Annotated in this window: 83 protein-coding genes, 1 tRNA gene and 1 other RNA gene (1 of these 85 running past the window's edge); 34 read left to right on the top strand and 51 right to left on the bottom strand. The window is 40.2% G+C overall.

Going from position 1 to position 115343, the window contains the following annotated elements:
* Positions 1-553: the 3' end of a multidrug effflux MFS transporter gene (locus ADHAQ_RS0102315; protein WP_026461553.1), read on the top strand. 644 nt of this gene lie to the left of the window's left edge; the window shows 553 of its 1197 coding nt (coding positions 645-1197); the start codon falls outside the window, past its left edge; its stop codon occupies positions 551-553.
* A gap of 350 nt (positions 554-903) precedes the next feature.
* On the opposite strand, the gene ADHAQ_RS0102310 is transcribed toward ADHAQ_RS0102315, so the two are convergent.
* The 11 genes from ADHAQ_RS0102310 to ADHAQ_RS0102245 all read right to left on the bottom strand — a co-directional run bounded on the left by ADHAQ_RS0102310 (position 904) and on the right by ADHAQ_RS0102245 (position 14879).
* Positions 904-1092 (bottom strand): hypothetical protein, encoded by a 189-nt coding sequence (locus ADHAQ_RS0102310; RefSeq protein ID WP_026461552.1) that lies wholly within the window; start codon positions 1090-1092, stop codon positions 904-906.
* A 729-nt stretch (positions 1093-1821) separates the two neighbouring features.
* Positions 1822-2073 (bottom strand): beta-propeller fold lactonase family protein, encoded by a 252-nt coding sequence (locus ADHAQ_RS0102305; RefSeq protein WP_281172385.1) that lies wholly within the window; start codon positions 2071-2073, stop codon positions 1822-1824.
* A 288-nt stretch (positions 2074-2361) separates the two neighbouring features.
* Complete coding sequence (locus ADHAQ_RS0102300) at positions 2362-3483, bottom strand: glycoside hydrolase family 18 protein (protein ID WP_026461550.1); 1122 nt, start codon at positions 3481-3483, stop codon at positions 2362-2364.
* 243 nt (positions 3484-3726) lie between these two features.
* Entirely contained in the window at positions 3727-3888 is a 162-nt protein-coding gene (locus ADHAQ_RS27950; protein ID WP_157433326.1) for a hypothetical protein, read from the bottom strand.
* 125 nt (positions 3889-4013) lie between these two features.
* Positions 4014-4718, bottom strand: coding sequence for a carbohydrate-binding family 9-like protein (locus ADHAQ_RS0102290; RefSeq protein WP_245590563.1), 705 nt, complete (start codon positions 4716-4718; stop codon positions 4014-4016).
* Between the two features lie 182 nt (positions 4719-4900).
* Entirely contained in the window at positions 4901-6580 is a 1680-nt protein-coding gene (locus tag ADHAQ_RS0102285) for an aminotransferase class V-fold PLP-dependent enzyme (RefSeq protein ID WP_026461548.1), read from the bottom strand.
* 102 nt (positions 6581-6682) lie between these two features.
* Entirely contained in the window at positions 6683-8923 is a 2241-nt protein-coding gene (locus ADHAQ_RS0102280; RefSeq protein ID WP_071781081.1) for an outer membrane protein assembly factor BamB family protein, read from the bottom strand.
* Between the two features lie 528 nt (positions 8924-9451).
* Positions 9452-10750 carry an amidohydrolase/deacetylase family metallohydrolase gene (locus tag ADHAQ_RS24290; RefSeq protein ID WP_034256514.1) on the bottom strand — a complete coding sequence of 433 codons (1299 nt, stop codon included), beginning with the start codon at positions 10748-10750 and terminating at the stop codon, positions 9452-9454.
* 682 nt (positions 10751-11432) lie between these two features.
* On the bottom strand, positions 11433-11897 hold the full coding sequence (locus ADHAQ_RS0102260; protein WP_026461546.1) for a RidA family protein: 465 nt from the start codon (positions 11895-11897) through the stop codon (positions 11433-11435).
* Positions 11898-12251: 354 nt separating this feature from the next.
* On the bottom strand, positions 12252-14066 hold the full coding sequence (locus ADHAQ_RS0102250; RefSeq protein WP_084523707.1) for a PQQ-dependent sugar dehydrogenase: 1815 nt from the start codon (positions 14064-14066) through the stop codon (positions 12252-12254).
* Positions 14067-14501: 435 nt separating this feature from the next.
* Positions 14502-14879, bottom strand: a complete 378-nt coding sequence (locus tag ADHAQ_RS0102245) for a hypothetical protein (RefSeq protein WP_026461544.1) — start codon at positions 14877-14879, stop codon at positions 14502-14504.
* Positions 14880-15421: 542 nt separating this feature from the next.
* Between ADHAQ_RS0102245 and ADHAQ_RS0102240 the strand changes: the two genes are divergently transcribed.
* Together ADHAQ_RS0102240 and ADHAQ_RS0102235 are read left to right on the top strand one after the other, a co-directional pair.
* Positions 15422-15754 (top strand): hypothetical protein, encoded by a 333-nt coding sequence (locus ADHAQ_RS0102240; protein WP_026461543.1) that lies wholly within the window; start codon positions 15422-15424, stop codon positions 15752-15754.
* Positions 15755-16241: 487 nt separating this feature from the next.
* On the top strand, positions 16242-16970 hold the full coding sequence (locus ADHAQ_RS0102235) for a hypothetical protein (RefSeq protein ID WP_034256513.1): 729 nt from the start codon (positions 16242-16244) through the stop codon (positions 16968-16970).
* Positions 16971-17360: 390 nt separating this feature from the next.
* Here the strand turns inward: ADHAQ_RS0102235 and ADHAQ_RS0102230 are convergent, their stop codons facing one another.
* The 3 genes from ADHAQ_RS0102230 to ADHAQ_RS24280 form a co-directional block, all read right to left on the bottom strand.
* Complete coding sequence (locus ADHAQ_RS0102230) at positions 17361-18509, bottom strand: Gfo/Idh/MocA family protein (RefSeq protein ID WP_026461541.1); 1149 nt, start codon at positions 18507-18509, stop codon at positions 17361-17363.
* 19 nt (positions 18510-18528) lie between these two features.
* Positions 18529-19434: a sugar phosphate isomerase/epimerase family protein gene (locus ADHAQ_RS24285; protein WP_051359666.1), complete on the bottom strand. Its 906-nt coding sequence runs from the start codon at positions 19432-19434 to the stop codon at positions 18529-18531.
* A 121-nt stretch (positions 19435-19555) separates the two neighbouring features.
* The gene (locus ADHAQ_RS24280) at positions 19556-23179 is read right to left on the bottom strand and encodes a PVC-type heme-binding CxxCH protein (protein WP_051359665.1); all 3624 of its coding nucleotides are present in this window, start codon (positions 23177-23179) and stop codon (positions 19556-19558) included.
* Positions 23180-23319: 140 nt separating this feature from the next.
* On the opposite strand from ADHAQ_RS24280, the gene ADHAQ_RS0102215 reads away from it, so the two are divergent.
* From ADHAQ_RS0102215 to ADHAQ_RS0102190, 5 genes are all read left to right on the top strand, one after another.
* Positions 23320-24198 (top strand): AraC family transcriptional regulator, encoded by an 879-nt coding sequence (locus ADHAQ_RS0102215; RefSeq protein ID WP_026461540.1) that lies wholly within the window; start codon positions 23320-23322, stop codon positions 24196-24198.
* Positions 24199-25380: 1182 nt separating this feature from the next.
* A complete protein-coding gene (locus ADHAQ_RS0102205; protein ID WP_034256511.1) occupies positions 25381-26736 on the top strand; it encodes an NAD(P)/FAD-dependent oxidoreductase in 1356 nt (451 codons plus the stop codon).
* A 488-nt stretch (positions 26737-27224) separates the two neighbouring features.
* Positions 27225-27416 carry a cold-shock protein gene (locus tag ADHAQ_RS0102200; RefSeq protein ID WP_026461537.1) on the top strand — a complete coding sequence of 64 codons (192 nt, stop codon included), beginning with the start codon at positions 27225-27227 and terminating at the stop codon, positions 27414-27416.
* A 122-nt stretch (positions 27417-27538) separates the two neighbouring features.
* Positions 27539-27766 (top strand): hypothetical protein, encoded by a 228-nt coding sequence (locus ADHAQ_RS0102195; RefSeq protein ID WP_026461536.1) that lies wholly within the window; start codon positions 27539-27541, stop codon positions 27764-27766.
* A 181-nt stretch (positions 27767-27947) separates the two neighbouring features.
* Positions 27948-28208 carry a hypothetical protein gene (locus ADHAQ_RS0102190; protein ID WP_026461535.1) on the top strand — a complete coding sequence of 87 codons (261 nt, stop codon included), beginning with the start codon at positions 27948-27950 and terminating at the stop codon, positions 28206-28208.
* A 298-nt stretch (positions 28209-28506) separates the two neighbouring features.
* On the opposite strand, the gene ADHAQ_RS0102185 is transcribed toward ADHAQ_RS0102190, so the two are convergent.
* Positions 28507-29583: a 3-oxoacyl-ACP synthase III family protein gene (locus ADHAQ_RS0102185; RefSeq protein WP_026461534.1), complete on the bottom strand. Its 1077-nt coding sequence runs from the start codon at positions 29581-29583 to the stop codon at positions 28507-28509.
* A gap of 362 nt (positions 29584-29945) precedes the next feature.
* On the opposite strand from ADHAQ_RS0102185, the gene kaiC reads away from it, so the two are divergent.
* Both kaiC and ADHAQ_RS0102175 read left to right on the top strand, forming a co-directional pair.
* Positions 29946-31400 (top strand): circadian clock protein KaiC, encoded by a 1455-nt coding sequence (gene kaiC, locus ADHAQ_RS24275; RefSeq protein ID WP_051359664.1) that lies wholly within the window; start codon positions 29946-29948, stop codon positions 31398-31400.
* Between the two features lie 88 nt (positions 31401-31488).
* A complete protein-coding gene (locus tag ADHAQ_RS0102175; RefSeq protein ID WP_034256509.1) occupies positions 31489-31773 on the top strand; it encodes a circadian clock KaiB family protein in 285 nt (94 codons plus the stop codon).
* 475 nt (positions 31774-32248) lie between these two features.
* Here the strand turns inward: ADHAQ_RS0102175 and ADHAQ_RS27045 are convergent, their stop codons facing one another.
* From ADHAQ_RS27045 to ADHAQ_RS0102105, 13 genes are all read right to left on the bottom strand, one after another.
* A complete protein-coding gene (locus tag ADHAQ_RS27045) occupies positions 32249-33478 on the bottom strand; it encodes a PAS domain-containing sensor histidine kinase (protein ID WP_051359663.1) in 1230 nt (409 codons plus the stop codon).
* A gap of 269 nt (positions 33479-33747) precedes the next feature.
* Positions 33748-33891, bottom strand: coding sequence for a hypothetical protein (locus tag ADHAQ_RS27945; protein ID WP_157433325.1), 144 nt, complete (start codon positions 33889-33891; stop codon positions 33748-33750).
* Between the two features lie 352 nt (positions 33892-34243).
* Positions 34244-35047 (bottom strand): SDR family oxidoreductase, encoded by an 804-nt coding sequence (locus tag ADHAQ_RS0102155; RefSeq protein ID WP_026461531.1) that lies wholly within the window; start codon positions 35045-35047, stop codon positions 34244-34246.
* A 642-nt stretch (positions 35048-35689) separates the two neighbouring features.
* Positions 35690-37603, bottom strand: coding sequence for an alpha/beta hydrolase-fold protein (locus ADHAQ_RS0102150; RefSeq protein ID WP_026461530.1), 1914 nt, complete (start codon positions 37601-37603; stop codon positions 35690-35692).
* Positions 37604-37668: 65 nt separating this feature from the next.
* On the bottom strand, positions 37669-38748 hold the full coding sequence (locus ADHAQ_RS0102145) for an esterase (protein WP_026461529.1): 1080 nt from the start codon (positions 38746-38748) through the stop codon (positions 37669-37671).
* A 5-nt stretch (positions 38749-38753) separates the two neighbouring features.
* Positions 38754-39914, bottom strand: coding sequence for an esterase (locus ADHAQ_RS0102140; RefSeq protein ID WP_026461528.1), 1161 nt, complete (start codon positions 39912-39914; stop codon positions 38754-38756).
* Positions 39915-40014: 100 nt separating this feature from the next.
* Positions 40015-41145 (bottom strand): esterase, encoded by a 1131-nt coding sequence (locus ADHAQ_RS0102135; protein ID WP_026461527.1) that lies wholly within the window; start codon positions 41143-41145, stop codon positions 40015-40017.
* Positions 41146-41300: 155 nt separating this feature from the next.
* Positions 41301-42224, bottom strand: a complete 924-nt coding sequence (locus tag ADHAQ_RS0102130) for an alpha/beta hydrolase (RefSeq protein ID WP_026461526.1) — start codon at positions 42222-42224, stop codon at positions 41301-41303.
* 75 nt (positions 42225-42299) lie between these two features.
* Positions 42300-43538 carry an alpha/beta hydrolase gene (locus tag ADHAQ_RS28585; protein WP_026461525.1) on the bottom strand — a complete coding sequence of 413 codons (1239 nt, stop codon included), beginning with the start codon at positions 43536-43538 and terminating at the stop codon, positions 42300-42302.
* 64 nt (positions 43539-43602) lie between these two features.
* Complete coding sequence (locus tag ADHAQ_RS0102120) at positions 43603-45345, bottom strand: glycoside hydrolase family 43 protein (protein WP_034256506.1); 1743 nt, start codon at positions 45343-45345, stop codon at positions 43603-43605.
* 9 nt (positions 45346-45354) lie between these two features.
* The gene (locus ADHAQ_RS0102115; RefSeq protein ID WP_026461523.1) at positions 45355-47826 is read right to left on the bottom strand and encodes a glycoside hydrolase family 95 protein; all 2472 of its coding nucleotides are present in this window, start codon (positions 47824-47826) and stop codon (positions 45355-45357) included.
* A gap of 50 nt (positions 47827-47876) precedes the next feature.
* Positions 47877-48893, bottom strand: coding sequence for a zinc-binding alcohol dehydrogenase family protein (locus ADHAQ_RS0102110; RefSeq protein WP_026461522.1), 1017 nt, complete (start codon positions 48891-48893; stop codon positions 47877-47879).
* A gap of 294 nt (positions 48894-49187) precedes the next feature.
* Positions 49188-51554, bottom strand: coding sequence for a glycoside hydrolase family 127 protein (locus ADHAQ_RS0102105; RefSeq protein ID WP_034256504.1), 2367 nt, complete (start codon positions 51552-51554; stop codon positions 49188-49190).
* Between the two features lie 1021 nt (positions 51555-52575).
* On the opposite strand from ADHAQ_RS0102105, the gene ADHAQ_RS24265 reads away from it, so the two are divergent.
* A complete protein-coding gene (locus tag ADHAQ_RS24265) occupies positions 52576-53208 on the top strand; it encodes an alpha-ketoglutarate-dependent dioxygenase AlkB (RefSeq protein WP_051359661.1) in 633 nt (210 codons plus the stop codon).
* A 102-nt stretch (positions 53209-53310) separates the two neighbouring features.
* On the opposite strand, the gene ADHAQ_RS0102095 is transcribed toward ADHAQ_RS24265, so the two are convergent.
* The 5 genes from ADHAQ_RS0102095 to ADHAQ_RS0102060 all read right to left on the bottom strand — a co-directional run bounded on the left by ADHAQ_RS0102095 (position 53311) and on the right by ADHAQ_RS0102060 (position 58418).
* Entirely contained in the window at positions 53311-53925 is a 615-nt protein-coding gene (locus ADHAQ_RS0102095; RefSeq protein ID WP_026461520.1) for a class I SAM-dependent methyltransferase, read from the bottom strand.
* Positions 53926-54200: 275 nt separating this feature from the next.
* Positions 54201-55109 (bottom strand): NAD(P)/FAD-dependent oxidoreductase, encoded by a 909-nt coding sequence (locus tag ADHAQ_RS0102090; RefSeq protein WP_026461519.1) that lies wholly within the window; start codon positions 55107-55109, stop codon positions 54201-54203.
* Between the two features lie 1458 nt (positions 55110-56567).
* Complete coding sequence (locus tag ADHAQ_RS0102070) at positions 56568-56942, bottom strand: hypothetical protein (protein ID WP_026461516.1); 375 nt, start codon at positions 56940-56942, stop codon at positions 56568-56570.
* 621 nt (positions 56943-57563) lie between these two features.
* Positions 57564-57637: transfer RNA gene (locus ADHAQ_RS0102065), tRNA-Arg, on the bottom strand.
* Positions 57638-57710: 73 nt separating this feature from the next.
* A complete protein-coding gene (locus ADHAQ_RS0102060) occupies positions 57711-58418 on the bottom strand; it encodes a TVP38/TMEM64 family protein (protein WP_245590562.1) in 708 nt (235 codons plus the stop codon).
* Between the two features lie 296 nt (positions 58419-58714).
* On the opposite strand from ADHAQ_RS0102060, the gene ADHAQ_RS0102055 reads away from it, so the two are divergent.
* A complete protein-coding gene (locus ADHAQ_RS0102055; protein WP_026461514.1) occupies positions 58715-59854 on the top strand; it encodes a cystathionine gamma-synthase in 1140 nt (379 codons plus the stop codon).
* A gap of 175 nt (positions 59855-60029) precedes the next feature.
* Here ADHAQ_RS0102055 and ADHAQ_RS0102050 read toward each other — a convergent pair whose 3' ends face one another.
* On the bottom strand, positions 60030-61028 hold the full coding sequence (locus ADHAQ_RS0102050) for an OmpA family protein (RefSeq protein WP_051359660.1): 999 nt from the start codon (positions 61026-61028) through the stop codon (positions 60030-60032).
* A gap of 385 nt (positions 61029-61413) precedes the next feature.
* Between ADHAQ_RS0102050 and accD the strand changes: the two genes are divergently transcribed.
* The 3 genes from accD (at position 61414) to ADHAQ_RS0102035 (ending at position 64520) form a co-directional block, all read left to right on the top strand.
* The gene (accD, locus tag ADHAQ_RS24260) at positions 61414-62322 is read left to right on the top strand and encodes an acetyl-CoA carboxylase, carboxyltransferase subunit beta (RefSeq protein ID WP_071781080.1); all 909 of its coding nucleotides are present in this window, start codon (positions 61414-61416) and stop codon (positions 62320-62322) included.
* A 196-nt stretch (positions 62323-62518) separates the two neighbouring features.
* The gene (locus ADHAQ_RS0102040) at positions 62519-63256 is read left to right on the top strand and encodes a YiaD family glycine zipper/OmpA-like lipoprotein (protein ID WP_026461512.1); all 738 of its coding nucleotides are present in this window, start codon (positions 62519-62521) and stop codon (positions 63254-63256) included.
* Between the two features lie 658 nt (positions 63257-63914).
* Complete coding sequence (locus ADHAQ_RS0102035; protein ID WP_026461511.1) at positions 63915-64520, top strand: hypothetical protein; 606 nt, start codon at positions 63915-63917, stop codon at positions 64518-64520.
* 15 nt (positions 64521-64535) lie between these two features.
* Here the strand turns inward: ADHAQ_RS0102035 and ADHAQ_RS24255 are convergent, their stop codons facing one another.
* Positions 64536-65174 carry a DUF2238 domain-containing protein gene (locus tag ADHAQ_RS24255; RefSeq protein ID WP_051360134.1) on the bottom strand — a complete coding sequence of 213 codons (639 nt, stop codon included), beginning with the start codon at positions 65172-65174 and terminating at the stop codon, positions 64536-64538.
* A gap of 269 nt (positions 65175-65443) precedes the next feature.
* Here ADHAQ_RS24255 and ADHAQ_RS0102025 point away from each other — a divergent pair, with 269 nt between their 5' ends.
* On the top strand, positions 65444-67765 hold the full coding sequence (locus tag ADHAQ_RS0102025) for a glycoside hydrolase family 95 protein (RefSeq protein ID WP_026461510.1): 2322 nt from the start codon (positions 65444-65446) through the stop codon (positions 67763-67765).
* A 55-nt stretch (positions 67766-67820) separates the two neighbouring features.
* Here ADHAQ_RS0102025 and ADHAQ_RS0102020 read toward each other — a convergent pair whose 3' ends face one another.
* From ADHAQ_RS0102020 to ADHAQ_RS0102010, 3 genes are all read right to left on the bottom strand, one after another.
* The gene (locus tag ADHAQ_RS0102020) at positions 67821-68534 is read right to left on the bottom strand and encodes a DUF92 domain-containing protein (RefSeq protein WP_026461509.1); all 714 of its coding nucleotides are present in this window, start codon (positions 68532-68534) and stop codon (positions 67821-67823) included.
* Positions 68535-68678: 144 nt separating this feature from the next.
* Entirely contained in the window at positions 68679-69167 is a 489-nt protein-coding gene (locus ADHAQ_RS0102015; protein WP_026461508.1) for a DUF421 domain-containing protein, read from the bottom strand.
* A 16-nt stretch (positions 69168-69183) separates the two neighbouring features.
* Positions 69184-69657 carry a hypothetical protein gene (locus ADHAQ_RS0102010; protein ID WP_026461507.1) on the bottom strand — a complete coding sequence of 158 codons (474 nt, stop codon included), beginning with the start codon at positions 69655-69657 and terminating at the stop codon, positions 69184-69186.
* Positions 69658-70126: 469 nt separating this feature from the next.
* Between ADHAQ_RS0102010 and ADHAQ_RS27040 the strand changes: the two genes are divergently transcribed.
* Positions 70127-71314 carry a T9SS type A sorting domain-containing protein gene (locus ADHAQ_RS27040; RefSeq protein ID WP_051359659.1) on the top strand — a complete coding sequence of 396 codons (1188 nt, stop codon included), beginning with the start codon at positions 70127-70129 and terminating at the stop codon, positions 71312-71314.
* Positions 71315-71667: 353 nt separating this feature from the next.
* Here ADHAQ_RS27040 and ADHAQ_RS0101995 read toward each other — a convergent pair whose 3' ends face one another.
* Positions 71668-74676, bottom strand: a complete 3009-nt coding sequence (locus tag ADHAQ_RS0101995) for a T9SS type A sorting domain-containing protein (RefSeq protein ID WP_026461506.1) — start codon at positions 74674-74676, stop codon at positions 71668-71670.
* Between the two features lie 1198 nt (positions 74677-75874).
* Here ADHAQ_RS0101995 and ADHAQ_RS27035 point away from each other — a divergent pair.
* Positions 75875-77086: a T9SS type A sorting domain-containing protein gene (locus ADHAQ_RS27035; RefSeq protein ID WP_051359658.1), complete on the top strand. Its 1212-nt coding sequence runs from the start codon at positions 75875-75877 to the stop codon at positions 77084-77086.
* Between the two features lie 151 nt (positions 77087-77237).
* On the opposite strand, the gene clpB is transcribed toward ADHAQ_RS27035, so the two are convergent.
* From clpB to ADHAQ_RS24235, 3 genes are all read right to left on the bottom strand, one after another.
* Positions 77238-79856 carry an ATP-dependent chaperone ClpB gene (gene clpB, locus ADHAQ_RS0101980; RefSeq protein ID WP_026461504.1) on the bottom strand — a complete coding sequence of 873 codons (2619 nt, stop codon included), beginning with the start codon at positions 79854-79856 and terminating at the stop codon, positions 77238-77240.
* Positions 79857-80382: 526 nt separating this feature from the next.
* Positions 80383-81348: an SDR family NAD(P)-dependent oxidoreductase gene (locus ADHAQ_RS24240; protein WP_051359657.1), complete on the bottom strand. Its 966-nt coding sequence runs from the start codon at positions 81346-81348 to the stop codon at positions 80383-80385.
* A 56-nt stretch (positions 81349-81404) separates the two neighbouring features.
* Positions 81405-82208 (bottom strand): SDR family NAD(P)-dependent oxidoreductase, encoded by an 804-nt coding sequence (locus tag ADHAQ_RS24235; RefSeq protein WP_034256499.1) that lies wholly within the window; start codon positions 82206-82208, stop codon positions 81405-81407.
* Between the two features lie 401 nt (positions 82209-82609).
* On the opposite strand from ADHAQ_RS24235, the gene ADHAQ_RS0101960 reads away from it, so the two are divergent.
* Positions 82610-84004, top strand: coding sequence for a sialate O-acetylesterase (locus ADHAQ_RS0101960; RefSeq protein WP_026461502.1), 1395 nt, complete (start codon positions 82610-82612; stop codon positions 84002-84004).
* Positions 84005-84137: 133 nt separating this feature from the next.
* On the opposite strand, the gene ADHAQ_RS0101955 is transcribed toward ADHAQ_RS0101960, so the two are convergent.
* From ADHAQ_RS0101955 to nfi, 3 genes are all read right to left on the bottom strand, one after another.
* Entirely contained in the window at positions 84138-85742 is a 1605-nt protein-coding gene (locus ADHAQ_RS0101955; protein ID WP_051359656.1) for a RagB/SusD family nutrient uptake outer membrane protein, read from the bottom strand.
* Positions 85743-85769: 27 nt separating this feature from the next.
* Positions 85770-88787: a SusC/RagA family TonB-linked outer membrane protein gene (locus ADHAQ_RS0101950; protein ID WP_169727975.1), complete on the bottom strand. Its 3018-nt coding sequence runs from the start codon at positions 88785-88787 to the stop codon at positions 85770-85772.
* Between the two features lie 1033 nt (positions 88788-89820).
* The gene (gene nfi / locus ADHAQ_RS0101945; protein WP_051359655.1) at positions 89821-90495 is read right to left on the bottom strand and encodes a deoxyribonuclease V; all 675 of its coding nucleotides are present in this window, start codon (positions 90493-90495) and stop codon (positions 89821-89823) included.
* Between the two features lie 292 nt (positions 90496-90787).
* Between nfi and ADHAQ_RS0101940 the strand changes: the two genes are divergently transcribed.
* From ADHAQ_RS0101940 to ADHAQ_RS0101880, 12 genes are all read left to right on the top strand, one after another.
* Complete coding sequence (locus tag ADHAQ_RS0101940; RefSeq protein WP_026461498.1) at positions 90788-92191, top strand: TolC family protein; 1404 nt, start codon at positions 90788-90790, stop codon at positions 92189-92191.
* Between the two features lie 24 nt (positions 92192-92215).
* Positions 92216-95500, top strand: a complete 3285-nt coding sequence (locus ADHAQ_RS0101935) for an efflux RND transporter permease subunit (protein ID WP_026461497.1) — start codon at positions 92216-92218, stop codon at positions 95498-95500.
* Positions 95490-96629: an efflux RND transporter periplasmic adaptor subunit gene (locus tag ADHAQ_RS0101930; RefSeq protein ID WP_034256498.1), complete on the top strand. Its 1140-nt coding sequence runs from the start codon at positions 95490-95492 to the stop codon at positions 96627-96629. Before ADHAQ_RS0101935 ends, ADHAQ_RS0101930 begins: the two co-directional genes overlap by 11 nt.
* 255 nt (positions 96630-96884) lie before the next feature.
* A complete protein-coding gene (locus ADHAQ_RS0101920; protein WP_026461494.1) occupies positions 96885-99113 on the top strand; it encodes an NADP-dependent isocitrate dehydrogenase in 2229 nt (742 codons plus the stop codon).
* Between the two features lie 318 nt (positions 99114-99431).
* Positions 99432-100100 (top strand): outer membrane beta-barrel protein, encoded by a 669-nt coding sequence (locus tag ADHAQ_RS0101915; protein ID WP_026461493.1) that lies wholly within the window; start codon positions 99432-99434, stop codon positions 100098-100100.
* A 210-nt stretch (positions 100101-100310) separates the two neighbouring features.
* Positions 100311-100778 carry a hypothetical protein gene (locus ADHAQ_RS0101910; RefSeq protein ID WP_026461492.1) on the top strand — a complete coding sequence of 156 codons (468 nt, stop codon included), beginning with the start codon at positions 100311-100313 and terminating at the stop codon, positions 100776-100778.
* A 61-nt stretch (positions 100779-100839) separates the two neighbouring features.
* Positions 100840-101826 carry a hypothetical protein gene (locus ADHAQ_RS0101905; protein ID WP_026461491.1) on the top strand — a complete coding sequence of 329 codons (987 nt, stop codon included), beginning with the start codon at positions 100840-100842 and terminating at the stop codon, positions 101824-101826.
* A gap of 135 nt (positions 101827-101961) precedes the next feature.
* The gene (locus ADHAQ_RS27030) at positions 101962-102960 is read left to right on the top strand and encodes a cysteine hydrolase family protein (protein WP_084523701.1); all 999 of its coding nucleotides are present in this window, start codon (positions 101962-101964) and stop codon (positions 102958-102960) included.
* 193 nt (positions 102961-103153) lie between these two features.
* Positions 103154-103492, top strand: a complete 339-nt coding sequence (locus tag ADHAQ_RS0101895) for a hypothetical protein (RefSeq protein WP_026461490.1) — start codon at positions 103154-103156, stop codon at positions 103490-103492.
* A gap of 82 nt (positions 103493-103574) precedes the next feature.
* A complete protein-coding gene (locus tag ADHAQ_RS0101890; RefSeq protein ID WP_026461489.1) occupies positions 103575-103946 on the top strand; it encodes a VOC family protein in 372 nt (123 codons plus the stop codon).
* A gap of 460 nt (positions 103947-104406) precedes the next feature.
* Positions 104407-104988, top strand: coding sequence for a DUF3575 domain-containing protein (locus tag ADHAQ_RS0101885; protein ID WP_026461488.1), 582 nt, complete (start codon positions 104407-104409; stop codon positions 104986-104988).
* Positions 104989-105153: 165 nt separating this feature from the next.
* Complete coding sequence (locus ADHAQ_RS0101880; protein ID WP_157433324.1) at positions 105154-105666, top strand: hypothetical protein; 513 nt, start codon at positions 105154-105156, stop codon at positions 105664-105666.
* A 180-nt stretch (positions 105667-105846) separates the two neighbouring features.
* On the opposite strand, the gene ADHAQ_RS0101875 is transcribed toward ADHAQ_RS0101880, so the two are convergent.
* Both ADHAQ_RS0101875 and ADHAQ_RS0101870 read right to left on the bottom strand, forming a co-directional pair.
* On the bottom strand, positions 105847-108807 hold the full coding sequence (locus ADHAQ_RS0101875) for a M16 family metallopeptidase (RefSeq protein ID WP_026461486.1): 2961 nt from the start codon (positions 108805-108807) through the stop codon (positions 105847-105849).
* A gap of 107 nt (positions 108808-108914) precedes the next feature.
* Positions 108915-110858, bottom strand: a complete 1944-nt coding sequence (locus tag ADHAQ_RS0101870; protein WP_026461485.1) for a DNA polymerase III subunit gamma/tau — start codon at positions 110856-110858, stop codon at positions 108915-108917.
* Between the two features lie 384 nt (positions 110859-111242).
* On the opposite strand from ADHAQ_RS0101870, the gene ssrA reads away from it, so the two are divergent.
* Positions 111243-111613, top strand: a transfer-messenger RNA (tmRNA) gene (ssrA, locus tag ADHAQ_RS27565).
* Positions 111614-111835: 222 nt separating this feature from the next.
* Positions 111836-113119 (top strand): phage integrase SAM-like domain-containing protein, encoded by a 1284-nt coding sequence (locus ADHAQ_RS0101865; RefSeq protein WP_157433323.1) that lies wholly within the window; start codon positions 111836-111838, stop codon positions 113117-113119.
* Here ADHAQ_RS0101865 and ADHAQ_RS27940 read toward each other — a convergent pair.
* Genes ADHAQ_RS27940 through ADHAQ_RS0101850 form a run of 4 tightly spaced genes read right to left on the bottom strand, consistent with a single transcriptional unit; the run spans position 113087 to position 114911 of the window.
* Positions 113087-113353: a hypothetical protein gene (locus ADHAQ_RS27940; RefSeq protein ID WP_157433322.1), complete on the bottom strand. Its 267-nt coding sequence runs from the start codon at positions 113351-113353 to the stop codon at positions 113087-113089. The genes ADHAQ_RS0101865 and ADHAQ_RS27940 overlap by 33 nt on opposite strands.
* Positions 113354-113365: 12 nt before the next feature.
* Positions 113366-113695, bottom strand: coding sequence for a hypothetical protein (locus ADHAQ_RS0101860; protein WP_026461483.1), 330 nt, complete (start codon positions 113693-113695; stop codon positions 113366-113368).
* Between the two features lie 4 nt (positions 113696-113699).
* Entirely contained in the window at positions 113700-114065 is a 366-nt protein-coding gene (locus ADHAQ_RS0101855; RefSeq protein ID WP_026461482.1) for a hypothetical protein, read from the bottom strand.
* Positions 114066-114068: 3 nt separating this feature from the next.
* Positions 114069-114911, bottom strand: a complete 843-nt coding sequence (locus tag ADHAQ_RS0101850) for an XRE family transcriptional regulator (RefSeq protein WP_071781079.1) — start codon at positions 114909-114911, stop codon at positions 114069-114071.
* A gap of 113 nt (positions 114912-115024) precedes the next feature.
* Here ADHAQ_RS0101850 and ADHAQ_RS0101845 point away from each other — a divergent pair, with 113 nt between their 5' ends.
* Positions 115025-115276, top strand: a complete 252-nt coding sequence (locus tag ADHAQ_RS0101845; RefSeq protein ID WP_026461480.1) for a hypothetical protein — start codon at positions 115025-115027, stop codon at positions 115274-115276.
* Positions 115277-115343 lie beyond the last annotated feature (67 nt).

Raw genomic sequence — 115343 nt, 5'->3', positions numbered from 1 at the left:
GGCTATAAAAAATAAAGCCTTTGTTAATTATGCTTTGGTTCGGGCTATCAGCAATAGCGCTGCCTTTTGTTTTGTTACGGCGTCTCCATTTGTATTTACCCAATTGTTTGCCATAGATAAAAAGCGTTTTAGTTTTATATTTTCTGGTTTCGCTGTGGGTATTATAATTGCTGGTTTTGCTAATGCTGTGCTACTTAAATACTTTCAGGTAAAAATAATAACAAAGGGAGCTGTTTTGGTGCAAATAGTAGCCGGATTAGTGGGGGTACTTATTTTATATTTTAAGGGGCCTGTAATTCTGCTGCTGGGTGTGTTATTTCTTTTTTTAAGCATGCTGGGGCTAATTTTACCCAATGCTACTGCCCTTTATCTGGTTGCTGTTCCGCTTTATAATGGATCTGCCTCTGCACTTATTGGCTCCATGAGTTATTTATCAGCCTTTATTTTTACTTCTTTATTAAGTTTGTTACATAACAATACAGCTTACCCCATGATGCTGATGATGTGGGGTTGTACCCTGGCAGCCTATTGTTGTTTAATTTATAGAAACTAACCTTCTTCTAAGTTTATTAAAGAAGTTACTAATACCAGAATAAAAGGCCGTATTTAAAATAAAGCTGGTACTAATGCCACAGCATTATTTATAAGTATGTAAAACTGATTATCACTTTTATAATTACACTTCTAATCTGTAGTAAAAAGGAGACGAAAGCTAAGTTGATTTAGTAAAGCTGGGGAGAACCGTAGAATACTGAGTGATATGCTATTGCCATTTAAGTAGCGAATAGAATCTGCTAGCGTTACAGGAATGATAAAAAAGTGCGAAGGGTGAATGTACAGCTGAAGGAAATAACCACTTAAAAGGTAAACTTAGGCAAAATAACCGGTACCAAAATAAAACTGTTAGGTGGTTTTCTTTTGCCGTTTCCGTTTTTTGCCGTACATCATTTGCGTACGCATTTTAGCGGTTTTAATTTCTTTTATTACTACCATTGTAATTGCCCCAATAGAAAGAACAATCAAGGCTATACCCAATATATCAAGCGCATCTAACTCCATAGTTATATTAAAAAAACACACTAATATATTCATTACTAGTAATTAATTGATTTAAAGGTTTTAACAAATTGTAAAGTTTTAAATATTCTTAAGGAGTTACGATATCAGAAACAAAATTGTGGAGGTCAGTCAGGAAAAGCGAATTCGTTTTGGTAAAGAATTAACAGCCTCTCTGGTGAATAAAAAACCATTAAAGCCAAGTACTTTCCTGTTAAGGCCCAGCAATTACAGTCGGTTTATAACTACGAGCGCACCAGTTTAAATGCGAGTATAAAAAATCCATAATGTAGGACTAGCAATAAACTCAGGAGAAGCTTATTGAATACATAAAAGCGATATTCAATTGTACCATGGGTTTACCTAAATGAATAGCTCATTTGAAAAAATTAGTTAACAAAGTTTTATCCTGTTTCACCCCTTAATTTCTGTTTGGTATCTTAATACTGTAAAAGCGGAAATAATAAATAAAAATATAACTACTGTCTTCTTTTAGCAAAAATTGATGGTGGAAAAAGAGCCTATAGGGGTGTAGGATGAATTTAGTGATTGGTGAAAGAGGGTAATTTAATTAACTGCCCTCTTCTTTTTTTATAGACGCCAGTTATAGAAACCCTACAAGTACCTGTTTCATATAAAAAGGAAGGCTTTTGGGCTTCCAATCTTAAAACAGCAGCGCAATTCTATTTTTACTCTTAGTTCTGACAATGGAGCTGGACAGAGTAGTGTCTTTTAAAAGGTGTACAGATTATTACTGGATTAAGATTAGCTTGGCGGGTAAAGTACAGTTTTGGGATTAATTTGATAAGCCATTACAGCACCTTCCCTTTCTGGGGAAGGGGTGGCACCTTCGTCGTAAACAGCATAAAGGTTTTTCCCAGTTGGGGGAATCTCTAAATAATCAGGGCTTTTGCCGTCTGCAACTGTTTCTAATTCGGTTAGTTTTCCGGTAGCCTGATCTAAATTTAACATGTAGAGGCCTTTGCTGCCTTTATTGGAAAAAGTACCAGCGTAAATTATTTCTTTACCACCTGATTTTTGCGCTCAAGTTGCCATACAGCCCGCCCATAATACTCCAATACATTTGAGCATGCTTTTTTTCATAAAGTATGATTTTAGTTTTTGGTAAGCGCCTAACAGTTGACCAGGTGAATACTGTTTCGCGTTATAGGAAATAACTTCTATCCCAACCAGTTGACTTAGCTGGAATAAACTTTGACTTGTATTTTCTGTTTATAAAGATCCCACAAGGCGTTAGCAGGTGAATAACGGGGAGTAAATAGGTACAAAAGTCGAAAGCCTTAATTAAGGTAGATGCTGGTGAATAGCGTTTATTAAATACTCTTTTGGGTCATTAAAATACTCCCAGAAGAATATCCCGGCCAGGTTATTTTTGCGAATATACCGGCACTTTGCTTTAATAGATTTTTCATCCTCGTAAGTAATAAATACTTTGGTGTTGTCATTGAAAAGATAAGGAGCTTTGGCTTTTTTGTCCCAGTAGCGTTTGTAGCCTTGCTGGCCGATCAGGTTATCTTTTATTTCGGTGTAGCCGCCGCCTTTAGCTGTTTTTACTTGTGGCTGGTGCAAGCCGTAATTTTCTGTGGAAGCTGCTTCAAATCCTTTGCCGTAGAAAGCTGCACCTAAACCCAATTTTTCTTTGGGCACGCCGGCGGCCATAAAGTTCTTAACTGATTGATGTGCAGATGAGCCTTCTTTTTTAGTGGGAAACAAGTTGGTATGGTGACTAACGGTTTTGTTTCTGCCCGAATAATCATAAGTCATCAGGTAAACGTAATCTAAGATTTGTGCCACCTTATCCATTTCAGTATGGTCGATAAAAGATTGCGAGCCTCCCACAGCCGCCGTTAACTCATATTTTTTGCCCGTTTCCTGTTGTAGTTTATTCAGTTCGGCCCGGATGGCTTGCAGCAGCAGGGTATAGTTTTGCTTGTCTTCCGGACGTACCACATTGCCTTCTTCTCCGGGCATACCAGGATATTCCCAATCAATATCCACACCATCCAATTGGTATTGCCGAACAATATCCACGCTGGTTTTAGCAAACAAAGTTCGGGAAGTAGGAGTAAGGGCAGCGTCCGAAAAAAAATCGCTCCAGCTCCAGCCACCTACTGATATCAATATTTTTAAATCAGGATTCTTCTGTTTCAGCAGGTTAAGCTTGCGGAAATTAGTAGAATCGGTGGACAGGTTGGTTAATACTGCCATGCTGTCCTTACAATTAACAAACGCATAAATAATATGAGTAAGTTTTTCGGCATCTATATCTTCTGTCCGAACCAATCCCCGGTAACCACCCACATAACCTGTAACCTTATACTTTTTGGGTCCGGAGATTTTGGCCTGACTATATCCAGCAGAAATACTAAAAAAGCAAAAGATCAAGAGCAATAGGTTCTTTACCATTTTTGTATGCTTTAGGTTAGATATAAAGTTTTTAAATTCCAGGCAGAATGTAAAGGAACATATTGGTGGTTTAACCAAATTAATTCCCCCTAATTGTCGGCTTTAATATATTCAATAAATTATAATATTATATAAATAATTATTAGATGAAATTTATTGGTGACTAATATTCATGGTAAGATTAATCTGCTTTCTGTCTTGAATACTTCTTAAAACTTTCATTTGACAAAAGCTTCAATGGCTTCATAATAAACCTAAAACAGCTGGCTGCCCCTGGGTCTGCTTTTTGTGGATGAGCTGGGCTATACGACCAGCTACCTGTTTAGAAGCTATATGCTGATCCGGATATACCCGCACCGGTAACTTCTCGTATCTCGTCTCTTCTATTAAATTTAATCGAGCCATATACTTAATAAATAATCTGGATTTTTAATTGGAATTAGTAGATGTGGTCCTTAAATAAGGGATGATTTTAAAAATATCCGGAATCGGGATTATAATTTAATTTTTGGGTCGCTCCTTATGTTTGATTACTCAAATACGAATGTGCCGAACTTATTGTATTCATGGAAATTGGCAGATTTATTTGGCGTGGTTTTTTGCCAGGATCCGGTGGTGTAGCCATTATCGTAATCAATCCGGTAAAAGTTCGCCCGCCATTGGCTTCCTGATTTGGGAGCTCCCATGGTTAAGGGCTGCATCAGATCAAAAGGAATGAATATTTCCCCTTTCCAGCTTTTAATGGTGGCCTGGCTCTTTTTTTCACCACCCTGCACACTGGTGGCATGTTGCACTTGGCGTTTCCCGGCATAGCCACTGGGGCGCCAACCGCTAAACTTGCCATTTTTATTCAGGATCATTAGCACCAGTTCATAATTTAAAGGCGATAACTCATACTCTAAATATGCCGGTATAGTAGTATCAGGCCATAGAAAAACTTCTACCACATCTTCCCGGTATAGCGGTTTAAAATCTTCTTCGTAGGTGGCAGTAATTTTCTGGTCTTCGCAGTTAAACAAGAAATAGATACCCGTTTCGGAATAAAGTATTTTTGCTTTGGTTTTCATGGTTCCGCCGGCTGATTCCTGAACGGGTAAGGTAACCCACCTGGTAGTTGCCCAGTTAGCAGCCTTGCCCTCGCCACTTACTGTAAAGTCCGTGGTTTTTTTGATCACCAATTGTGATGAATCGTTTTTCTGGCCATAGACGATATTAGCACTTAATAACCATATCAAAATTGCAGCATAAAATGGCTTATAAAACATGTTGAACCAGTGGCTTATTTAAGGGTGGCTTGTATAAAGGATACTTTTTTCTATCCCTGAGTTCAAACTATTTAATTGCCCTACCCTAAGCTGCCTTAGCATAGGGCTATAGTTTTGTTAAAGTAAAACGAGGTAAATATTTGTACTCTTAATTAACTGGATAATGGAGGGCCAACCGGTACCATAATGGGTTCGTGCATGGTAGGGTAGGTGTATTTTTTAGCTGTAAATTTAGCGGTTAAATATTCGCCCATATGAATATCTCCGGTCATCGTATCGCCGTAAACTTTACCTGAAAACGTAAATGTGATGCCATCGGCGGTAGCCCGATAGGTGCTCCGGAATTTTATTTGGTCACCTTCAATGGAGCCTGCCATATCTCTAACCGCAAAATCGCCTTTATGCGAACCTTGCAGCCAATTGCCATCTTGTTTTTCAATATTTAAAGTGTGGCTGCTTGTACTATTAAAAAACTCAATGGTGGCATCCCAACGACCAGTAATATCCGTAACTGGTGCTTTCATAGTAGTTGCCCGGGGACTTCTTTTACGGGCCAATACTTCGTAAAGCCGGTCGGCCACAACTTTGTCGTTGCCGGGTTGCATCATCCAGGAACTAATAGAAACGGAGGTAAAATTTTGATCCGGGGCTCCACTTCTAGGGCCTCCCACGCTCATGGCGATTCGAGGTTTGGTTTGGGCCAGTTCGTTGGCCACTTCCTGCCCAATAATATTTAATTTGGCCGGATCCCAGGAAACAGTCAGCACTGGAGTACGATTACCTAACCCGGTTGGCTCACGTAAAGTAGTTTGAACCCCATTTATTTTGGTTACTCGTTTTTTAATTGTATCCAGGTAACTTAACCAGGTTTTGTATTCGGACTGATGATCTCGTTTTACCCAGGTTTCAACAGCGGCCAGCATGCCCATTACTTCTTCCCGTCCTACTTTGTTATCGCGCCCGGGCCCGTGGTGAGGGGCACTAGCCTGCCACGCCGACATTAATAAATTTTTATCGCCCAATAATAAACCGGCACATTGCGGGCCCCGGATAGCTTTTCCGCCACTGTAGGCCACTACAGTAGCACCTTTTTGCAAATGCACGTTAGGGATGGTTAAAATTTCCGCGGCCGCATCTACCAGAATAGGTACATTTTTAGGTTTGGCAATTTTAGCTATATTCTCCACCGACATGGGGTCAGGACCTGGATTATCATGGGACATCAAATAAATCATGGCGGTTCGGGAGCTGATTGCCTTTTCCAGTTCTTCAATAGAATCAACGGTAATTATTTTTACGCCGATATTACGCAGGGCATGGTCGTAAACATTTCGGGAAGATCTTGGTATGATAACTTCAGTTTTTTCGAAGCCGGATAAGTCCGGAATGCGGATAAGTTTTTCTGGATTGCCTCCCGTTACACAAGCGGCGGTTACATGTTTCATGCCGGCCGCACACCCCGAAGATACCATGCCCCATTCAGCACCCGTAATCTCGGATAATCGTTTACCTACCCCTAAAGCCAGTTCATCCAGCTGTACAAAGTAACGACACGCATATTCCATGGCAGCCCGAACTTCAGGCAATTCAACAGAGGCCCCAATAATGGTAAAAGTGCCACGGCAGTTTATTATGGGTTCAACTCCGATAGATTGGTATACTTCTGGTCCGGCTTTAAGGGGACCGGTCATGGTATGTAATGTTTCAGTAGTTCCCAGAAACGAGGGGTAATCGAAATCATTGGCCGGAGCGGCCGTGGCTGCCTGGCTGGCACCAACTACTCCTCCAATTGGAAGAATAGATAAGCCTTTTATAACATCTCTGCGTTTCATATGCTTAAGTTTGAATAGAGTATTCTTTTTTAGTTTGGTCAGGTATTTATAGTATTAATGGAATCAGAAAAGTTATTTATTCTTCCAGAAGCATAATGCCTTTTAGTTGTCGGGTAAGGCAAAAGCCATAATATAACCTGCCGGATTATTTTTGTCTCCGGCTACTGAAATGGCTACATATTGCTTGCCCTTGCTCATATAGGTACAGGGTGTAGCCGAACCAATGGCGGGTAAATTAGTTTCCCATACCAGCTTACCCGTTTTCTTATCATAAGCATGCAATTTATTATCGCGGGTACCGGCTATAAAAATTAAACCACCGGCAGTTGCTATAGGTCCGGGCATGCCCTCCAGGCCCGTAGGAGGAGTTCCTTTTTGTTGAAGATCCGGGTTATTTCCCAATGGAATGGTCCAGGCATATTCGCCGGTACTTACATTTATGGCATTTAAGGTGCCCCAGGGAGGTTTTATGGCCGGACGGCCTTGTGGATCAGTAAAATACCCATAAGCTGTTATATTCAGGTATCGATCGCCGGTAGCCGGATCTTCGGCGACAGCTTTCTTCTGGGCAGCCTGGTTAACCTTTATTTCATCCAGTAAGGCCTGATCAGATTTAGAGATTTTAGCGGGTGGCTTTTCGTACAAAAAAGAGATAATGGCTTCTTCCTGACCTTTTAAAATACTGGCAAAAGCAGGCATTTTACCGCCTCCTTTTTTTATTTTATTTAAGGCATCTTCTTTTTTTAATTTAGAATTTAAACCTACCAGGGAAGGGTAATTGGGTTCATCCCCATTTTTATCTGCCCCGTGGCAACTCTGGCAATAGTTTGTGTAAAAGGCTTTCCCTTTGTCGAAAACCGTTTGGCTGCCCGATTCGGGATCCTGTTCTAATTTTTTCAGAATATCTATTTCAGGGGAATCATTTGAACGCACGTAAATTATCCCAGTGGCCGGATCAAAAGCGGCGCCACCCCATTCCGCTCCGCCCCGGCTGCCAGGTACCATTAACGTGCCCCGGGTATCGGGTGGGGTAAACAAACCTTCGTAGCGGAAAGAGTTAAATCTTTTCAGAATGGTATCATAAGAAGCATCCGAATAATGGTTCAGGTCATCCTTGGTTATAAGTTGCCGGGCGTAGGGCTTTGGCTTAAGCGGGAAAGGCTGGGTAGGCCAGGCCTCTTCGCCAGGCACTAAAGAGGCGGGTACTTTCCGTTCTTCAATCGGGAATAGCGATTCTCCTGTTTCGCGATTTAAGACATATAAAAATCCCACTTTAGAAGTTTGAGCCACCGCATCAATCTTTTTCCCATCGCGCTCCACAGTTACCAGATTAGGAGGGGCTGGTAAATCGTAGTCCCACAAATCGTGGTGAATGGTTTGAAAATGCCATTTTGGTTTTCCGGTTTTAGCATCCAGTGCCACAATGCAATTTCCATACAAGTTTTGGCCTTTCCGGTCAGCGCCATAAAAGTCGTAAGAGGGGGAGCCTAAGGCGAGGAAAACCAGGCCGCGTTGCTGGTCTAAGCTCATGCCAGCCCAATCGTTAACGCCTCCGGCATATTTCCAGGCATCTTTAGGCCAGGTCTCATAACCGGGTTCGCCCGGCAGTGGAACGGTGTGGAAGGTCCATTCCAATTGACCAGTTTTTACGTTGTAAGCCCGGATATACCCCGGCTGGGCGCCGTACAATTCCGAAACCTCACTGCCTATAATAATATAGTCTTCATAGATAATTCCGGGAGAAGTAGGAATTACCGAAATAGATTCGGCCGGATCGCGCATGCCCTCGTTCAGGCTAATTTTGCCTTCTTTTCCGAAAGAAAGAATTAGCTTACCGGTGCGGGCATCCACTGCAAACAGGTTATCACCGGCGGTAAATAAAATACGTTTATCCTCACCTTTTTCCCAATAAGTAACACCCCGATTTACACCACCGCCCTGGGCACCATTAAACGGATCGAAAGTCCAGATTTGATCGCCGGTACTGGCATTTAGAGCATAAACCCGGTGCCGGGCCGAAGTGGCATAAAGCACTCCATCTATGATAATAGGGTTGCATTCGCTTCGTGCGCCCCGGCTACCCTCAGGAGCATCCTGAAAAGGGAAGGACCAAGCCACCGTAAGTTGATTTACATTTTTTAAATTTATCTGTTTCAGTTTGGAATAACTGGAACTGGCGGCATCTGCTTTATAAATACTCCAGGTTCGATCGGTATCCGTAATTACTTCTTTAGAGGAAACAAAAAAATGACAACCAGCACAGGTAATTACAGCCAAAGAAGGAATAAACCACCTGTATTTTTTTTTCAGGAAGCTGTAAATAAAGGCGGTGGTGTTACCCATAATAAAACAATTGGTGTAGGTGGTTGCGAATTAAAAGTTACTAAAATTTCTGCTCACCTTCGTAAAAATTCCCCTCTTTTTATTTGTTACAAAATATGGTTAAAGCAATTCACTTATAGTGTTATACAATGTCTATAAAGTAAAATATTAAAATCTTACCTGGCTTATAAAATGGGCTCATTTCTTTTGTACAGGTAAAGAGTTTTAAGCCCTTGTTGCTAAAAAGGAAACATTAACTGGTTCGTCGCCGGGTGAAAGAGGTAAAAAAAATTGTTGAAAAAAAGCAGGCTAAACTGTGGTTATTTATTTTTAAACAATAACCAAGTTCAGGTATACCTGCACTATTACTAGTAGTTAAGTTCTGGTTATCAAGGTAGCAAAATGCTATATCTACCGCCTCGTACGACTTGTAAATTATAAAGTAAAAAGCCAATGCCTGATCCTCCCTGATTCTTTTCTAGTGTTGGCATAGGCTTTTTTTAATGGTATTAAACAAAAATTTTTGAGCTGTATAAAGCATGATTGCTTTTAGTGCGTGTGCGCAGCTGCCTGGTTATTAGAACCAGAGCCAGAAGCGGTTCTTGGCAGTACCATTGGCGAAATAATGCCGTTCAGGTTGTACACAACTTTGCCTTCCCGAAGGGTCATTTCACATTCCAGCTTTTTATCAGTTTCAATTCTATAACCAGTGTAATCAAATAAACCAAAGTTCCCTTTGCGCATGCCCAATATAGCCACATCAGCTACGGCACCTACCGATAAATGTCCAAGCTCTTCATGTTTAATTACCTGCGCGGGCACCCAGGTACTGGCTTTGATAACATTTTGTAAATCCATGCCCATGGCTAAAAATTTAGACATGGTTGTCAGCATATCTTTCATGGCATCATTCATACTACCCGTGTGGATATCGGTGCTGATGGTGGTGGGGTAAAAGCCTTGTTTAACGGCTGGTAAGGCCTGAGAGAAGGCAAAGCTGATTCCCCCGTATCCCACATCAAAAACAATTCCGCGTTTTTGCGCTTCCCAAACAAAGGGTTTTACTTTATTAGTTTTTGTATCTACGATGGCTTCGCGGCTAGCTAACTGACCGTAGGCATGGGTAAATATATCACCGGGGCGTAGGTGCTTAAAAAATAACTCTTCAATGGAAAGAGGAGGGTTGCTGCCTCCAAAATCAATCATCACCGGAAGACCACCGGCTAATTTGCCGGCTTCTACTGCCCGATCCACCGGTGTCCACTCCGGACCTTCGAAGTGAGCTACTTTAAAACCAACAATATGATTACGATACTGTCTGGCTACATTAGCGGATAGTTTAGCATCCATATCATTGGTGTTTTGCTCGTAGTTACCGCCACGCATACCTTCTCCCGAAATATTCAGGAAGGCCAACACACGGGTTTTAGAGGCATCGATGGTTTGTTTTTTATAATCCGGGAATGTACGCCAGCCAGGACTGCCAGCATCAACAACTGTGGTTACGCCATTGCGGAAGGTAAAGCCATCGGGAGGTAAGGCATTGGGGCCATTCATGTAGGTCTGGTCCATATTGGTTCCCCAAAAGTTATGGCTATGGATATCCAGTAAACCCGGCATAACATATAAGCCTTTGGCATTTACTACTTGTTTGCCTAGTTTTTCATCGATGTTTTTGGCTACGGCAGCTATTTTATTATCCGTAATGGCCACATCCATCAAGCCATTTAGATTATTTTTAGGATCAATAACATGCCCGCCCTTGATGACAATGCTATAGGTTTGGCCCTGAACGGTTATAACCCCTAAACAAATGAGGAGGAATAATAAAGAGAATATTCTACGCATAATCGTTTAAGTTTTTAATGATTAAAAATTACCTGGTGAATATTTAGTTGCTTCCTGCCGGGAAAGATTTTATCCGGCGGAAATAAGAAAATGCGTTTTGGGTAATACCGTCCTTAATGGATAAATTATTAGTTTGGATTACCCTTTTATTTATGTATTCAAAAAGAAACTTAAGTATTCGTTTGAGCTTTCAATTAGCAGCCTTTTAAAAAAGAAGACTCGCAGAAAAAGAAGCTGTTTGAAATACTTTTAATTTTATTAACGCAGGCTGCGTTTTCAGATAATTGCCTTCAATGGTCCTTTTAAGGTGTTTTGCCACCATTTTCTCTTGGCCGGATTTCATCCGCACAGCTACATTAAAATTATAATTTTCTGAATTACCTCCACCTGCTTCAATAGAAGGATTACCGTAACGCAGCCGTATTTGTATTTTCTGACTGATAGTTTTTATTTTGTTTTACCTCAGGCAATATGCCGGGTAGGGGTATAGTTAAGCAATTGTTTTACCGTTACGTCGGTAGCCATGTTACCTATACTTACAGTCTAATCTATAAAGGGAACTATCAGCTAAACCTCTTAAATCAGGAATAGAAGATAACCTTTATAATAATTTCTTCTGCGTAGCGTATATAAATAAATTAATAAAAAAGAAGAATTGTACTCATTAGGTGAAGAAGGCTATTTAAACATAGGCAATGCAGTCCATTTCTACTAAGGAATTGCCTGGCACCCCGCCGTAAGTAGCCACCGTAGTCCGAACCGGAGGTTTAGCCCCGAAACGGCCTTTATAAACTTCGTTCATGGCTTTGTAATCGTTTAAGTCTGCCAGGTACACGTTAACTTTCAAAACTTTTTCCATGGAAGAACCGGCTTTTTTTAATTCTGCTTCCAGTTCTTTCAGCACAATTTCGGTGTGGGCTTTAATTTCGAAAGGTTCAACATGGGCCCCTTTACCGGCAACAAAAATCAGGTTGCCATGTCGGGTAGATCCAGAGAATAAAGGTGTATTTTGGAAGGTAGTGACGTTGAAAGCTTCTTTTTCTTCACTGGCCAGGCCTTTGGCTTTGGCAGCAAAACCTAAACCCGTTATGCCAGCAACAGAGGCAAATATTCTTTTTAAAATAGATCGTCTTTGTGTTTTTTCCATGGTAGCAGTTTTAAATAATTTATTTTAGATCTGTACAATTCCTCTTTTAAGCTTCTTCTTAGAGATGTAATGCCTTTGTAACCTTTTATCAATCAAGATAACTAAATACCTCAATTTATTTTCATAATCTAATGCTTATTTTTAATCCCGGCGTTAAGCATCCTTTTTATACTATTTTACCACAATTACCGGGTTTTTTGTAGGTTAAAATTTGGGTTGCCGGTAAGTTACAGCAGGAGCAACACATAGGGTAATATGGTGGAATTGGAGAAACAGGTTTTAAATAAAAATACCTGCAGCGCTTTAAAATCCAAAAGTTTTGCAAGTCCTGCAGATATTTCTCTTTAGTGGAGTCTACTTTGGCTGATTTAAACTTCTTCTAACAACATCTACTTCGTTAGCTGTAATGGCATTAGCCTTGTTGCCAAAGTTTTGTCTCACGTAAGTTAAAATTTTGGCAATATTCTCATTATTAATATGATCTAGTTTAGGCATTACATTGTTATACGATTTGCCTTTTACTTTTATTTCACCTTCTAGGCCTTTCAATACTATACTTATTAACCTGGTTTTATCGCCGTTTACCCACTCCGATTCATTTAATGGCGGAAACCGGTCGTTGCCCTGGCCGTTGGTTTGGTGGCAGGCCCCGCAATTGTTGTTGAAAAGTTGTGCTCCAGCCGCTAGCTTTCTTTTTTCAATGCGAGCCTCATCTTCCTGATTAGGCGTTTTAATATTGGGTGCTTCATTCTTCCTTTTTTCCATGGCTACTAATTGCGATGTCCCAAATCTGCTCTTTTCACCTTTGTACATGATACGCCAGATTTTACCTTTCTCGGAATCGGACACATACAAGGACCCATCAGGTCCCATGGCTAAGCCCATTGGCCGATACTTCGCATTGCTGGTGTTTACCACCGTATCTACGCCGGCAAAGCCATCGGCAAACACTTCCCAGGGACCAGCGGGAGCGCCATTTTTAAAAGGTATAAAACCTACAAAGTATCCGGATTGCGGAAAAGGAGCACTGCTGGTGGAGCCGTGGAAGGCAACAAAAGCTCCGTTTTTATACCGTTCCGGAAACTGATTACCGGTATAAAATATAATATCGTTAGGGGCAAAATGGCCCGGAAAACCAACGGTAGGTTCTACCAATTTACTTACATCGCCTTGCTTTTTGCCATCGCCGCCGTACTCTGGGTTCAGGAAATATTTTTTTTGTATCTGGTCGTAATAATGGTACGGCCACCCGGCATCCGCGCCATCTTTCAGTTTTACAAAAACTTCTGAAGGTAATACAGCTCCCTGCCAGGCGCTAAAATAGTCGGGCCAGGTATTGTGCAGGTAATCGCGGCCATGTACTACGGCATATAAGTTATTGTCCTGATTGTTCCAGGTTAATCCTACTACGCTGCGCAAGCCGGTAGCAAATTTATGTCCGTCTTGCTGAAACTGGTTCTTTTTATTGGCATCAAATCGCCAGATGCTGCCACGCAATTCCAAAATAGGACAAGGATCTTGCCCCGGAGAGCCTGGTGCCCGGTCGTTTACCTGGCAAGCATCCGAAGGCGCACCAAAAGCAGTATAAAAATTTCCCTCTTTATCAAAGGCTAATGGTTTTGTATCGTGCTGGCGAAGCGGCTGCGTATCGGTCAGCATCAACTCCATTTCAGAAGTAGGCACCAAATCGCCGGTAAGCTTTTGCCGGTAAATTTTAGTTACGGAGCTAAACCATAAATATCCGTTATGAATGCGCATTTCTGTGCCGTAACTGCTTTTATCCAGGTAGTCGTCAAAATGCTGGATGATGTCAGCTTTCCCATCCCCATTGGTATCGCGTAAAGCAGCATTGCCTCCTTCTGAATCCGGGAACCGTAGTTTTACATAAATGTCCCCATTGTTATTTACGGTCAGGTGTCGGGCTGCTCCTTTCAAACTATCTACTACGGCTATGGCCTCAAAATCACCGGGCAGAAATAAGCCGCCGTTGTCGGAGTCGCCGGCAGGTAAAGCAGAAATGTTTCTGGTGCTTTTACATTGAATAAAACCAATAAAGGCCAGACAGATTAACAAGCTACCAAACAAGAACCGGCTCAGGAAGGAAGGTTTTCGGAGCTTGATTTTGTATTTCTTTTTTGTTTTACCAACTGGTCCTGGTGTTGTAATCATTTGTTAAGTATTTTATATCATGGTGATTTTTTCTTTTAACAAAAAGATTAATGGGCAATGACTGGTGTATTGGTTACTACTACAGGGTAAACAAGGCTGTTCAGGTTGTACATCATGTGAGCATATTTGTACCCAAACTCTTTTCACCTGTTGGTCTGTAGCCGGTTTGTTCCAATAGCCAAACTTACTGTCGTGCAAGTTTAAAGTAACTACCTTAAGCACCGTATTTCCGGAAAGGGGGCGTTGGTTCCGGATGTATAGGTGTGACTAAAAAACAGTTGGATTAAATATAGTTAATTTAACAAATTATCCCGCTGTCCAATATGAGAAATTTTTGTAATAAAAAAAGCCTGCGGTTAGGCTGGCTTAGTGGATTAAGTGGTAGGTAAAGTAAAGGGTAACTGGTATTAGGTAAAGGTTAAAAAGTAGTAAAGGTTAAAGAGTAGCCAGTAAGTTAGCTTGTTTAGCAGCTAAGTAAGCAGCGAAAGCTTTCTGTTGGTTCTGGTTTAGTAAGGCTACTACTTTAGCAGTATAAGTTTCCTGTATCTGTTGTAGTTTTACATGCAGTTCTACTGAACCGGCTTGCATGGTTTTCTGTACTGCTTGCACATCCGCTAACTGCGTTTCAGTTAACTTCTTGATCTGGATGTATTCATACTCGTTAAAGCGAAGCAACTCCTGCAAGTGACGAACTTCTACACGGGCTGTCTGTTCCAGAGCAGCATCAAACCGTTGCTGATCTTTTGCCCCATTGGCAAAAGTTACAGTAGAAAGGATCAGGGTGAAGGCCAGAAGTAGGAAGTGCTTTTTCATATCGCTAATGCTTTTTGTCTTAGTTGATATTCAAAAGTACTGCATAGAATATAGCACTAGTATATATTTAGCTAAACCTATAACTAAACCTGTTAAAGATCCCCTTTTACCCGGTAAACTCCTTTCAGTTTTGCCTGCTTTTACTCGGTTTACCTGATAAATTTGAACTGACAGGATAAATAGGAAAAGGAGGAACCTATTAATTTAAAATGAAAATTTAATCTGAATGTTGAAACACCCTTAAACGGGTAAATTCAATCGTAACTTATTCTGGCCAAAGAACCACTTATATTAAAACTACTATTGTTTAAATATAGGTTTGGAACTTTAAAGCTTGGTAACCAAGAAAAAAGATTACATAGCTGAAAATTTCTCCAATTAATAAGCTTCTAGAGTAAGGCTTCACGAATGAATGTATCACAGGTGTACTCTCCGAAACAAACTTATATCGAGAGGTATAGCAATCCTGGAAATTCTTAACAATTTGATAATGCTGACCTAAAGTAAGTTTGAATTATATTTAAACTTAAACCAGATAGCATATGATTTTAAAAACTAATACTTCGCTAGCAGAATTAGATGCTGAATTGGAGAATGTTCAGGTTTTAGCAGGCGGATATGTTACGGAAGAAATGGAGGTTTTTTGTAAAACCTTATCCCTTTTTGCCTCTTCCGACAGTATGGGGAAAATTGCTTTTTACGAAAACCAGGAGGGGCATATTTTTGCCTTTCATTACGGCTATAAATTAAATTTAGATAAGACTATAGTAGCTATAGATTATTTCCCGGAATACTCTAAACAAACTATAAACAAAGTCCATGATGTTCTCCTGAAAGCAATCAAGAAGCAAAAAGAACAATCTTTAAAATATTAAAAACATTAGAATTGCTTGTTCCATATTTATGTAAACTTTTTGAATAACTTTAACAGGTACACTATTTACTAAACTTCTTTTTTCACAGGTATATCTAAGGTGTATATTGGTAATGTTTCAGGTGCTGTATTAATATTATTTTGGCAACTTATTAGCAATAGAGGCTCTGTTTAAGGTTCTTCTTCTAAAGCCCGCGCTAGTAGAATCGTGATATTTAGAATTAAATTCTATGAGGGGGCAGAGCCCATTAAGTTGAAACCAATTTATAATCAGACCAGACATATTATATTCCCTAATGTTGCGGTGAATGGCCATTGAAGGTAAAATAAAGAGCTAGCCTGCAATTCTATTAAATCATTTTCCTTATCCTCATCTTTATCCTTGTTATTTTAACCGGAAACAATATTTACCAGGCAGGACAAAATATAAAATGATTCTCGTATACTAAGCTGAATCTTATTTGTTTAGAATTTTATATTCTGGTAATATGGCCTTTTTACCTATTTTAATTTTAGCGCTGGTTCATTTAAATGTAGGCAAATTAAGGTTTTTAGGTGGTACACCCCGTAGTATCTGGCTTTCTGCAGCCGGGGGGGTATCTGTTTCTTATATTTTCCTGCATTTGTTTCCTGAGTTTCAGGAAGGGCAGGAGCAAGTCGAAAAAGCTATTCCGGCCTTGTTTTTCCTGGAACACCATATTTACCTTTTGGCCTTATTTGGGCTTGTCTTTTTTTACGGGCTGGAACGGTTTGTAATAAATTCTAAGAGCAGAAAACCAGAGCTGGAGGAAGAGAAGAAAGCAGGTTATGGTTCTGGTATTTTCTGGGTACATATTGGATCGTTTGCTATATATAATGCGCTAATTGGGTATACCCTTTTTTTAGAGGAAAAAGGGCAGGTTCGGGATTTAATTTTATTCTCTTTGGCTATGGCGCTACACTTCATCGTGAATGACTATGGTTTGCAAGAAAAACATCAAAATACATATGATAAAAAGGGACGTTGGGTGCTGGTTCTTTCCTTAACACTTGGTTGGAGTATTGGATTTTTCTGGAAAGTACCAGAAGAAGTATTAATGATGATTTTGGCCTTTATTGGTGGTGGTGTAATTCTTAATGTCATGAAAGAAGAGTTACCCGAAGAAAGAGAAAGCCGGTTTTGGGCTTTTTTATTAGGAAGTGCTTGTTACGCAGGTTTGTTATTAACTTTAAGGTAGTTGGGATGTATAATCAATATTCTTTTTATTTTTGATTTATTATCTGTAAAACAATTAACCTGGCTTCCTTTCAACCTGTTAAAGCCATAAGAGTTTCTTATATTTTATTTATAATTTATTAAATAGTAAAGAAAAGCCCTGGAGTAGTAATCAAACCTTATTAACCTATGATATAAGCTAGATAGTAGGTTTCTTTTCTTATTATTTGAAAAGTTAGGACGGAATCCAATAAAAAGGGAAAAGAAAAGGGAGGTGTCCAAATAGTTCTGGACACCTCCCCGAATAAATTATTCCTTACTGTCCTGCAGCTAAGGAGAGGGGCTTTTATTTTGATCGTTGCCTAGGCAAAAACAAATAAAGCCGGATTCCTTTTTTAGGTGGTAAAAAATGTTAGCCTGTTACCAAGGTTTGAGCTTCTGTTTGAAGGGTAGCCAATGTAAATTCCGGTAAGCGAATTAGTTCGCCACCCTTCATGGCTGACTCATGCGCCAGAATTCCTACACAAGTAATATTAGCCGATTGTTGAGCATTTGGATACGGTTCCCGATTTTCGGCCAAGGCTGTTAAAAATTCGTGTACCAGGTGTGGGTGCGATCCGCCGTGACCGGAACCTTGAATAAAAGATAAGTGCTGATTATCGTCAGTATCGTAAACGCCTTGGGTAGTAAAAGATCTGATTTCCTCTGGTAGTAAATGTGCATAATCCGGCGTCTGTACTTTGGAGGGCGTTTCGCCGGTATGAATGACATGGTCTTCGTGTTCAATGGCCGTCCATTCAAATGATTTTTTAGAACCATACACATCAAAGCTTTCGCGGTACTGACGCGCGGTGTTAAATAATGACCGGGTAACTTCGGCCGCTAAATCCGAGTCCTTTAATTTGATGTGGCAGGTTTCAATGGCAAAAGGCGACCCGTATTTCGGGATCAGGTTTTCGTCGATGCGGCCAGAGCCAAAGCAGGAAACATATTCGGCCTGCGCTCTGGGTAAAGCCAATACTGGTCCTACGCAGTGAGTGGCATAGTGCATTGGTGGCAGCCCTTCCCAATAACCTGGCCAACCAGCCATTTCCTGCTGATGCGAAGCCCGGATAAACTGTAGTTTGCCCAACTCCCCCTTTTCGTACATTTCTTTCACGAATAAAAATTCGCGACTGTAGATTACCGTTTCCATCATCATGTAGGTTTTACCGGTTTTCTCCACGGCTTCTACAATTTGTCGGCATTCCTCCACAGTAGTAGCCATGGGTACGGTACAGGCTACGTGTTTACCGGCATAGAGTGCTTTTAAAGATTGTTCTGCATGGTTCTGGATAGGCGTATTAATATGAACAGCATCTACTTCCGGATCCTGTAAAAGGGCATCGTAATCGGTGTACCGCTTCGCGATACCAAAAGCTGCACCAATTTCATTTAATTTATCTTCGTTGCGCTGGCAAATAGCATACATGTTGGCTAAAGGATGTTTTTGATAAATAGGAATAAATTCCGCGCCAAATCCTAAGCCCACAATGGCAATATTAATTTTCTCTTTTTTCATGGAAGTAATTATTTGGTGGTTATAATTCGATAAAGGAAGCACTGGCAGGAGCAGGCTTTTTGTCTTTTTCTCCAGCCCAATTCTTTAGGAATTTAATGCCTTCGGCGGCAAAAGAATCCTGGCTTGAGGCCAATGGCTTCCAGATACATACGGCACCGGCCAGTTCTTTATTAGCCGGGGTAAAGCTTTCAATGGAAACTGTGCCGGTGTAATTAATGGCTTTTAAACCCTTTTTAAAGGCGTCCCAGCGTGTTTGGCCTGTTCCAGGTGTGCCCCGGTAATTTTCAGAAACCTGCAAGTGAATTAAATTTTTACCAGCAGTTATTATGGCTTCTTCTATATCCGGTTCCTCAATGTTCATGTGGAATCCATCCAGTATAATTTTAGCAGCTGGATGGTTGATATCTTTTACTAATCGGGTTACATCTTCGGCCGTATTAACTAAGTCCGATTCGAACCGGTTTAGTGGTTCCAGTGCCAAATAAAGGTTACGGGCTTGAGCCATATCGCAGGCTTTTTGCAGGTTAGTAACGGCTAAATGCCATTCTGTTTGTTTTTGCTCCGGCGATACCTGTCGGGCTTTTCCCACTGCGGAATACATAGGTCCGGCAAAAAAAGGGGCACCTAGTTCTACACAAATATCCAGGCAGGCTTCTATATAGTTTAAGCTATTTTGCCTTAAAGTTTCGTCCGCACTGGTTAAATCGCGGGTAGGGCCAAAGGCCCCGCAAACAAGCACGCCCAGCCCGATTTCGTCTAAAGCCCGTTTTACCACTTTAGTATCTATCAAAGCCGGATCTTCTACGGCAATTTCTACTTTGTCGTAGCCCATAGCTTTAATTTTGGGAAACAACGAAATGGATTCAGTAGAGAATGGAGAAGTCCAGAGCCAGGTGCTTACTCCAAAGGTTATATCTAAAGGCATAATAGTAATACAGCTTCTTTTAAATAATTATTGATTAGAGGGTACTGCTTAAGTGCCTGGACAGGAGCCTACTTTTATTGTATCTCCTGCACCGGGCTTTCTTGGTATTATTTCTTAAGGTTTACCGCGTAATACTGGCTGACTTTTCGGGTAGAATTGCTTTCTCTACTTTCATTGTTCCGTTCATGATTCGCCAGTGTCCCGGGAACGTACATACATACGGATAGTCACCTGTTTTTTCGGGTGCTTTAAAACGAATTACTGTTCTGGTTTCTGGGTTTACCAGTTCGGTAGCAGCTAAAACTTCCGGCATTTTCGGTATATAATTTTTCTCAGAACCTTTCGGATCGCTGGCCATTTTGTCGGCCGCCGCGCCTACTTTATTCATGGCCCCCATTTGGGTAAGTACCCAGTTATGCAGCATGAAATCGGTATTCTCCAGAATTAATTCTACTACTTGTCCGGCTTTAACCGAGAAAGTTTTCTTATCAAACTGCATCTGGTCTTTCACTACCTTAATTGTAACAGTAACATCGGCTTTTTCGGCAACCTGGCCCACTTTGGTAGACCCATTGCTAACCTCAACAAAACCATTCGCGATATTGCCGGTCAGGTTAAAGTTATCGGCATAAGGGCCAAATTTCTCTCCTGATTTGCCATCAAAGCCAACTACTAAATTGGCCGGTAAGGCAGTTTGAAAAGCTCCTGGTGCTTTTCCTTTGGCTACTTCTTTACCATCTACCAGCAAAAGCATATTGCCATTTTTTTGCAGCACACCTTCTACCTGGAATCGGTTGGCATCCGGAACAGGAGCCGCAATGGAATAGGCTTTACCTTTTTGCTTTACTAACAGGTTGATTTTTTCGTCAGCTACATATATCCCGTAGCCATTCTCCTGGTTTCCCTGTGCTGCCACTACACCCGATAAGGCACCCGTCCTTGGTTTTATAATGGCTGCCCGTATATTTATTTCTTTGCCGTTTACATTTGGAGCCTGGTTGGCTGGAATGGTGGACCATTTATCTAATACGCGCACATCCCGATCCAGACTCTCCATAATACGGGCCATCAATGTTCCGGAATTACCGGCCATCTGGTGGTGGCTATGTTGCGTCATGGCGGCTTTAAATCCAGCTTGATGCCGGCCAACTGCTACGAATAAAGCCTGAGCTAAAGCAGGATCTTTTTCATTTTCGGCCACCATACTAGCCATGGCTAACGCCTCGCCGGTTTGGGCGGAAGTTGGCATTTCAGCTAAGGCTAACAAGGATATTAAGCGGGTATTCAGATCCGAATCAGTTAGTAAATTGGCTTTTAAAATAGCCTCCTGAACCAACTGAGTTTTTGGTAAAACCTGTAATGCATTTCTTCGAACCCCCGCTGCCGGATGTTTAAGTGCCTGCATAGCTACTTGTAAAGCACCGGCATTGTTGCCATCTAAAGCACCTAAGCCATGCAAGGTCCACAGGGCGTGTACGGCAGGCGCATTAATGCCAATTTCATCTACGCTTTGGTTAGCGGCTATTTTTATTAATTCGGGTATAACGGCTGTTATTTTATTTTCTACAATCAAGCGCTGGGCAGAAGTCCGCCAGAACATATTGTCATTTTGCAAGGCAGCTACTAAAGTTTCTGGTTTAGTAACATCCAGTTTAACTGGGGTGGAAGACTTAGCGCCTTTATATTTTACCCGATAAATGCGTCCCCGTTGGCGGTCACGGAGCGGATTTACGTAAGCGTTTCCTTTTCCATTTTGTGCCTGGTAACCTCCATTTTGCGGAGAAGGCGTTGGGTTGTGCTGGATGATAAAGTCATACCAATCGGCTACCCAAACCGCTCCGTCTGGTCCTACTTCGGCATGTACCGGGCCTACCCAATCGTCGCTGGAGGCAAAGAAGTTCCATCCATCTTTTTCTCCATAACCTGCGCCACTTGGTTCCAGAATGGCCTGGTGTACTAAGCGACCGGTTGGTTCGCAAACAAAGGCAATGCGGTTCCAGTATTCTTTTGGAAAATTACGGGCGGTGTAAAAATTATGTCCCGCAGCCGCAGTAAAACCACCGTGTACATCAACCTGGCGCAGGTTATGGGTCATGGTATGCATGGCGTAGTGGCCATCTATTTTCTTAATACCCTGCACTACCGGGTTAGCGGCCGGTGCTGGCGTATTGGAAGTGTTGGTAACTACTGCATTGGCTTGCGCTATTGGTTGGTTGGCTGGTGCCAATACCCGCCTGGTATATTTATCAGGCATATAATAAAAGGCGCTGTGGGTGTTATTCGCGGTAGATACGAAAATATCAAAATTCTCGGTGAAGCCTAAGCCCCAGGTATTGTTGCTGGTTTTAGCCAGGTGCTCCAGGCTTTTTCCATCTTTGTTAAACCGGTAGAGGGCCTGGCTGAATTGAATATTGCGGTCACCTTCTTTGCCATTGAAAGCAGCATACCCAACTGTACCATAAATTTTATTATCTAAGCCGTATTTTAAATTAGAAGGCCCGGCATGAGTATCGGATTTACCCCAGCCGGTAATAATGGTTTCTCGCACATCGGCTTTATCATCGCCGTTTGTGTCTTTTAAAAACAGGAATACCGGTGCCTGCGAAATAATAACGCCCCCGTTGGCAAATACTAAACTGGTCGGGATATTCAATTTATCTGCGAAGATGGTAAACTTATCGGCCTTGCCATCCCCGTTGGTATCTTCACAAATCTTAATACGGTCGTCTCCTATACCATCTTCATCCCGCACCTCATTCGGATAATCAACTGTTTCTATAACCCACAACCTACCTCTTTCGTCCCAGGCCATAGAAATAGGATTTACAACATCTGGTTCTGCCGCAAATAATTCTACTTCAAAGTCAGTCGGAACCTGAATTAATTTCTGCGACTGGGCTGTGGAGAGCGGGTTCTGGAATTTGGGAGCAGGATTGCGTTTTTCGTAATTTGGAATTTCATGGCCATCGTTATAGGTTAAGGCAGGCGGGGCATATTTTGCTAATAACTTATTTGGCTTTTCGCCTACCGCCCACAAAATGCCATTACCAACTAATTGCTGGAAAGATGGGTTATTCCAGGTGCGTTCGTCGTGGCCATAAGCGGTATAAAAAACGCGTCCTTTGCCTTGGGTTCTGGTCCAGGTCCAGGGTTCTTTCCGGCCTTCTTCGTCCCGTACCATAAGTACTTCATTGTCCGGTTGCAATTGGGAATGCACATACGTTTCATCCCAGGTTTCAAATGGAGCCATACCTTGCATGGTGGGGTGCTTAGCATTAACTATTTCAGTGGTAAAGGTGCCGGTCTTATGACTTTTGAATTGACCCCCTACCATTTTTACATAAGCAGGGGAGTTGCGGAAGCAAAAAGAGGCGCTATGAATTGGGATCAAGCCTTTTCCACTTTCTACGAACTCTGTTAAAGCCTTATCCTGTGCCGGTTCCATTTTGTCATGGTTGGCATATATTACCAGGCCATCATATTTCTTTAAGTTTTGGGAATTTAAATCGGTCGGATTGGTGGTATAGGTAATGTTAATCCCCCGGCTGAACAAAGCATTAGCTAAACCTGGCGCATATTTATTAGAATTATGATGCTCACTTTCGTGCCCCAGGAATAAAACTTCGATGCGACGCGGCCCACTGGCGGAGCCAGTATCGTCGGGTGTTTTAGAGGAAGATAGTTTGGTGCAACCATTGGCCAGGAGGCCGATAACGATTAAACCAAAAGATGCAAACTTTTTCATGTACAATAACTATGGTGGTGGATGTTATTACAAGTTTGCACGTTTTTATTTTAAAAATCTTTCTGCTTATTTACTATTTCTGACTGTTTTTTGATATATTTTAGTTGGAAATTTAGATTTTATATTATTATTTAGGAGAAATGCGCAGCGCTTTACACAAATCAGAGATTCCGGCCTCAAAAGCGTATATTATCAATTACTTGGATGACCCCTTTTTTGACACCAACTGGCATGCGCATTCCGAATACCAATTATTTGTGGTTTTGCAGGGAACCGGCACCCGTTTTATTGGTGACAATATTAGTCATTTTCAGGAAGGAGATTTGGTTTTTACTGGTCCGCATGTACCTCACTTGTGGCGCAACGATGATTTTTATTTTAACCGGGAAAATAAGTTGCGGGTAAAAGGCATTGTTATTTATTTTCCGGAACACCTTCTTTCGGATAGCTTACTCCATAAGGAGGAAATGTTGGAGATCCATCAATTATTTGAGAAAGCGAAAAGAGGGCTTAGCTTTAAAGGACAAACTGTGCCAGCCGTTACCCAAATGATGTGGGATTTGATTGAGTTAAAAGGGGTGGAGGGTATTATTCAGTTGCTTGCCATTCTGCATCAGTTAGCGGAAGCTAAAGACTTTAACTTTATTTCAAGCGTGGGATACATCAATTCGGGCAATGAGAAAGATAATGACCGGATGCGGGAGGTGTATAATTTTATTATGAAAAATTTTAAGCGGGATATTATGCTGGAAGAAGTGGCCGATCTGGCCAATATGTCCCCAACGGCATTCAGTAGATATTTTAAAAGCCGGACCAATAAACCATTTTCAGCTTTTTTAAGTGAGCTCCGGATAAGCTTTGCCTGTAAATTATTGATGGAAGATAAAGACTCCATAGCCCAGATTTGTTACGAATGCGGCTTTAATACCTTATCTAACTTTAACAAACAATTTAAAGATTTCACCGGAACTTCACCTTTGAAATACAAACAGGAATATCTGAAGGTCGCCGGTTTCTAATTTTTTAGAAAGAAGCATGGAAGAAAGTATAAAAGTAAGTAAGCCATATTAAATCGCTTACAGTTAGTTCTCATTTATATTAAAGAAAAATCTGTTTAAAATGAAAAGACCATTTATGATTGCATTTTTACTAAGGTTAAATAATTTTTACTAATGTTTAATAATGGTGCTTTTACCCAAAATAGAAAATGGGAAGCAGCGCTTGGAGTTGGGTTACTAGATTTGATCCATATAGGTTTAATAGAGATATAACAAAAAAAAGCAACCTTGGCTTTAATATTGGTTACGGTTCCTCACAATTAAATTCTTTTGTTCAATTCATACTTGAGTATAAACTAAATTTTCATTATTCTATAAAATTCCCCAACCTACCAACCTGGTTTTTTGGTCAAAGGCTTACTCACTTTTACGAAGATAACGGCACCAATATTTAGAAAACTTTATATCTAACTCCCAGCATTGGCAGACATTTAAATATTACTAATAGAATAGGCTCAAATATAGACATTGGTACCTTTATTAGGCTTTGGGAAAGTAAAACCCTCGGGACCGTATTTTTTTGTATTCTATAATTCTTAAAAAAAGAAGGTTATTAATGCTTTTTATTTTTTGCATTGTTATTCTCAACATTATACCGTTACCGCTATCATCTAACTTTAAAATGAAGCTTTGCCGGAGCAACTAATCCCCACGTAACCTGTTCCCCCATACTAGCCAATTAAAAGGGGTTTGGCAACTGAAGCTTTTGTGCAGTAGCTATTAGACTAAAGGAAATCCAAAGTATGGTGAAAATTAACTTTACAAAGGGAGAAGAAGAAGACATAAGTAGTGGATAAAATAATTAAATGTCAATTATACAGTTAAAAAAAGTAAAATAAAATACTTGCAATTATTTCAATACCTTATTCTTGAGTGGTGTTCTAATGGGAGTGGGTTAAGCCGGATATATAAGTTTAGCTGGTATCTTCTTGAGCGCCGGTAGTGTTGGTTTTATAATAGAATTACCAAGCCTTAAGTAAACCCCGAAGCATATAAATTCACCTTTCTTGTAAGCAAAAGAACAAGAAAGTTTTAAATCAATAAAACTCTATATTAAAATTAAAGTAGGATAGGAGGAAAGACACTTTTTAGGAGAGTCAGAGGAGGCTTACTCCTGTTAATAAACATATGAGGACTAACAATATGGATAATATAAAGACAATTGATACCCTTTCACTTAATATTCCGGATACCACTAAGCCCCGCGTTGTTATTATAGGAGGTGGATTTGGGGGCGTAAATGTAGCGAAAAAACTACAGTGCAAAGATTTTCAGATTGTTATGTTCGACAGACAGAACTACCATGGGTTTTGGCCACTTTTATACCAGGTTGCCACTGCCGGTCTGGAACCTGATGCCATAGCAGAGCCTCTGCGGAAAATGTTTGGCGGCGATAAGTACGAGGACTTTCATTTTAGGCTGGTAAAAGTTACGGGTATCAATCCTGCTACTAAAACAGTACAAACGGTTATTGGGGAGTTGGCTTATGATTACCTGATTATTGCCACTGGTACAAAATCAAATTACTTTGGAAATGAACAGGTGAAAAAAAATGCTTTCCCATTAAAGCAGATCCCGCACGCCCTGAACCTCCGCAGCCAGTTGCTGCAATGCTTTGAGCAGGCAAGTATGACCAAAGACCCTGTGTTGCGGCAAAGCTTGCTGAACTTTGTAATCGTTGGAGGTGGTCCTACCGGGGTAGAAACAGCTGGTGCCCTGGCCGAAATGCGTAAGCATATTCTGCCAACAGATTACCCGGATGTAGATTTTAGCAAAATGAATATATACCTGATTGAGGGTATGGATCGGGTACTGCCACCAATGTCGCAGGAGGCAAGTGCCAAAGCATTAAAATACCTGCAGGAATTAAATATTATAGTAAAGCTGAATGCCTTAGTAGAAACTTATGATGGCTATTTAGCAACCATAAAAGGAGGTGAACAGATTCCGACGCAAACCTTGGTGTGGGCTGCTGGAGTACAGGGGGCTTTAATTGATGGCTTACCGGCTGCATCTATTGAAAGAGGTCGTATATTGGTAAATCATTATAACCAAGTACTGGGCTTCAATAATATTTTTGCTATAGGCGATATTGCCTTTATGAAAACTGAGAAATGGCCTAAAGGGCATCCTGGCGTAGCACAGCCCGCTATACAACAGGGTAAATTATTAGCTAAAAATTTAAAGCGCCTTATTGCTGGGCAGGAACTAGAACCTTTCGAGTATTTTGACAAAGGCTCTCTTGCCATTATAGGCCGTAACAAAGCAGTGGCGGACTTGTCTAAAAAAGTGCATTTAGGCGGCTTCCTGGCTTGGGTTATCTGGTTGTTCGTGCACATTATGTATTTAATTGGTTTCAGGAATAAGGTGGTGGTGCTGAGTAACTGGATTTATAAATTCTTTACCTATGAAAATAGCACACGCCTCATTATTCGTCCGTTCATCCGGAAGGGTGATGTGGCAAAACGAAGGTTTATTGATAAATATGAAACGGAGTAAACCTTAGTTTACTTCAAGCAAATTTTTATTTTGACAGGCGTTTGCCAATGGAAACAGATTTTCCTAGCCGGCCCAAATCTAGTGGTCGGCTAGGAAAAAGCTAATACAACTAAAATCCACACCAGCCCAATTTCTCAAAAGTGACTGGTAACCTATTATGCAATAAAAGACAATTTAGAAGCTTTAAAAAGGATTTTAAAGGAGAGGTGTTTGTTTCGCATCTTACATTTATCCATCTGCTATTTTTTTACTTCCTGACCAATTAACTACCGGCATGCCTGTTTCATGCCTCCTTTAAACTACTAAATATAAGGTTGAGCTTCCGATAAATTCACGAGCCAGTAATACCCAAAGAGCATTTCTTAAGCTTAAAATTATGATTGCCTATTGCTGAAAAATTTAGAATTGTAAATTATTTAGTCTATATTGTAAAAAAATGGAACATATATGCCGCTACTTATGTAGTAGGTATATAATAACAACACAATATGAATAACGGAACAGTAAAATTCTTTAATGACCTGAAAGGGTTCGGGTTTATTAAAGAAGCAAATTCAGATCAGGATTACTTTGTACATTTATCTGGTTTAATAGATAACATCAGAGAAAATGACCAGGTAACTTTTGACCTGCAAGAAGGAAGAAAAGGACTAAATGCGATTAACGTTAAACTCGCTTAGTTTTTAAAATAATAATTCCAATTAAGCCTTACTTCTAGTAAGGCTTTTTTATTGACATACCGGAAAAGGATAAAACTATTCGGCCCGGTTGGAAAAATAATCAATCATTTCTTATCAATCAGATGAACAGAAAATATTTAGTCGATACTACCACCCATGAGTACTTATGTGTAGCCTTAAAAAAAGGGCAGGATTGGGTAGATAACAACCAAAAATCTTTAAAAAGCTTTATGGACTCCCGTCCGGATAAGAATAAAGAAGATTTTAAATTGATTTCTGGCGAGTTCAACGACAACTCTTTTTATGAGAAGTGGATACGTAACGGCACAAATTTTGTGTTTCAGTACTAGGTCCAGAACCGAAAACATTTAATTAAAGAAAGATCTTACTGTTATGGCTAATTATTAATCTCCTTTTGCATTTATTTAGATAAACGGAGGTTAAAATTATTTTTTATTAGTAAGATCTTTCTATTTGCTTCCTGCTATTGTTTACCATCCAAATATTTAAGAACCGGATTACTTCAAAAATATGATAACAGGAAAAGAATTTATCTCCTTAGAGGATGTCAAAAAAGAAATGTTAGAATTCTGTTTACAGGCACAATGCCGAACGGCTATTCTGGAACATTTTCTTATATCAGGCCTGTCCGTTAATTCTGCCAAGTATATTGAGCAGTTACTGGCACAACGATACCTGAAGACTAACTATTTAGAGAAACGTAGTGCCCGCCAGGAGAAATATGTGATTACGCAGAAAGGCTTAAACTACTTAAAAGCGATAGCATATTAAATTTTTGCTGCTGGCTTTGCACGGTCATGGTAGAATAAGAAAATTTTCCGGGCATACATGATTCTGATTAAAGACAGGTTCTTATTAAATCTTAAGCCTACCTATTTCGTGATTTTTAGAAGTTAAATCTGTTGAAGTAAAATAAAGAGAATTACTATACTTTTCTTTCAGGATAAAGTAAATTAGTAAGGAGTCCCTATAATTGCCTCCTTAAATTTTTTGGTTTATGAACCCTTTATTCCAAACAGAAGGAGAGGTGGCTAAGCTGTACAGATAGTTTGTGGCCTTTATAAATTTTTCAAGGTATTTTATAAACAACGGCATTTATATTCATGCCAGCCCCAACCGAGGCAAACACAATAATATCACCGGATTTTACTTCCTGGTTTTCCAATTCACCTTTCAACAGCAGGTCAAGTAAAGTAGGAACCGTTGCCACAGATGTATTCCCCAGCCAGGAGATTGTCATGGGCATAATATTTTCGGGTATTTCTACTTTTTCATATAAACCAAACAGTCGTTTCAGAATGGCATCATCCATTTTGCCATTTGCCTGATGAATTAACACTTTACTAACGCACTCAATAGGTAGTTTAGCTTTTTCGAGGCATTGTTTAATAGCTTGCGGTACCGTTTTTAGAGCATATTCATAAAGCTTACGCCCTTCCATCTTTAAAAACAATTCCTGGCTATCAAATGCTTTATTGTTAGACTTATCCATCCGCAGCAGGTGCGCGCATTCCAAGGTATCAGATCGGGTAAGATGCGCTAATATGCCCACAGACTCTTCACTTTCCCGGGCCTCCATTATCACCGCTCCGGCACCATCCGCGTATAACATACTGTCTCTATCGTGGGGATCAGATATGCGGGATAAAACCTCTGCGCCTATAACCAGAATCTTTTTGGCATCGCCTGATTTAAGGTAATAATCGGCTTGAATTAGCCCTTGCAACCAACCAGCACAACCAAAGGGTAAATCGTAGGCAATTGTAAATGGATTTTCAATTCTTAAATTATATTTAACCCGGGCTGCCAGACTAGGTACTAAATCTGATTTTCTATTACCTGCCTTAACATCCCCAAAATTATGGGCCACAATTATATAATCTAACTGCTCTTTATCTGTGTTAGAAGAATCAAGAGCCTGCTGCGCTGCCAGGGTGGCAATGTCAGACGTTACCAGGTTATCTGAAACATGTCGTCTTTCCTTTATATCCGTTATCTGCTCAAATTTGTCTACTATTTCTGAGGTTGGTTTAGAAAGCTTTTCTCCATTAGAATCATAAAACACTTTGTCTTTAAAATCCTGGTTTGAAATAACTGTTTCCGGAAGGTAGTTGCCGGTTCCCGTGATAACGGAATAAAGATGCATAATCAGTACGGTTAATCTGGAGGTAATATTGGACGAAATTAACCGTAATTTCTAGATAGGCAAAATGTTTATTTAGCTGGGGCAGTAAAAGTAGGAAAGGGTATTTTGTACAAAGTTATTAGACAGTAGTTTAAATGCTTCTTTATTATTCAGGTGAGAGTTGTTAAGGTTAGAGGCTATTGCACAAGAATAAAACTTAATTATAAAAATATAATTTTACTAATTTATTGCTACTTTTGATGCTAATAACATTAGGGAAGACAAGTTGTTTAAACGAGCGTTCCTAGTTAATCAGGCTCAGCTATTCTCTTTCTTTTCATAAATCAAGCATTTACCCTTATTTCACCTAGCGGTATAATTATATGAATATTCAAAAGCTAAAAACTGGTATTCCTGCCTTTGATCTTATTTCTGACGGTGGGTTACCAGCCGGCCGTACAACCTTATTGGCCGGAAGCTCGGGCAGTGCTAAAACTTTATTTGGAGCGCAGTTTTTGGCCATGGGGATACTCCTGTATGATCAACCGGGCGTTTTTGTTACGTTTGAGGAGCAGGTAGATGATATCAGGAAAGATTTACAAAGCTTTGGTTGGGAAATAGAAAAATGGGAAGCCGAAGGTAAATGGAAATTCATTGATGCCTCGGCTAAAGAAGAAGATATAATTACTATTGGTGAATTTGATTTGAGTGCCTTTCGGATCAGGCTGGAACTGGCGATAAATAAAATAAATGCGCAGCGGGTGGTTATTGATTCTATTGGCAGCATTTTTACCCATTTTCCGGAACATAATATAATCCGGCGGGAAATGTCAAAGGTATCCATGACGCTACGCCGGCTTAAAGTAACAGCCATTATAACAACGGAACGTTCGGAAGAATACGGGCCTATTTCCCGGTATGGGGTGGAAGAATTCCTAACAGATAATGTTATTATATTGCGTAATGTTCTGGCGAATGAAAGACGCCGCCGGACCCTGGAAATATTAAAATTTCGCGGAAGCAGCCATGTGAAAGGAGAGAACCCTTTTACTATTATTCCCATGAAGGCTATTATGATTGTGCCTATTTCGGCAATGACCTTAAATCAGAAAGCTTCGAGTGAACGCCTTTACTCAGGTTTACCTAAATTAGATGACATGTGTGGCGGTGGTTTTTTTAAAAATTCCATTGTTTTAGTTTCGGGAGCAACGGGCACCGGTAAAACTTTGCTGGTGGCAAATTTTTTGAACGGAGTAAAACAAAAACAAGAGCGGGCTCTTTTACTTGCCTTTGAAGAAAGTAAAGAACAGCTTTTTAGGAATGCTAAAACCTGGGGAATGGATTTAGCTCAACTGGAAGCGGAAGGCTATCTGAAAGTTGTTTGTCTTTACCCGGAAGTAAGCTCCCTGGAAGATCACCTCATTAACATCCAGGAATTGGTTGTAGCCTTTAAACCAGACCGGGTTGCTATTGATAGTATATCTGCTTTAACGCGTAATCCATCAGAAAGAGGCTTTCAGGAATTTGTAGTAGCACTTAGTAATTTTTTAAAACACGAGCAAGTTACCAGTATGTTTACAGCAACCACCCATATGTTAACCGGCGATGCCTCGGTTCCCGAAGGAAATATTGCATCCATTACAGATGCAATCATTTTATTACGCTATGTAGAAATGATGGGTGAAATGCAACGCAGTATTATGGTGCTAAAAATGCGGGGATCAAATCATGAATCTTCTATCCGGCGCCTCACTATTAATCAGACGGGTATGCAGATTGGAGAACCATTTACCGGGATCAGCGGCATCCTTTCCAATAACCCCAAGGTTACAAAGTAAAAGAGGATATTAATTAAAAATAAGTTTTGCAAACAATGAAAATAATGGCTTGCAATAAGATAAAAGCATTGACCCTGGTGAAATTATAATGACAAACTACTGGATACAATTATTTATAAATAGGAACAGTCCAACTTCAGTGGGTGCTGAAGAAAATTTAAATGCTATTCTTAAAAAATATTTTCCTGGAGATTATCAACTAGAAATTATTGACATTCAGGAAAACCCGGAAAAAACAGAAGAAGCAGGCATTTTAGCAATACCCACTTTAATTCGGAAATGGCCGAAACCCGAAGTTCGGCTTATTGGTGCATTAACCCTTCAAACAAGAGTGCTTACAGGCTTGGGTATTGTGGTTCAGGAGGATAAATAAGGTAAAGATTTTAAAAAAGTTTAGTGGATTCGTAAATAAGCAAGGGTTATAGCTACTAAATTTTAATTTTTTTCTGATAATCCACAAGATTTAAAAGCGTTAAGAGTAGCTTTTAGGAGATACCATACTCCAATCTTTATCGCCAGATAACTTAGTGGGGATATGGTGAAAAAAAACTGATAAAGGGCTGCCCCTTCTCTATGCTTGGTGCTGGTAAACTATATTGAAATAATCGTTGGTTGGGGGCGAAAACAGCACCATAAAATAACAAATTTCAGCCAGGGTTAAGAAAGTTTAAGTTTCGAGCCTGGTTATTAAACAAGCACTTTAGCAGGCAGAACAATTCCATTTTTAAGCCATCTGCCTGGAAATTATTACTTGTCTATAAAGGCTAAAGATCTGTTTCTTTTATTTAATTTTTTATGATTGCATCCTGTAAAAGATGACAGATTTTGCCATTTAGTTAGTACATAGTTTACGCTTGCTTAAGCTCCACGAAAAATGAAGTACCTTCATTTTCTTTGCTTTCCACCCATATTTTGCCATGGTGTTTTTCAACAATTAACTTCACAATATATAGGCCCAATCCGGTTGTAGTTTCACGCTCTGTACCATTGCGGTTTGCTCTGGTAAATTTATTAAATATAGTGGGTAGCAGCTTTTCTGGGATGCCTATTCCATTGTCAGTTATCTGTAACACCGCACTTTGATCTTTGCTTTTTAAAGAGATGGTTACCTGCCCACCTTTATTGGTGAATTTTACGGCATTTGAAATAAGATTTTCTAAAACTCTGATAAATTTGCTCTGATGGATGGCCGCAAATACGGGTTCCTCAGGAGACAAGAAGGTAATATCAATATCTTTCTTCTGGGCCCTCACCTTAAGTTTAGCCAGCTGAGACTGGATAAAATTCCGAAGGTCCGTTTTTTCCAGGGTGTTGTAAGATTTCTCTAATTCACCTATGATAAGTAAATCCCGGATTATATCCAGCGCCTGATCAGAAACATCTGATATGATCTGGATGAGGTTTAGACTTTCTTGTTTATTAACATTCTGCAGAACGGGTATTTCTGCAATATCCTCCTTTAAAAATTCACTGGCAGCTTTAATGTTGTAAAGTGGGTTCTTCAGGTCATGCGCTACCATGTGCATTAAAGTTTCCTGATTATCATAGAGTTCTTTTAAATTTAACTCCAGTGTCTTCCTCTGCGAAATATCTTCTACGATGGTGTAGCCTAAAGATATATTGTTGTCTCTAAAAATAATACTGGTGACTTGTACCCATAAGGTGGAACCATCTTTTCTGACTAAGCAGGTATCAATTTGAAAAGAAGGAATTTGTTTGGTCCAAAGATTTTCCTGCAATTCGTGCCAATGATTTATAAAGTCAGGGTGTGCGAAGGCAATAACCTTGGTTCCTATTATTTCTTCTTCGGTATAACCTAACATATCCCGGAAAACCTCATTAATCTGAATAATCCGTAAATCCGGGGCAATGATTTTATTGCCGTGTTTAGATTTGTAAAAGATGGTTTCAAATCTGGACTGGCTTTCTTCGTACTTTTTCTCTATAGCTATCTGCTTTTCAAGTTTAAAGATTGTTGCCGCCATATCCGCACGTAATTGTTTATTTTCATTGCGTAACACCTCATTTTCTGCTTCCAATATATTAAGGCTATCCAATGGGGAATTCATATTATTCATTTAGTTAAATATTTAAAGGAATTTGAATATGAGACAGGGTAATAGCTTATTTCATTGCGGCCAAAGATTAAAAAAGGCGTTTTTCAGGTTAGATACGGAAAGATTAAAAATTTGAATATTTTATTTTACCTCCTACCTTCGGAAACAAGAATTACTGGTAATGGAGGTACCAGATACTCTGTAATTTATGATAACCTAAACCACAAAAAAAAGGTGGAAATATTATTAGGGTAATGGAAGTGGAAGGTATTTAAATGAGAAAGATATTGTTATTCTAAGGTTGATCCAATCATTAAAGACGCTAATAAAACTAATACGCCATAAAAAACTACAAAATCATTGTTACTAAAAGAGGGAGATTCTTCTTTGGGAGCTACTACCCAAGCCATAAAGGCATCTAATATTTTCCACATTCCGCAATATCATTCAATAATCTTTCAATTCCTATTAAAGTTAAATTTCAGGTCTTGCGCACAGACACAAGTAAGTTGCCAATTTATAAGGTCCTTACCAGTAAGGTAACCATTTTATTCAAGTGTAATTATTGGTAATCAAGGTGAAATCACTTGTAGATAAGTATTTACTTAATTGCTAAAGGAATTTTACTTTTTAGAAAATAAACGAAGCCTCCAATTAAAAAGTGGAAGCTTCGTTTATTTTCCTGGAGCGGGATAACTTAGGCAGGTATCAAGGAAACTAATCATTAAAAAATGAAAAGAAACTAGATAAAGGATTTAGGAAAAGTTAGTTACAAGTAGAACAATATCAACCATTATCAACAAAACCTGGATATAAAGTCATGCCGCCATCTACGTAAATAGTGGTGCCAGTTACGTAATCGCTTTCTTCGGAAGCTAACCATACCGCTACCTTGGCAACATCTTCAGGCTGGCCAATTCGTTTGTAAGGAATGAGTTTCATTAATTCTTTTAACTTTTCTTCGTCTTTCCAAACATCATCGTTGATATCGGTGGCAATTGCCCCCGGCGAGATAGCATTTACCCTGATTTTTTTAGGGGCTACCTCTAAAGCCAGTGACTTCATTAGCATCAAAATACCTCCTTTGGAAGAAGCATAGTTTACATGGCCAGCCCAGGGAATAATATCGTGCACCGAGCTCATAAATATAATATTGCCTATTGCTTTAGCATCAGGATTGTTAGCTTCTTTTTGGGTGAAATGTTTAATTGCTTCCCGGGCACATAAAAAATAGCCAGTCAGATTCGTATTCATTACTTTGTTCCATTGCTCCAGGGTCATTTCAGCGAAGGAATTATCTTTTTGAATTCCGGCATTGCTGACTAATACATCAACACCTTTATATTCTGCGATAGCTCTCTGAAACATGGTAATTACTTCTTCTTCATTGCCCACATCGGCTTTATGAATAAATCCATTGCCGCCACTTTTTTTAATCATTTCTAAGGTATGGTTGGCACCTTCTTCATCGCTATGGTAATTAATAATTACGTTAGCCTTTTTTTGCCCGAATGCAATAGCTATACCCTGGCCAATACCGGAGCTGGCACCGGTTACTAAAACTGTTTGATTTCTTTCTTGTATTCCCATAGTTTCGTTATTGACTTACTGTTTACGACTAATGCCTGAAGGCGTATATTGGCAATCTAAATGTTTATAATTATTTGCAAATCCGGTTCTGTGGTTTTAAGACTGATTTCCGTTCTCCTGTCTGTTTTTCTTTTGACTTACTTGTACGTTTGGACTATTACTGCATACTAACATGCCTGATTTCTGTTCCAAATTTTATCGACAATTGTTAAACATTTATACTTGGTTATTACTCTTTACACATAGTTGCTTTTTTAATCCGTAACTTAAAGAAGTACCATCGACCTCTAACTTAATTCTTAAAGGGGCTGATCTTAGGTTTTACCTACTCTACGTATGCCTAACCTAAAGCCTCTAAGGCTGTTTAAAAGCCGATGGCTTTAACCACCAAATAAGGTTAATAATTATAAACGATAACTTTCACTTGTTGTAAGTATTTAAACCTTATAGCAACAATCCAAAGGTTAATAAGCAGCCTTAGATCACTACTGCTATTTCCCCCTGGCGTAAAAATTATCGAAGGATAACACACCAACTATTCCTTAATTATAAAACATGTATCAGGCGGTACTTCTTTTAGATTATAATAGATTTAAAATTTTTGCTCTTGAATTCCGGCATAAGAAGTACTTTTTAGTATAGTTATTTAAAAAGTTGCGGTGCAAAGTTGTACAAATTATTGCGCCACACCGGCCAGGTATGACCACCCGGATATTCGGTGTAAGTGTATTTCACTTTCATTTGGTCGAATTTGGCGAGCATATCTTTACAGTTGTTGTAGGCGATATCTTCTTTACCCCCCATGGCTACCCAAAGCAGTTTCAGGTTGTTGTTAATCGTAGCTGCATTGGTTTTAATGTATTCATACTGCGGATTGGTTAAGGCCGGCTGATTGGTAAACCAACCGGAGCTGAAAACGCCTAAGTAGTTAAACAGATTCGTGTTCCGCATACCGGCGTGTAAGGTTTGCAAGCCACCTTGTGATAGTCCGGCCAGGGCGCGATTTTTACCATCTGGCAATGCCCGGTAATTTTTCTCTACAAAAGGGATAACTGTTTGTTTTAATTCGTTTTCGAAGGCTCGATAAGCCGCTTCACCCGGGGCGCCGCCCATGTTACCATCGAGCATGACTACCAGCATAGGTTTAGCCTTTTTCTCCGCAATCAGGTTATCCAGGATTAAGTCGGTTTTCCCTTGCGTGGCCCAGCCCCTTTGGTCTTCGCCGCCACCGTGCATAATGTACAGGGTTGGGTATTTTTCCGAAGTATTAGCATCGTAATCAGCCGGGGTATAGATGTAAAACTGGCGCCACGAATTGGTCACCGACGAGAAATAGCGTTTAATGCGTACATCGCCGTGGGGTACATCTTTTATGGCATAATAATCGCCGCCTCTAAATGGAATTTCAATGCCGCTGGCATTGCGGCTCATGCCATAAAAGGTTTCGCTGGCCGGATCGGCTACCGCTAGGCCATCTATTATTAACGAGTAATAATGAAAGCCTTCGCCAATAGAATCAGTGGTTACTTCCCAGAAACCGTCAGCGCCTTTTACCATATCATACTTCTTGCCTAAATCAATCTGTACTTTTTGGGCATCCGGCGCCTTCGTCCGGAATACTACTCTGTTATCGGGTAATATTTGCGGATATTTAGCCGAACGCACGTTGGTGGCAGCCGGGGTTCCTAAAACCGTATATTCAGGCAAAGAGGCTACATCAACCGGCTTAAACAAGAACTGGGAGAACATGTACAACCCGTTTTTCCAAACTTTAAAATCGTGCACGCCCGGCTCGATGTAATATACGTGCGGTACATTTTTCGCAAACAAATAGTCGTGGGTGCGCTTGCTGAAGGTAATCAGGTTATCGTTGTTGCCGCAGGAAATCCAAAGGAGCTTCAATTTCTTTTTGGCTTCTTCCGGATTCGGCACTAATAATTCCGGGACTTTGGTATTAGGGGCGGATGAGAATCCGCCTACCCAGGCAAATTTATCTAAGTTACCCAAGCCAAAGTTTAACGATTGTCCACCACCCATAGATAAGCCAGCAATAGCTCGGTTTTCGCGGTCTTTCTTCACCGGATATTTTTTCTCTACATACGGGATCAAGTCGTTAAGTAAATCTTTCTCAAACGTAGCAAAAGCCTGTACTTTATCGGGAGCCATAATATTACCAGTTGGGCGGTCATCTTTCATGGCCCGGCCGTTTGGCAGTATCACAATCATGGGCTGCACTTTTTTCTGGGCATACAGATTATCCAGAATTACGTGCGGCTGGCCACCTTTAAACCATTCCTTCTCGTCGCCGCCAATGCCGTGCAGCAAGTACAAAACCGGGTATTTTTTGCTTTTCGAGAACCCGGGCGGCGTATATACCAATGCCCGGCGTTTTACGCCAACGGTTTTAGAATCGTACGTAATGGTGTCAATTTTCCCGTGCGCAATGTTGGGTTGCACCACGTCGAAACCCTTGGGAGCTTCTTTTTCAATGTTCTGGGCTTTGGCAGCTCCACCTAATAGCAGGAAAGCCGTTATCAGGAAACTTAAATACTTCATATTAATTTTTTTATTAAATATTTATTCAGGATGCTTTTCAGGCAAAATCCTAAAATTTCAACTTCTTAGTTTTTAAACAATTGCTGTAAAGAATTCGCCAGGAACAACCGACAATTCATCCAGGTATGGCCGCCCGGTACAATCAGGGTTTCCAGGTTAATATTTTTCTCTTTGAATAGGACAATATTTTGTTTTACCGGTTCATACAAGAAATCTTCGGTGCCTACGCTAATGGTAAATAACTTTAAGCGCTTGTTTATTTCCGCTGCATTCGGGTTGTAATTGCCAAAGTTTTTCTGAAACTCTTCGGTAGCGGTGTAAGGCGCATACGAACACACATAAGCAAACTTGTCGGTATTGGTCAGGCCGATATTCAGGGTTTGGCCACCGCCCACCGAGAAACCGGCCACGGCCCGGTTTTTACTATCGGTTAGGACCGGGTAATTGGCTTCGATAAAGGGAATAATATCATTGGTTACATCCTTTGTAAAATCAGGCATCGGGGCAGGCCGTACGTTGCCGTAAGGCATTACAATGATCATGGGTTTGGCTTTGCCTTGCGCGATCAAATTATCAGCAATCAAGTTGGCGCGGCCTACTTTGGTCCAGGTTTCTTCGGTATCCGATCCGCCATGAATTAAGTAAAGTACCGGGTATTTGGTTTTGCCATTGGGATTAAATCCGGGAGGCGTATAAACCAGTAATTGCCGCGTCGTTTTTAAAGTACCTGATTTGTAATACCGGTAGCTCACTTTGCCATGCGGCACATTTTGCATCGCATGTAGCAAAGGCGTACTGCCGGGAATATCGACAATACTGCGCTTAAACCGTTCGTTCGCAAACACATAGGTGTTACTCGGATCGGCTATCTGGATGCTATCGACGGTAAAAATATACGGATAAATATCGGGTTTAATTGGCCCAACGGTAACACTCCAAATGCCCGCATTGTCCTTAGTCATTACCTCATCCGCTTTTAAAAATTCGCCACTTAAGGTTACTTTCTTCGCATTAGGTGCAAAAAGGCGGAAGGTAACGGTGTTATCCGGGCGAACATCCGGCGAACTAATGGCCGGCGGTCTTTGTCCCCAGGATGTTAGTGCTACCGAAAAAAGTAGGGTACATAGGAAAAGTATTCGTTTCATGAGATTTATTTAAATAATAATTGCGCCGTTTGGGTCAGGTAAGCTCTGGTATTCATCCAGGTATGGCCGCCATCTGTAACCAGGCTCTTGTAGTATACCTTTTTGGCTTTCAAGAAATCCATAAATTCTACCGTCGATTTATACAGGAAGTCATCATCGCCCACGCTGATCCAGAGTAATTTTAACTGCTGATTGATGCGGTTAGGGTTTTCGATGATAGGCTTGTATCGGGCTTCCATTTCCTTCGGGCTTAAATAAGCACTGTAGCTGCACACATAAGAAAATTTATCCATGTTGCTAAAAGCCGCCCGTAAGGTTTCGCCGCCGCCGCGCGAAAATCCACCAATAGCACGGTTGTCTTTGTTGTTTAGGGTGCGGTAATTTTTTTCGATGTAAGGAATAATATTCTTAGTTAAATCGGCTTCGAAATTTATGGCCCGGGTTATGGCTTCCTGGCCTTCCCGGTCGGCCGGATCGGCTGGCTTGGGGCCGCCTTTTTGTTCTGCGATGCGGGCTTCGATGTTCCCGTTAGGCATTACCACTATCATGGGCTTAGCTTTGCCTTCGGCAATCAGGTTATCCAAAATTACATTTGTGCGACCTACTTTAAAAAAGGTTTCTTCGGTATCGGTAGTGCCGCTTATCAGGTAAAAAACCGGGTATTTCTTACCAGCATCTTTGTCGTAGCCAGGCGGGGTATACACTACCAACGAACCGGTAGTGCCGGAAACGGAAGGGTAATACTCGTAAATAACCGAACCGTGCGGCACGTCTTTCATGGTATGAATAAGCGGCGTTTGGCCGGGAATATCGACTAAGCTGGCTTTAAAGCGCTCGTTGGGAAAGAAAGCGACATTGGCTGGATCCATCACCGAAATACCATCTACCACAAAATTATAAGCGTAAATATCGGGCTTTACCGGACCTACGGTCACATTCCAAATCCCATTCGCCTCTTTGGTCATGGCAACCGAGCCTTTCTCAAACTGGGCACTCAGCTTAACCTCTTTGGCTGAAGGCGCCTGATACCGGAATGTCACTTTATTATCGGGGTGAATCTGGGGCGAAATGGCTAAAGGGCCCCGTGGCGGCTGGCCAATGGCAAAGCTTGAGCTAAAAAGCATCACCCATAGCAGCCATAATTGAACTACTGATTTTTTTTGCATGGAGTAATTAGTTTGGTAAATAATTATTTAGGTGGAAATTTTTAATTTATAGCAACCACTGTGTCCTGCAACTGGCCTTAACCATTACTAGAAAACGGTTTTATTTAAAAAGCTTTTGCGCAATGGTGGTTAAGTACAGTTTGCAATTCATCCAAGTATGGCCGCCCTCTGAAAGCAAAAATTCGTGTTTAATTTTCTTTTCGTCCAATATTTTCCGGTAATCCATGATAACCGGGTGCAAAAAATCTTCCTTCCCAACCCCAATCCAGAATAATTTTAATTGCTGATTCATTTTGGCAGGGTTGGCGAAAGCCACCGCATTGTTGCGATCGAACTCTTCTTTCAGCATACCAGGAGCAAAGCCGCAAACCCAGCTAAACAATTCGGGATTGTTTAATCCCAAATACAAGGTTTCGCCGCCGCCACCGGAAAAACCAGCAATAGCCCGGCTGTCTTTGTCTTTTTTAACCCGGTAGTTTTGCTCTACAAACGGCATTAAATACGTTAGAAAGTCTTTCTTAAACTCCTGTAAATTGTCCCAGTTCCGGAGGCTACCGGCATCTTTGCTGATTTTCGGATAAGCCCGTCCGTATGGCATGACAATAACCATAGGCTTGGCTTTGTCTTGGGCAATCAAGTTATCCAAAATGATATTGGCCCGGCCTACTTTGGTCCAGGTTTCTTCGGTATCGGAGCTGCCGTGTAAGAGGTAGAGGACCGGGTATTGTTTAGTTGTTTCTTTTTCGTAGCCGGGTGGGGTATAAACCACTACCGGACGGGTGCCCAATTCTTTTGAATGGTAATAGCGGTAAGAAAGCGTGCCATGCGGAACATTCTGCACGGTGTGGATTAGCGGAGTACTACCGGTTATTTCCACCATGCTATTCTGGAAACCTTCGTTCGGGAAAATTGCCGTATTCTTCGGATCGGCTACCGAAATGCCATCTACCACAAAACTATAAGGATACATATCGGGTTTAACCGGGCCTACCGTTACACTCCAAATGCCATTCGCTTCTTTCGTCATGGGTACCGGCGCTTTATCAAATTGCGCACTTAGTTTTACTTCTTTGGCCGATGGGGCCAGAAAGCGGAACGTAACTTTATTATCAGCATGCACCTCTGGCGATACCACTACGGGTGGTGCAGGCCGGCCCTGACCAAAGACTAAACCAGGTAAACAGCTAAGCGTTACCCAGCACAGTAAGCTAAAAAGTATTTTTTTATTCATAGGAATTTACAGTTTGCAAAAGGAAGTATTCTTATGATATTATTCATTTACCTAATTAAAAGTGTCAATTTAACACTTTAAACAATTAACGCAGTCATGCTAGTACTAAAAATTACCTGTTCTATAGGGCAAATCTTAGTAGTAAGTAGAATTTACTACTTGGTCCATTTATTCTTTTTCATCCATGCAAACAAAGGATCTGTCCAATCTTTTTGCCGGAAAATAAAGCCATGTCCACCTTTCGGATAAATGTGCATTTCCACGTCCACGTTGTTACGGCGTAGTTTTTGGAAATAAGCAATACTATTATCTACATCCACCAGTTTATCGTCAGCAGCATGGGTAAGATAGGTAGGCGGGGTATTATTGGTAATTTGTAATTCATTCGAATAAAGATCCTCTACTTCTTTCGTTGGATTTTTACCTAATAAATTTGTTTTGGAATCGGCATGGGTTAATCTTTCCTGCATACTAATAACGGGGTACACCAGTACCTGAAAATCAGGCCGTAAATTGGTGTTTTTGGCATTTTCGATGAGTGGTTTGGCAAAATGGGTAGCAGCCGTAGAAGCCAAATGGCCACCGGCGGAAAAACCAACAATGCCTACTTTATTTGCATCAATGCCATATTTTGTGGCGTTTTCGCGAACCAGCTTAATCGCTTGTTGGGCATCCTGCAAAGGACTAATTGTTTTATCGGTCTGAAGCGTATCGTTGGGCAACCGGTATTTAAGCACAAAAGCGGCAATACCATTTTTAGCAAACTCTTTTGCGGTAGAAACCCCTTCGCCCTGGAAAACAATTACTTTATAAGAGCCCCCCGGACAAATGACCACCGCAGCACCGGAAGCATTTTCTTTAGCCGGTAAATAAACTTCTAAACTTGGTTTTACCACCCGCCGCATCATGCCACTACCTTCTATGTTTTTATAAGTAACCGGCAGCTTCTTAGCATTTGGTATTGTACCGGGATACAAATCTATTACTTCCTGGGCGCTGGCGGAAAAGCCGGCCCCTATTAATAATACCAGGCCAGCCACTATTTTCTTTTTCAAAAACCGGAAACTATGGGTATGCATTACTTTCATTTTATCTAAGAATTTGTCTTGAAAATATTAGTTTGGTATAATAGGACTGGCCTGGATTTTAGTTAATTATTTGAAAAGAAGCGGTGCCATTTGGTAAAGGCTCCGGCGCCAGGTTTGGAATTCGTGAGCCGTACCCGGAGATACATAAGTACCAACTTTGTAACCAGCTGCTTTTAAATCAGCTTCCATTTTTGGTAGCCCTTCAGCTCCTCTGGTTTCTTTAGCACCGTAAGTAACATATAGCAACTTCGGCTTCATTTTACCTTTTAATTCTTCTGGATTATAGGTACCACCACTCATTAATCCCCAGTAACCAAAAACTTCTGGTTTATTTAAGGTAATGGTGTGTGTTTCAAACCCACCCATGGAAAGTCCGGCCATGGCCCGTCCATCTCTGGTAGCAATTGTCCGGAAATGAGAATCAACATAAGGTATTAACTCATCAAGTAAAACAGTTTGGAAAGCGCCAACACCAGTAGGTTCGCCGGCCGTTACGCCATTTGGCACAACGCCAGGTGCACCCATAGCAGGACGTGGAGCAGGAGCAGCAGGAGTTGCACCCGGCGCAGCCGCAGCGGTTGCATTGGCAGGAGCTGCAGGACGACGTCCTATCGGAGCACCTGTATTAGTCATACCATAGGTCATCACCACGATAAATGGTTTTATTCTACCTTGGGCAATCATGTTATCCATAATCAAATTAGTCTTGCCTTGGATAGCCCAGGACGTTTCATTTTCACCCCAACCGTGTTGCAGGTATAAAACTGGGTATTTTGTGCTGCCTTTTTCGTACCCAGGAGGTGTATACACATTGGCAACCCGTGAAGTTTTGGTGCTTTTAGAAGGAAATAACACTTGTTGCATATGGCCATGCGGCACATCTTTCAAAGCATAAAAATCCTGGTCTTTGGCCGGTATTTCAATGCCACTCTCCCAACGCTGCGAGCCATAGAAGTTTCCGGTTCCCGGATCATTATAAATGCCACGGTCAACGATCAGATGGTAGTAATGGAAACCTTCATCCATTGGTCCGGCGGTTGTTCCGGTAAAGGCACCATCCGCTCCTTTTGTCAATCTGGTTCCGCCTTGTCCACCTAAGCCAAGCGTTACCCGTACGCTGTCGGCATTGGGAGCCATAATACGAAAGCGGGCATAGCCCTGGGAGTTTACCTGCGGATAATCCTGAAAAGGCTGGTTAAAAGAAGATGGTTTAAAATCCTCTATTACGGCCGGTTGGCTCTGTGCCAAGGCCATGCTACTGGTAAAAGCAGTAGCAAATAAGGTTGTTAAAAGTTTGTTTTTCATTGGTTAAATTTATTGGGGTGGAAAAATTTGAATAGATGAATAAGTCTTTGATTAAGTATTATTTTTATGGTTGAATATCATTAGCAGAAGTCGCATATAACCCGATCAGCGAACCGGTAAATCCCCCAGCTACGTTAGTAGAAAGAATATCTCCGGGAACCGTACCGCCAATATTTATGAAGTTCTGCTTATCGGTGGCGTAATTAAATTTATAATCATTACCCTGCGCCACCACCTGTAACTGGATAGGTTTGCGGGTATCTATTTTCTCGCTGGCTACAATAGAGGTTTTTCCCTTTTCAGTCCGGGCCAACACCAGGTAGCTGTCGTTGCCTTTTTTCGTCAGGCCTAAAACATAATTAAATTTTTCGCTCTGGTAGCAAACTAGCCCCGCCAGGTCTTTTTCGGTTTTGGGAGTATAGTTTATGGTTACTGTAGACTCAAAAGCATTGTGTTGCTGGCGGTGCCACAGTGCGGAGATGGGCGCTACTTCTTTAACATTTTTGGCAAAAGGCGTAATCTGCAATCCATTTTTACCTGTTGTGATAAACGCCTCGCGGGGGCCGCGCATCCCTATCCAGCGGTAATCTAATTTTTTAGCGGCGAAATTATCTATAAATGTGAAGTTACCGTTCGGGAAGAAACCGTTTTGACCAGTTTGGTTTTTTACCCCAGTTGGAGTTTTTAATTTAGGTTTTAAAGGAACCAAGCCATTTTCAAATACCGGAAATTCACCACTCCAGTCCACCGGCAGTAGAAAGGTTTCGCGTCCTGCATTTACCTGGTCTTTTTCATTCGGACGGATACCTAAAAATACAGCATAATATCTGCCATCTGGCCCTTCCGTTAAGTCAGCGTGCCCAGTCCAATCCATTTTATTAACTCTCTTTTTTGGGAAATAGCGTTGAGTAAGAATAGGGTTGTTTCTGGCAGGCACATATGGTCCCATCACATTGTCGCTCGAAAAAATCACTTCGGTGTGGTTGTCACCGGTACCACCCTGGGCACACATTAAGTAGTAGCGGTTATTTTTCTTGTAAATATGAGGACCTTCAATCCAGATTGGTTCTTCATTAATATCGGTACCGCCATCCACAATTATTTTATCAGTGCCAGGTACTACTTTATCATTTTGCAAATCATATTCCCAAATTTTGATAACCCGGTGGCCTTCGTAAAGCGCTTTTCCTTTAGCCGGAGCATCATTGTGTACTACATAAGCTTTCCCGTTATCATCAAAATAAAGCGAAGGGTCGATGCCATCAAACTGCAACTTTACCGGATCGCTCCAGCCTTTTGCCGGATCTTTTGTTTTAACCACCATGTTGCCCATGCCACCCGAAAACTGTGTGGTGATCATGTAAAAAGTATCGTTATTCTTATTGTACTTAATATCCGGCGCATAAACACCTGCTGATATACCAGATGTCTCCACTTTTAACTGGGAAGTACGGTCGAGCACGTGACCAATTTGTTTCCAGTTTACCAGGTCATTAGAGTGAAAGACGGGTACACCCGGAAACATGGCAAAAGAAGAATTTACCAGGTAGTAATCGTTTCCTTTGCGGGTAATGCTTGGGTCCGGATAACAGCCTTGCAGAATAGGGGTGTAAAACTCGTCGGGCCCTAATGGATTTTCTTTGTAAATTCGATCGTCGCCGCGGTACGTAAACTGGCTAAAAACTGGGGCATCTTTCAACGCCGGTTTCTTAGTTTCCTGTGCTGATGCAAAAGTAGATGTTAGCAGGGTAGCTAAACCTAGTAAAAAAGTGCGTTTAGGTAAAAAGTTAAATTTTAAGCTATTCATTTTAATATGTTATAAAGCAGTAATTGTATAGGTTTTACCAGCTTGGGTTGGTACATCGTAAAGCAAGGTTTCTTTTAAATTTACCGGGGTTATAGTGGCTTGAGCCGATACAATAGCGGCCGGGGTTTCCTCTACCTGGTAAAAGGGATTAAGATTGTTGCCTGTGGCTTTTTTTAAGGAACCGCCGGCTAATGTTATAGAATTCGGCACACGTAAACGCAGGTTACCTCCCAACCTGGACTTGATAACGGCTTTTACCAGTTTGCCATTCTTCCATTGCAGGCTCTCTATTTCAAAGCCGCCAATGGCCCGTAAGCCTGTAATACTACCGCTTGCCTGCCATACATCGGGCAGCGCCGGAAGTAAATGCACGGCCCCGTCGGCGCTTTGCATCAGCATTTCGGTAATACCCGACGTACAACCGAAATTGCCGTCGATTTGAAAGGGAGGATGCGCATCAAAAAGATTGTTATAAGTCCCTCCGCCTTCTCCACCTCGTCCGCGCGTTGTGCTTACCGGAGAAAGGTGATTCTGAATTAATTTATATGCATGGTTCCCATCCAGCATCCGGGCCCACCAGTTTACTTTCCACCCCATACTCCAGCCCGTAGAAATATCGCCGCGGTGCGTTAAAGTAGTTTTGGCAGCGCTGTATAATTGAGGGGTGCGGTAAGGCGAAATCTGATTAGAAGGAAACAACCCGTATAAATGCGAAATATGCCGGTGATTATCTTTCGGGTCATCAATATCATCTAACCACTCCTGCAACTGACCATGCTGCCCGATTTGCATTGGCGGCAAACGTTTCCGCATTTGTTTTAAGGTATCAATAAAGGCAGCGTCTTTTTTTAGTACTTCGGCTGCCTTGATGGTTGAGCTGAAAATATCAAAAACAATCTGGTTGGTCATGGTGGTACCGGCATCCAAAGAAGAGCCCTGGTGGGCTGCGGGAGCATTTTCCGGAGACATATCCGGATTAATAACTAGCCATTTTTTGGTAGGGTGTTCGATTAAAAAATCAACGTAAAAAGTAGAAGCCTCTTTTAAAACCGGGTAAACCGAAGCCAAAAAAGCATTATCGCCGCTGTATAAATAATGTTCCCACAAATGCTGGCTTGTCCAGCCACCAGCGCCATTCCATACGCCCCAGGTAGCGCCATCAACCGCTCCGGTAGCTCGCCAGATATCGGTATTATGGTGTGCCGCCCAACCTCCGGCACCATACATATCTTTAGCTGTTTGCCGACCGGTAACTGCTAACTCTTTTACCATTTGCAAAAACGGTTCGTGCAGTTCTGCCAAATTGGTTTTTTCGGCTGGCCAGTAATTCATCTGAGCGTTGATGTTAATGGTGTATTTACTATCCCAGGGCGGTCGCACCTTATCGTTCCAGATGCCTTGTAGGTTGGCAGGCTGCCCACCCGGTTGGGAGGAGGAAATCAATAAATACCGACCATACTGGTAATAAAGCGTCACCATCTGCGGGTCATTCACCGATGCAAATTGCTTCAAGCGTTCATCAGTAGGTAGATTGGCAGAAGCCGTACTGCCCAAGTCCAACTTCACTCGTTTGAAATATTTCTGGTACGCCGCAACATGCGCTGGTAGAATATTGGCAAAAGATTTCGGATAGGCTTTATTTAAGTAATCCGCTGCCCGTTTTTCAGCATCGCCACTTACATCCTGGTAATTATTAAAATTGGTAGCAATGGAGATATAAATGGTGGCCGTGTTTGCATTTCTAATAAAGAGGGAGGTATCATTGGCTGCAAGGGTGCCGCCATCTAATTTTATTTTAGCAATACCTTTAAAATTGACCATACCTTTTACTGTTTCGTGATCCATGGTAGTCCCAGATGTGGTTAGCTCTTTAGTGGCAGTCGTCTGAACGACGGTTTTAGGCAAGGGCTTGGTAAAGGATGCATGAAAGGAAAGACTACCCCGTTTGCTGGCCGTTAAGCGCATCACTATTACCCGGTCCGGAAAGGAAGCCAAGGCTTCGCGTGTATAGGTCACTCCATTTACGGTATAAGTGGTTTTGGTGACAGCTTTTTCAATATCCAGTTCCCGGTTATAATTAGTGTATTTATCATGACCATTGAAGCTTAGTTGCAGGTTGCCTACTGGCTGAAACATTTGCCCGTGTGATTTTTTCGTGATAATGGCTTTGTTGGCTAGCTTCTCAGCGTCCTTTTGTTTACCGGCAAAGATGAGCTGACGTATTTTAGTTAATGAATCCAGTGCCAGTGGATTATCATTCCGATTCGGGCCACCGCTCCATACCGTATGTTCATTTAGCTGTATAATTTCTTTTTCTACGTTGCCGTAAACCATTGCTCCCAAACGGCCATTACCAATAGGCAAAGCATTCTCCCAGGTGTTGCCAGAGGGCGTTTTATACCATAACTTTAAACCCGGTTTACTTTGGGAGAAGCCAGTTATGGTGATCAACAGCAAAAAGGCAAAGAATACTTTATTCATTTCATAATAAGTTAAGCTTAGTAGGCTATTCTGGTTAATAATCCTTTGTCTTAGGGTATTTCCACTATGGCTTTAATGACTCCGGTTTCCGGGTTTAACCAGCTTTCGAATTGTTCTTTAACCTGATCAAACTGAACCCGGTGCGTGATATAGGTTTTGGGGTTAACTAAACCATTTTTGAGCGAAGAAATAACGTGTTCAAAATCCTCCCGGGTGGCGTTTCGGCTGCTCATTAAGGTGCCTTCGCGTTTATGAAATTCCGGATGACTAAAGGTAATCTCGCCTTTCTGTAAACCAATTAAAACAAACCGGGCTCCGTGGGCCATATATTGAAAAGCATTGTTAATAGCTTTCTGGCTGCCAGTAGCATCCATTACCACCGTTGGCATATCGCCGTTTGTTATTTCCTTTAATCTTTCCAGTACATCGGGAGCCAGGGCGTTTATGGTATGTGCTACCCCTAACTTCTCTTTGCAGAACTGTAACCGTTGTTCGTTTATATCCAGAGCAATTACTCTGCCTCCGGCAATTCGGGCAAATTCCATGGTGCCCAAACCTATTGGCCCAGCCCCTAATACCAACACCCATTCTTCGGGTTGTACCTGAGCCCGACGTACGCCATGTGCCCCAATAGCCAATGGCTCCACTAAAGCCAGTTCATCATAACTTAAACCTTCACCGTGTAATAAAGAAGATGAAGGCACCGATAAGTACTCCACCATACCACCATCTACATGAACACCACATACCTGCATCTGCGTGCAGCAATTAGGTTTCCTATTGCGGCAAGCAATACAATTGCCACAATTAAAATAAGGGATGAAGCATGCTTTTTCTCCAGGTTTAAAATCTGAGTTACCACCAGTATCTACTAATTCACCGGCTAATTCGTGGCCCAATACGCGGGGATACTGAAAAAAAGGTTGCGTTCCTTCAAATGCATGCAAGTCGGTTCCGCAAATTCCAATGCGTTTAATTTTCAGCAGGGCCCGATTTGGTTCCAACTTTGGTTTTGCACCTGTAGTATATTCCAGTTCCCCTGGTTTGCTGCACACTAACACCTTCATAGAAAAAATCTTAAAAACAAAACTACTGGATCTTACTTACCGGAGATTTTACCTCCTTTTTCTTATAATTATGTTAATTTTTATAATGCTTTTTTGTAAGCTGTAATAAGTAATAAGCTGGATTTAAAACTTTACTCCCTATATTTTTTACTTCTATGCGTACAGGAAATTTTGCTATACCTTATTTTCGTACCAGACATAATCTCCATTCTTTTGTTATTTTTCATTTCTGAAAAATTAAAATAAGCTCTTCTATTAAAAAAATTTAGTAGCACTTATATAGCTTTATCAATCTTACTTCAATAAGTAGATAGAAAATATTCTGGGTGTTTTCGAATTACCTGTAGCCAAAATTTTAACATCTAAAGAGTTGTCAGAAGATTGGGTAAATTCAGCTGGCAAATTAAAATCAACTACAAAACCATTGGCTGTGCTGCCATTCTGAGTTAAACTTTTTTGAATTGGCTTGCCCTTAACTAATAAGGTAAATGGTACTTGCTTGTCGGCCTCATGAAGGTTAATCCGAATAGTTTTTCCTGCCCTGGTTTTATTGTCTAGCTGATAGCTAATCCAGCTGGTGGTATTGCGCCAATGCCAATCGTTCAAACTTCCGGATTCGGTTTTTTCTCCTTTAAACTGATGCTCCACTTCCGATTGTTGTTCTCCTAAAGCTACGTGGTCCACGGTTCTGGCTTCCAGAGCTATTTTGTCTGCTTCATTTTTCTTTAAATTTTCCTGTAGCTGCTGTAATCCCTCTTTATCGGTTACGCGCCAATAAATCATATACCGGGCATCATTAATTGTGTAGAAAGGTTGCAGAACTATATTTTGGAAAGCAGCAGGCTGAATAACGGATGAGGCGGAAAAGGCTAAGGTATTTCCTTTTACAGGTGTTAATTTAATAGCATTATCCTGATCCTGGCTGGATTTAACAATAACCGGAGCAGTGTAAATCGGATACAGTTTACCATTGGCCACATGTCCCATTCTGCTATTATCAGCATACAAACCAGTTAAATTAGAAGTATCTGTTTTAGCGGCTAATACAAGTGGTCCATAGATAAAGCTAGCCCAAGGTGAGCCATCCGGCAGGTATTCCAGTTTAGCCTGCATAGGCAATACTACGTCAATAACATCGCCGGTTTTCCAGGTTCTATTAACCACGGTGAAGCCAGCTGCATTGGTCGTTGCTTTCCAAGCTTTCCCGTTTACCCGCACTTGCATTTGTCCGGCACTTACCCAACCTGGTTTGCGGATATGGAGCGCAAAGGACAACGGCTTTTTAAGGGTTAACTTTATAGAAGATGTCTCTTCGTTCGGGAAGTTGGTTTGTTGTAATAAGGTAAGGCCTTTTTCTTTCCATTCCAGCTTGGAGGGCATAAAGAGATTGACATACAAATCCTGAGAACTATGAGCGTAAATTAATTCGGCATATTTTCCATGATTTTCTAAACCTGAGCCAACGCAACACCAAAAACTTTCTTGCGGACTAGAATAAACCCGGTAATGTTGGGGCCGCATGGGGGTAAAATATACAAAGCCGCCATTGGGATGCTGCGAAGACAATATATGGTTGTACAACGCCCGTTCATAATAATCCAGATATTCTCTTTTGGGATTTGTCAGGAACAGTTGCTTCGTTAAATGCACCATGTTGTAAGTATTGCAGGTTTCGGGTCCTTGCACATCATTTATCATGGAAGTAAAGTCAGAACTCGGGTGAAAATGCTCCCGGACACTGTTTCCACCAATAGATACCGTACGGTTATTTACTACCGTTTTCCAAAAAAAGTCGGCTGCATTTTCCCATCGGGTATCACCGGTAATTTCAGAAATACGTTTAAACCCAATTACTTTTGGTATTTGCGTATTGGCATGCATACCGGTTAAAGCATCTTGATTTTGCAATAAAGGAGAAAGAAGATGCTGATGCGAAAATTTACGAGCAGCTTCAACATATTTCTGGTTTCCAGTAATAACAGCTACATCTGCCAGAACTTCGTTTATACCACCGTGTTCACTTTTAAGCATTTGCTGTATTTGCTCTTCAGAAAGGTTGCGCGTGAGAGTAATAAACCAATCGGAAAGTTTAATTAAGCTTTGCCTGGCTTTTTCATTTCCGGCAATACTATAGGCATCTATTAAACCTGCTAATAACTTATGCAGATTATAAAGAGGTACCCATTTATCGTTTAAAGAAAAACTGTTTGCGTTTATTTTTCCTTGCGCAATTTCATTCCACATGGCTTTACCACCCGGCACACCACTTATGTAGCCATTCCCGTTTTTTATTTGACAGGAATCTAACCAATCTATCATGTAACCGAGTCGCTGGTGGATTTCTTTATTGCCAGTTGAGGCATACATATTTGCAAGCGCTGATAAATAATGCCCGCCTATATGCCCATCCAAACCCGTGTTTTCCCAATTCCCATAATTAGGTTTTTTTGGTTCAATGCCTGCTTCTTTAAGAAAAGGTGCTAATAACCTATCAGGATCTAATTTTAAAATATAGGCTAAATCCGTTTTTTGAGCTTCCAGAAAAGGCCCTTTTACTACTTGAACAGCTGATAAGGGAAAGGGAGATAAGGCTTGTTGGCCATAACAAGCTGAGGCAGTCCAAATAAAGAAAATAAATAATAAGAAGCTGTTTTTCATCATACTAAAAATTACAACCCTATGTTCATTATCAAATTAAAATTTATAGAATCCTTGGTAGTGTTTTTATTTTGAAAAATTTCTATTTCCTGATGGCTTTTAACCGGTTTAAAATGAAATTTTTAATAAGTGTAAAATTAACAATTATCTTTAGAAATAGAACTTTTGTTTAAATTTTATGCATAAAAAATTTGGAGGGTATTAAATACTAGTGTTTTATAAAAGAAAACTCAATTTAAATAGCACGCTCATTTACCTGTAATGGAAGTTTTATAATTAAAAAATTTTCAAACCCTAAACCATCATGGGCGCTGTATTAAGGTATATCTCCTTTAAAATACTTGTTGTTTATTTTTTGAAGCAGGGGTGAAGGCAAGTCAATATGAATTTTCAGGAAGGTTCTAGGTAGTAGATTTTTTTTCGCCTTTTTAAATAAAGTAAATTTCAATCATATCATTTCTAAATTCAGAAACCTTAGCCCGTTAAGCTGACTAGGTATAAAGCGCCAAATGATTGGAAGATTACTTTCCAAATATGATCCCACTAATTTCTATAATGGGTGCTTGCTGCTATTGTCGTGTTACATGTCAATTTTTTGCCGGAAACTAATGGAAGAAAAACAGGCAGGCGGCCCTGGTCATGGGCTAATATATTGTAAATAAATATTTTGTTGATGTGCTGGGTCTGTTGATTTCGCATGATTAGGAATTTCCAGCCACGCAGGAAATGATCCTGTTAAATCTTGTAAAGGATTTGTTAGTTATTTTGGTCACTTTATCGCTATCTGAATAGGAGGGTTAAGTTGGCATTAAGACATAGTTTAAATAGTGGTTTAGCTAAATGAGCCAGGCAGGGGGGTAAACATGAACAATAAAAATTTTTAAATTATTGGTTTGTGGTTGTATGGCTGTTTCTAATTAAAAAGTTGTTGGTCACTAAGGTAAACATAACTTAAAGGGATGCGTTAGCCTTTAAAAATCTTTAACCAATTGCCTTTTTATCACGAGCGCCAAACAATTTTAAAATGGAAACAGCAGTACCAGGGTTGCTACTATACCATGATTTTATTAGTGAATCATTGGAGGAGGAAGTGATAAAGGAAATTGACAGCCAAATATGGGTTGTGGATTACAACAGGAGGTTGCAGTATTATGGTTACAGGAATGAATTGGAAGCTCCGTATGCGCTAGTGAAAATTCCAGTTCCTATGCCTCCACTGGTTCAAAAACTGTCAGAGCAAATAACAGAAAAGAAGATCGTATCTCTCCTTCCAGACCAGGTCATTATTAATGAGTACGCTCCGGGAGAGGGGCTCAGGCCTCATAAGGATAGAAACTATTTCGAAAACCAAATCTGCGGTGTTAATCTTGGCAGTGGTTGCATCATGCGATTTATAGAAATTAAGGGAGGGGTAGTGGTAGATGTGGAGGTTCCCAGACGTTCAGTATATGTTATGCAGGATGAGGCTAGGTATAAATGGAATCACTCCATTCCTTCCAGAAAAAAAGACATTGTTGATGGCAACGTGAAACATAGGGAAAGAAGGCTCTCTATCACTTACCGCAAGGTCATAATGAAGAAAGTTAAACCCATTAACCCTGATGGTAAAGTGGCGCAGATGCTACGCGAACAATTAAATATAAATTTTGATATTTAATAGGTCTAGCGCGGAGTGGCTGCATGCGTTGTTATAAAAAACGTCTTATCTCGATTTGAACTCTATTTTACTAGGCCGCTGGTATCGGTAAATTTGGTTAGGTCAGTTTTCTGATTTAGTCTTTTTACATTTTATTAGGTAAAATGGGTAGTTTTCTGTTACATCTGTTATTTCAAAAAGTCCGGATTTTCCAAACTCTTCCTCTATCGTTTCTCTGTCGTAAAAGAAAATTTTTACTCCACCAAACATTTCAAATCTGTCTTTGCTAATTAAAGTTCCTTGCCTATAAGTTTGAGCTTCTTTAGTTATTGCCGTAAAAACCATAAAACCGTTTCCTGAAAGTTGGTTATAACAGTCTTGGATTAGCTTTTCTCTTTCGGCTTTACCTAATAAGTAAATTAATCCGTAACAATATATTCCGTCATACAAGTTGTTGTCAAAAGGCATTTCAGTTACAGAACCATGATAAATTTTCAGGTCGTTTCCATAATGTTTTAGACCTAGATCAATGGCAGTTTGTGAAATTTCAATGCCTGATACAGTCATGCCATTGTCTCTGAAAATTTGAGCATTTCGCCCGTAACCAATGCCCGGAATAAGTACAGATTTTACATTATGCTCTATAAAAAAATCATTTGTCAATACAGTTGATTTGGCAGGCTCTAAACCCCACATTTCTTGTTTATCCTTAAATGCTTTTTCCCAAAAGTCTATCATGGTTTTCAATCTTGATACAAATTTTAGATGCTAAAACTTGGCAGTAAATCCTATACTGCTACTGTTGCTGGAATTTAATCCGAAAATACATAGGCTACCTTTATCTCTTGAATTTGTGCGTCCACAATGAAAAGGAAAAGCAGTTTCGTTACGGTTAAAGTTTTTTTTCCAGTTGGTGTTTTCCTTCTGAATTAATCTTGGAAATTTTGTTTGCCTGAATTTTACTTTAGAGGTCTGTTATAAAAGCTTCTTCCATATATAAAAAATAATTTTAATTAAAAATCTGCGGCTGTAAGTAAATTATTTACCATTGCACCTGCAAAATTTCCACTATACACGGCATTAGCTACAGAACGCATCATAACTGAGTTATCTCCGCAAGCAAATACACCCTCAACAGTTGTTTTCTGAAAGCTATCTACTTGGATGTATCCTTGTTCAGTAAGTTCGCAACCCAATGAAAGAGGAATGTCTGAATGTTGTGTGAACGGGATTGCTGCATAGATAGCGTTAAATTCTAATTGGCTGCCATCCTCAAAGATTACGTTTTTTACTTGCCCGTTTTCGTGTTCTATTCCGGAAATGTTAGTTTCTATAATTTTTATATGATGCTTGTTTAGCTTCTCAATTTGTTCTGAATTAAAACCCGCTTTCCCTGTAGTCAATATCGTAATCTTTTTTGTCAGATTATTGACCAATGAAGCAAGATGAAATGCTTTTGCTCCGTTTGCCATGATGCCTGTATTTTGGTTATGATACTCGAAACCGTGGCAATAAGGACAATGAATAATAGAAATACCCCAACATTCTGCAAATCCCTTGATGTCTGGCATGATGTCTTTTATTCCTGTTGCAAATACTAATTTTTTTGCTGTGAATTTGTCATTTGCATCCGTAATTATTTCAAAGCCATTTATTGTTTTGGTTCCAGTGCTGGCAAGACCATTATAAAATTTTACAGTTTCATATTTTTCCACTTGTTGTTTGGCAAGCGTTGAAATTTCTTTTGGGGTTTTTCCGTCTTGGGTTAAGAAGTTGTGCGAATGAGGTGTTTGCCTATTACAAGGTAGTCCACTGTCAATTATTAAAACTTGACGCAATGAACGCCCTAGGGCCATTGCAGCAGAAAGCCCTGCGTAACTTCCGCCAATAATGATTACTTCATAATTTTTATCCTTTGGCATGTGATTATTTTTTTAATTGTGATTAATGGGAAAGGTAAAGTCAAGGCTGTAAGAGCAAGTTTACCTTGTTGTATAATTTCTTTTCTCTGTATTTATAAATAAGCTATAGGCAAAGATATGATTATTTTTTATTAATGCGACTATGTTGCATTAATAATTGCAAAAGTGGTGGACTAATATTTTTAAAATTATTTTGTGCTATAAGGAAAACGAAGTAATCCTGCAACGAATGAGGCTGGTTAGTCTGGTTAATTAAAGGGAGGTTTACATTTAAAGAAGTGTCAACTGTTTTGGTAGGGGCTACCTCTATTTCTTTGCAACTAACAACTTTAAAATGAATAGGGAGGTGATTTGTTAAATTAATAACACCAAAAGTTGAATTAATAAATAATCAATTTAATTCCACCTTATTTAAAAGCTAAGGGTAGTATACTATAGGCAATAAGGTGTTTTACTAGCTGTACTTAGCTATAACTAGAAAATCCCCGTTCATGCGGAAAGAAGGGAGCGGCAATCAATTTATACTTATGAGATTCTATATAAACCTTGCCCATTTCAGGGTTTCAAATTTTAATTGTATTAAACCCGCCACTTATATCTGGCCGATCATTGAAAGTACAGGAGCTAACCTGACGGGCCATAGCATAAAATTAAATTGGGCGGGTATCAAATAATAATACTAATGCCACGCTAATAGTTGATATCCTAATTACTTGTGTAATCTGCAGGGACAAATAAATTAATTACCCTTAATTTGCCATACATCATCAATTCTAGCCAAAGAAGTAAAAACAGGTAAATTCTTAATTTTATATTAGATATCGACTAAAACAAATTCGACTTAATTAATCCTCTTGTAATAGCGCCTTTTATAGCAATTATTAATACTATATAAAGTCCACTCTGAATAAAAAATAAATAACTCCTGTCATTTAATGTGGCTTTGTCGGCTATAAAGAACAACCATAGGATATTAGTAATAATAACTACAAATATGAAAATCCAGAAAGCTACTGCTTTCAGGTTAATGCTTATGATGGATTTTGTATTTGTAGAAGGTTTTGCTTCCTGACTTATGCCTGAACAACATTTGTTCAATCTAATCATTTCACTAGATTAAAAGCACGTTTACGTCTCCTGGCGTGGATACTGTTAATTTCGTTAATTGTGTTTTTAATGGATTTAGTAAAGATGATTATAACACATAAAATGCCAAAAAGTACCATAGTACATCCTATAAGAAGCGGTAAATCAAATTCTTCCATTTGTGTATTTGTTGTATAGTATTAACTTATACAAAAATAAAAGATTGGATTAATTAATAAAATTAAACTTTTGCTGGAAAATTAGGATTATTATGTGATATTTGATTTTGAAGTACTTTATTGGTACAGTTTAAAAACAAAAGCCAGCAAAAAGCTGGCTTCAGGTAAAATAGTGGTAGGTATAGTAAAAGTATTATTGAATGGCTAATAAGTTAGCTTGTGTAGTCGCTAAATAAGCAGAAAAGGCTTTCTTTTGCGAGTCGTTTAATAAAGCACTTACTTTTGCAGTATAAGTATCTTTAATTTGTTGTAATTGGATGTGTAGCTCGGCAGCATCTGTATATGTTTGTTTAGCTGCTTGTAAATCTGCTAACTCAGCTGCGGTTAATTTCTTGATCTGGATGTATTCAAATTCGTTGAAACGAAGCAGCTCCTGTAACTGGCGAACTTCTACTCTTACCTGCTGATCTAAAGTAGCATCAAATCTTTTCTGATCCACAGTTCCATTAGCAAATCCTACTGTTGAAAGTACTAATGTGAAGGCTAATAGTAGTAAGTGCTTTTTCATATCCTTTATGCTTTTTATCTCTGTTGTGCTCTTTTGATATTCAAATGTACTTTATAGAATATAGCCTACGGCTATATTTAGCTTAACCTATACTAACTTTCGTTAAACACTTCTTTTTACTCGGTGAACAGTTTTTTAGAAGTTAAACTATATTCTATAAAGAGCCTTGGAACAACTAGACTTTAGTGTTCAATGGGGTTGTTTTTGTTGCTTTTGCTGTCTTCGCTTACTGCCAAACATCTGCATTTTCTTTTCTGGTTTTCTTTTATTTTTTTCGTTAAAAGAAATGCAAATGAAACCAAACAGTTGAGGGAACAAAAGAGAATAATCTTAACAAAAGACCAATATTAGCAAAGAATCTATTAAAAGGAATTTTGTATTTCGAGAGAAAGCCACTCTATTGTTGTATTATGTTCTTCAATATTAGCTTTAAATTGATCCTTATTTCAATTAACAACTGCCTTTTTGCAGGAGTGATAATAAATTTTGAGGGAAGCCACCTTCCCCTAATTTAAATAAACAGCTTTAAAATCACTTATTGCCTTACCCAAACACACAACAGTATTGTATGTAATAAAAAAGCCACTTACAAGTTTTACCTCGTAAGTGGCTTTTTTTATGTGGTCGCGTAGGGAGTCGAACCCCAAACCTTCTGATTCGTAGTCAGATGCTCTATCCAGTTGAGCTACGTGACCAGCTTTATCGTTTTGATGGTGCAAAGATAGGCATAAACTATTATCTAAAGCAAGCCTTGCCTGAAATTATTTTCTAAAATTTTGCTTTGGTACTCCGCGCCAAAGCCTTTTTCAGGGCTTTATTAAAGATGTAATAGAGCCCAAATACTGATATTAGGATTAATACCACCACCAAAATTTTGCCCTGATTACCGGTGTTGTCATTGTTAATCAGGGTGATAATATTTTGGGCTTGAGTGCCCACCCAGAAAAAGAAAAGTGTACGCGGCAACATGCCCCCCATACTTGCCAGCAAAAACTTTTTTCTATCCACCCGCATAATAGATAAGATAAATGTCATGAAAGCGAAGGGAAGTACGGGGGAGATACGGGTTAAAAAAATTAAACTCCAGCTCTGGTTGCGCAATTCTTCCATTACGGCGGCGGCTTTATTGAACCGGTTCAGGAAGCCAAGCATTTTACCCTGGTCAATAAGTTGGGCTACCTGGTATCCCAGCAAGGAAGCCAGTCCGTAAGATACTACTACCCCAACAAACCCAGGCCAGCCAAAAAAATACCCGGTTACCAAAGCCACAAAGGTGGTAGGCGTAAGGGCAAAGGTCATGGTAAAAGAAACTACTGCAAAATACAACAGGGCAGGCCCAAAAGATAAATTTTGTAATACCCGTTGGTAGTCGTAAAGAAAGTAGGCAAGCGTAGAACTTACTACTACCGGCATTACCACCAAAAGCAATAATGAAAATAAGGTAGAGGCGTTTTTTCGGAGAAGCTCTTGCAGCACGGCTTTTAGTATTTTAAATTTATAGCTGAAAGTTAAACGTTAAAAATTAATTTGGGCTGTAAATTTTGCCTGCTTTACCCATTAGTAGGAGAAAAAGCTTCTGCCGGGATAAAAGGCTGCTCTTTGTTATTTAATCAAAAGTAGCAGCTATAGCCCTATAATAAGTATGAGTTTATGAAGGTGCTGTTAATTACTGGTTCCCGGAGAAAAGAATCATAAATTAACTTTGTCCAGGATTTATAAGTTTTAACTAACGAAACTTTTAACTTGCAGCCAGATAAATAAAACTTATTCTTATGAAATTCGGAACTAAAGCTATACATGCCGGCGTACACCCGGACCCAACCACCGGTGCCATCATGACGCCAATTTACCAGACGTCCACTTACGTACAGGCTTCTCCGGGAAACCATAAGGGGTATGAATATTCCCGTACGCATAACCCTACCCGAACAGCCCTGCAGGAAGCCTTAGCGGCTTTAGAAAATGGGAAGCATGGTTTATGTTTTGCTACCGGTATGGCCGCCATCGATACATTAATCAAGACACTAAAGCCTGGTGATGAGGTAATATCTACGAATGATTTGTATGGGGGCAGCTATCGGATTTTTACCAAAATTTTTCAGCAATACGGCTTGAAATTTCATTTTGTACCCATGAGTGATATTACAACCATTGAAGGTTACATTAATGAAAATACCCGTTTAATCTGGATTGAAACCCCTACCAACCCACTTTTAAATATTATTGATATTAAAGGGGCTGCCGCTATTGCCAAAAAACATAACATATTATTAGCGGTGGATAATACATTTGCTACTCCTTACCTGCAAACGCCATTAGATTTAGGTGCGGATATTGTAATGCATTCGCTTACCAAATACATGGGTGGGCACTCCGATACCGTAATGGGAGCTTTAATTGTAAACGATGACGATTTAGCGCAGCGGTTGGCCTTTATTCAGAATGCCAGTGGTGCTACGCCGGGCCCGCAAGATTGCTTTTTGTTATTACGGGGTTTAAAGACTTTGCATATTCGTATGCAGCGTCATTGCGAAAATGGCCGGGCAGTAGCTCAATTCTTACGGGAGCACCCTAAAGTAGAAAAAGTATTTTGGCCAGGCTTCGATAATCATCCAAATCATGAAATTGCTAAATCGCAGATGCGGGATTTTGGCGGCATGATTTCTTTTGTACTGAAAGGCGATAAAATGGAAGATGCGATCAAGGTGTTGGAAAAATTTAAATATTTTTCATTGGCAGAATCTTTAGGAGGGGTAGAGTCACTTTGTGGGCATCCTGCCTCTATGACTCACGCCAGTATTCCGCGTGAAGAACGTTTGAAAGGCGGATTGAGCGATTCTTTAATCAGGTTAAGTGTAGGCATTGAAGATTACGAAGATTTGTTAGCTGATCTGGAGCAAGCTATTGGGTAGTATCAGTAATTTACATTCATTAAAGCAAAAAAGCCCGCTTACAGGAACGGGCTTTTTTGTTGTTAAGGATTAACATAATTCTATGTTCTAATTTAGAAGTGCTGAACTATACTATTTCAATCAGGTATTTTGGGCCGTGAATTGTGGATTTTGGGCCAAGGATTTTAAATTAACATTAATTCTTCTCCAGAATCTGAAAAAGTTCATCCAGTTTAGGGGTAAGAATTATCTCGGTCCGGCGGTTTAGCTGGCGGGTTTCGGAAGAAGTGTTTTGAGCAACCGGTACAAATTTAGATCGGCCAGAAGGCGTAATCCGTTCAGAATTTAAACCTGATTCGGTTAAGATACGGGTAATCTCAGTAGCGCGTAATACACTTAAATCCCAGTTATCTTTCATGCCCACCGTGCCTTTGGCTACTGGTACGTCATCGGTATGACCTTCTACCAGCACATTTACATCTTGCTGGTCTTTTAAGGCGGCAGCTAGTTTTTGTAAAGCTTCCTGTCCTTTTGGGTCTACTTTGGTGCTGCCTGATTTAAACAACAATTGTTCAGATAAAGAAACATATACCTTGCCATTTTTTACATTCACCGATAAGTCGCCGGCTTTAAAGCCTAATAAGGCATTACTTACTTTGGATTTTAAGGCGTTAACGGCTTTGTCTTTCTCTGCTAAAACCCGTTCCAGTTCGTTTAAACGCTCTTCTCTGGATTTTAGATCTATGTTTAATTTGTCTACCTGGGTTTTGCTTGTTTTTAAGCTGGCTTCTAAATTTTTTAATTCCGCTTCGCGACGGGCTAAATCTCCGGATAAACGACTAGTTTCGGAAGCACTATTGGCCAATAAACTTTCATGGCTTTTCAGGAGCTTATCATAAGTATTATTTAGCTCTTTATAAAGTTTCTGGGTTTTCCGAAGTGCCAGTCCCGTCTGCGCAGAGTCTTTCATTAACTGGCGGCTGTTGTTGGTCATCCGTTCCAATTGTTCCTGTAATGATTTGCGCTCGGACTGCACTTGTTTCATAGCTTTTTCACAGGCGGCAATGTCTAAATCCAATTTAGCTTTGCGGGCACTCATTTCCTCAAATTTCTTTTTGGGAACCACACAAGAAGCAAAAAACGAAATCAATAAAATAAAAAAGTAAGTTTTGTGAGAAGAGAAAAGGTTTATCATATAGGTTAATAAGTCAAGCCTACAAAGATAAGAAAAGACCGTTTGGGCAAAAGCAGATCAAAATTAAAATTCAGGACGAACCTATTACAATCGAAGCTTCTACAATGATAGTAAAGGAGAGGCTATTTAGGAATAAAAAATAGTTTTTATACTTACTAAATACTTATGGAGCCTATTGTTGCTGTTTGTTAGCAGAAACCAACCTGCCATATTTTCAGGAGTTTTAAAGTGTTAATTATACAAATAGGTATTGCTAAAGCTCTAAAAATTTACCGTATATTTGCCGACTTCTTTGGAACAAGTAAAGGCCTGAAGAAGTACTACCTTTATAAAATTTGGTAGCCGTTAGTTAAAAGAGTAAAAAGCTTTAAAAAAGGTAATATACATGTCTTGGTTTAAAAGAGTAGAAAAAGGAATTGTAACACCAACGGAGGAAAAGAAGGAAACTCCAGACGGACTGTGGTATAAATGCCCGGAGTGTAAGTCGGTTACCAACATGACTGAGCATAAAAAGCAATTATATACGTGTGCTAAATGCGACCATCATGACCGGATAAATTCTGCTGAGTATTTCGAGATTATTTTTGATAATAACGAATTTGTAGAATTGGATCCTAATTTATCTTCTTCGGATCCTTTAGATTTCGTAGATACAAAACCCTACCCACAACGGATTGCAGCTACTCAACGCAAAACCAATTTAATTGATGCCTTACGCAGTGCCCATGGTACCATGAACGGGTTGCCAATTGTAATTGCCTGTATGGATTTTAACTTCATAGGTGGGTCTATGGGTTCTGTGGTGGGCGAGAAAATAGCTCGGGCCATAGATTTTGCCCGTGAAAAAAAATATCCTTTCCTAATGATTTCCAAATCAGGTGGAGCACGGATGATGGAGGCGGGTTTTTCGTTAATGCAAATGGCAAAAACGTCTGCTAAACTGGCCTTACTGGATGCTGAAAAAGTACCTTATATTTCTTTATTAACCGATCCGACAACGGGTGGTGTTACCGCTTCTTATGCCATGCTGGGCGATTTTAATATTTCTGAGCCGGGTGCCTTAATTGGGTTTGCCGGGCCGCGGGTAATCAAAGAAACCATTGGCAAAGAGCTGCCTAAAGGTTTCCAGAGTGCAGAATTTGTATTGGAGCATGGCTTCTTAGACTTTATTGTTCACCGGAAAGACCTGAAACAACAACTAACAGATTTGCTAACTATGTTGCAAGGTGCCAGCACTGAAACTACCGAAAAAAAACAAGGTGCCGGTAGTAAAAAGGCAGCCAAAGCTTCTTAATTTACCTGTTAAACAAAAGTGCTTATTTAATATTTTTAATAAGCACTTTTGTTTTTGTACTGTACTCAAAAAAGTTGGCCCGGATTTTGAATAGTATAATATAGAAACTATTTAATATATAAGAAAAACATTTTCTAAAATTAAAAGTATTATAACCAGGACCAATTGTTCTACAAATTCAAATTGAAAACATACTATGAAAATTACAAGAATTTTATTTTCGCTTTCTTTAGTTATTGCTGTTTTATTTTCGTCATGTAAATCATCTAATCCATATAGCACCTCAAATGATTCTACCAGACGAAATCCGGAAACTGCAAAGGGGCCTGTTAACCGTACCCAAAGAGGAGGTTTAATAGGTGGTGGTGCCGGCGCTGTATTAGGTGGGGTTGCGGCTAAGGTTATGGGTAAAAGTACTGCTGCCGGAGCCATTATAGGTGCTGCAGTAGGTGGTACTGCTGGTGCGGTTATTGGTCGGCGCATGGATAAACAAGCCGAAGAATTACGTAATGATATGAAAGGTGCTAAAGTAGAGCGTGTAGGAGAAGGTATTAAAATTACTTTTGCCTCAGGTATTTTATTTGCCACAAATTCTGCCACCTTACAATCTAACTCTATTACCGATATCAACACCTTGGCGGAAACGCTTAAAAAGTATGGCGATACAAACGTGATTGTAGAAGGTCATACGGATGCGACTGGTTCCGATGCCATCAATATTCCGTTATCTGAAAACCGGGCAAAATCAGTTGCTGCGCAGTTATTAGCTCAAGGAGTAGAATCTTCCCGTATCACCACTCAGGGTTTTGGCTCTAGTGTGCCGGTAGCAGATAACTCTACTGAAGCAGGCAAGCAAGCAAACCGTCGGGTAGAAGTTGCTATTTTTGCGAATGAGAAATTGCAAAAAGCTGCTGAAAGAGGCGATATCAAATAATAAATTATAATAGTAAAAGTAAAAAGCCGGGCTACCTAGTCCGGCTTTTTTGTTTTATGCCAGTTAAGAATTTAACTTTAGCTAAGAAACTTAATAAAGTTTAGCGGTTAAACTCCGATTTTTATTTATATACTTCTTATAACGACTCCAGTACTATTCATCTCCTAACTAATGTAGCGCGGTTAACTTCTGAGGCTATGGCTAATATTTAATTAACTGGCAAAACCTGAAGAAGAACCAGGAAACCATTATCCGGAATGAGGGGTTTTTCAATGCTGCTGACCTGGGTGCTTAAAATATATATTTATTTAATAAGGTAAATTTAAATAAATGCTATTTTACTAACTCCCAGGAGAGGGTTTCAGTAGATTTACTACGCTTGGCAATAACAAAAGCACCCTCTTATCGGCACTACTATTATAAGAGGTAAAGCAGCTAAGTGTAGGGTAGAAGTTGCTGTTTTTGCAAGTGAAAAATAGAAGCAAGTAGCCGAAAAAATCATTGTTAATTTATTTATTTTAAATATGTAAGGAAGCTGGCTGCATTTAAAATTACAGCAAGCTTTTTTTTGTGCCTGCGCCAACCCAATTAAAGATTTACAACTTGTTTTGGTGAAATGAGTAATATGATTATTTAAATAAATGGATATTAGCTGCAGATGAGAATCATATTAAAATTAAGTTTAGTTGTTTTAACTGGAGGTTGGTTACTGGCTTGTAGTTCAGATAAAAAACCAGATGCAGTGGTAGTAAAAAATAATCATGATCAGGATGTAGTCGAGGTAATGGATAGCAAAGATTCAACTCAATATGCTGGTGGTATGGATGCTGGGCCTGGAAGCCAGCAAATAAATAATTCTGATTTTTATGCCGATACAACCGACTCGTTAAATGATTATGAGGAGAGGGCGTCTGGGAAGGAACAGGCAGTTGCTAAAGCCAATAAACCAGCTGGAGGTGTTATCAATTCAAATAAGCCAGCAAAAAATAAGGTCAAAACAAAAGCGTCGGTACAACAAGTATTGATAAAAGATGCCCGTTTAGCCAAGGTTATGCCCCTCAGCCGTTTCGGCCGTTATATGGCAAGACGTTGGAATTATTACAAAGGCTTTGGAGAAGTAAGCTACAAAGATGCTACCGTTAAAATAAAAATAACAGACGAAGAGCTTAAAATAGAAACTCCGGAAGGTAAATTTAAACAAGAAAAAGACGAAATAAAGTTAAAGACCGATGCCGGCAAGTATAAAAAGGAAATCCGTAGTTAAATAGTTTGCGAAATTTTAAGTTGTGCTTCTTCGGGTTAGATAGGTAATGCCCAGTATTATTAAGGCACCCAAAACGCCTAATCCCATATCTTTTTGTGCATCCCATAAATCGCCCTGAATACCTAAAAAAGAGGTGCCCTTATGAGTAGGTAGAAACCAGTCAGCTACTATCCATTCTACTAACTCATAGAGGGCACCTAAAGAAAGAATCAACTGAATGGGCAATAGATAAGCTAACCAGGTTTGTAACCGTAATTTATCGTTAAAGATCTCAAACATAGGATAAGCCAATAAAAGGCCGAAGCAGAAATGAACAATTCGGTCGAAGTGGTTTCGGGATAAGTTAAAAGTATCTCTTAACCAATACCCGAACGGATTTTCGGGGTAAGTATATTGGCTGCCATACACATGTAATAACAAAAAAATAAAAATAAAAGTAACCGAGGCCGATGAAAATTTGTGCCAGCGGTACATGTAATAAAGTAAAATTACAAATGGAATGGTTAGGGTGTTTTCGAGCGACCAGTTAACAAAATTACTGGTGGTAAAACCGGTATATAGCCAAAAAACTATAAACAAAACACTGTAAATAGGTATAAGCGGTACTGCCTGCGAATAAATAAAGTTTTGTTCCGTTTCTGCCTTTATTGCCATCTGCGTACTATTTTTATTTTTCTTAACAGCCAAAACAAACTTGTTGTTTTGAATTTTTAGATTTTACGGCTTATTACCTCAGATTACTGCTGAAATCACATATATGTTGCTGATATATTGGAAGCGCCGTCTAGCTTTTGATCACAATAAATCAAAAATCTGATTAAACCTACCCTTAGTAATTGTTTTACTAATAAGATGAAAAAGGATTAAGATATTTTGCTTAAGTTGTGGCTCCAAATAATAGTAAGTCCTGGTATTAAATTGTTATGTGTAAGATTGTTTACAGTTCTTTTATTGTTCTTTTCCTGATTTTTGCTTTTCTAATTACCCCACCGCTTAAAGCCCAAACCAAACCTGATGATTTAAAAATTTGGTTTACACACCCGGCCAGTAATTGGAATGAAGCTATACCTATCGGAAATGGACGTTTGGGTGCAATGATTTTTGGTAACCCCAATGCCGAAAGGATACAATTAAACGAAGAAACAGTCTGGAGTGGGAGAAAAGAAGATTTTGTGAATCCGGAGGCTTTAAAAGCGTTACCTCAGGTGCGGCAATTGCTTTTTGCCGGCAAATATGCCGAAGCGCAAAAGCTGGCTCAGGAGAAAATGATGGGCAATCGGGCAAATGGCAGCTCTTATCAGACCTTAGGCGATATACACCTGGACTTTAGCCACCCGGGAGAAATAACGGACTATCGCCGCGAATTGGATTTAGAAACAGCCTTGGCTAAAGTAACCTACCGGGCAAACAGGGTTTTATATACACGCGAAATTTTCTCGAGCGCACCCGACCAGGTACTGGTGGTTAAACTGACAGCCGATAAGCCTGGGGCACTTTCACTGGACCTGCGGTTGACTCGCCCGGGAAATAAAGCTACTATGGTGGCAGCCAATAATGAGTTTACCATGAGCGAACACGTAAATAATGGCGTCGGGGTAAAAATGGTAGCCAGGGTTAAAATATTAAATTCAGGAGGGCAGGTACGGGCAAACGGAGATAAAGTTTCCATTGATAAGGCGAATGAAGTAACGCTTTTACTTACAGCAGCTACCAATTACCGGGGTGGTGATCCATTAGAATTGGCCAATAAACCCTTGGCAGGAGCAGCGGAAAAAAGCTTTGCTGACCTAAAAACAAATCACCTAAAAGATTATCAGCAGTATTTTAAGCGGGTTGACCTGGACTTTGGCAAAACGGAGGCTGTTTATTTTCCGACCGATGCCCGGGTAACGGCGATGCAAAACGGGAATGTAGATCCGCATTTACTAAAGTTGTATTACCAGTTTGGCCGGTACTTATTAATTAGCAGCTCGCGCCCTGGTGGGTTACCAGCTAATTTGCAAGGCATCTGGGCCGATGGCCTTAACCCGCCCTGGAGTGCTGATTATCATATTAATATTAATATCCAGATGAATTACTGGCTTGCTGAGCAGACTAATTTATCAGAGATGCACCTGCCGTACCTTTATTTTATGGATGCCTTGCGGGAAGATGGTCGGAAAACAGCCCGGGATATGTACGGCCTTAAAGGAACGGTGGCCCACTTTACTACCGATGCCTGGCACTTTACTGAAACCTACGGCCAAACCCAATGGGCTATGTGGCCAATGGGCCTTGCCTGGAGTGCACAGCACTTATGGGAACACTATTTGTTTACCGGCGATAAGAAATACCTAAAAAAGTTGGCTTATCCTAATCTAAAAGAAGCTGCCGAGTTTTGTGCCAATTATTTAGTACAGAATCCGGAAACAAAGCAGCTGGTGTCCGGGCCCTCTATTTCGCCGGAAAATACTTTTAAAACCAAAGCCGGCGAAGTGGCGACTATGGTCATGGGACCTACTATGGATCACATGATTATCCGGGACTTATTAACTAATACAATTGAAGCAGGAAAAATATTAAATACAGATGCGGCTTTCCGGAAAAGGCTGGAAGGCATATTAGTCCGGTTGGCGGCAACTAAAATTGGCAGCGATGGCCGGATTATGGAATGGACCGAAGAATTTGAAGAGCCGGAGCCGGGTCATCGTCATATATCTCATTTGTTTGCGTTACATCCGGGCCGGCAAATTACCAAACAAAAGAACCCGGAGCTATTAACGGCAGCCCGGAAAACCATTGATTACCGCTTATCGCACGGGGGAGGGCATACAGGCTGGAGCCGGGCCTGGATTATAAACTTTTTTGCACGTTTGCAGGATGGGGAATTAGCCTATGAAAACCTGTTAGCCTTATTGCGCAAATCTACTCTACCTAATTTATTTGATACACATCCACCATTTCAGATAGATGGTAATTTTGGGGCAACTGCCGGTATAACCGAAATGCTTTTACAAAGTCACGCCGGAGAGCTTCAATTGTTGCCTGCCTTGCCTGGCGCCTGGCAGCAGGGTTATATTCATGGTATTGTGGGCCGGGGTGGTTTTGAAGTGGACCTGGATTGGGAAAATGGTAAATTAAAACAAGTTAAAATTTTATCCCGGTTAGGCAATAAATGCGAGATACGGTACGGCGATCAGGTGATTTCTTTCCCAACACAAAATAACAAAACTTATACTCTTGACGGTAGCTTAAAACAATTATAAAAGAAAATTTGCTAAATGAAGGTGCCTGTTTATTACTTATAATGACAGGTATCCTTTAAAATGCAGCATAAAGCAAGCCTGCAACCAAAGCACCAGTTAAGGTATTCAGAAAGTTGACCAGGTTGTTTCCTACAATATGTTTTCTTTCTAAAGTGGCTCCCAGGACAGAATCGGCCAGGTTGCCAACCAATCCTGCTATAATTATCCAGAAAAAATTTTGATCCCAGGCAATACCTAAACCATAAAGTAGCGCAATTACAATACTTCCAGCCAAGCCTGCAAGAGTGCCTTCTAAGCTGATTACACCGTTTTCGCCTCTTTTATCTGGTTTAAACGTTAAAATATTATAGTAGCGGCTGCCGTATAGATTGCCTAATTCCGAAGCAAGCGTGTCAGCGGTGGCAGATGCAAAGCTGCCGGCAAGCATTACCCCTAATAAATTAGCCTTATCTGGAAAAAGCCAGCTACCCAAACCTAATATGCCGGCTACACCGGCATTGGCAAAGGCCTGACCAGCGGTGCGGCGGCCTTTATTTTCTTCGGCTAAACCTAAACTTGCTTTGTAGGTAAATTTCCAGGAGGAGGCCAAAGTACCTATAATAAAAAATGCTCCCAGCATGCCTAATCCGGTAAAGCCAGCACCCAGAAATAGAGATAAACCTAGTAGGCCACCGGTAAGAGCGCCAGCCTCAGTAAGCTTTTGGGCTCTTAAACTAAAATACATTCCTACTCCTAAAATCAGGAACACTAAAATAAACTGCAAAAGCATAATTAATGTATGAGCAGGTAAAGTTGCAGCTTTATTTCAACTATCTGAAGCTATTTTTTATAAGTAATTGCAGCATATAATAAGAGTTAATAAACAAAGTAAAATAGCCATTCCATAAATTAATCTTTGAACAAGATTTTAGCTTCAGGCATTCTTTGTGAGGTTTGGGGATATTCCTTCCTTATTTAAATAATAAGGTATGATGCTTATGGACCCATCTTTTTCCAGCACGGCAAATTTAATCTGGTCCAGGCTTTCCAAACCCTGCGATTTTCGGGCTGCTTCCATTATATCGTCTTCCTGTAGCCTGGCTTTTTTCATGCGATCTGGCATGCACTTTCCGTTTTCCAGGATAATTAGCGGAATTCCGTTTACAATATTATCCAGCAGCCGGTATTTATTTGTGCCCAATGAAACCATAACATCTGTAAAGACGAGGGTTAAAATTACCAGCATACTTCCGGTAATGGAATGGTCATCGTCTACAAGAGCATTTTGTACAGCTTCGCTTATGATTAAAAGTAAAACCAGGTCAAAAGCCGTCATCTCGCCTAAAGTGCGTTTGCCAGCCATTCGTAGAATAATAAATACCAGAAAATAAACGATAACTGCCCGTAAAATTACTGATTCCATATGGTTAGGTTTAGCTTTAAAAGTAGATGAATTGATCAAAACTTATGTTTCTTTCATTTATAGTAAGGTGTAACTGATGAGCGCCCATTTTAGTAGGTATGAGGTAAAAAGTAATAAAGCCGTTTTGGACTGTACTAAACCGGTAAATTAGTTTGTTGTTTAGGACTGTTACTGACTCAGGTTCGGGAATAATCTGGTCAATCCGGACCTTTTTGAGGTAATCGTTCCCAAAGATTACTTCGCCCTTTGTAAGGGAATCAGCTACCTGAATTACCAGTTCAGTGCCTTTTTCTACCCGCATAAATTTGTTGTATTCAATTCGCAGGTTGTTTTGGTTATAGGTTTTATTGCTTAATAATCCTTTACCAAAAAGACCCAGAGCGGCTGCGAATAACACAAAGCTCATAAAAACCCAGAAGACTCTGGATGCTAACCATTCTTTCTTCTGGAACTCATAATAGCGCTCAGTTGCCCGTATATCTTTTTCCATCTTCAGGAGTTAGCCGATGATTAATACTTACTTATTTACTTATTTGTTTGTCTTTGTTTATGATCCTGATACATCTATTCAGGTATTAGTTTTTTTTGTACACCACCTGGTGCTGTAGGAGACTGAATATATTGCTTTTATAAATATCTGAACGTTTTTCCATGTGTTTAAAAAGTAGGTTTCTGCTGAAGTAATCAAAAATGCGTAATCGTTTTTTTTTGTTAGAAAAATACAAATATATATACATATATAAATTTATGAATATTTATTATGAATAAATAAATATTCTTAGCTTATTCTTTTATTGGTCTTGTAAAAACGCTATTTTAACTAGGAAGAATAATAGTTCGTCTAATATAGCAAACCTTTATATATCAAGAACGTAATGTTTTTACTCCTCAATGATACAATATTTTGTAGGTTAAATGCAATTGGAACAAATGGGAATCAAAATTTTAAACCTTGTCAAATGGGAACATTTTACACACACTACAAAAAATCCAAAATATTTTTTGGAAAATTTTTGATTTTAGTAACAATATTCTATTTATTTTCTACTGGCACCAGCTTGGCGCAGACGGTTGGCTGTTCCAAGAATGGTAACTGTTATTCATTAACTTTTAATAGTTATAATATAGTTATTAATCCGCTCGATAATAGGGTTGCTTTTACCTATACTTTATCCAGGGAGAAAAATGATAAGAAACAGGAATGTAAGTATGCCATAAGTTATGTATTTCTTGAATTGCCCACCGCTGCTTACTTTCCAATTGGTACCCTAAACGATTATCTTTCCCCAAAAACATCAGAGGGATTTAAACATGAAGAAACGACCAATCCTAAAGGAATAAAATTTGAGGAAACTCGTGCAGAAAACCAACAACCCAAAGCTTATACTTTTACTATCACTTTTTTTCTACCTAAAAGTTATGGTACCAAGATTCTTCTGACCCAGGAAGATATCGTGAATTACCTTAAAGAGCAAAGGTATATTGGCCAGATAAAAGCCGCAAATAATCTGGAGCTCTTTCAGGGGGAACAAACTACCTTTAGTGTTGATCCATTATTATGCGATGACCAAACCCTAACCCCTTTACCTGTAACCTTAGTATCCTTTACTGGAACCTACCAGAATCAGGGTAATGCGCTGAAATGGATTACGGCCAGTGAGGAAAACAATAGCCATTTTGAGGTAGAGCGCAGCCTGGATGGGGAAACTTTTACTGCTATTGGTAAAGTAAAGGGCAAAGGAAACTCAAATCAATTGCAAACCTACCATTTTACAGATAGAGCAGTTCAGGATCAGATGTACTACTATCGTTTAAAACAAGAAGATATTGATGGCAAAACGGCTTACTCTAAAGTTATAGCGGTAAAAGCCGGAAAAGTCAGCTCTTATGCTAAATTTTACCCTAATCCAGCATCTTCTAGTTTAAATATTGATTTAAGCTCTTTTGCTGCAGGAAACTACCTAATTAAGGTGGCTTCTTTAACCGGAACTATTTTAAAAAACCAATCTATAAAAGGAGGTGAAATTACTGCCTTGGATGTGAAAAGCTTGCCGAACGGTACGTATTTGCTGATGGTAGAAGGACAAGCCGGTAACCAGGTGAGCCGGTTTGTAAAAATTGATGGAAGTTTTAGCTCCTCTTTATAAGTTTGAATTTAGGATTGTTTAGGAGAAACAGGTAGTGCTTAGTAAAATCTTTCATTTAAGTAAACTAGAATGTTAAGTAACAAAAAAGCCTTTCTTAAATGAGGAAGGCTTTTTTGTTAATAGTTCCTGCTGTTACTATTGTACCGGAACCTAAATGTGGATGTTCAGGGAGGGAGTTATTTCATTTTATAGCATTTCTTTAACCACAACATCCTTTTGGATGCTAGCAGCCAGCATACTTGGCTGGATGCGAAATGAGCCTGGTACTTCTTGAGTAATGAAGTATCAGGCTCTTTTAGTAGTAACACAACTTACTGGAGCTTCCAGTAAGTTGTGTTACTACCTGAGGTGTTTTATTGGATTATGAGCTTTTGTATTTGTGAGCCCGCGCCTGTAAATATTCTTACCAGGTAAGTGCCTGCTGGCAGGCCATTAATGGGAAGGGGCTGGTTTGTGTTGGGTTTTATTGATTGTTGTCGTAAACGTTTGCCTTGCAAGTCAGTAACTTCTAAACTAGCTTTTTCCTGTAACCCCTGCAAACTTACTTGCACTTGCTCGCCATGAGCCGGGTTTGGATAAAGTTTAAACGCCGGACCTGATGCAAAATTATTGGCTACAGCCCGGATTGGGGAATAGGCTGTTTTGCCGTTAAAATCCGTCTGACGCAGGCGGTAGTAAGCGGTGCCGGTTAAAGGATTATTGTCAGTAAAGGTGTATTCCTGCCGCTGGTTACTGTTGCCCGCTCCTTTTACTTTATCAAGAGGCGTAAAATTAGTACCATCCGCGCTTCTTTCTACGGCAAAATATTCGTTGTCTTTTTCCGAAGCAGTGGCCCAAGTTAATTTTATGGTTTTACTTTGGGTTTTCTTAGCAGTAAAATGAATTAGTTCAACTGGCAACGGAGTCAGGAGCCCGTCACTGTCACTTTCCTTGGATAAGGTAAAAATGCCAAATAAGGCAGTTCTTACATCTACAGCTAGTTTATTGCCTGTAACTGTGGCTAATGTAGGTACCCCAACTTTATGCCAAGTAAGTCCGTCATCTACGCTATGCCAGACCTGAATCTTTTCAGCATTATAATCGGCCATGTTATCCTCATCCATCAACCAGGAGAGGTTTAACCAAACATTTTTATTAGCAGATTTGGTAGAGGTAATTTCCCAGCGGCGTTGGACGCTTTTTATATTAGGCTTAGTTGGATGGGCTACGGCCGCTTCAGCTCCGGTAGTGCGGTTAACTGAAATTTCACCCCAATCACCTCCATCTTCGTTTTTTATAGTTACGCCGATATCACCGAAGTTTTGAGAAGTTGTGTTGGTGCCAATATTTAATTTTTTCAGCAGCTTTCCTTCATAAAATCGACCAACATCCTCATTTTCTATGTTGCCGTTCAAGGTTAATACTTTGCCAGATGCGGCTCCTAGCTTACCTTTTAACCTCAAATTTCCATTTACTGTAATATTATTAGAGAGACTTAGGTGGGTGCCGTTAGTTGGCTCTACTTCCAAATTAGCATATGGTATTTCAGGTACAAAACTAGAGATTTTATTCGCGATTTTTACAGTAGCTCCAGATGCAGTACTGAACCTACTACCATTAAGATTTAACAATTCTCCGTTAATAGTAAGGGCGCTTCCGGTACTCATGGAAAGAAAGGAGTTAGTATTAAGGGTAAGTGAACCTAATACGGTTAAATTTCCACCAGTTGCTATTGTGAGTGAAGGAGTACTTGAAAGTGTAGAAATACCTGTAGTTGAAGAAGTGCCAGCTTCCAGTATAATATTGTTGATTGTGGTTGCTGAATTTATATTTGGGTAACGGCTTAAATTTGCCGGAATAATTATTTCATCGGTCGTCGTTGGAGCCAAATTTCCTGACCAATTTCCGGCATCAGTCCAAGAATCTGAATTGGTGCCAGTCCAAGTAATTCTTTTGCCAAACTTAGCAGCAAACATTGCTTTTCCTGAAGAGTTAGTCAATGTTGTAGTGCCAATTGAAGCAGATTGATTAAAGTAGCCGGCTACGCTAGCGTGGTCATTTGTTTGGCTTATGCTAAATCCAACATCTTCGTTCGGTCCGCCTGATCTATATGCGCCTAATAATTTACCTGTTGCAGCCTCATATTTAGCAATGAACATATCGCCAAATCCTGCACTTGTTAGAGAAGTTGGGGTAGTTGGGGTTTTGGAATCTACGAGAGGGTTCCCAAAAGTAGCAGTGCCAGTAAATGAACCGGTCACATAAAGGTATCCAGACTTATTTTCTGTTTTACCATATGCCAGATCGAATGCTTTACTAGTACCTGCTCCCCCCTCTATCAACTTCCAGCTTGGTTGTCCTGATGGGGAGTACTGGGCTAAAAGCATTTTGGTAGTGTTCTGGCCTTTTTTATCTTCAATTGCCGAAGTTATATAGGCATTCCCTGTCTCATCTGTAGTTACACCAAAATGGTTCTCCTCGTTTTTTGTTACTTCACCTACTGCTTTGGCCCATTGTAAAGCTCCATTTGAATTATATTTAGCAATAAATATATCCGAAGGGTTAGAAGAAGTAGATAAAGCAACACTATTTTTTGCAAGATCATTTGAAGAGAAAGTAGCTTTACTTGCGAAAAAGCCGGTGACAAAAACGTTATCATCTTTATCTACGGCTATACTTTTACCTTCGTCCACAATTCTATTATTACCATCGGTATCGGTTGAGCCAGCTTTTATAGACCACCGTGGGATTCCAGATGGATTGAAACTAACAATAAAAATGTCTTTAGAACCAGTATTATTAGTGAGTGTATAATCTCCAAATTTAGTAGTGGTGGTAAAAGAACCTGTAACATAGGAATTGCCATTTTTATCGACAGCTATTGCATTACTTATCGCCATTCCAAGTCCGTCTCCACCTGTCACCCATTGCACGTTGCCAAAAGGATCATACTTTGTTACAAATAATGTAAAGCTATTGTTATTATTTTTTACACTTGTAGAGCCAAAAGTTGCTGAATTCTTATATTTCCCCGTTACATATACATTACCCCAGGCATCTACCGCAATATCAAAGGCTTGATCATCCTCTGCTCCACCTCCATATTGAACCCATTGTAAGGAACCAGCTGCATTATACTTTGCCACGAAAATATCATAAGAGCCGGAGCTGGTTTTAGGCTGACCTCCTATAGTAATGGTGCCAGTGAAGCTGCCAGTAACATAAGTGTTACCAACGGCATCAGTTACAACGGAAGTGCCTGCTGAATTAACGCTTGATGATTGATTTACCCATAGAAACTCGGGAGCTTGAGCATGTAAGTCGCTTATAAGAGTAAGTAGCCCAAGTAAGAAGATAAAGATTGTATAGTAAAATTGTTTCATTTAATAGATTTTAGTAGGATTAGTGGATTTGTACTAAATTCATTTTGTTTTTAAAATATTCTCTTTATTAGAGAATAAGTCAGAATGAAACACTTGTGATTGAGTTAATGCATATTTCACATTAAATGGAGAGGAGTTGCCATTAGAGTAGCAAACAACAGATCGTACAAGTTTTACATAGGCATTTTAGTGGTGTTAGTAAGTTATTGTATTAAATACAAGGTTAACTATTAGATTTTGGGTATATAACGGAAGAAGAATATATAGGTTTCTATTTGTTTGTATGACATATAATAAAATAGAGATTAATTATAAATTAATTATATTTACTAGCTGTTGGAACTGCTTTGTAAAGGATTGTTATTTGAAAAATATAAGTTTAGTTTAATAAAATTATATTCGTCAGGTGGTGGGTAATTGGTTCAATTTTACTAAGATTAGTAAAGCAAGGGTGAAAAACTTTTGTGGAAGTAGCTATAGGTTTTACACATCAATAAATGGTCTGGTAAAAAGAAAGCATTAGGATTATGCCGAAAACAAAAGGCATTCTGAAAGGTAAAATAAAACGTTTCTACTTTAAAGGAGGCTTTTTGCCTAATACCCAGCCCAAAAATTTGTTAAGCGAAATAGCAACATTGATATTAAAAAATAGTTTTTATCATCACTTAAGACCGCTTCTACTTCCTTATCCTTTCGGATATTACCAGCCAATATTTCTTTCTAGATGCAAAGACGGTCTCGAAATCACTTTGGTATGGAGGATTTGGGGCATAGTTGTAGTATGACTATTCTGAAGATTGTTGGTTTTTAAGGACATTTTAGTCTATAAGTAAGTAAAATTAATTGCTTCTTAGGAAATTTTAGCCTTTTATAAATACCTAAAGATTTAAGCTATTCCCTTACAAAATAATTATCTCAGTAGTTCTCGTTTCACTTTTTTCCTATAACACGCCATTAAGCAATTTAACTTTTATTTTAATTAAAGACGGATTTAGAAATAATTTACAGGTTGTTCAACGTGGTAAAAGCTAGGTTTAACTAGGAAAAACTATACTTCATCGAAAATAGATCATAGTTTACCGGCTATACGAAACTCCTATATATGGGCTTCGTTATACTTGATCATGTATATGTTGCAATTTTTTGTAGGTAAAATGCAAATTAAGTAAATCAAGCTTTAACTCCTAAACCTTATTACATGGCATTATTTTACACGCATTTAAAAGAGTATAAAAATCCTTTTAGGAAAATATGGATTTTGCTTTTAGCCATCTCTTTACTTTTTCCTAGTATAAGCTATGCACAAGATGATCCCACAATCATATGTAATAAAAAAGGATATTGTTTCGAAATAACATTCGTTAAATATCAAATTAATGCTACCAATAGAGAAGTAACTATTACATTTAATGTTATCAATACTTGTGGTAACGCTTTAAGTAATGTGTATTTTGCCGTGCCTGGAGATGCAATTTTTCCCGCAAGACCACATCAAGGGGGAGCAAATCACCGTGAAGCTTGGGAAGGATCATTTGCTTCCCCAACAGATAATTTTAATATAGAATTGCCTGTTTTTTCTGATGGAAGAAGAGGAATAAAATTTGAAGTTCCTCAAATAAGTGGCAATAATTCAATAAATGAGGATTTGATTAAGAATGTTACATTTTCTTATACTTTTAAGCTTCCAAGTGGCTCAGCCTATAATAATTATAATAAAATAAATACTTACATAACCAATTTCGCTATTGGCTTAGAAGCAAAAGCAGGTAAAGTACAGGATAAATTTATTGATGCAGTAGGTACAAGTTTTAGTACAGATCCAAGTAAGTGCAATAAGTATGAAGAAGAAGATGGAGCCTTGACTCCATTGCCAGTAACTTTGATTTCCTTTACGGGGGCCTACCAGAATCAGGCTGTTGCGCTGAAATGGGTTACAGCCAGTGAAGAAAATAACAGCCATTTTGAGGTAGAACGTAGTGCGGATGGGGAAAACTTTACCGCTGTTGGCAAAGTAGCAGGAAAAGGAACTACTAACCAGGTGCAAACCTATACCTTTACCGATAGAGCTGTTCAAGCCCAGACCTACTACTATCGCTTAAAACAGGAGGATATTGATGGCAAAACGGCTTACTCTAAAATAATAGCGGTAAAAGCCGGAAAAGGTAGTTCGTATGCTAAATTTTACCCTAATCCTACCTCTTCCAGTTTAACTATAGATTTAGCTTCTTATGCTCCGGGTACTTACGCAGTACGAGTAGCGTCTTTAACTGGAACTATTATAAGAAATCAACCCATGAAAGGGGGCGAAATAACTACCATAGACGTACAAAATCTGCCCAACGGCACGTATCTGCTTATGGTAGAAAGCCATGCTGGTAATCAGGTAAGCCGGTTTATAAAAACGGATTGAAGTTTTAGCTCCTCTTTGTAAGTAAGCATGTAAGGTTTTGAAGGCTAACCAATAGTTTTAGGAACAATATTTCTTTGGATAAACTAAAATGAAGAATAACAAAAAAGGCTTCCACTTTTGAGGAAGCCTTTTTTGTTAGTACTCAATAAAATTATTTATCAAGCGGAATTTCAATATCAATGTTGATGAAGTGAATTTTATCATCAATCAACACCGCTTCTACTACCGCATCTTTCCGGATAGTACCAGCCAGAATTTCCTTCGATAATTCGTTCAGAATCTTGGTTTGCAGTACCCGTTTCAGCGGACGGGCACCAAACTGCGGATCGTAACCCAATTCGCCCAGGTAATCCAGTACTTCGTCGGTAGCTTCCAGACGGATGCCGGCCTCCTGTAAACGGTCCTGGATGTGCTTGAACTGAATGCTGACAATCTTACGCAATTCGTGCTGCGCTAACGGACGGAACATGATCAGTTCGTCAATCCGGTTCAGGAACTCAGGACGTACAGTTTGTTTCAGCAAATCAAACACCTCGTCTTTAGTCCGGTCGATAACCTGTTCGCGGTTGTATTCTTCCATCTCCGCAAAATTGCTTTGGATAATATGCGCACCAATGTTGGAGGTCATAATAATAATGGTGTTTTTAAAGTTCGCCACCCGACCTTTATTATCGGTTAAGCGACCATCATCCAGCACCTGCAACAAAATATTAAACACATCCGGATGCGCTTTTTCAATCTCATCCAACAATATTACGCTGTATGGTTTCCGGCGTACCGATTCGGTTAACTGGCCACCTTCATCGTAACCCACGTATCCCGGAGGCGCTCCAATTAAACGGCTAACCGCATGACGCTCCTGGTACTCACTCATGTCAATCCGCACCATGGCGTTCTCGTCGTTAAACAGGAAGTCAGCCAGGGCTTTGGCTAACTCGGTTTTACCTACCCCGGTTGTACCCAGGAATATGAACGAACCTATGGGTCGTTTCGGGTCTTGCAAACCAGCGCGGCTGCGGCGTACCGCATCCGAAATAGCGGCAATGGCTTCTTCTTGTCCGGCTACGCGTTTACCCAGTTCTTCTTCCAGGTGCAGTAATTTTTCGCGGTCGCTTTGCAGCATTTTACTTACCGGAATACCTGTCCATTTAGCTACCACTTCGGCAATATCTTCGGAAGTAACTTCTTCTTTCAGCATAGCATCACCATTTTGCAGCTCATCTACCTGTTTTTGAAGGTCAACTAACTTGCGCTCGCTTTCCTGTATTTTACCGTAGCGCAGCTCCGCCACGCGGCCGTAATCACCACTGCGCTCGGCTTGTTCGGCTTCTACTTTATACCGCTCAATATTTTCTTTTTCAGTCCGGATTGCAGTAATAATTTCCTTCTCGTTTTGCCACTTAGCTTTCAGCTCGTCGCGCTGGCCACTTAAATCAGCAATCTCTTTAGATAACTGCGATTCTTTATCTTTATCGTTTTCCCGACGGATGGCTTCACGCTCAATTTCCAGCTGCATAATCCGGCGTTGTACTTCGTCCAGCTCCACTGGCAGGGAGTCGATTTCAATACGCAGTTTTGCGGCTGCTTCGTCCATTAAGTCGATGGCCTTGTCCGGTAAGAAACGGTCGGAAATATACCGGCTCGATAACTCCACGGAAGCAATAATGGCATCGTCTTTAATGCGCACCCCGTGGTGTACTTCGTATTTATCTTTAATACCACGGAGAATGGAAATAGCATCCGGAATGGTGGGTTCATCTACCGTTACGGCCTGGAAACGGCGCTCCAATGCTTTATCCTTCTCAATGTATTTCTGATATTCCTTTAAGGTAGTCGCGCCAATAGCGTGTAACTCGCCGCGGGCCAAAGCTGGTTTCAATAAGTTGGCGGCATCCATCGCACTTTCGCCGCCGCCACCAGCACCAATTAAGGTGTGCATCTCATCAATAAAGAGCACAATTTCCCCTTCGGCATCTACTACTTCCTTAATTACCGCTTTCAAGCGCTCTTCAAATTCACCTTTGTATTTGGCACCTGCTACTAATAACCCCATATCCAAACTCATCAGGGTTTTGGTTTTTAGGTTTTCAGGCACGTCGCCGGCTACTATGCGTTGGGCTAAGCCTTCTACAATAGCGGTTTTACCCACACCCGGCTCACCTAACAATACCGGGTTGTTTTTGGTACGGCGCGATAATATCTGTAGTACGCGGCGAATTTCTTCGTCACGACCAATTACCGGATCTATTTTACCAGCACGGGCCAGTTCGTTTAAGTCTTTGGCGTACTTCTTAAGCGAGTTATACTTTGCCTCAGCGTTTTGGTCAGTAACCCGATTGCCACCGCGTAACTCTTTTATGGCGGCTTTCAGCTGTTTTTCAGCAAAGCCTACTTCTTTCAATAAAGAAGCTACCTGGTCACGTCCGGCCAGTATACCCAATAAAATATGCTCAATGGCGACGAATTCGTCGTTAAATTCCTTTAAGTAAGACGTAGCTTTTTGCAAAGCAGCAGCGGCATCATTCCCTAAATACGGGTTGCCACCGCTTACTTTCGGATAGCTATTAATTATACTTTCCAGGCGGGTGTTCAGCATGTTCTGATTCACCCCTAATTTCTTCACTAAAAACGAGAATACACTCTCGTCGGTTTGTTGAATACCTTTCAGAATATGACCGGTTTCAATCGCTTGCTGCTGATTGCCGCCGGCAATCTCAGTGGCCTTCTGAATGGCTTCCTGAGATTTGATGGTATAGTTATTAAAGTTCATAGCCTTATTCTCAATCTCCTGTTCTCTTAGAACCTTTCTTACAAATTACTAGCCAAGGCCATTTTTAATTGTATTTCGGAAATAATGACTGGTGTAAATTAAGTAATATGTTGGTTGTAAGACTTTTTGTCTTGTTTCAGACAACTTATAGGCAGAAATGACTAAACCTAAATCTTGCCTTAAAAGGCTTCATAAGCTGGAATGTTTTACCAAAGAAAGTGTCGGGAGTAATGGTTTTCTAGGTGGTATATTGGTTATTTATATTTTGCTCCCGTTTCAGGAAAAAGCTCTCGTCTGTAATGTTAAACCTGAGGCAAAGAAAGGAATACTATTATCTTACCTGCTATTTAAATATTTTCTTTAGGTAAAGGAATGAGGAATAAAGCTAAAGTTCCAGAGAAGAAGATTGACGATGGCAGGTTTGAAAAGTAGTGTATAAAAAGGGAAAAGATAACTACCTATATAAGCTTCCGTTTTTTAATCAGCATTATACAGGTAGTTAGAAGGATAAAATTATAGATTAAAACTAAGTAGTTTTTTTTGCTCCTTTCTTGTTGGGTGCAGTTTCAGTTACAGGAGTTGCAGTTTCAGTAGTCTTGGCTTTTGCAGTTTTAGTAGTTCTTTTCTTAGGTGTTTCTGTTTCACTGCTAGTAGTGGCAGGGGCTTCAGTAGTTGCTGCTTTTTTTGTAGCTGTTTTCTTGGATTTTATTTCTTCTGATTGCTTTTTCATAGCCTTGGCCAGAGCTGCATCCGGTAAAATGTTGCTTTGGATTACTTCTATCTTGCCTTTTAGCGTTGGCACAATACGGGCCTGGCCTTTCATAAATCCTTTATAACCACTTTCAGCAACTTCTTTGGCGGTAGCTAAATTGCCATTGGCTAAAACCGTATCCTGAGCACCGGCTACATTAAAGAAGTTGGTATCGGTGGCAGGGGGGAAGAGTAAGGAAACCGTTACCTTAGTGCCTTTTAGTTCTTCTTGTAAAGCTTCTCCAAAAGAAAGAACAAAAGCTTTGGTAGCCCCATAAACCGATTGTAGAGGAGCAGGCATAAAGGAAGCCACTGAGCCAACCTGGAGGATTTTACCCGCATTACGGCTAATCATCTCAGGTAAATATAACTTGGTTAGGTGCACATGCGCAATAACGTTCAGGTGAATCATGGCCAGTTCTTTCTGAAGATCGGATTTATAAAAAGGACCATATTCGCCAAATCCGGCATTATTAACCAGAAAATCTACCTGCAGGCCCCGGTGTTGTACTTCTTTGTAAAGTTTTTCCGGTGCATGATCTTTACTTAAATCCAGGGCAATGGTTTCTACCCGAATACCTGGAAATTCCTTGTGCAGTTTTTCAGCCGCCTCCTGTAATTTGCCGCGGTAATGGGCAACCATAATTAAGTTATGGCCATCGCGCGCAAAGCAACGAGCCAGTTCTAAACCAATGCCGCTGGAGGCACCGGTTATAAGCGCAGTAGATGTTTTATTTTCCATAGAGTTATAATTTAAAGTAAAAAGCTCCTAATACGTTATCTGGAGCTTTTTTTGTTTTATTTTTTAATATCTTCCAGTTGTGAATGCACAATGGCGGCATTGATGGAATCTGGTAAGGTTATGCCCTGGGCGGCGTACATTTTTGCCACCAAAGTTGGCAGCACCCGGGCATCGCCGTTCATCATGCCATCGTACCCGCCTCTGGCTACTTCATCGGCATCCTGTACCTGCGGCGAATTCACTACTTTGGAGTTTTCCATGTGGGCTACCTCAAAGAAATTGGTTTCTGTTGGCGGCGGACAAAGCACCGTAATCGTTACGTTTTTATGCTCTTTTATTTCATCCTGCAACGATTCGGAAAAAGATTTTACAAATGATTTGGTACCGGCATATACCGCTAATAAAGGATGCGGTAAAAAAGCGGCTACGGAACTTACCTGTAAAATTCTGCCCGATCCGCGGTTAATCATTTCTCTTAGATAGCGTTTGGTAAGGGTGAGTACCGTAATGGTATTTAAGTGAATCATGGCAATTTCCTTATCCAAATCTGTTTCCAGAAATTGTCCTTTTTCGCCGAAACCAGCATTATTTACCAGGTATTCTATTTGGATGCCCCGATCCTGTACTATAGAATATAAGCGATCAGCGGATCCGTCTTTACTTAAATCTATCGAAACGGTTTCTACCCGAATAAGCGGAAATTCGGTTTTTATTTGCTGAGCGGCCTGTTGTAATTTATCGTCGTGGTGGGCCACCATTACCACGTTGTGCCCGTCTTTAGCAAAAAGTTTGGTTAACTCATATCCGATACCACTTGAGGCACCGGTTATTAAGGCTGTTTTTCCTGAATTATTTTCCATAGGTAATTCTTTACTGGTTATACCTTCTTTTACCCGTATTTTATGATAAAAGGTTTACTGGAAATGATTTAACAAAAACAGGTGCCTGTTTAGAGAGCTATTGAACAGGTAAATACTTTAATACTCCTGATAGGTATGGTAGTGTCAGCAAAGGTTTTCACGGTATTGGTATTATCCATACTATAAGGTAAAGGCTGCGGTACATTCTAGACTTTAGGAAAGGGTTTGGTATAAATTTGTTATGGGATTGTTTTGCCCCCTTAACTATTGGCCAGATGTATTTTGCCTATAGAATGAATAGTAGTACAGAAAACGATAAAATTATATTATGCTGGCCCTGGTAAACTTTGTATTTTGCCAGACATTTTTATCACCCAGAACCTACTATTGTATTTTTAATGATGAAGAAAATTTTTACTAAAAGTATTCTTACTTTTTTATTCCTGCTCTTTTTGTCGGATGCTTTTGCCGTAACGCTGCCAGCCATATTTGGTGACCACATGGTGCTGCAACAGAACAGTGAAGTTACCATGTGGGGTTGGGGTAAGCCGTCCGAAGAAATTACCGTAACGGGTAGCTGGGATGGGAAAGCCGTAAAAACCAAAGCGAGCAATCTGGCTCAGTGGCAGGTAAAATTACAAACTCCGGCAGCGGGTGGCCCCTATACGGTTACAATACAAGGCTATAATACTATCCAGATTAATGATGTTTTAATGGGGGAAGTTTGGTTATGTTCCGGCCAATCGAATATGGAATGGAGTACCCGGGCAGGTATAGATAACGGGCAACAGGAAATACCAACCGCTAATTATCCTGAAATTCGTTTTTTCTCGGTAGCCTATAAATCAACTGATGCCCCGCAAACTGATTTAAGAGGAGAGTGGGTAGTTTGTACACCTGAGACTATGCCGGGGTTTAGTGCCGTGGGTTATTTCTTTGGCCGGGATTTACACAAGAATTTAAAGTACCCGGTAGGGTTAATAAACAGCAGCTGGGGCGGTACACCAGCCGAAGTCTGGATTAATGAAAAAGCCATTGCCCAAAACGAAATGCTGGCTCAGGATGCGGCTAAGCAAAAAGAAGTACCTTACGGACCGGTAAAGCCCGGTAAAGTTTATAATGCTATGATTGCTCCCCTGATTCCTTACCGTATAGCAGGTGCTTTGTGGTACCAGGGGGAATCTAACGTAGGTAGCCCTGACAACTATACGCCTTTATTATCTACACTTATTCAGAACTGGCGGACAGAGTGGGGTAATGATTTCCCTTTTTACTATGTACAAATTGCTCCTTACAAATACGGCGGACAATCTGGGGTAAGGTTGCGGGATGCGCAGCGGCGGGTTTTAAATGCAGTTCCTAATACTGGCATGGTGGTTATCAGTGATGTTGGTAATATAGACGATATCCACCCCCGAAATAAAATACCGGTAGGTCAGCGCCTGGCAAATTTAGCCCTGAATAAAACTTACGGTAAAACCAATATTATTCCTATGGGGCCGCTGTACCGCGATATGAAAGTAGAAGGCAATAAAATAAGAGTAAACTTTGATTATGCCGATGGCTTGAAGGCAAACGGAAAAGAAGTAACGCATTTTGAAGTTGCCGGTGCCGATCAGAAATTTTACAAAGCTACCGCTAAAGTGGCTGGTAAAAGCGTGTTGGTGCAAGCCAAAGAAGTAAAGAAACCAGTAGCTGTACGGTTTGCCTGGGACAATCAGGCAGAACCTAATCTAGTGAATAAAGCCGGTTTGCCGGCTTCCAGTTTCCGGACTGATGATTGGTTGATTCAGTAATTTTTAAGGATTAACCTGACTGGAGAAAGTTTAATGGAAATAACCAAAAAATGTTTTTCTTCCTTTATTAGATATAAAAAAAGAGCTGGTTTTAAACCAGCTCTTTTTTATGCAAACAGTTAAGTCCGATATATTAGTAACCTCTGTTTTGGTCTAATCCCCAGGAAGATGCTTCGTTCAATGGAATAGGCATTACTGGCATTGGGTTGATAGTGCCGGTAATACTGCGTTTCTGCGCATTTGTGCTGGACACACCAGAAGGATCTTTTTTCTTTAAAGCTTCTAAGTAGCGACCGGTTCTTACCAGGTCATAGAAACGAATAGACTCCATTCCTAATTCTACTCTTCTTTCGTGCCAGATCGCGTTTAATAATTCCTGACCTGAAACAGTTACTTCTGGCAGAACGCCTTCTGTAGTAGCATAAGCCACATAGTCAGAAGCTCCTATGGCAGTAGAACCTTTTGGCTGAGTGCTTTTTCTGGCCCGTTCGCGTACCTGATTTACTAATATTCGAGCTTCGGATTCTTTGCCTAAATGGTAAGCAGCTTCAGCCTGCATCAATAATACATCAGCATACCGGAATTTAATAATGTTTTTCGGGCTGTTAGTAGACTGGCTTGGTCTGGCCGCTCTTTCTACGAATGCTTTCCGGTTTAAATAACCTGTTTCGTTTTCAGAAGCTTTAATTTCCTGCTTTTCGCCTACAACTATGTCGCCATCTTTATAAACGGTAACAGCTAAACGCGGGTCGCCTGCTTCGAATTCATTTACCAGATCCTGGGTAGGGTTGTTAAAGCCCCAGCCCCAGGTGGTCCGGTTGTTTTGAATTACGTTGTTAGCGGTTCCGGTTTTACCAGGGCCCCAGCCTTCGTTGGCGCTGGAGAACTGAATCTCGAAAACAGATTCGCTGTTATTCTCGCCTTCCATTTCGAAGATACGGGCATAGTTAGACTCCAATGTATATTGGCCGGAAGTAATAATGGCGTTGGTGGCATTATATACGTCTTGCCAGGTTTTGCCATTGGTGTTGTCGGTTCCAATTTGGTACATAGCTGCTCTTCCCAGGTAAGCACGGGCAGCACCTTTAGTAGCGCGACCTCTGTCGCCGGCACCATAATTACCTTTTTCTGGCAATAACTCAACTGCTTTTTTTAAATCCGCTTCAATAAAAGCATACGTCTGAGCCACAGTTGCACGCTTTAGTTTACCCCAATCAGCTTGTTCAACTGGTTTCTCCATTAAAGGCACACCACCAAATTTAGTAACTAAATTAAAGTAGCTATACGCTCTCAGGAAGTAGGCCTCACCCAATATCCGGTTTTTAACTTCTTCACTGATAGCAGAACCAGGTAAATTAGTCAGGATCTGGTTTGCCCGGCTAATAGCTACAAACATGTTGTTCCAGGTGCTGGACGGGATAGGAGCGTTGGTTAAGGTTTCCCATCTCTCCATTTGCTTTATTTCCATGTAGTCACCAGGTGTGCTGCCTTTGGCTGCATCATCCGATAATATGTCCCCAAACATCCACTCGTAAGAGTGCCCGGAGCCTGTTACACCACCTTCGTCCCAGGAAATGGCATCGTAAACGGCATTAACTGCTAATACAGCATTTTCCGGATCATTATAAAAGGTCTGGCTTGTTTGTAAGCCTAAAGCTTCCTTTTCCAGGACGTCTTCACAAGCCTGGCCGGCAAAGGCCAGCAAGGCAATAGGCAAAATATTTTTTATAAATTTCATTTTAAATTCTTTCCTAAATCTTACTTATTAAAAATTGATGTTTAAGCCGCCAATAAAGGTTCTGGCTTGCGGATAAGTAGCTACATCAACTCCCCAGTAGAATGGGTTGTTAAAACGGTCGCCAACTTCAGGCTCGTAGCCAGTATATTTGGTAAGAGTTAACAGGTTATCAGCTGATACATACACGCGCAAACCTTTTGCTTTGATTCTGCTGGCTAGTGTTTGGGGCAGGGTGTAACCAATTTGTAAGTTCCGCAAACGCAGGTAGCTACCATTTTCTACATAGCGGTCAGAGAAGGTGATATTCTGGTTCGCGTCGGTTTGTGTCATCCGTGGCTCGTTTGAGTTCGGGTTCTCTGGTGTCCAGCGGTTCATTCTGGAAGCATAAGAGTTAAACTGGCCGTTCGGGTTTTCAGTGAAAACTTTCAGGGCATTAACTGTTTCATTACCCTGTAAGCCCTGGATGAATAATTTCAGGTCGAAATTTTTATAGCCTAAGAAAGCGTTAAAACCATAAGTAAAATCTGGTAGGGCACTGCCTAATTTAGTACGGTCTAAATCGTTGATTATACCGTCATTATTCAGGTCCACAAATTTTACGTCGCCAGGCTTGGCGTTTGGCTGAATTAACTGGCCATCCTTAGAATAAGCATCAATTTCTGCCTGAGAATTAAAAATACCATCTGTCCTACGTCCGTAAAAATAAGCTAACACATCGCCTTCCTGCGTCATGGTAGTAAAACCAATCCGGTTTACATCACCACCCGGAATAGGCTGACCACCACCTAAGCTCAAGACTTTGTTGCGGATAAAGGAAGCATTAACACCGAAGTCATAGGTAAAGGCACCATCTTTTTTATTAAAGCTTAAAGAAGTTTCTAAACCTTTGTTTTGCATGTTACCGGCATTAATGCTCGGAGCTTGTGCACCAGCATAAGCAGGAATTGGCGGGGTTACAATCATGTCAGAAGTCCGCTTATCAAAGTACTCCACCGTCAGGTTTAATCGGTTGTTCATAAAGCCGGCATCAAACCCTACGTTGGCCATTTTAGCAGTTTCCCAAAGCAGGTTCGGGTTCCCGTACCGGTTAATGGCCCGGCCTTCTACGGCTTCGTTATTAAAGCTGTAGCGTTGCTGTGGCTGCAAAATGTTTAAAGTAGCTGTGTTGCTAATGTTCTGGTTACCCACTTCGCCATAACCGGCTCTGAATTTAAAGGTGGTAAACAGGTTCTGGTTCCGGAAGAAATCTTCTTCGTGGACATTCCAGCCTAAAGAGAAGGAAGGAAAAATACCTACGCGGTTTTGTTTGCTAAACCGGGAAGAAGCATCCCGACGGATGGTAGCGGTTATCAGGTATTTGTTTTTAAAGCTGTAGTTTAAACGGCCAAATTGAGAAACCAAACTGTTTTGACCTGGCGTGCTACCTGCCTGGTAAGAAGTTTGTTTAGCGGCTCCCAGGTAAAACTGAGAAGGGTCGTTCATGATGTTAAAACCGGTAACGTTTATGTTATCGGTATAAGCATTCTGTATTTCGGCCCCTGCCATGGCATTAATGCTGTGGTCGCCAATTTCTTTGTTGTAGTTAAAGAAGTTAGACCAGGTCCACTGATAACCTTGTTGGCGCTCATCATATAAGCTGCTTAACGTTCTTTGCTCGGCTGGAGCAATACTGAATTTTGGCAGGTAATTCCGGATTTTATTAAAGCCTAAATCGCCACCAAAGTTAGACCGAAAGCTTAAGCCTTCCATAAGTTTTACTTCGCTATATACGTTAGCCACAATTCGGTTTTGCTGCGTAGTTTGGTTCCTGGTTTCATTAGCCAGACGTAAAGGGTTATTGCCCGTGCTAAAGCGGGTTGTTATACCATAGTTGTTAGTAACCGGATCCCAGGCCGGAGTAACCGGAGAGGCCATTAACGCTGCCGGTAAAACCCCTGAGTATTGATCTACTGAAAAGTTATTGAACCGGGTGTTGGCATAAGATAAGTTGTAGCCAGCAGTAAACCGGTTGTTAAAGGTATAATCATTGTTAATTCTTAATAAGAACCTTTTTAAACCGGTATTCTGAATCGTTCCCTGCTGATCGAAGTAAGTAGCAGAAACACCGTATCTCGATTTGTCTGAGCCTCCATTTACAGAGAAGTTGTAGTTTTGGATAGGTGCGTTCTGGCGCATTACTTCTCTTTGCCAGTCAGTTCCTCTCAGGTTATTAGTAATGGCATTTTGTAAAACAGCACGGTCAGCTGCCGAAACGGTTTTATTGTCATTATCAAAAGCCTCCAGGTACAAAGTAGCATATTGCGAAGCGTTGGCCAGGTCTAACCGCCGCCAAGGATTCTGAATACCGGCATAAGTGTTAAAGTTGAAAGTTGGAGCACCTGATTTTCCTTTTTTGGTAGTAATTAAAATTACCCCGTTGGCGCCTCTGTTACCATAAATAGCGGTAGCCGAAGCATCTTTTAATACTTCCATTGATTCAATATCAGTTGGAGAGATATAATCGATGTTATTGGTTGGAAAACCATCTACTACATAAAGCGGATCGCTGTTGCCAAAGCTACCAACCCCTCTGATCCGTACTTTAGCAGAAGTGCCCGGAGCACCGGAGCTTGGCGTGATCTGTACACCAGATACCTTACCTTGTAAAGCCTGGTTTACGTCCACAGTAGCTACCTGGGTAATTTTCTGTGCATCAACTGTTGCTACTGCACCTGTTACGTCGCTCTTTCTAACGGTACCGTAACCTACCACCACAACCTCTTCTAATGCTTTGGCATCAGTTTGTAAGGCTATATTTAAAGTAGTTTTATTATTTACAGGTACTTCCTGCGTGGTATATCCAATATAGGATACCACTAAAACAGCATTAGCGTTGGTAACTTGTAATTTAAAAGCTCCATCAACATCAGTAACGGTACCGTTAGAAGTTCCTTTTACTAATAAAGTTACTCCCGGTAAAGCTTCACCATTAGCGCCATCTTTTACTGTACCGGATACCGAAACAGCCTGAGCTAACAGTTGTAATGGCCCTGTTATAAAAGCCATCAGAAGAAATAATAGAAATGTTTTCTTCATATAAGGATTAAAAAAAATTAAGGTTTAGTTAAACATTGGGTAAAAAGAAAAAGTCTTGTCCCTGAAAGGGATAGTCGTGTTTTGATGTATTTACATAGGTATTCCTTTATTAGCACGTTGCTGTTTTTGGGGTTCTAAAAAAAAGTTTGGGGTAGCACTTTTCTGATCTCCTTTATTTTCAGGAGATAAGGCGTTTATTATCCTATAGTATTATTAAACTTTTAGGATTTAAAAAGGCTATATTGCTTTTGTATGAGATAAACGGTGATGTTTAATGTTTATTTTGTTATATTAATATATTTTTTTAATCGTTTGTTTAATACAGAATAATGTAAATCAGGTAATTACCATTGGAATGTTGTTTTAGTGTCGCAAAAATAATACTTTATCCTTAATAACTTTTAATCTACATGCAGAAAAGGAGACTATAAAATGGTATAGATCCTTTTTGTACAGTAAAAAATGTGAGGTTATCATGCTAATAAATGTATCTGTAAATTTTAAAAAAGGCCTTAAATAATTAATACGCAACCTTTTTTAATTTTAGCTTAGCCATTACGGTAAAATATTACAGGAAGTTAAATTTGCTTTTATAGAATTTTTAAAATAGAAGTTCGAATTGAAATATGTTTACTATATATTAGTATTTTTTAAATAATTTTATTATTTAGTTAGGTAATAAAGGCAAAAATTAGTAAAAAAATTTATGTTATCAATAATTTTTAATGGTTGTGGAATATTGGGAAAATTATAAAAACAATAATTTGATAAAATTGCCTATATTCTATATTATTTAAATATTATGAGGCGAATTGTCTAATTAATAGGTGATTAGGTAATATGATGGATTGAGTTTCTTTTAAAGAAAAAGGTTTACTTGTTTTTGATTTCTTTGCCTAGATTACCTAAAATAAAAAAGGATTAGAATGAGAGGCAGTGTTATAGCAAACCTACTTTAAAATAAACTTTTGTCTAATTCTTGGCTGGTAAATCTTACTATAGTTTAGGTAAATTCCTTCTTAAGAGTTTTAGAATAATGGTCAGCTAGTCGGGTAGGTTCAGGTAATTTGTGTTTTAGGGTAGTGGAGAAAGCAATTTCGGTGGCTGTTTCTAAATCCATTAAATGGCCAGGAGAGGCAAAAACCGGTTTAACATTGTCTTTGGTTCGAATGGCATTGGCAATATGTTCATTCCGATGAATGACCGGGGTAACCGAACCTTTGGTAGTATCCGGCATGGTAAATTTGCCTGCCAGTACCTCTTTAGCTAATCCCATAGTGGGAATATTTAAATGAATGCCTAAATGGCTGGCAATACCTAATCGGCGGGGATGGGAAATGCCGTGCCCATCAACCATTATTAAATCAGGTTTTATTTGGAGCTTTTCGTAAGTAAGTAATAAATTAGGAGCTTCTCTGAAAGATAAAAAACCCGGAACATAAGGCATGGTTACAGGAGCATAATGGTACTGAATTTCCAGTTCTTTCAAATCCGGAAAGCTTAATAAGACAAAAACTGATAAAATATTTTCCCCGATAAAGGATGAATCACAACCCGCAATTATTTTCAAATCAAAATCAGGTTTTTGCATAATAACTTTTTTACTAAACTCCTGCTGTTTTTGGGTTAGTTCAGTCAGTAAGCTTGGTTCTATTGGTGGATGCTGCCGGTAGTACATATAAGAAGCTTTTGCCTGCCTAAACGTGTATATACACCAGTAGGTTTATCCGGAAGTTTAGCGACTGGATTCACCTTTAAGAATTGAAAGGCAAAATAATTTTACGAACTCAAAGAGAAAAGATATACAAGAGTAAAAAGGACGAATTGTAGAGGCGTAGGACTTTTCTTAGTTTTTTCTTAAAAAACAAGATATTTGTTTACAAACACTTCAAATTAAATTAAATTGCGGTACGGAATTTATAATTATTTGGTGCAGGATTAAAAGCCTGTAGCTTTTACGCAGATGTTTGATGTTTAGAGCCCATCGTATTCGTGCAATTCTTGCCATAATATTAATAAGTACTTTTCAAGCGAATGGTCAGCAGCAAGTACTTTCTTTGAAAGAAGCCATTCAGCTATCCCTCCAGAATTACGGAACCATAAATGCAAAAGCTAGTTATGTACAAGCTTCAAAAGAAGCTTTAAAACAGAGCCAAAGCGAATACCTGCCGGATTTTGTATTATCGGGTCAGCAAAACTACGGTACTGTAAACGGACAAATCGGTCCTTTGTATGGCTACCGTGGTTTATCGGCTTCTGCATCCGGGCCTCCGTTGCCGACTCAAAACTGGAACGGTACCTTTGGGTCCTTGTATCTGGCAAACTTAAACTGGGACTTTTTTAATTTTGGCCGGGCACGCGAACGCATTAATGTAGCTAAAGCAGGCTTAATCCGTGACGAACAGGATTTGGTGCAGGAACAATTTCAGCACCAGGTTCGGGTGGCAGGCGCTTATTTATTGTTACAGGCAGCGCAACGATTAACCCGGTCTTTCGAAAGAAACCTGGATCGGGCCCAGGCCCTTAGAACAGTAGTAGTAGCCCGGGTAAAGAATGGACTTAATCCTGGGGTTGATTCGTCTTTGGCCAATGCCGAGGTTTCGAGTGCTAAAATTGCCCTGGTAAATTCGCAGGATCGGGAACTGGAGCAAAGTAACCAATTGGCGCGCCTGCTGGGGGTGCCGGCACAAAAGTTTGCTTTAGATAGCTTATTTATTACCCGGATACCAGATGCCGTAGAAGTGAAAGCCAGTCAAATTCCGGAAAATCATCCCATCTTAAATTATTACCGAAGCCGTATTCAGCTTAGCAACCAGCAGGCAAAATATTTTAAAACGTTTCAGTATCCTACCTTATCTTTTTTTAGTGTTATACAGGGGCGTGGTTCGGGCATAGGAAATGGTTTTAACGAACAAAATCCAACGAACATTAATAGTAATTACTGGCAGGGAGTTACGCCGGGACGGGGTAATTACTTAGTTGGGTTAGGAATGTACTGGAACCTGACCAGCACCTTACGGGTGCGGCATCAGGTGGCTTCCCAGTCTTTCATTTCCCAGGGCCTGCAGCACGAATATGAGTTGGTAAATCAGCAAATAAAAGCGCAGCAAGCTTTAGCGGTTAATAAAATTGAAAACGCGCTCAAAAATTTTAAAGAAGCTCCTATTCAGGTAAAAGCAGCTTCGGACGCTTATATGCAAAAAAGCGTGCTATACCGGAACGGGTTGGCCACCATTGTTGAAATTACCCAGGCCTTATATCTGCTAAACCGGGCGGAAACAGATCGGGATATTGCCTACAGTAATGTGTGGCAGGCCTTGTTGTATCAGTCAGGAACGATGGGTGATTTCAACCTTTTTATGAATGAGTTTTAAGTTTATTAACTACGAAGTACCGGTATGGATTTAATTAGGAGTGCACTGAGGAAGCCAATTACTGTTATGGTATTGGTAGCGGGGTTGTTTTTTTTCGGGATAAATGCTGTCCGTAACATCAAGATTGATATTTTTCCACAACTGGATTTGCCGGTTATTTACATATCACATCCTTTTGGAGGGTACTCGCCTACTCAAATGGAAGGTATCTTTGGGAAACAATATGTAAACCTGCTTTTATATGTTTCCGGATTAAAAACTGTGGAAGCCCGCAATATACAAGGGCTTAGTTTATTAAAGCTTACCTTTTATGAAGGTACCAATATGGCTCAGGCAGCGGCAGAGGTATCAGCTTTTACCAACCGGGCGCAATCCAATTTTCCACCCGGGTCGCAGCCGCCTTTTATTGTCCGGTTTGATGCCTCTACACTTCCTATTGGTCAGTTGGTGTTAAGTAGTAAAACCAAATCAAATACAGAGCTGCAGGACTTAGCGAATACGTATATCCGGTCTTCTTTTACTTCCATTCCCGGACTTATTTCGCCGGCGCCTTTTGGTGGTACTCCCCGAACAGTAGTGGTGAAAGTTGATCCGCAGTTATTACGGGCTCATAACTTAACGCCCGACCAGGTGGTGCTGGCCCTACGGGAAAACAACCAGACGTCGCCGGCCGGAAATGTAAGAATAGGTGACTATAATTACCTGACACCTTCCAATACCATGATTAGTAAGGTAAAAGATTTTGAGAACATACCTATATATAAAGGTAGTGCTCAGAATATTTACCTGCGCGATATTGCTACCATTGATGATGCGGCGGATATTACCACGAGTTATGCCCTGGTAAATGGCAAACGTTCCGTGTACATGCCCATTACTAAGTCCGGAACCGCCTCTACCTGGACGGTAGTACAAGAGTTGAAGAAAGCCATTCCACGTTTTGCGGCTAACCTACCTGCTGATGTTAATTTAACCTATGAATTTGATCAGTCGGTTTATGTAATAAATGCCGTAAAAAGTTTAATAACCGAAGGTGCTATTGGGGCGGTGTTAACTGGATTGATGGTTTTCTTATTCCTGGGGGATAGAAGAGCGGCTTTTATTGTTATATTAACCATACCTACTTCCATTATTGCCGGGGTGTTGTTTTTACACCTTCTTGGGCAAACCATAAATATAATGACCTTGAGTGGTCTTTCGTTGGCAATTGGTATTCTGGTAGATGAGTCTACGGTAACAATAGAGAACATACACCAGCATTTAGATATGGGCAAACCCAAGGCCCTGGCTATCTGGGATGCCTGTAAAGAAATTGCCTTTCCTAAACTATTGATTTTATTCTGTATTCTGGCCGTTTTTGCCCCGGCCTTAACCATGAAAGGCATTCCGGGCGATCTGTTTTTGCCGCTGGCCATGGCAATAGGCTTTTCCATGATTACCTCCTATTTATTAGCGCAAACCTTTGTGCCCATTATGGCTAACTGGTTAATGAAAGGTGGCGAGCAAGCAGTAGTTACTAAATCAGGCAAAATTAAATTTACCAATGATCAGGTTCTTGCTGCTGGGCAACTTAATGTCGATGCTGTGGAAGATACCTGGGATCAGAAAAAGGTGTTATTAACCAAGCATCACGGGAAAGATGGAAAACCGGATCGTTTTGAAAGGTTCCGGAATCGGTTTTTAGCTGTTTTGGAAAACATGTTGCCCCGCCGGAAGAGCATAGTTGTTCTCTATACGGTAGGCGCCGTTAGCTTAGCCGCATTCTTATTTATAACCATTGGGCGGGATGTACTGCCAAAAGTAAATGCAGGTCAGTTTCAGGTAAGGCTGCGGGCCCCGGATGGGCTTAGATTAGAACGTACTGAACTAAAACTGGTACAGGTTACACAAATCTTAGAAGAGTTGGTGGGTAAGGAAAATATTGCTATTACCTCCTCTTTTGTGGGCCAGCACCCGGGGCAGTTTTCTACCAGCCCCATTTACTTATTTATGAGCGGGCCGCAGGAAGCCGTGTTGCAGGTAAACCTGAAAGAAGATTACCATGTGGACCTGGATAACCTGAAGGAAAAATTCCGGAAAAAAGTAAAATCCCGGATTCCCGATCTTAAATTATCTTTTGAACCGATTGAGTTAACTGATAAAATTTTAAGCCAGGGCTCCCCGACACCAATAGAGGTAAGAGTAATAGGTAAAAATAAAAAGCTGAATGAAGAATATGCGCACAAACTTATTTCAAAGTTTAAGGAAGTATCTTACCTGCGCGATATTCAAATAGGGCAGCCCATAAATTATCCAACCTTAAATATTAACATCGATCGGGTTAAAGCGGCGCAGTTAGGAGTAGGGGTGAACGAGATTTCCCGTTCCTTAATTGCTTCCACTTCTTCTTCGCGGTACACCGAAAAAAATGTTTGGATAGATGAGAAAAGTAATACCAGCTATAGTGTTCAGGTAGAAATACCGGAATATAACATGGCCAGTATTAATGACATTAGTGAAATTCCGATTCTAAGTAATTCGCCCCGGCCGGTTTTAGGAGATGTAGCAGAAATAAAGCGCGAAACCACCTATGGAGAAAATGATAACCTGGGCGTATTGCCTATGTTATCGGTAACCGCCAATTTGCATAAAAAAGATTTGGGCTCGGCTACTGAAGACGTGGAAGAGGTGATTAAATCGCTGGGTGAATTGCCACGTGGGTTATCGATAGAGGTAAAAGGACTAAGCCAAATCCTGACTGAAATGCTGGATAGCTTGCAAACCGGCCTGATAGTGGCGGTGGTGGTTATTTTTCTGATGCTGGCAGCTAATTTTCAATCCTTCAAGGTGTCGCTGGTGGTTTTATCTACGGTACCTGCTGTTTTGTTGGGTTCTTTAGCCTTGCTTATGCTAACTGGTTCTACGCTTAATTTGCAGTCTTATATGGGAATGATTATGGCGGTAGGGGTTTCTATTGCCAACTCGGTATTGTTAATTACCAATGCTGAGCAACTGCGTTTGCATAATGATGATGCTGTGGAATCAGCGAGGGAAGCAGCGGCTTTGCGGTTGCGCCCAATTTTAATGACAAGTTTGGCAATGGTGGCCGGTATGGTTCCGATGGCGCTGGGTTTAGGCGAAGGCGGAGATCAGACTTCACCATTGGGGCGGGCTGTAATTGGTGGGCTGATTGCCTCTACCTTTGCAGCCTTATTTATGTTGCCTTTGGTTTTTGCCTGGGTTCAGGGTAAGGCCAGTATCGAATCGGTTTCCTTAGATCCCGAAGACAAAGAAAGTAAGCATTATATTCCTTCTCTTTATGAAAAGTAATTTTTTTAAAAATAGTATTTACAAAAGCCTTGCTGGTTTATCCTGCGGGTTGTTGTTAGCTTTTTCTTTGCCAGCCTGTAATTCTTCGGATGCTGCCTCCGAAGAAAAAGCTGAAAATATGGAAGATGCGGCCGTTGAAACCATTAAAGCAGAAAAAGGAAAATTATCTACGTCTTTATCTGTTCCGGGTGAATTATTGCCCTTCCACCAGGTAGATTTATATGCCAAAGAAACCAGTTTTGTTCGGGAGGTTCTGGTAGATATTGGTACGGAGGTAAAAAAAGGACAGCTACTGGCCAGTTTGGATGCGCCGGAACTAAACGCCCGCATAGCTGAGGCAGAATCCCGATTAAAATCGCAGGAGGCTATTTATACGGCCAGTAAAGCCCAGTATAACCGCATTTATGAAACCAGTAAAACACCGGGCACCATTTCGCAGAATGAACTGGACCAGGCGCTGGCCAAGAAGAATTCTGATTACGCCCAACTGGAGGCGGCCCGGGCTGCTTACCGGGGAGTGGCCCAAACCAAAAATTACCTGGAAATAAGAGCTCCATTCAATGGCGTTGTCACTTCCCGTAATATTAGCCAGGGAGCCTATGTAGGGCCTTCGGGGAAAGGTTCGGACAAACCATTATTGGTAGTACAGGATCAGAAACGCTTACGGTTGGTGGTTTCGGTTCCGGAGGCTTATGCCGGTTATCTAAAACAGGAAGACGAAGTTGATTTTTCTGTAAAGTCTTTGCCCAACCAGGAATTTAAAGCAAAAGTAAAGCGTATGGCTGGTTCCCTGGATAGCCGTTTGCGTGCCGAACGCCTGGAAATGGACGTATTTAATCCGGATAAGAAGTTGATGCCTGGTATGTATGCAGAAGTACACCTGCCGCTGCCTTCTAAAGATAGTACGTTTGTGGTACCGCGCTCGGCCCTGGTGGTTTCTACTGAAAAAATATTTGTTATCCGGGTAAATAATAATAAAGCCGAATGGGTAAATGTGCAGAAAGGAAGGGAAGCCGACGATAAAATTGAAGTGTATGGCGACTTAAATCGGGGAGACCAATTAGTGGCCGTGGCATCCGAGGAAATCCGGAATGGGTCGGACCTGAAGCAAGCAAAGCTCCGGCAGTAATTCTTTTTTTTACAGCAGTTTACTAGGTTGATACTTGTTCTTGTTCAGGTATTAACCTTTTTTTTAGGCAGGTTAAATGATTCAGGAAGAAACCCAATTTAAACCTAGCATTATTAAAAAGACTTGTATATTTGCCGATTAAAATCAGTTGGTAATATTCAACCGGTTTAATAACCGCAGTATCTATTTTACGAAACAGGAATTTAAACCTTTTGCCCTTTAAAAAGGCAAAATTTACAAAACCTAAAGACAAAGATGGCAAATAACACATCCAAAATTATTTACACCATAACCGACGAAGCTCCGGCATTGGCAACGTATTCTTTCCTGCCAATTGTGCAAACCTTTACCAAGGCAGCAGGCATCGAGGTGGAAACCAGAGATATTTCTTTGGCGGGCCGTATCCTGGCTACTTTTCCGGAAAACCTGACCGACAGACAAAAGATTAATGATGATTTAGCTTACCTAGGTGATTTAGCCAAAACACCGGAAGCCAACATTATTAAATTACCAAATATCAGTGCTTCTGTGCCGCAATTATCAGCTGCTATTAAAGAGTTGCAAGGCCAGGGCTACAACATTCCGGATTATCCGGCTAACCCGCAAACCGACGCGGAGAAAGAAATTCAAACCCGTTATTCTAAAGTATTAGGTAGCGCGGTAAACCCGGTTTTACGCGAAGGTAACTCTGATCGGCGGGTTGCACCTCCGGTAAAAGAATACGCCAAAAAGAACCCGCATTCTATGGGTGCCTGGTCTGCTGATTCTAAGTCGCACGTTGCGCACATGGATGGCGATGATTTTTACGGCAGCGAAAAATCGGTAGTAGTAGAAGAGGCTACTTCGGTAAAAATTACGTTTGAAGGTGCTGACGGAACAAATGTTACTTTAAAAGAAAACATTGCCCTTAAAGCTGGCGAAGTAATTGATTCTTCCCGCATGAGCCGGAAAGCCTTACGCGCCTTCTATGAAAAAGAAATTGCCGCGGCTAAAGAAGAAGGTGTATTGTTGTCGTTGCACCTGAAAGCCACCATGATGAAGGTTTCTGACCCTATTATGTTTGGCCATGCCGTTACTGTTTTCTTTAAAGAGGTATTTGCCAAACACAATGCTATTTTTAAACAAATTGGCGTTAACGTAAATAATGGTTTAGGCGATTTATACGCTAAAATCCAAACTTTACCGGAAGAGCAGCGTGCTGAAATTGAAGCTGACATTAAAGCAGTTTATGACAACAGCCCGGCCTTAGCTATGGTTGATTCGGATAAAGGCATTACTAACCTGCACTTCCCGAACGACGTAATTATTGATGCCTCCATGCCGGCCGCTATCCGTACTTCAGGTAAAATGTGGGGAGCTGATGGCAAACCGCACGATACTAAATTTATGATTCCGGACCGCAGCTACGCCGGTATTTACCGCGAAGTAATCAACTTCTGTAAAGAAAATGGTGCTTTCGATCCCAAAACTATGGGCACCGTGCCAAACATTGGTTTAATGGCGCAGAAAGCAGAAGAGTACGGCTCTCACGATAAAACTTTCCAGATGACGGCTGATGGTGTTGTTCGGGTAGTAGATGCCAATGGCAATACGCTGATGGAGCACAACGTAGAAGAAGGCGATATTTGGAGAATGTGCCAGACTAAAGATTTGCCTATTCAGGACTGGGTGAAATTAGCGGTAACCCGCGCCCGAATTACCGGTGCACCAGCTATTTTCTGGTTAGATCCGCAACGTGCCCACGATGCCAACTTAATCAAAAAAGTAGAAAAGTATTTACAAGACCACGACACCAATGGTTTAGAAGTAAAAATTATGTCGCCGGTAGAGGCGATGCGTTATTCTTGCGAGCGTGCTAAAGCTGGTCAGGATACTATTTCGGTAACTGGTAACGTACTGCGCGATTACTTAACCGACTTATTTCCAATTCTGGAATTAGGTACCAGCGCTAAAATGCTTTCGATTGTACCGTTATTAGATGGTGGTGGGTTATTTGAAACCGGTGCCGGTGGATCTGCTCCGAAGCACGTGCAACAATTCTTAGAAGAAAACTACCTGCGTTGGGATTCCCTGGGTGAGTTTTTAGCTTTAGCAGTTTCATTAGAAGATTTGGCTTATAAAACCAAAAACGATAAAGCTGCTGTATTAGCCGAAGCTTTAAATAAAGCCAATGGTGAATTCCTGGATAAAGATAAATCACCGGCCCGTAAAGTAGGTGGTATTGATAACCGGGGTAGCCACTTCTATTTGGCTTTATATTGGGCACAAGCAATGGCCGAGCAAACAAAAGACCAGGAGTTAGCTTCTAAATTCTCTTCTTTGGCAAAGGCTTTAACTGAAAACGAAGAAAAGATAGTAGGAGAGCAGATTGCGGCCCAAGGTAAACCAGTTGATATTGGTGGTTATTTCCATCCTGACAACGAAAAAGCCAGTGTTGCCATGCGTCCAAGTGAAACGTTGAATGCGGCTTTAGCGAGTTTCTAATTTAAAACCTGAATTATAATAAAAAGGCTACTGATAATTTATCCAGTAGCCTTTTTTTATTGGTTTTGGTTTAGCCTGATTGGCAATCTATCCACTATAGCCAACTGGCAATTTATCCGGGCATAAGCCTGGTAATACCTAATAGTGGTGCATTACCATCATACAATTCTTAAAAGATTAAAACTTTCAATTAATTATAAAATCAACGATAGGTGCTGACCTCTATGATAATTTAAAATATATTTTAAGACCGAAGCAACCTCAAGGGATCAAAGCTAATCTTACTTTTGAATACAACAGCAATCTTAAAAATTAACTATGAAATTATCACTTCCCTTTGTCTTGTTCTTTATACTTTATGGTTCATTTTCAGCATTTGCTCAGGAAAAGGGAACAACTATTAATCAGCCCCGGAAATTTTATATAGGCGTAAATTATACCAATACGCAATATTCCTTAGCGCCCCGAAATAGTAATCCGGCAACTAGTAGGTTTAATCCAAATTATATTACCTACCCGGGCATTCATGTCGGGTATATGCTGAGTAAAAATACCAGTGTACAAATTGGGGCAGCTTATGCACATGAGAACTGGCAAACCGGAAGCGAATACAATAACGCTGGTTCTATAGAAGGAAGTTACGATACCATAAAAACCAGAGGGTTTATTGTTCCGGTTTCCTTCCGATATAATTTTTTAAATCTGGGACAACGCCTCCAGTTTTACGGTACTAGTTCGTTAACGGCAGCTTTTGGCAAAACCAGGGTTAACCATACGTCTTCGGTAAATGAAATAGTAACTTATCGGAGTTTGGATGAAAGTGCAGCTTTAAATATGTATTTGTCTTTAGGATTAGGTGCAAATTACAAGCTTGGCAACCGGTTTAATATTTTCGGAGAAATGTTACTGTTGAACAAGAATTTGACTAGTGGCTTTAAGAATCAGAAGTCTACTTTAAATATGGGCTTTAACTATAGGTTTCATTAGTAACAGCCCGTGTTAGTGATGACCTAAATAAAGATCGTTTATAATATACAAGCTACTGAAATATAATTTCGGTAGCTTTTTTTATCCGCCCGAATTTCATATTATTATTAATTAAGTGGTGAGTAGTCCTCTCAATTGAAAGCCGTTGCAGCTTTAATTAGACCACCCAAAGCGTTAATAACCGGAACAGGTTTCGTTTAGCTACAAGTTGTGAGTTATAAAATTGATGAAAAATATCTTCATATACTAATATGTATTCAACTCTTAGCTGTAGCCTGTATTAGCCAAAAAAAGCTTAAAAAGAATGACTTCTCACTAACAATTGGAAGCTGCTTTGAGTCTGATACTGTAGATGTAGGAATAAATGGGCAGGAAGTTGTAAGTAATGCAATTGTTCAGTCAGATTTTTCTACTGGTATTACGCAATTTACCATTTATCAGGATGATAAAGGTCTGTGGATTTTATATAAAAATAAGAAGACCAAGCTGAATAAAATTACTCCCATTCGAATAGTTGATTTAGACATAAGGATAAATGGTATGCTGACCTCAAAGAAAATCGACTTAAGAAAAGGATGGAATCTTATGCTTGAACATTGTTATGTTACCTCTAAAATAGGTCAGCCAGTAAGAGCGGTAACTGTAAACCAGTACAAAAAAACCTTAGTACTTGAGTAACATTACATCTCACAACACAAACTAAAGCGTGCCTTAGCCAAGTACGTTATGTATTATTTTTATGAACCGCAAAAGCCTATTAAATCAACTTGAATTAGCCTATGCTCCTTTGACAGCATATGAATTCGCTATAGTCAAGGACGATAAATTGGTTGAAAGAGCACTTGAAAAAGCAAGCCTTTACCTAATTGGGCAAAGACCTGTTATTACTTTTGAGAATGTTAGCCCTGACACAGCCATATATCAATTAAACTTTGAAATTCATCAAAGAAACAATCCTAACATATTGAAATGCAAGCTACCTTTTGACCAAGAAGTATTTGGGTTAATGGAGGACAATGTTGTTGATGTGGCTTTTAATTATCTAGACAATTCGACTAAACAGGATAAACTACAGTTCAAAAATATTCATGGCTTTTCCTTGGCTAAACACAGAAAAGAGGGAAAAGAGTTTATTATTTGGTTTTCCCCGGAAAAACTTCTCCAAAACTGGTGGAAAGGAAGTATAGATTGTGAAATTGAGGGGGATTGGCAATCCTTTCTACAATACAAGGTGCATTATGTTGGAAAAGCAACTAAGCAAAGTATACTAAGACGCCTAACAGGGCATTCAACATTTCAAGATATTCTTTCACTAGAATCACCTGTTACTGAAAAACAATTACCAGCAAATGAAATTGTAATTCTTCCTTTTGAGTTCCAAAACAATTTGCAATTTCAATCATTCGGAAAAGGATCTGATGTGAAAGATATGGTTGCTGCTTTTCTTGGTGAAAATTACCCTCATCAAGAAAAAGTATTTCTAGATGCTGAAAAGGCACTAATAAAAGCCATGCAGCCAACATACAATAAGGAAATGTTTAAGAGCTATCCAGTTAGTAAAGACGGACTATATAATGACAATTACGATGCTATTTCATACACATTTATCGACCCAATTGTGTTGCTATATAACGATGGAGAAATCAAAGGAGGCTTGACACCAATTGGTGGTGATGCAATTATCATACTTGAAAATGCTGATTTTAAGCTTGTTAAGCATGGGTAAAACTACACATAACCAAACCTAAAAACCTTTTCACACTTTCTAGCCCAACCGTTAGCCGCAATTGTATGCTTATATTTTTTTACAGCTTCGTATACCTATACTAAAAATAAGTTCAACATAAAATTGTAAGCACATATGCCACAAAATACGTCGCTCACCTATTTACCAAAGCACGAAACAACACTTTTGTTTTCGCGGGATCGTACTGCGCTCCTGATCATTGATCCTGTGAATGATTTTCTTTCTGAAGGCGGAGCAGCCTGGGATTTAACCATGCACACAGTGAAAATGAATAACGTGGTAGAAAATATAAAGCTTGCAGTTGAAGGCGCACGAGAAAAAGGTATTCCAGTTTTTTGGGGACCTATGGCCTATACAGAAGAAGATTATGCCAATGAACAGTTGCAACGCAGAAGCGGTATTAACCGCCTGATGTTTGAACGAAAAATGTTCCTGGCAGGAAGTTGGGGAGCTGATTTTCATCCGGAGTTACAACCAAAGGAAGGGGACATAGTACTTCTTCCACATAAAACTTCTGATGTTTTCAGTACAGACCTTCCTGGCTATTTGCAAAACAAAGGGATTACGCATTTGGTCATTGCAGGTATGACTGCCAATCTGTGTTGTGAGTCCACGGGAAGACATGCGATGGAATCGGGATATGATGTAACCTACCTTTCCAATGCTATTGGTGCAGCAAGCATTCCTGAATATGAAGCTTCTATCCATCTTAATTATCCATTAATCGGCAATGCGGTAATGAAAGTAGAATCTTTTTTGGCAGCAATTGGCACTTCATCAGAAAATGGAATAGAGGTTTACGAGGGTGACACCGTTCGCGGATCAGATAACGGCGAAATCGGAACGGTAGAAAAAGTGGTGAAAGCAAACGAAGAAACAGAAGGCTACCTGCAGCTTTCAGAAGGGTTGATTTTTAAAACAGCTGTTTATATACCCCTGGACGCGGTACTGAAACGCAGTGAAAAAGATGTCTTCATCAATTTTCCGAAGCTGCTAATACCCACAATGCCCTGGAGTGAACCACCTTTGAAAAAGGATTGGAAGGAAAAGCAAGGTCCACCTGCGGCCGAGGTAAAGAAACTTTACGGCTCGTATTCTCCTTCCAGTGAGTGAGGGTGTAGCTATTAAACACTAGCCGCAAATAACTTAAAAATAATCACTATGGCTAACAGAAGCTTTAAAAAAGTCGGGCTGAAGCACTATTCTTACCTGAAATCAAGCCATGCAACTGAAGTACTAAAGTGGGACGAAATATTTTTAAATGCCCGCCTTTCTTAAAACCCTTGGACAGTAGCAATCAATTATAATGAAAAGAAGAATAGTAATAATGACAATGTTCCTATTTGCTGGATGTAACTCACATCCTAAATTAAGATGCTTTGGTGCCTCCACTCCAACAGAATTACATTTAACAAATTCTGGAACAAAGGAAATATGCGCCATAGTTGAAGCTGTGCTATTTAATGGGAAGGTTATTCAAGATAAGGTATGTTTAGATAACAACGAAATCAAAAATCTATGTTACGAATTAGAAAATATACCAACTCAAATAATAAAGGTTAAAATAGACTCAGAGGAGAAGGAGGTTAAACTAAAATCTATTGATAGAAATGAATTTGACTTCTCCTCAATAAAAAGTAAATAGAGCCATCAACATTCAAAGTCACCAAAGCGCTTTTTAGCCGCGGCCCATTACCAGCAAACATAACCACGTAAAAGAAAACAATATGAATTTAGGCGCATTTTCGATTAGTCTCAACGTCAAGAACCTGGAGACATCAAAGCAATTTTATGAGCACTTAGGATTTACCATTTTTGCTGGAAGCATGGATCAAAATTATCTCATAATGAAGAACGAAAGCTCCATTATCGGGCTATTTCAAGGTATGTTTGAAGATAATATTTTGACCTTTAATCCAGGTTGGGATCAAAATGCCAGTAACACGGAAGTATTCGATGATGTTAGGAAAATTCAGCGACAACTAAATAGTAAAGGAATTGAGCTAATAACCGAGGCTGATGAAGAAACTTCTGGACCTGCCAGTCTTATGGTAGCTGACCCAGACGGAAATATCATTTTGTTTGACCAACATCGGTAAATAATGAACCCCAACACTTAATCTGCAAGAAAAAACAAAAGTGCCAGTCTGGTGAAGTTAGAAAATTTGGGTAAAGCAATAGCCAGTGCGTATTAATAAAGCTTTCACTGATCTGGGTTTAAGAACTATATCTACAGACAAGTACACGAGCAGTTTTAGCTGTTTGGAATCAATTATAAATACCTATTGCTATTAAAGGGAAAGTTAGCTCTTAATCACATAGACCAACGGAGCCAGCCAGCTAAACAGGCCGAAAGCTGAATAAGTGAAAAAAATAAGTTTTTAAATAAAGCAGAAGCACGGGCTAAGGACGATGAGAAGGTCGTATAGGACATGATAATAATTACGGTATGAGACCATTGCTTGCCAACATAATGTAAAAGTTAAGGCTACTGGGTTCGCCTGCCCTTAACACAGAACCATTCCACTAGGGTTTACTTTAAAATAATTAAATTTTAATATGAAAACAGTAGTGATTTTATTTCTCTGCTTTATGCCATCCCTTTTGTGTGGGCAGCAAGCTTTAAAGCCATTGGGAAATAGATGGGTTGTTAAAACGAATGTTTTAAGTTTGATTGCAAAAAGACCCACTATCTCCATTGAAAAATTTTTTGGTAAGTCTTTTAGTGTTGAAGGATCTTTTGTTCAAGGAAGGTTTGATGATATCCTATTGACAGATCATTATAAATACCAGGGGTTTTTATTAAGAACAAAAAAGTATTTTACTGATTTGACTTATCAGACTCTAAGTCCCTACGGTGGAATCTATGTGGGAAATTTATACCGATCCATCCGGACAAGAGGAAAGTCATTTGATGATATGGGTTTCTTTGGCTATTCTTCCCGAGAATTTTCTGGCCATTCTATCCGAGGTGGCGGCTCCTTTGGACTTTCTTATTTTACTAAAAGCCGAATTAATTTTGATGCACAAATTAGTGTGGGATATGGCAGGTATTTAAACCTTAATCTTTCAGACCCTAATACCTATTCAAAAGGACACCCAGATGTGCAGGTATGGGCTTCAATAGGCTATAGTCTTTAATATATTAGCTACCTTAACTAAGCAGTATAAGCCCTAGCATAACTTTAATTTAACAGGGTTGTATTCCCGTTTACATTTCTAAACAAGTTTAGCTGGAAAGCTAGAACCTGCAAGAAAATTAGCCGGCTTATCGAATACAAAATCTGTTATTTTAAATCTTAAAATATGAGACACAAACTTTTACTCTTGGTTTTTTTATGCTCCCTGGTTGGTTGCAGAACAACAGATGTTCTGATTCACCCAGAATTCTATAAAGAAGATGGTAGCATTAACGTATATGCTTTTATTGGTCAAAAGATTTCAGTTGAAAAAATTATAAGGGACCCAAATAAAAAAGAAATGTTTATAGGGTTAGATGGTGATACTGTTTACCAGGATGTTTTATATTTTGATCAGGGGTTTACGGCTAAATATAAAATTATAAGTCCGGTATTTAATAACTTAAAGCAGAACACGATTACTTTTCAGGCCTTCGACCACTACGGGCGGCCTAAATTTGAAAACTATGAATATGTAATAATGTATCTTTTGAAATCAGAAGAGGATAACAAATTTTATCATTATAAATATCAATTTGACCCGGTTAAGAAAGATATTCACGGAAATTGGACTGGGTTAAACGGGGAAAGCGTAGCCGAGTTATTTGAAAAAAGGAAAACTGAATATTTTAAACCTTAAGGTATATTTTAATGAATATGTTTGGTAGCTAACGAAACCTCTCAGGTAGCTTCGCCATCTTATAGTTAAGTACCTAGTCTAGGTTGGGAATTTGTCACCTTCTCGTAATAATAAACTGTTTAAAATAAAAAGGCTGCCAAAAAATTGGCAGCCTTTTTATTTTAAATTAAGCCTTAAGTTTTAGTACCCAAACAGCTCCTTCAAGGTTAATTGTTTCACTTTGCCGTATTTAGCTAACGATTTAAAGTCCAGACGATCCTTAGAGCCGATAACCAGAATAGCCTGGTTCTGGCCTTTAATGAACTGCTGCTGAAATTTCTTTAAATCATCGAACGTAATGGAGTTTACATTCTGGTAAACATTCTGACGGATATCGTAATCCAGGCCTAAACGTTTTGCCCGCTCGTAGTCAAACAATATATCGGATTTAGTGATACGCTCTGTTGTTATGTTGTTAAGAATACTTTCCTTGGCATTATTAAAGTTTGCTTCGGCCTGAGGCATATCATTCAGCAAGGTTTGCATGCCTTCCATGGCTTCCGGTAGTTTATCGGACTGGGTACCAATGTAAGATAAAATATAATTGGCGCGGTCTTTCCGGCTGGCACTGGTGTAACGGGAACTGGCGGAATAAGCTAAAGCCTTAGATTCGCGCAATTCCTGGAATACGATAGAACCCATACTGCCCCCGAAATACTCGTTGTAAAGGGTAATAGTTGGTACTAATTCTTTATTAAAATTGAAAGACTTTGCCAGGAAAATAATCTCGGACTGCACCATGTTAAAGTCTGTCCAGTACACCGTGCGTTCCTTTAAATCCAGTTCTTTAAATACCTTTAAAGGTGGTACAGGCTTTAAAGTAGCAGGTACCTGATGGCCGGCATTTAAGGTTGCTACTAAATTTTCGGTAGAGCGCGGGCCATAATATAAAATATGATGTTCGTAGGCTGGGATGCTTTTTATTAAGCTTACTAGTTCCTGTGGCGTAATTTTCTTTAACTCTTTTTCCGGAATTACGCTGGTAAACGGGTTTACCGGGCCATATTTAGCATAATTTACCATGGCCTGGGTATGGATAATGCCTTTATTCAGCTTCGCATCATTCCGTTTCTTCAGAATATCCGCCACCATGTTGTCTAATGCTTTTTTATCTGGCTTAGGATTTTTAAGTACGTTTTCAAAAAGAGCCAGCCCTTTTTCAAAATTAGTGTCCAGACCTGTAAGCGATACATACACCTGTTCCTGCGAAGAGAAAACATCAAAAGAAGAACCTAACTTATAGAACTCTTTTTGCAGTTCCTCGGCTGAGTATTGGTTGTTACCCAGGTATTTCAGGTAATTAATGGCCATTCCCAATTTCGGGTTATTGTTGGTCCCGGTTTCCAGCACATAATACAGGTTAAACAGGCCATTTTCCTGGTTGCGGGTAAAGTAAACCGGGATATTATTCTTAATTTTTGTTTCGCTTACGTCTTTCTTATAATCCAGGAATACAGGTTGTAGCTCTGGTGTTTTACTCGTAATTACACTTTTATAAAAGTCTGATTGCGCTTCGCGGTTTACCGGAACGGCCGTAATAGCGGGTTTCTCTACTTTCTGGATATTAGGGTCTTTGCCCGTACGTTTATAAACAACTACGTAATTGTCTTTCAAATATTTATTAGCAACATCTATTACCTCTTGTTTGGTTATCTTGGCAAATTCGTCGCGTTGGGCTAAATATTCTTTCCAATCCATGTGCGAGGTAAAAGCCGATACAAAAGCATCTGCCCGCGACTGGTTACTTTCATACGACTTCATTTCGGCAATCTTGATATTATTTACAATTGCTGGAATCAGCCAATCTTCGAACTTGCCTTGTTTTACCAGTTCTATCTGACTCAGTAAAAGTGCTTTTACCTGGTCCAGGGTTTGCCCTTGCCGCGGCGTACCCGCTAAGGTAAGGATAGAATAATCATTCATTTCCATATCGGTGGCCGAGGCGCCCAATACCGCTTGTTTCTGGTTTAGGTTTAAATCCACTAAACCAGCTTTGCCATTATCTAATACCTGACTTATCATGCGCAGAACCAGGGCATCGTGCGATTTTACTCCCGGAAAGCGAAACCCGATAGAAATATTTTCGGCGCTGGGCCCGTACACTTCCTTTACTAGTGGTTGCGTTAAGGGAGCTTCTTCGGCCGGACCAAATTGGGGCACTGGCCTGGCTTTTAACTTGCCAAAGTATTTATCGATAACCCGAATGGTCTGGTCAAAATCCAGATCACCGCTCATACATACCGCAAAATTGTTAGGTACATAATAAGTATTAAAATACTTTTTAATTTCCGAGATAGAAGGATTTTTCAGGTGCTCTATGGTGCCAATGGTAGTTTGGGTGCCATATTGGTGTTTCTGAAATAAACCTTCCAGTAAAGCTGTAAATACTTTTCGGCCATCATTGTCCAGGGTCCGGTTTTTTTCTTCGTAAACCGCCTCTAATTCCGTATGAAACAAGCGCGGTATCATTTCTCCAAATCGTTCGGCTTCTACCTGCGCCCATTTTTCTATTTGGTTAGCCGGAATATCATTAATATAAACCGTTTGCTCTACAAAAGTGTAAGCATTGGTGCCGCTAGCCCCAATACCCGACATTATTTTGTCGTATTCGTTGGCAATAGCGTATTTAGCGGCTACACTGGAAATACTATCTATCTGGTGGTAGATTTTTTTCCGTTCTGCGGCATCGGTTTTAGTGCGGTAAACTTCGTAAAGAGCCTCAATTTTATCTAACTCTGCTTTTTCTTTATCAAAGTCCTGAGACCCTAATTTAGAAGTACCTTTAAACACCATGTGCTCCAGGTAATGCGCTAAACCAGTGGCGGTGCTGGGATCGTTTTTACTACCAGCTCTAACGGCAATATAGGTCTGGATGCGAGGGGCATCTTTATAATCGGTTAAGTATACTTTTAAGCCATTATCCAAAGTGTAGATGCGGGCTTTCAAGGGATCATCCGGAACGGTTTCGTATTTATAGGCTTTTTCTTTTACTTCTGTTTGTTGCTCCGAAGCATTAGAAGCTGCAGTATTGGGGCTGCTGGTTTTGCATTGGCTAAAAGATAGACTTAGCAAAACTGCCAGCCCATAATATATTCTTTTCATGAAAATCGTGGTTTTAATGTAGGATTTATCAGGTATACTCTGTAAAAATAAGCTTTTATCAGAGAATACAAAGTTTTAGCAATAAGTAAGCCGAAAAAGGCAAATATTTAAAAATCAGTGTCCAGAAGTAAGCGTTTTTTTAACTCGGGTAACACCGGGTACTTTTCTGAGAGGTAAGCAAATTTATCCTGGGAAGTATATAGTTTACGGCCTGTATCCTGTTCTTTTACCTCTAGTTTTATGTTTACCCGGTTATTGCCTAATCGCTGACGAAGCTCCGCCATAAAATCGGCCCGGATTTCGTTAAACTGCGCTACCTGAACCGGGTTTTCTACCTGTAATAAAATTTCCAGGTTCTGGTCTAGCGTTACCGGCCGATTCAGAATCATGTATTCCGACATTTTATCTCCGGCCTTTTTCTGATTAATCAGGGACTGCCAAACTGTTTGGAAATTCTCTTGGGTAATACTGGTTACAGGTCCGGCAGGCTGAACTGCCACGTCAGTCGAAACTTTGTTAGTTATGCCGGCGGATGGGTTGGCTACCTGCGCTTGAATATCCTTCAGGCTCGGTAACTTAACCATTTTTTTAGCTGCTGGAATCGCAATACTCCGATTGGCCATACTGGAGGCAGGTTCCTCGGCCACAGTAGGTTTAGGAAAATCAACTACCGGTACCGGGGGCATTTTGTTTAAAGCCGTAGGGGAGGTCTCCGGAGCAAAAGGTGTTCCGTTAGCCGGTTTTGTATCTCCGTTACCAGCCATAGCATTTGGTGCCGCAGGGGTATTCCCATTTAAAGCCGATACATTATTATAAGTCGTACTGCCTGGAGCGGAACCTGAAACTTGTGTGCCGTTAGTTCCCGGATTAGGAGAAACTGGATTTTCGGAACCGGAACTTAGACTAGTTTTTTTTTTGACGTCTCCGTTTAAAGAGAAGTCCTTGGCAAAGTTAACGGCGTGGTTTAGGTTAGCTAATTTCAAGAGACAGAGCTCTACATGCAGCCGTTGGTTTTTACTGTTTTTAAAATTGGTATCGCAGGCGCTTACCAGGTTTAAACCAGATAATAAGAAAGCCAAAGATGTTTTATTAGCCTGCTCGGCATATTTAGCTTTAATGTTTTCGGAAACCTGCAGCAACTGAACGGTTACATTGTCTTTGCAAACCAATAAACTCCGGAAGTGTTCCCCAATGCCAATTACAAAGTTGTGAGAGTCAAATCCATTTTTAAGGATATCATCAAATAACAGTAAGGTGCCGGCTATATTTTCTGCTAATAAAAAGTCCGTCAGCTTAAAGTAATAATCGTAATCCAAGATATGAAGGTTGGCAACAGTATCTTTATAAGTAATGTTGTTGCCTGAGAAAGTTACCATCTGATCAAAGATGGACAAAGCATCGCGCAAAGCTCCATCTGCCTTTTGCGAAATCAGGTGTAAAGCATCATCTTCGGCTTTTATTTCTTCTTTGGAAGAAATTCGCTTCAGGTGTTTCACCATGTCCCCTATTTGGATCCGGTTAAAATCAAATATCTGGCAACGGGATAGGATGGTGGGAATAATTTTGTGACGCTCGGTGGTAGCTAATATAAAAATGGCATAAGCCGGTGGTTCTTCCAGCGTTTTCAGGAAAGCATTAAACGCAGAGTTGGAGAGCATGTGCACCTCATCTATAATATAGATTTTGTACTTGCCGGTCTGAGGAGCATACCGTACCTGTTCTACCAGATTCCGGATATCTTCTACCGAATTGTTAGAAGCTGCATCAAGCTCATGCACATTAAAGGAAGCATTGTTATTAAAGCTCCGGCACGATTCACATTCATTACACGCTTCGGTTTCTGGTGTAATGTTTTGGCAATTAATAGTTTTAGCTAAAATACGGGCACACGTAGTTTTACCAACTCCTCTGGGGCCACAGAATAAAAAAGCCTGCGCCAAATGGTTGCTAGTAATAGCATTCTTAAGAGTAGTAGTAATGTGATGCTGACCTACAACAGAATCAAAAGTGGTAGGCCGGTACTTTCGAGCTGAAACAACAAAATTTTCCATTCCTTTACAAAGATACTTCATTTAGTCCATAGTCCATATTCAAAGTCTCTAGATTTTTAGTTGAGTTTTGTTAGTTTGTGGTAGTCAGGAATTTTAACTTTAATTGTTAAAATTCAGAAATGGTAAAAAAATAAATGAAAGAAGTGGGAACAAAGTAGGTAAGAATGTAAGAATACCTCTTTAATTCTGCAGCAACTAGATTAATAACTCGTTTAGCGCATTGCCAGAATAATAGACCTAGGAGCAATATCTAAAGAATTAGTAAAAAACTATAGGCTATGAACTAAAGACAATGGACTTTATTTATATATTTGCCTTTTCAAAACAGTTTTCAGTGAATCTTTTTTGTTTCCTGGCTGTTTAAATAGTACACAAATCAATAACGGGGCTGACCGGAATTGACAGCTTGAGCAGGCTGCGTGTAAGCATGTCGGGAGTTGAATGAATCTCCTGTGAAAAAGTCATTCGAACAACAATCGGCGAGTCTAACTACGCTATGGCTGCTTAATCTAGGTATTAAGCAATAGTCATTGTCCCGCAGCTGCTACTCCAAACCGCGGCTGGGTACGGGGCATCGAAAACGCTTGGATAGCGATTGCGAAGGTGTGGCGCAACCGCGAAACAAAACACCTAAGGTAAATCAATAGGTCTGGTGCCGACCTTGATTTGCTCGAAAACCCAACGGCAACTAAGCATGTAGAAAGCGCGACAGTTTCCTTGTCTGGACCAGGGTTCGACTCCCTGCAGCTCCACGTTTATTAAGAACCCACCTTGTAAAATACAGGGTGGGTTCTTTGTTTTCAGCCATTTAGGCTTGTTTCCTAAGATTATACATTGTAAGTTTCCGGCCTGATTCTGAATTTTTATATCAGTAGTTATATCAGTAGATATTAAAAAAGCATATCAGTAGTTATATCAGTAGTATGCCGAGTATTTATTATTACCCAGATAAGCCAAAAGCCGCGAAAACAGTAGTCATGGCGTGGATTCTACCGGAACGGGTACGGGTATCCACCAAGATATCTATTAACCCCAAGTACTGGCTACCCAACTCCGATCTTTTTGTTACCAACAAGCACGAACGGTTCTTATATTACCGGCACGAGTTAAAAGAACTCGATGGGAAATTATTTTCCGAGTGTGCCCGGTTAAGAAGGGAAGGAGAACCCATTACCAAAGAAGCCTTGCAACAGGTCATAGATCCGACGAAGGCCCCGGCTTTCTCCCTGGTGAAAGGTACGATTAAAGAAATCTTTTATTTTGGGTTTTGGGAATCGCTGGACAAGCTGAATAAAGACAATGAGCTTTACCCGGCCTGGAAAACTTCTTATTTAAGAAAGGAACGGGAGCCGGGTAAAAAGACGGTGATTAAAAATACTCAGGCTATTGAGGGGTATGATGCAGCAAGGAAAGGATTAACCATTGTCAACTGGCTGGAAAAATTCCGGAAAGGTTTACGGCCAAAAGATTTTAATCCGCAGCTCCTGCAAAAGTATTATGACTTTCTGGAAGAAAACACCGAGATAGAAGACAATACCCTGATTAAGCACCAGTCTTTTATCCGGATGATTTTAAGTAAAGCTAATTTACCTTACGAATGGGTAGAGGTGCATGCGTATGCGGAGCCGCAAAACTTTGATTTGTTCTGGCATGAAGTGGTACAACTGCAGGAGGCTAACTATTCTAATAAGGAACTGCAGGAAGCGGCGCACACCTTTGTTATAGATGTACAGCTTTGTTTACGCTGGAGTGATTTAAGTACCTTGAAGCCTGAGCACTTTCAGGAATATTACAGCCAGAAGCACGGCCACTTTAAAGTAGTTAATAAAGACCAGGTGAAAACGCAGTACGGCGCCTATGTGCCGGTACCACCTAGAGCAGCTGCTTTGATTGAGCAGCACGGTAAAATTCCGGTACCTGCTACACAGGAAGGCAAAGCCGTTTTGAATTACTACAATAAAAGGATTAAAGCGGCGGCAATGGAAGCCGGATTAGATCGGTTGATTACCATTAAGAAAACCATTAACAAGAAAGCGATTTATAGCCAGGAGCCTTTATATAAGGTAATCAGCTCGCACAATGTACGGCATACAGCAGCTAGTAGAATGTATGAAGTTACTGGCAATGATGCTTTAAAGGAAAGGTTGTTAGGGCATAAGGCTAAATACGATCCTTATACTTTGCAGCCAGCAGTAAAACTAGCTAACGATTTGCTGGATGGTTGGGCCTTAGTTGAGGCTGAAGGGGTAAAACCGGGTTAATCTTTTAGTGGCAATAGCTAAACGCTTCTTGCGATATTGTAAGTGGTACTGGTAAGAACGTGCTTTAATGGCGGCAATGGTTAAATCTTTTTCAGTAACTGAATCTGTAATCATTAATGAGGTGATCCAATACTGGAGCTCCCTTATTCTATTAATAATAGAATAAGAATGAGTGGCATATTGCTTATTGTGTTTTATAATAAAGGGAGATGTCAGGAATAGGGTGTTTTGCAAAATTGAATGTGTTTATTTGTTGATGCTTTTCAGAATATCATCTAATCCATCTTGTAGCTTTTTTATCTGGTGAGTCAGATTTCCTACATCAGGTTTAGGTGGTGTTTCAAAGAGAATATCCTCTACCATTATACCATAAACCACTTGTAAGTTATAAAGCATGCGCAGCGTGGGTTTAGTTTTACCTAATTTTATCTGAGTTAATGCAGACTTAAATATCTTAAGGTTGTCGCAAATATCCACGTAGGAATCTGCCCGGCCTGTAGCAATAAGCTCATCTAACTTCTTGATAAAGCGGCTTCTGATCTGGTTTTCTATATCGTCGTTGTATAGTTGTGGCATGGTGCTAGAATCGTTTCTTAATACCTACCCCTGTGCCCTGCCCGGTTAATTCCATACCAGCCAGCTTAATATATTTATGTGATGCAATTGAAATAATAACCCCAGTAAGTAAACCAGCACTGCCTAAAACAGTAACTGACCTTCTTGTTTCGTTATCTTCTGCAAGCACATTTCCTGCCACCATAAAAGCCCCACTGGCAATAGTTACAGCCATACTGGTAGAATAAGCGCTATGAAACTTCTTTAAGTTTTCACCTGCTGCCATTTGTCTTGTCTCCAAGCGGTTTAGTTTTATAGCGGTGCTATCTGAGGTTTGAGCCATTAAAGCAAAGGGGAATAATAAAAAGAGGATGGGTAGTAATTTTTTCATGGGTTATGGTTTAGGTGGTAATTGCTTTTTTATTCTATTCATTTCCTCCATCAACTGCTCTGTTAAGGCGCGGAGGTCTTCTACATTTTCCTCAACAGTATCTACCTTATTAAACAGGTCTTCATTGCGGTTAGGCATGTAGTTGGACAGGTACCATTTTACTTTCCATAAGCCTAGTATATCATCATGAACAACTGAATAAGGTTTGTGTGCCCGGTTGTCAGAACGGCAACGGAGGAAACCCTTGGACTTTATTCTATTCTTGATCCGTTTTACCTGTACCCCTCTGTCTTTACTAACTACCACATGTATACTAAAGTCTTCTGCTGTGTGCCACTGGCCTCTTGGTATTTGTTCACAAAGCAGCCAGTCTCCTTCAAATAAGGTAGTCTCCATACTGTCCCCTGTTACCTGTAACCAATAATGCGTTCCTCCTTTTGCCATGTAGCCGGGCAGGGTGGTATGTCCGAGGTTGTTATAATAGTCAGAAGATTGATAACCGGATATGAAATTAGCGGCTGCCTTCATATCGATCATTGGTACCACTACTGAATCAGATGTGTCCGGTGTGATTACAATGACTTCATCAGTGGTTTTTAATTCGGTGGTTGTAATTTCCGATTTATCTGATTTATGTTTTTCTCCTTTCCCGGTTAATAACCAAATCAGATTAACTTGAAAATAATCAGCAATTCTAAGCATAGCCATTGAGCCTGGGTCTTTACTTTCCCCCTTCTCAATATCAGCTATCCCTTGTCCAGACAGCCCTGCTAATGATGCAAGAGCTATTTTAGTCATACCTTTAGCTTCACGTAACTGTTTGATTCTCAATCCTAAGGAACTCATAAAAAAAATAAATCAGAAAAACTTGAAAATAATATCAGATAAACTTGACTGAATCAGATTAACTTGCGTATATTTGTTCAACAATCAGCAAGAGAAAACAAATATACTCAAAAATGGAACTCACAGAAGAAAAAACCTACGAAACAGCCATTACTTCTATTCGGGAGAGTTTGGCTATGAAAAGAGGGTATGCTTCAAGAATTAAGAAGAAGCTACCATATGTTAATTTAAATCAGATTTACGCCGTGGCTTGGGGGAAAAAGAAAGACCCTGTTATTCTACAAGCCTTGGTTGACGAAGCTACTTCTCATCAGAAAGACCCAAATCAAGAGATTATTACCAACTATCTTAAAAACGTTGCCTAATGGAAGCACTAGTAATTCAATCTGCAAAAGGTCAGGATGTAACTACCAGTTTGATAGTTGCAGAGGT

The sequence above is a fragment of the Adhaeribacter aquaticus DSM 16391 genome, from assembly GCF_000473365.1.
GTDB lineage: Bacteria > Bacteroidota > Bacteroidia > Cytophagales > Hymenobacteraceae > Adhaeribacter > Adhaeribacter aquaticus.
The sequence above is the reverse complement of the archived record's forward strand: the minus strand, read 5'-3'. Positions and strand labels throughout refer to the sequence as shown.

Excerpts from the sequence above, each read along its gene's own strand:
- ADHAQ_RS0102260 (WP_026461546.1), bottom strand. The coding sequence starts at position 11,897 with ATGGAAAAAACACAAAGACGATCTATTTTAAAAAGAATATTTGCCTCT.
- ADHAQ_RS0102130 (WP_026461526.1), bottom strand. The coding sequence starts at position 42,224 with ATGCATACCCATAGTTTCCGGTTTTTGAAAAAGAAAATAGTGGCTGGC.
- ADHAQ_RS0102230 (WP_026461541.1), bottom strand. The coding sequence starts at position 18,509 with ATGAAAAAAGAGAAAATTAATATTGCCATTGTGGGCTTAGGATTTGGC.
- ADHAQ_RS0102095 (WP_026461520.1), bottom strand. The coding sequence starts at position 53,925 with ATGATAGACTTTTGGGAAAAAGCATTTAAGGATAAACAAGAAATGTGG.
- ADHAQ_RS0101950 (WP_169727975.1), bottom strand. The coding sequence starts at position 88,787 with ATGGCTTTTATAACAGGGCCATTACAACTGTTAGCTCAGGCTGTTTCG.
- ADHAQ_RS0101915 (WP_026461493.1), top strand. The coding sequence starts at position 99,432 with ATGAAATTATCACTTCCCTTTGTCTTGTTCTTTATACTTTATGGTTCA.
- ADHAQ_RS0101845 (WP_026461480.1), top strand. The coding sequence starts at position 115,025 with ATGGAACTCACAGAAGAAAAAACCTACGAAACAGCCATTACTTCTATT.
- ADHAQ_RS0101870 (WP_026461485.1), bottom strand. The coding sequence starts at position 110,858 with ATGGAAAATTTTGTTGTTTCAGCTCGAAAGTACCGGCCTACCACTTTT.
- ADHAQ_RS0102155 (WP_026461531.1), bottom strand. The coding sequence starts at position 35,047 with ATGGGAATACAAGAAAGAAATCAAACAGTTTTAGTAACCGGTGCCAGC.
- ADHAQ_RS0102235 (WP_034256513.1), top strand. The coding sequence starts at position 16,242 with ATGGCCTTTTTACCTATTTTAATTTTAGCGCTGGTTCATTTAAATGTA.
- ADHAQ_RS24290 (WP_034256514.1), bottom strand. The coding sequence starts at position 10,750 with ATGCGTAGAATATTCTCTTTATTATTCCTCCTCATTTGTTTAGGGGTT.
- ADHAQ_RS0102240 (WP_026461543.1), top strand. The coding sequence starts at position 15,422 with ATGATTTTAAAAACTAATACTTCGCTAGCAGAATTAGATGCTGAATTG.
- ADHAQ_RS0101995 (WP_026461506.1), bottom strand. The coding sequence starts at position 74,676 with ATGAAACAATTTTACTATACAATCTTTATCTTCTTACTTGGGCTACTT.
- ADHAQ_RS0102015 (WP_026461508.1), bottom strand. The coding sequence starts at position 69,167 with ATGGAATCAGTAATTTTACGGGCAGTTATCGTTTATTTTCTGGTATTT.
- ADHAQ_RS0102020 (WP_026461509.1), bottom strand. The coding sequence starts at position 68,534 with ATGCTTTTGCAGTTTATTTTAGTGTTCCTGATTTTAGGAGTAGGAATG.
- ADHAQ_RS0101940 (WP_026461498.1), top strand. The coding sequence starts at position 90,788 with ATGTTTAGAGCCCATCGTATTCGTGCAATTCTTGCCATAATATTAATA.
- ADHAQ_RS0101935 (WP_026461497.1), top strand. The coding sequence starts at position 92,216 with ATGGATTTAATTAGGAGTGCACTGAGGAAGCCAATTACTGTTATGGTA.
- ADHAQ_RS0102245 (WP_026461544.1), bottom strand. The coding sequence starts at position 14,879 with ATGAAAAAGCACTTCCTACTTCTGGCCTTCACCCTGATCCTTTCTACT.
- ADHAQ_RS27950 (WP_157433326.1), bottom strand. The coding sequence starts at position 3,888 with ATGGCTCGATTAAATTTAATAGAAGAGACGAGATACGAGAAGTTACCG.
- ADHAQ_RS0102285 (WP_026461548.1), bottom strand. The coding sequence starts at position 6,580 with ATGAAACGCAGAGATGTTATAAAAGGCTTATCTATTCTTCCAATTGGA.
- ADHAQ_RS0102140 (WP_026461528.1), bottom strand. The coding sequence starts at position 39,914 with ATGCAAAAAAAATCAGTAGTTCAATTATGGCTGCTATGGGTGATGCTT.
- kaiC (WP_051359664.1), top strand. The coding sequence starts at position 29,946 with ATGAATATTCAAAAGCTAAAAACTGGTATTCCTGCCTTTGATCTTATT.
- ADHAQ_RS27040 (WP_051359659.1), top strand. The coding sequence starts at position 70,127 with ATGGGAACATTTTACACACACTACAAAAAATCCAAAATATTTTTTGGA.
- ADHAQ_RS0102190 (WP_026461535.1), top strand. The coding sequence starts at position 27,948 with ATGATAACAGGAAAAGAATTTATCTCCTTAGAGGATGTCAAAAAAGAA.
- ADHAQ_RS0102175 (WP_034256509.1), top strand. The coding sequence starts at position 31,489 with ATGACAAACTACTGGATACAATTATTTATAAATAGGAACAGTCCAACT.
- clpB (WP_026461504.1), bottom strand. The coding sequence starts at position 79,856 with ATGAACTTTAATAACTATACCATCAAATCTCAGGAAGCCATTCAGAAG.
- ADHAQ_RS0102205 (WP_034256511.1), top strand. The coding sequence starts at position 25,381 with ATGGATAATATAAAGACAATTGATACCCTTTCACTTAATATTCCGGAT.
- ADHAQ_RS0101860 (WP_026461483.1), bottom strand. The coding sequence starts at position 113,695 with ATGCCACAACTATACAACGACGATATAGAAAACCAGATCAGAAGCCGC.
- ADHAQ_RS0102105 (WP_034256504.1), bottom strand. The coding sequence starts at position 51,554 with ATGATGAAAAACAGCTTCTTATTATTTATTTTCTTTATTTGGACTGCC.
- ADHAQ_RS0101905 (WP_026461491.1), top strand. The coding sequence starts at position 100,840 with ATGAACCGCAAAAGCCTATTAAATCAACTTGAATTAGCCTATGCTCCT.
- ADHAQ_RS0101895 (WP_026461490.1), top strand. The coding sequence starts at position 103,154 with ATGAAAAGAAGAATAGTAATAATGACAATGTTCCTATTTGCTGGATGT.
- accD (WP_071781080.1), top strand. The coding sequence starts at position 61,414 with ATGTCTTGGTTTAAAAGAGTAGAAAAAGGAATTGTAACACCAACGGAG.
- ADHAQ_RS27045 (WP_051359663.1), bottom strand. The coding sequence starts at position 33,478 with ATGAATAATATGAATTCCCCATTGGATAGCCTTAATATATTGGAAGCA.
- ADHAQ_RS0102035 (WP_026461511.1), top strand. The coding sequence starts at position 63,915 with ATGAGAATCATATTAAAATTAAGTTTAGTTGTTTTAACTGGAGGTTGG.
- ADHAQ_RS24255 (WP_051360134.1), bottom strand. The coding sequence starts at position 65,174 with ATGGCAATAAAGGCAGAAACGGAACAAAACTTTATTTATTCGCAGGCA.
- ADHAQ_RS0102145 (WP_026461529.1), bottom strand. The coding sequence starts at position 38,748 with ATGAAACGAATACTTTTCCTATGTACCCTACTTTTTTCGGTAGCACTA.
- ADHAQ_RS0102135 (WP_026461527.1), bottom strand. The coding sequence starts at position 41,145 with ATGAATAAAAAAATACTTTTTAGCTTACTGTGCTGGGTAACGCTTAGC.
- ADHAQ_RS0101955 (WP_051359656.1), bottom strand. The coding sequence starts at position 85,742 with ATGAAATTTATAAAAAATATTTTGCCTATTGCCTTGCTGGCCTTTGCC.
- ADHAQ_RS0101920 (WP_026461494.1), top strand. The coding sequence starts at position 96,885 with ATGGCAAATAACACATCCAAAATTATTTACACCATAACCGACGAAGCT.
- ADHAQ_RS24280 (WP_051359665.1), bottom strand. The coding sequence starts at position 23,179 with ATGAAAAAGTTTGCATCTTTTGGTTTAATCGTTATCGGCCTCCTGGCC.
- ADHAQ_RS0102115 (WP_026461523.1), bottom strand. The coding sequence starts at position 47,826 with ATGAATAAAGTATTCTTTGCCTTTTTGCTGTTGATCACCATAACTGGC.
- ADHAQ_RS0102120 (WP_034256506.1), bottom strand. The coding sequence starts at position 45,345 with ATGAATAGCTTAAAATTTAACTTTTTACCTAAACGCACTTTTTTACTA.
- ADHAQ_RS0102090 (WP_026461519.1), bottom strand. The coding sequence starts at position 55,109 with ATGCCAAAGGATAAAAATTATGAAGTAATCATTATTGGCGGAAGTTAC.
- ADHAQ_RS24235 (WP_034256499.1), bottom strand. The coding sequence starts at position 82,208 with ATGGAAAATAATTCAGGAAAAACAGCCTTAATAACCGGTGCCTCAAGT.
- nfi (WP_051359655.1), bottom strand. The coding sequence starts at position 90,495 with ATGTACTACCGGCAGCATCCACCAATAGAACCAAGCTTACTGACTGAA.
- ADHAQ_RS27945 (WP_157433325.1), bottom strand. The coding sequence starts at position 33,891 with ATGTGGAAAATATTAGATGCCTTTATGGCTTGGGTAGTAGCTCCCAAA.
- ADHAQ_RS24240 (WP_051359657.1), bottom strand. The coding sequence starts at position 81,348 with ATGGAAAATAAAACATCTACTGCGCTTATAACCGGTGCCTCCAGCGGC.
- ADHAQ_RS27030 (WP_084523701.1), top strand. The coding sequence starts at position 101,962 with ATGCCACAAAATACGTCGCTCACCTATTTACCAAAGCACGAAACAACA.
- ADHAQ_RS0102050 (WP_051359660.1), bottom strand. The coding sequence starts at position 61,028 with ATGATAAACCTTTTCTCTTCTCACAAAACTTACTTTTTTATTTTATTG.
- ADHAQ_RS24265 (WP_051359661.1), top strand. The coding sequence starts at position 52,576 with ATGGAAACAGCAGTACCAGGGTTGCTACTATACCATGATTTTATTAGT.
- ADHAQ_RS0102185 (WP_026461534.1), bottom strand. The coding sequence starts at position 29,583 with ATGCATCTTTATTCCGTTATCACGGGAACCGGCAACTACCTTCCGGAA.
- ADHAQ_RS0102110 (WP_026461522.1), bottom strand. The coding sequence starts at position 48,893 with ATGAAGGTGTTAGTGTGCAGCAAACCAGGGGAACTGGAATATACTACA.
- ADHAQ_RS0102300 (WP_026461550.1), bottom strand. The coding sequence starts at position 3,483 with ATGGTAAAGAACCTATTGCTCTTGATCTTTTGCTTTTTTAGTATTTCT.
- ADHAQ_RS0102215 (WP_026461540.1), top strand. The coding sequence starts at position 23,320 with ATGCGCAGCGCTTTACACAAATCAGAGATTCCGGCCTCAAAAGCGTAT.
- ADHAQ_RS0102040 (WP_026461512.1), top strand. The coding sequence starts at position 62,519 with ATGAAAATTACAAGAATTTTATTTTCGCTTTCTTTAGTTATTGCTGTT.
- ADHAQ_RS0101850 (WP_071781079.1), bottom strand. The coding sequence starts at position 114,911 with ATGAGTTCCTTAGGATTGAGAATCAAACAGTTACGTGAAGCTAAAGGT.
- ADHAQ_RS0102010 (WP_026461507.1), bottom strand. The coding sequence starts at position 69,657 with ATGGAAAAAGATATACGGGCAACTGAGCGCTATTATGAGTTCCAGAAG.
- ADHAQ_RS0101855 (WP_026461482.1), bottom strand. The coding sequence starts at position 114,065 with ATGAAAAAATTACTACCCATCCTCTTTTTATTATTCCCCTTTGCTTTA.
- ADHAQ_RS27035 (WP_051359658.1), top strand. The coding sequence starts at position 75,875 with ATGGCATTATTTTACACGCATTTAAAAGAGTATAAAAATCCTTTTAGG.
- ADHAQ_RS0101930 (WP_034256498.1), top strand. The coding sequence starts at position 95,490 with ATGAAAAGTAATTTTTTTAAAAATAGTATTTACAAAAGCCTTGCTGGT.
- ADHAQ_RS0101880 (WP_157433324.1), top strand. The coding sequence starts at position 105,154 with ATGAGACACAAACTTTTACTCTTGGTTTTTTTATGCTCCCTGGTTGGT.
- ADHAQ_RS0102250 (WP_084523707.1), bottom strand. The coding sequence starts at position 14,066 with ATGATTACAACACCAGGACCAGTTGGTAAAACAAAAAAGAAATACAAA.
- ADHAQ_RS0102025 (WP_026461510.1), top strand. The coding sequence starts at position 65,444 with ATGTGTAAGATTGTTTACAGTTCTTTTATTGTTCTTTTCCTGATTTTT.
- ADHAQ_RS0102150 (WP_026461530.1), bottom strand. The coding sequence starts at position 37,603 with ATGAAGTATTTAAGTTTCCTGATAACGGCTTTCCTGCTATTAGGTGGA.
- ADHAQ_RS0102055 (WP_026461514.1), top strand. The coding sequence starts at position 58,715 with ATGAAATTCGGAACTAAAGCTATACATGCCGGCGTACACCCGGACCCA.
- ADHAQ_RS0101890 (WP_026461489.1), top strand. The coding sequence starts at position 103,575 with ATGAATTTAGGCGCATTTTCGATTAGTCTCAACGTCAAGAACCTGGAG.
- ADHAQ_RS0101865 (WP_157433323.1), top strand. The coding sequence starts at position 111,836 with ATGGCGTGGATTCTACCGGAACGGGTACGGGTATCCACCAAGATATCT.
- ADHAQ_RS0101960 (WP_026461502.1), top strand. The coding sequence starts at position 82,610 with ATGAAGAAAATTTTTACTAAAAGTATTCTTACTTTTTTATTCCTGCTC.
- ADHAQ_RS0101885 (WP_026461488.1), top strand. The coding sequence starts at position 104,407 with ATGAAAACAGTAGTGATTTTATTTCTCTGCTTTATGCCATCCCTTTTG.
- ADHAQ_RS0102070 (WP_026461516.1), bottom strand. The coding sequence starts at position 56,942 with ATGAAAAAGCACTTACTACTATTAGCCTTCACATTAGTACTTTCAACA.
- ADHAQ_RS0102280 (WP_071781081.1), bottom strand. The coding sequence starts at position 8,923 with ATGGGTAACACCACCGCCTTTATTTACAGCTTCCTGAAAAAAAAATAC.
- ADHAQ_RS24285 (WP_051359666.1), bottom strand. The coding sequence starts at position 19,434 with ATGCCTTTAGATATAACCTTTGGAGTAAGCACCTGGCTCTGGACTTCT.
- ADHAQ_RS0102310 (WP_026461552.1), bottom strand. The coding sequence starts at position 1,092 with ATGAATATATTAGTGTGTTTTTTTAATATAACTATGGAGTTAGATGCG.
- ADHAQ_RS0102195 (WP_026461536.1), top strand. The coding sequence starts at position 27,539 with ATGAACAGAAAATATTTAGTCGATACTACCACCCATGAGTACTTATGT.
- ADHAQ_RS0101875 (WP_026461486.1), bottom strand. The coding sequence starts at position 108,807 with ATGAAAAGAATATATTATGGGCTGGCAGTTTTGCTAAGTCTATCTTTT.
- ADHAQ_RS0102200 (WP_026461537.1), top strand. The coding sequence starts at position 27,225 with ATGAATAACGGAACAGTAAAATTCTTTAATGACCTGAAAGGGTTCGGG.
- ADHAQ_RS28585 (WP_026461525.1), bottom strand. The coding sequence starts at position 43,538 with ATGAAAAACAAACTTTTAACAACCTTATTTGCTACTGCTTTTACCAGT.